89 protein-coding genes (2 of these 89 only partly in view) are annotated in these 115,343 nt (G+C 68.8%); 59 read left to right on the plus strand and 30 right to left on the minus strand.

Features of this window, described 5'->3' with window-relative positions; translation table 11 throughout:
• Both NXI30_06515 and NXI30_06520 read left to right on the plus strand, forming a co-directional pair.
• Nucleotides 1-298, plus strand: a 298-nt coding sequence (locus NXI30_06515) for a hypothetical protein (GenBank protein MCR9093848.1), incomplete at its 5' end; no start/stop codon positions are given.
• Between the two features lie 144 nt (nucleotides 299-442).
• Nucleotides 443-2,365 carry a DUF3604 domain-containing protein gene (locus NXI30_06520; protein ID MCR9093849.1) on the plus strand — a complete coding sequence of 641 codons (1,923 nt, stop codon included), beginning with the start codon at nucleotides 443-445 and terminating at the stop codon, nucleotides 2,363-2,365.
• A gap of 239 nt (nucleotides 2,366-2,604) precedes the next feature.
• On the opposite strand, the gene NXI30_06525 is transcribed toward NXI30_06520, so the two are convergent.
• Nucleotides 2,605-3,657 (minus strand): NAD(P)-dependent alcohol dehydrogenase, encoded by a 1,053-nt coding sequence (locus tag NXI30_06525; protein MCR9093850.1) that lies wholly within the window; start codon nucleotides 3,655-3,657, stop codon nucleotides 2,605-2,607.
• Between the two features lie 83 nt (nucleotides 3,658-3,740).
• Between NXI30_06525 and NXI30_06530 the strand changes: the two genes are divergently transcribed.
• Nucleotides 3,741-5,483 carry an amidohydrolase family protein gene (locus NXI30_06530; protein MCR9093851.1) on the plus strand — a complete coding sequence of 581 codons (1,743 nt, stop codon included), beginning with the start codon at nucleotides 3,741-3,743 and terminating at the stop codon, nucleotides 5,481-5,483.
• A gap of 9 nt (nucleotides 5,484-5,492) precedes the next feature.
• Here NXI30_06530 and NXI30_06535 read toward each other — a convergent pair whose 3' ends face one another.
• Complete coding sequence (locus NXI30_06535; GenBank protein MCR9093852.1) at nucleotides 5,493-6,347, minus strand: MBL fold metallo-hydrolase; 855 nt, start codon at nucleotides 6,345-6,347, stop codon at nucleotides 5,493-5,495.
• A gap of 233 nt (nucleotides 6,348-6,580) precedes the next feature.
• On the opposite strand from NXI30_06535, the gene NXI30_06540 reads away from it, so the two are divergent.
• Nucleotides 6,581-7,339, plus strand: a complete 759-nt coding sequence (locus tag NXI30_06540; protein ID MCR9093853.1) for a flavodoxin family protein — start codon at nucleotides 6,581-6,583, stop codon at nucleotides 7,337-7,339.
• An 8-nt stretch (nucleotides 7,340-7,347) separates the two neighbouring features.
• On the opposite strand, the gene NXI30_06545 is transcribed toward NXI30_06540, so the two are convergent.
• The 3 genes from NXI30_06545 to NXI30_06555 form a co-directional block, all read right to left on the minus strand.
• Nucleotides 7,348-9,072, minus strand: a complete 1,725-nt coding sequence (locus NXI30_06545; GenBank protein MCR9093854.1) for an amidohydrolase family protein — start codon at nucleotides 9,070-9,072, stop codon at nucleotides 7,348-7,350.
• A gap of 147 nt (nucleotides 9,073-9,219) precedes the next feature.
• Nucleotides 9,220-9,633, minus strand: a complete 414-nt coding sequence (locus tag NXI30_06550) for a rhodanese-like domain-containing protein (protein ID MCR9093855.1) — start codon at nucleotides 9,631-9,633, stop codon at nucleotides 9,220-9,222.
• 57 nt (nucleotides 9,634-9,690) lie between these two features.
• Complete coding sequence (locus tag NXI30_06555; GenBank protein MCR9093856.1) at nucleotides 9,691-12,879, minus strand: hypothetical protein; 3,189 nt, start codon at nucleotides 12,877-12,879, stop codon at nucleotides 9,691-9,693.
• 196 nt (nucleotides 12,880-13,075) lie between these two features.
• Here NXI30_06555 and NXI30_06560 point away from each other — a divergent pair, with 196 nt between their 5' ends.
• Both NXI30_06560 and NXI30_06565 read left to right on the plus strand, forming a co-directional pair.
• A complete protein-coding gene (locus tag NXI30_06560) occupies nucleotides 13,076-16,087 on the plus strand; it encodes an SMP-30/gluconolactonase/LRE family protein (GenBank protein ID MCR9093857.1) in 3,012 nt (1,003 codons plus the stop codon).
• A 112-nt stretch (nucleotides 16,088-16,199) separates the two neighbouring features.
• Complete coding sequence (locus NXI30_06565) at nucleotides 16,200-17,963, plus strand: DUF3604 domain-containing protein (protein MCR9093858.1); 1,764 nt, start codon at nucleotides 16,200-16,202, stop codon at nucleotides 17,961-17,963.
• Nucleotides 17,964-17,965: 2 nt separating this feature from the next.
• Here the strand turns inward: NXI30_06565 and NXI30_06570 are convergent, their stop codons facing one another.
• On the minus strand, nucleotides 17,966-18,736 hold the full coding sequence (locus NXI30_06570) for a hypothetical protein (GenBank protein MCR9093859.1): 771 nt from the start codon (nucleotides 18,734-18,736) through the stop codon (nucleotides 17,966-17,968).
• Between the two features lie 94 nt (nucleotides 18,737-18,830).
• Nucleotides 18,831-20,378, minus strand: a complete 1,548-nt coding sequence (locus NXI30_06575; protein ID MCR9093860.1) for an acetolactate synthase large subunit — start codon at nucleotides 20,376-20,378, stop codon at nucleotides 18,831-18,833.
• 123 nt (nucleotides 20,379-20,501) lie between these two features.
• On the opposite strand from NXI30_06575, the gene NXI30_06580 reads away from it, so the two are divergent.
• On the plus strand, nucleotides 20,502-22,073 hold the full coding sequence (locus NXI30_06580) for a sigma 54-interacting transcriptional regulator (GenBank protein MCR9093861.1): 1,572 nt from the start codon (nucleotides 20,502-20,504) through the stop codon (nucleotides 22,071-22,073).
• A gap of 19 nt (nucleotides 22,074-22,092) precedes the next feature.
• On the opposite strand, the gene NXI30_06585 is transcribed toward NXI30_06580, so the two are convergent.
• The 3 genes from NXI30_06585 to NXI30_06595 form a co-directional block, all read right to left on the minus strand.
• Nucleotides 22,093-23,427: an acyltransferase gene (locus NXI30_06585; protein ID MCR9093862.1), complete on the minus strand. Its 1,335-nt coding sequence runs from the start codon at nucleotides 23,425-23,427 to the stop codon at nucleotides 22,093-22,095.
• A gap of 160 nt (nucleotides 23,428-23,587) precedes the next feature.
• Nucleotides 23,588-24,388: an enoyl-CoA hydratase/isomerase family protein gene (locus tag NXI30_06590; GenBank protein ID MCR9093863.1), complete on the minus strand. Its 801-nt coding sequence runs from the start codon at nucleotides 24,386-24,388 to the stop codon at nucleotides 23,588-23,590.
• Between the two features lie 62 nt (nucleotides 24,389-24,450).
• Entirely contained in the window at nucleotides 24,451-25,821 is a 1,371-nt protein-coding gene (locus NXI30_06595; GenBank protein MCR9093864.1) for a phosphotransferase family protein, read from the minus strand.
• A gap of 165 nt (nucleotides 25,822-25,986) precedes the next feature.
• Here NXI30_06595 and NXI30_06600 point away from each other — a divergent pair, with 165 nt between their 5' ends.
• On the plus strand, nucleotides 25,987-27,183 hold the full coding sequence (locus tag NXI30_06600; GenBank protein MCR9093865.1) for a sulfotransferase: 1,197 nt from the start codon (nucleotides 25,987-25,989) through the stop codon (nucleotides 27,181-27,183).
• A gap of 92 nt (nucleotides 27,184-27,275) precedes the next feature.
• On the opposite strand, the gene NXI30_06605 is transcribed toward NXI30_06600, so the two are convergent.
• The gene (locus NXI30_06605; GenBank protein ID MCR9093866.1) at nucleotides 27,276-27,734 is read right to left on the minus strand and encodes a nuclear transport factor 2 family protein; all 459 of its coding nucleotides are present in this window, start codon (nucleotides 27,732-27,734) and stop codon (nucleotides 27,276-27,278) included.
• A 75-nt stretch (nucleotides 27,735-27,809) separates the two neighbouring features.
• Nucleotides 27,810-30,266: a glycerol-3-phosphate 1-O-acyltransferase gene (locus NXI30_06610; GenBank protein ID MCR9093867.1), complete on the minus strand. Its 2,457-nt coding sequence runs from the start codon at nucleotides 30,264-30,266 to the stop codon at nucleotides 27,810-27,812.
• A gap of 116 nt (nucleotides 30,267-30,382) precedes the next feature.
• Between NXI30_06610 and NXI30_06615 the strand changes: the two genes are divergently transcribed.
• The 16 genes from NXI30_06615 (at nucleotide 30,383) to NXI30_06690 (ending at nucleotide 45,515) form a co-directional block, all read left to right on the plus strand.
• Entirely contained in the window at nucleotides 30,383-31,699 is a 1,317-nt protein-coding gene (locus tag NXI30_06615; GenBank protein ID MCR9093868.1) for a 4-hydroxybutyrate CoA-transferase, read from the plus strand.
• Nucleotides 31,699-32,106, plus strand: a complete 408-nt coding sequence (locus NXI30_06620; protein MCR9093869.1) for a TfoX/Sxy family protein — start codon at nucleotides 31,699-31,701, stop codon at nucleotides 32,104-32,106. Before NXI30_06615 ends, NXI30_06620 begins: the two co-directional genes overlap by 1 nt.
• Before the next feature lie 13 nt (nucleotides 32,107-32,119).
• The gene (locus tag NXI30_06625; GenBank protein MCR9093870.1) at nucleotides 32,120-32,989 is read left to right on the plus strand and encodes an acetyltransferase; all 870 of its coding nucleotides are present in this window, start codon (nucleotides 32,120-32,122) and stop codon (nucleotides 32,987-32,989) included.
• Nucleotides 32,990-33,114: 125 nt separating this feature from the next.
• A complete protein-coding gene (locus NXI30_06630) occupies nucleotides 33,115-33,714 on the plus strand; it encodes a paraquat-inducible protein A (protein ID MCR9093871.1) in 600 nt (199 codons plus the stop codon).
• Nucleotides 33,711-34,403: a paraquat-inducible protein A gene (locus NXI30_06635; protein ID MCR9093872.1), complete on the plus strand. Its 693-nt coding sequence runs from the start codon at nucleotides 33,711-33,713 to the stop codon at nucleotides 34,401-34,403. Before NXI30_06630 ends, NXI30_06635 begins: the two co-directional genes overlap by 4 nt.
• The gene (locus NXI30_06640; GenBank protein MCR9093873.1) at nucleotides 34,393-36,003 is read left to right on the plus strand and encodes an MlaD family protein; all 1,611 of its coding nucleotides are present in this window, start codon (nucleotides 34,393-34,395) and stop codon (nucleotides 36,001-36,003) included. The genes NXI30_06635 and NXI30_06640 overlap by 11 nt, the downstream gene beginning before the upstream one ends.
• The gene (locus NXI30_06645; protein ID MCR9093874.1) at nucleotides 36,000-36,593 is read left to right on the plus strand and encodes a PqiC family protein; all 594 of its coding nucleotides are present in this window, start codon (nucleotides 36,000-36,002) and stop codon (nucleotides 36,591-36,593) included. The genes NXI30_06640 and NXI30_06645 overlap by 4 nt, the downstream gene beginning before the upstream one ends.
• A gap of 100 nt (nucleotides 36,594-36,693) precedes the next feature.
• Nucleotides 36,694-36,948 carry a hypothetical protein gene (locus tag NXI30_06650; protein MCR9093875.1) on the plus strand — a complete coding sequence of 85 codons (255 nt, stop codon included), beginning with the start codon at nucleotides 36,694-36,696 and terminating at the stop codon, nucleotides 36,946-36,948.
• A gap of 42 nt (nucleotides 36,949-36,990) precedes the next feature.
• Nucleotides 36,991-37,437, plus strand: a complete 447-nt coding sequence (locus NXI30_06655) for a nuclear transport factor 2 family protein (protein ID MCR9093876.1) — start codon at nucleotides 36,991-36,993, stop codon at nucleotides 37,435-37,437.
• 47 nt (nucleotides 37,438-37,484) lie between these two features.
• Nucleotides 37,485-38,627 carry an LOG family protein gene (locus NXI30_06660; GenBank protein ID MCR9093877.1) on the plus strand — a complete coding sequence of 381 codons (1,143 nt, stop codon included), beginning with the start codon at nucleotides 37,485-37,487 and terminating at the stop codon, nucleotides 38,625-38,627.
• A gap of 125 nt (nucleotides 38,628-38,752) precedes the next feature.
• Nucleotides 38,753-39,937, plus strand: coding sequence for a cytochrome P450 (locus NXI30_06665; GenBank protein MCR9093878.1), 1,185 nt, complete (start codon nucleotides 38,753-38,755; stop codon nucleotides 39,935-39,937).
• A 29-nt stretch (nucleotides 39,938-39,966) separates the two neighbouring features.
• A complete protein-coding gene (locus NXI30_06670; protein ID MCR9093879.1) occupies nucleotides 39,967-41,160 on the plus strand; it encodes a thiolase family protein in 1,194 nt (397 codons plus the stop codon).
• Nucleotides 41,160-41,582 carry a Zn-ribbon domain-containing OB-fold protein gene (locus NXI30_06675; protein MCR9093880.1) on the plus strand — a complete coding sequence of 141 codons (423 nt, stop codon included), beginning with the start codon at nucleotides 41,160-41,162 and terminating at the stop codon, nucleotides 41,580-41,582. Before NXI30_06670 ends, NXI30_06675 begins: the two co-directional genes overlap by 1 nt.
• Before the next feature lie 63 nt (nucleotides 41,583-41,645).
• On the plus strand, nucleotides 41,646-42,512 hold the full coding sequence (locus tag NXI30_06680) for a TIGR03619 family F420-dependent LLM class oxidoreductase (GenBank protein MCR9093881.1): 867 nt from the start codon (nucleotides 41,646-41,648) through the stop codon (nucleotides 42,510-42,512).
• A gap of 14 nt (nucleotides 42,513-42,526) precedes the next feature.
• Complete coding sequence (locus NXI30_06685) at nucleotides 42,527-43,546, plus strand: alpha/beta hydrolase (protein ID MCR9093882.1); 1,020 nt, start codon at nucleotides 42,527-42,529, stop codon at nucleotides 43,544-43,546.
• A 58-nt stretch (nucleotides 43,547-43,604) separates the two neighbouring features.
• The gene (locus tag NXI30_06690; protein MCR9093883.1) at nucleotides 43,605-45,515 is read left to right on the plus strand and encodes a DUF3604 domain-containing protein; all 1,911 of its coding nucleotides are present in this window, start codon (nucleotides 43,605-43,607) and stop codon (nucleotides 45,513-45,515) included.
• A gap of 151 nt (nucleotides 45,516-45,666) precedes the next feature.
• Here NXI30_06690 and NXI30_06695 read toward each other — a convergent pair whose 3' ends face one another.
• Nucleotides 45,667-46,047 (minus strand): ester cyclase, encoded by a 381-nt coding sequence (locus tag NXI30_06695; protein MCR9093884.1) that lies wholly within the window; start codon nucleotides 46,045-46,047, stop codon nucleotides 45,667-45,669.
• Nucleotides 46,048-46,161: 114 nt separating this feature from the next.
• Between NXI30_06695 and NXI30_06700 the strand changes: the two genes are divergently transcribed.
• Nucleotides 46,162-46,989, plus strand: a complete 828-nt coding sequence (locus NXI30_06700; protein MCR9093885.1) for a tellurium resistance protein TerC — start codon at nucleotides 46,162-46,164, stop codon at nucleotides 46,987-46,989.
• 12 nt (nucleotides 46,990-47,001) lie between these two features.
• Here the strand turns inward: NXI30_06700 and NXI30_06705 are convergent, their stop codons facing one another.
• Complete coding sequence (locus NXI30_06705; GenBank protein MCR9093886.1) at nucleotides 47,002-48,270, minus strand: sulfotransferase; 1,269 nt, start codon at nucleotides 48,268-48,270, stop codon at nucleotides 47,002-47,004.
• Between the two features lie 131 nt (nucleotides 48,271-48,401).
• The gene (locus NXI30_06710) at nucleotides 48,402-50,129 is read right to left on the minus strand and encodes a hypothetical protein (GenBank protein ID MCR9093887.1); all 1,728 of its coding nucleotides are present in this window, start codon (nucleotides 50,127-50,129) and stop codon (nucleotides 48,402-48,404) included.
• 224 nt (nucleotides 50,130-50,353) lie between these two features.
• Here NXI30_06710 and NXI30_06715 point away from each other — a divergent pair, with 224 nt between their 5' ends.
• The 3 genes from NXI30_06715 (at nucleotide 50,354) to NXI30_06725 (ending at nucleotide 53,410) form a co-directional block, all read left to right on the plus strand.
• The gene (locus tag NXI30_06715) at nucleotides 50,354-51,043 is read left to right on the plus strand and encodes a sulfite exporter TauE/SafE family protein (protein ID MCR9093888.1); all 690 of its coding nucleotides are present in this window, start codon (nucleotides 50,354-50,356) and stop codon (nucleotides 51,041-51,043) included.
• A 183-nt stretch (nucleotides 51,044-51,226) separates the two neighbouring features.
• On the plus strand, nucleotides 51,227-52,912 hold the full coding sequence (locus NXI30_06720) for an acyl--CoA ligase (GenBank protein MCR9093889.1): 1,686 nt from the start codon (nucleotides 51,227-51,229) through the stop codon (nucleotides 52,910-52,912).
• 192 nt (nucleotides 52,913-53,104) lie between these two features.
• Entirely contained in the window at nucleotides 53,105-53,410 is a 306-nt protein-coding gene (locus tag NXI30_06725; protein ID MCR9093890.1) for a hypothetical protein, read from the plus strand.
• Nucleotides 53,411-53,510: 100 nt separating this feature from the next.
• Here the strand turns inward: NXI30_06725 and NXI30_06730 are convergent, their stop codons facing one another.
• Nucleotides 53,511-54,296, minus strand: coding sequence for an exodeoxyribonuclease III (locus NXI30_06730; protein MCR9093891.1), 786 nt, complete (start codon nucleotides 54,294-54,296; stop codon nucleotides 53,511-53,513).
• Between the two features lie 200 nt (nucleotides 54,297-54,496).
• Here NXI30_06730 and msrA point away from each other — a divergent pair, with 200 nt between their 5' ends.
• Nucleotides 54,497-55,150, plus strand: a complete 654-nt coding sequence (msrA, locus tag NXI30_06735) for a peptide-methionine (S)-S-oxide reductase MsrA (protein ID MCR9093892.1) — start codon at nucleotides 54,497-54,499, stop codon at nucleotides 55,148-55,150.
• A gap of 59 nt (nucleotides 55,151-55,209) precedes the next feature.
• The gene (locus NXI30_06740; protein ID MCR9093893.1) at nucleotides 55,210-56,016 is read left to right on the plus strand and encodes an SDR family oxidoreductase; all 807 of its coding nucleotides are present in this window, start codon (nucleotides 55,210-55,212) and stop codon (nucleotides 56,014-56,016) included.
• A gap of 16 nt (nucleotides 56,017-56,032) precedes the next feature.
• Here NXI30_06740 and NXI30_06745 read toward each other — a convergent pair whose 3' ends face one another.
• The gene (locus NXI30_06745) at nucleotides 56,033-57,061 is read right to left on the minus strand and encodes a hypothetical protein (protein ID MCR9093894.1); all 1,029 of its coding nucleotides are present in this window, start codon (nucleotides 57,059-57,061) and stop codon (nucleotides 56,033-56,035) included.
• 205 nt (nucleotides 57,062-57,266) lie between these two features.
• Here NXI30_06745 and NXI30_06750 point away from each other — a divergent pair, with 205 nt between their 5' ends.
• Together NXI30_06750 and NXI30_06755 are read left to right on the plus strand one after the other, a co-directional pair.
• A complete protein-coding gene (locus NXI30_06750) occupies nucleotides 57,267-57,923 on the plus strand; it encodes a TetR/AcrR family transcriptional regulator (GenBank protein ID MCR9093895.1) in 657 nt (218 codons plus the stop codon).
• 23 nt (nucleotides 57,924-57,946) lie between these two features.
• A complete protein-coding gene (locus NXI30_06755; GenBank protein MCR9093896.1) occupies nucleotides 57,947-58,660 on the plus strand; it encodes a hypothetical protein in 714 nt (237 codons plus the stop codon).
• Here NXI30_06755 and NXI30_06760 read toward each other — a convergent pair.
• Together NXI30_06760 and NXI30_06765 are read right to left on the minus strand one after the other, a co-directional pair.
• Nucleotides 58,657-60,396 (minus strand): acyl-CoA dehydrogenase family protein, encoded by a 1,740-nt coding sequence (locus tag NXI30_06760; GenBank protein ID MCR9093897.1) that lies wholly within the window; start codon nucleotides 60,394-60,396, stop codon nucleotides 58,657-58,659. The two genes, NXI30_06755 and NXI30_06760, sit on opposite strands and share 4 nt — an antisense overlap.
• Nucleotides 60,397-60,570: 174 nt before the next feature.
• Nucleotides 60,571-62,652 carry a hypothetical protein gene (locus tag NXI30_06765; protein ID MCR9093898.1) on the minus strand — a complete coding sequence of 694 codons (2,082 nt, stop codon included), beginning with the start codon at nucleotides 62,650-62,652 and terminating at the stop codon, nucleotides 60,571-60,573.
• 527 nt (nucleotides 62,653-63,179) lie between these two features.
• On the opposite strand from NXI30_06765, the gene NXI30_06770 reads away from it, so the two are divergent.
• From NXI30_06770 to NXI30_06850, 17 genes are all read left to right on the plus strand, one after another.
• The gene (locus NXI30_06770; protein MCR9093899.1) at nucleotides 63,180-66,332 is read left to right on the plus strand and encodes an NAD(P)-binding domain-containing protein; all 3,153 of its coding nucleotides are present in this window, start codon (nucleotides 63,180-63,182) and stop codon (nucleotides 66,330-66,332) included.
• A 4-nt stretch (nucleotides 66,333-66,336) separates the two neighbouring features.
• Nucleotides 66,337-67,173, plus strand: a complete 837-nt coding sequence (locus tag NXI30_06775; protein ID MCR9093900.1) for a hypothetical protein — start codon at nucleotides 66,337-66,339, stop codon at nucleotides 67,171-67,173.
• Nucleotides 67,173-69,092 carry a hypothetical protein gene (locus NXI30_06780; protein ID MCR9093901.1) on the plus strand — a complete coding sequence of 640 codons (1,920 nt, stop codon included), beginning with the start codon at nucleotides 67,173-67,175 and terminating at the stop codon, nucleotides 69,090-69,092. Before NXI30_06775 ends, NXI30_06780 begins: the two co-directional genes overlap by 1 nt.
• A gap of 276 nt (nucleotides 69,093-69,368) precedes the next feature.
• Complete coding sequence (locus tag NXI30_06785) at nucleotides 69,369-71,972, plus strand: hypothetical protein (protein MCR9093902.1); 2,604 nt, start codon at nucleotides 69,369-69,371, stop codon at nucleotides 71,970-71,972.
• Nucleotides 71,969-74,239 (plus strand): hypothetical protein, encoded by a 2,271-nt coding sequence (locus tag NXI30_06790; GenBank protein ID MCR9093903.1) that lies wholly within the window; start codon nucleotides 71,969-71,971, stop codon nucleotides 74,237-74,239. The genes NXI30_06785 and NXI30_06790 overlap by 4 nt, the downstream gene beginning before the upstream one ends.
• A gap of 19 nt (nucleotides 74,240-74,258) precedes the next feature.
• Nucleotides 74,259-78,128 (plus strand): hypothetical protein, encoded by a 3,870-nt coding sequence (locus NXI30_06795; protein ID MCR9093904.1) that lies wholly within the window; start codon nucleotides 74,259-74,261, stop codon nucleotides 78,126-78,128.
• 170 nt (nucleotides 78,129-78,298) lie between these two features.
• Nucleotides 78,299-79,645: a PEP-CTERM sorting domain-containing protein gene (locus NXI30_06800; protein MCR9093905.1), complete on the plus strand. Its 1,347-nt coding sequence runs from the start codon at nucleotides 78,299-78,301 to the stop codon at nucleotides 79,643-79,645.
• Nucleotides 79,646-79,727: 82 nt separating this feature from the next.
• Entirely contained in the window at nucleotides 79,728-80,354 is a 627-nt protein-coding gene (locus NXI30_06805; protein MCR9093906.1) for a hypothetical protein, read from the plus strand.
• A gap of 132 nt (nucleotides 80,355-80,486) precedes the next feature.
• A complete protein-coding gene (locus tag NXI30_06810; GenBank protein MCR9093907.1) occupies nucleotides 80,487-81,989 on the plus strand; it encodes a DUF2868 domain-containing protein in 1,503 nt (500 codons plus the stop codon).
• Nucleotides 81,986-83,413: a GTPase/DUF3482 domain-containing protein gene (locus NXI30_06815; GenBank protein MCR9093908.1), complete on the plus strand. Its 1,428-nt coding sequence runs from the start codon at nucleotides 81,986-81,988 to the stop codon at nucleotides 83,411-83,413. The genes NXI30_06810 and NXI30_06815 overlap by 4 nt, the downstream gene beginning before the upstream one ends.
• 150 nt (nucleotides 83,414-83,563) lie before the next feature.
• The gene (locus NXI30_06820) at nucleotides 83,564-85,405 is read left to right on the plus strand and encodes a phosphoenolpyruvate carboxykinase (GTP) (GenBank protein ID MCR9093909.1); all 1,842 of its coding nucleotides are present in this window, start codon (nucleotides 83,564-83,566) and stop codon (nucleotides 85,403-85,405) included.
• 36 nt (nucleotides 85,406-85,441) lie between these two features.
• Nucleotides 85,442-86,245 carry a GNAT family N-acetyltransferase gene (locus tag NXI30_06825; protein MCR9093910.1) on the plus strand — a complete coding sequence of 268 codons (804 nt, stop codon included), beginning with the start codon at nucleotides 85,442-85,444 and terminating at the stop codon, nucleotides 86,243-86,245.
• A gap of 87 nt (nucleotides 86,246-86,332) precedes the next feature.
• A complete protein-coding gene (locus NXI30_06830) occupies nucleotides 86,333-86,491 on the plus strand; it encodes a hypothetical protein (GenBank protein ID MCR9093911.1) in 159 nt (52 codons plus the stop codon).
• Nucleotides 86,492-86,739: 248 nt separating this feature from the next.
• A complete protein-coding gene (locus NXI30_06835) occupies nucleotides 86,740-87,816 on the plus strand; it encodes a cyclopropane-fatty-acyl-phospholipid synthase family protein (GenBank protein MCR9093912.1) in 1,077 nt (358 codons plus the stop codon).
• The gene (locus NXI30_06840) at nucleotides 87,813-89,060 is read left to right on the plus strand and encodes an FAD-dependent oxidoreductase (GenBank protein MCR9093913.1); all 1,248 of its coding nucleotides are present in this window, start codon (nucleotides 87,813-87,815) and stop codon (nucleotides 89,058-89,060) included. The genes NXI30_06835 and NXI30_06840 overlap by 4 nt, the downstream gene beginning before the upstream one ends.
• Nucleotides 89,057-89,869 (plus strand): DUF1365 domain-containing protein, encoded by an 813-nt coding sequence (locus NXI30_06845; GenBank protein ID MCR9093914.1) that lies wholly within the window; start codon nucleotides 89,057-89,059, stop codon nucleotides 89,867-89,869. Before NXI30_06840 ends, NXI30_06845 begins: the two co-directional genes overlap by 4 nt.
• A complete protein-coding gene (locus tag NXI30_06850; protein MCR9093915.1) occupies nucleotides 89,866-91,155 on the plus strand; it encodes a cyclopropane-fatty-acyl-phospholipid synthase family protein in 1,290 nt (429 codons plus the stop codon). Before NXI30_06845 ends, NXI30_06850 begins: the two co-directional genes overlap by 4 nt.
• Before the next feature lie 40 nt (nucleotides 91,156-91,195).
• Here the strand turns inward: NXI30_06850 and argG are convergent, their stop codons facing one another.
• On the minus strand, nucleotides 91,196-92,443 hold the full coding sequence (argG, locus tag NXI30_06855; protein ID MCR9093916.1) for an argininosuccinate synthase: 1,248 nt from the start codon (nucleotides 92,441-92,443) through the stop codon (nucleotides 91,196-91,198).
• Between the two features lie 346 nt (nucleotides 92,444-92,789).
• Between argG and NXI30_06860 the strand changes: the two genes are divergently transcribed.
• Nucleotides 92,790-93,881, plus strand: a complete 1,092-nt coding sequence (locus tag NXI30_06860; GenBank protein MCR9093917.1) for a PEP-CTERM sorting domain-containing protein — start codon at nucleotides 92,790-92,792, stop codon at nucleotides 93,879-93,881.
• A 2-nt stretch (nucleotides 93,882-93,883) separates the two neighbouring features.
• Here NXI30_06860 and NXI30_06865 read toward each other — a convergent pair whose 3' ends face one another.
• Nucleotides 93,884-95,224, minus strand: coding sequence for a cytochrome c family protein (locus NXI30_06865; GenBank protein MCR9093918.1), 1,341 nt, complete (start codon nucleotides 95,222-95,224; stop codon nucleotides 93,884-93,886).
• A 253-nt stretch (nucleotides 95,225-95,477) separates the two neighbouring features.
• On the opposite strand from NXI30_06865, the gene NXI30_06870 reads away from it, so the two are divergent.
• From NXI30_06870 to NXI30_06880, 3 genes are all read left to right on the plus strand, one after another.
• Nucleotides 95,478-95,930 carry a DUF4399 domain-containing protein gene (locus tag NXI30_06870; protein ID MCR9093919.1) on the plus strand — a complete coding sequence of 151 codons (453 nt, stop codon included), beginning with the start codon at nucleotides 95,478-95,480 and terminating at the stop codon, nucleotides 95,928-95,930.
• Between the two features lie 179 nt (nucleotides 95,931-96,109).
• On the plus strand, nucleotides 96,110-97,912 hold the full coding sequence (locus tag NXI30_06875) for a protein kinase (GenBank protein ID MCR9093920.1): 1,803 nt from the start codon (nucleotides 96,110-96,112) through the stop codon (nucleotides 97,910-97,912).
• A gap of 140 nt (nucleotides 97,913-98,052) precedes the next feature.
• Nucleotides 98,053-98,766 carry a PEP-CTERM sorting domain-containing protein gene (locus tag NXI30_06880; GenBank protein ID MCR9093921.1) on the plus strand — a complete coding sequence of 238 codons (714 nt, stop codon included), beginning with the start codon at nucleotides 98,053-98,055 and terminating at the stop codon, nucleotides 98,764-98,766.
• 65 nt (nucleotides 98,767-98,831) lie between these two features.
• On the opposite strand, the gene NXI30_06885 is transcribed toward NXI30_06880, so the two are convergent.
• The gene (locus NXI30_06885; protein ID MCR9093922.1) at nucleotides 98,832-100,850 is read right to left on the minus strand and encodes a hypothetical protein; all 2,019 of its coding nucleotides are present in this window, start codon (nucleotides 100,848-100,850) and stop codon (nucleotides 98,832-98,834) included.
• A gap of 374 nt (nucleotides 100,851-101,224) precedes the next feature.
• Here NXI30_06885 and murA point away from each other — a divergent pair, with 374 nt between their 5' ends.
• On the plus strand, nucleotides 101,225-102,505 hold the full coding sequence (gene murA, locus NXI30_06890; protein ID MCR9093923.1) for a UDP-N-acetylglucosamine 1-carboxyvinyltransferase: 1,281 nt from the start codon (nucleotides 101,225-101,227) through the stop codon (nucleotides 102,503-102,505).
• Here murA and NXI30_06895 read toward each other — a convergent pair.
• The gene (locus NXI30_06895; GenBank protein ID MCR9093924.1) at nucleotides 102,502-103,716 is read right to left on the minus strand and encodes a PAS domain S-box protein; all 1,215 of its coding nucleotides are present in this window, start codon (nucleotides 103,714-103,716) and stop codon (nucleotides 102,502-102,504) included. The genes murA and NXI30_06895 overlap by 4 nt on opposite strands.
• Before the next feature lie 418 nt (nucleotides 103,717-104,134).
• Between NXI30_06895 and NXI30_06900 the strand changes: the two genes are divergently transcribed.
• The 4 genes from NXI30_06900 to NXI30_06915 all read left to right on the plus strand — a co-directional run bounded on the left by NXI30_06900 (nucleotide 104,135) and on the right by NXI30_06915 (nucleotide 109,820).
• Nucleotides 104,135-107,206 (plus strand): protein kinase, encoded by a 3,072-nt coding sequence (locus tag NXI30_06900; GenBank protein ID MCR9093925.1) that lies wholly within the window; start codon nucleotides 104,135-104,137, stop codon nucleotides 107,204-107,206.
• Between the two features lie 133 nt (nucleotides 107,207-107,339).
• Entirely contained in the window at nucleotides 107,340-107,972 is a 633-nt protein-coding gene (locus tag NXI30_06905; GenBank protein ID MCR9093926.1) for a hypothetical protein, read from the plus strand.
• Between the two features lie 328 nt (nucleotides 107,973-108,300).
• Nucleotides 108,301-109,038, plus strand: coding sequence for a DsbA family protein (locus NXI30_06910; GenBank protein ID MCR9093927.1), 738 nt, complete (start codon nucleotides 108,301-108,303; stop codon nucleotides 109,036-109,038).
• Nucleotides 109,039-109,058: 20 nt separating this feature from the next.
• Nucleotides 109,059-109,820 (plus strand): HAD family hydrolase, encoded by a 762-nt coding sequence (locus NXI30_06915; GenBank protein MCR9093928.1) that lies wholly within the window; start codon nucleotides 109,059-109,061, stop codon nucleotides 109,818-109,820.
• Between the two features lie 56 nt (nucleotides 109,821-109,876).
• On the opposite strand, the gene apaG is transcribed toward NXI30_06915, so the two are convergent.
• Nucleotides 109,877-110,287, minus strand: a complete 411-nt coding sequence (gene apaG / locus NXI30_06920; protein ID MCR9093929.1) for a Co2+/Mg2+ efflux protein ApaG — start codon at nucleotides 110,285-110,287, stop codon at nucleotides 109,877-109,879.
• A gap of 59 nt (nucleotides 110,288-110,346) precedes the next feature.
• On the opposite strand from apaG, the gene NXI30_06925 reads away from it, so the two are divergent.
• Nucleotides 110,347-111,060 (plus strand): 16S rRNA (uracil(1498)-N(3))-methyltransferase, encoded by a 714-nt coding sequence (locus NXI30_06925; protein MCR9093930.1) that lies wholly within the window; start codon nucleotides 110,347-110,349, stop codon nucleotides 111,058-111,060.
• On the opposite strand, the gene NXI30_06930 is transcribed toward NXI30_06925, so the two are convergent.
• Nucleotides 111,026-111,622, minus strand: coding sequence for a DUF5658 family protein (locus tag NXI30_06930; protein MCR9093931.1), 597 nt, complete (start codon nucleotides 111,620-111,622; stop codon nucleotides 111,026-111,028). The two genes, NXI30_06925 and NXI30_06930, sit on opposite strands and share 35 nt — an antisense overlap.
• Nucleotides 111,623-111,724: 102 nt before the next feature.
• Nucleotides 111,725-112,987, minus strand: coding sequence for a HupE/UreJ family protein (locus NXI30_06935; GenBank protein ID MCR9093932.1), 1,263 nt, complete (start codon nucleotides 112,985-112,987; stop codon nucleotides 111,725-111,727).
• Between the two features lie 314 nt (nucleotides 112,988-113,301).
• A complete protein-coding gene (locus NXI30_06940) occupies nucleotides 113,302-113,964 on the minus strand; it encodes a hypothetical protein (protein ID MCR9093933.1) in 663 nt (220 codons plus the stop codon).
• Entirely contained in the window at nucleotides 113,954-114,850 is an 897-nt protein-coding gene (locus NXI30_06945) for a hypothetical protein (GenBank protein ID MCR9093934.1), read from the minus strand. The genes NXI30_06940 and NXI30_06945 overlap by 11 nt, the downstream gene beginning before the upstream one ends.
• Nucleotides 114,851-114,861: 11 nt before the next feature.
• Nucleotides 114,862-115,343, minus strand: the 3' portion of a protein-coding gene (locus NXI30_06950; GenBank protein MCR9093935.1) for a pilus assembly protein MshD. It continues 4 nt past the right edge of the window; the window shows 482 of its 486 coding nt (coding positions 5-486); the start codon falls outside the window, past its right edge — the gene reads right to left on this strand; the stop codon is at nucleotides 114,862-114,864.
• On the minus strand, nucleotides 115,337-115,343 hold the 3' end of the coding sequence (locus NXI30_06955; protein MCR9093936.1) for a prepilin-type N-terminal cleavage/methylation domain-containing protein. Its footprint extends 497 nt past the window's final position; only the last 7 of its 504 coding nucleotides appear in the window; its start codon lies off the right edge, out of view — the gene reads right to left on this strand; its stop codon occupies nucleotides 115,337-115,339. Before NXI30_06955 ends, NXI30_06950 begins: the two co-directional genes overlap by 11 nt.

The raw sequence follows: 115,343 nt of genomic DNA on the forward strand, positions 1-115,343 counted from the left end.
CAAGCGGGAGACGATCGCGTTCTCGAAGCGGCGGCAGTCGGCGCTGTACCGGATGGCGATCTGGGCGGTGTGGCGAAACTACATGAAGGATCGGTCGGAGAACCGGAGGAAGGGGACACCGGCGCAGGCGTTGGGGATCACGAGGCGGGTGCTGGAGGTGAAGGACGTCCTGAGTGAGCGGCTGTTCGCGGGGCGGATCGCTTCGGTCCGGGGCTGGCTGGCGGAGTGTTACTTCGGCCGGATCCGGACGCGGGCGATCGAGAACTGCCGAGAGCACCGGGCGAGGTTCGCGATCTAGGGAGTTCGGATGGAAGGCGTCGCCTCGCCGAGGAGTGCGATCAGGGAAGGTGCAGTCCTGAGTCCACGTCTCACGAGATGTGCTCGATTCGACCCGTTCGGGGGGTACCATCGGGCCACGCCCGTTTCGGGCGGGAGGAATCCGATGTCGTTCGTCCGCGCCCTCTCCGCCGTCGCCCTGCTCTTCGCCGGCGGCGCGTTCGCCGAGGACTACTCGCCCTATTCCGGCGAGGACTTCCCGCGCAACGTCTACTTCGGCGATACCCACGTCCACTCGGCGTGGTCGGCGGACGCGGGCAACATGGGCAACCGGCGGATCGGGCCCGACGAGGTATACCGCTTCGCGCGCGGCGAGACCGTCACGTCCCACAACGGGCAGGCGGTTCGGCTGAAGCGGCCGCTCGATTTCCTCCTGCTCTCGGACCACGCCGAGTACCTCGGCGTCATGAACATGCTCGACCAGGACGATCCGGTCCTGCTCGCGACGGACACGGGCCGACGCTGGTCGAAGTGGCGCAAGAACGGGGAGCACCTCAAGGTCTTCGGCGAGTTCGGGCTCGCGCTGCTGCGCGGCGTCGACGCGATCCAGAGCGACGAAGTCGAGGAGACGAACTGGAGTCGGGTCGTCGCGAACGCCGACCGCTGGAACGAGCCCGGAAAGTTCACCGCGTTCATCGGGTACGAATGGACCTCGACGCCGAACGGCGACAACCTCCACCGGAACGTGATCATCGCCGACGACGCGAGCCGCGCGGGCCAGGTCGTGCCGACGAGCTCGATCAAGGATCCGACGCCGGAATCGCTCTGGGCCTGGATGGGGGCCTACGAGGCGAAGACCGGAGGACGCGTCCTCGCGATCCCGCACAACTCGAACGTGAGCGGCGGGCTCATGTTCGCGCTCCAGGACTCGAAGGGGGAGCCGATCGACCGCGCCTACGCCGAGGAGCGCGCGCGCCGGGAGCCCCTCGTCGAAGTCACCCAGTACAAGGGCGACAGCGAGACCCACCCCTTCGTCTCCCCGAACGACGAGTTCGCGGACTACGAGACCTGGGATCGCGGCGCGCTCGGCCGTGCGGGACACGAGGACGCCTACTACGAGTTCGAGTATGCCCGCCCCGCGCTCAAGAACGGACTCGCGCTCGAGGAATCGCTCGGCGTGAATCCCTTCAAGTTCGGCCTGATCGGGAGCACCGATGCCCACACCGGTCTCGCCGCGGGCGGTGAGGACAACTTCTGGGGCAAGTCGACCCGGACGGAGGCGGCCCCCGAGCGTTGGAAGGTGCCGCTCTTTCCGGAGCCGGAGGACGGAGCGGTCGATCCCGCTCACATGCCCGACGACGTGCTCGACCAGTTCGCCGACGAGACGGCGGCGGTCCAGTGGTACGAGTGGGAGATGGCCGCGTCGGGCTATGCCGCCGTCTGGGCGAAGGAGAACACGCGGGCCGCGCTCTTCGACGCGATGCGCCGTCGGGAGACCTACGCGACGACGGGGCCGCGGATGACCGTGCGCTTCTTCGGCAGCTTCGGCTTCGAGGACGGGGATCAGCACACGCCGGACCTCGCACGTCTGGGCTACGCGAAGGGCGTGCCGATGGGCGGTGACCTCACCCGAGTCGATCGCGACGGGGCGAAGGGCTGGCGCAAGGCGCCCACCTTCCTGGTCGCCGCGCTCCGCGACCCGGAAGGCGCCAACCTCGACCGTGTGCAGATCGTGAAGGGCTGGCTCGATTCGAAGGGCGAGAAGCACGAGCGGATCTACGACGTCGCCCTCGGCGGCGACCGTGAGATCGACCGGAAGGGGCGTGCGAAGGCGCCGGTCGGCTCGACCGTCGACGTCGAGAATGCCAGCTGGTCCAACACGATCGGGGCCAGCGCGCTCACCGCCTTCTGGAAGGATCCCGACTTCGACAAAGACGAGCGCGCCTTCTATTACGTCCGCGTGATCGAGATCCCGAAGCCGAGATGGACGGCGTACGACGCGAAGAAGTTCGGGGTGGAGATGCCGGAGGAGGTGCCGATGACGACGCAAGACCGCGCCTACACCTCCCCCATCTGGTACTTGCCTTAGTCCCGGCCGCGGATAGCACGTCGCTTTCGGCGCCTTCTCCCTGCGCGATCCTCGACGTATTGCTTGTTCCCGGCCGCGGATAGCACGTCGCTTTCAGCGCCTTCTCCCTGCGCGGTCCTCGGCGTACGGGAGTACGCCTGCGGTCGCTCCGGTCCGAGGTCGCCGAAATCGACGCACTCTTCGCGGCCTTACGGCGTCGCGGGTGGGCGGCCGTGCGGTCTCGGCTGAGTTCGTCGTGGCTACGGGACGATGATGCCTCGGCCGGGGATCTGGCCTTTGGCCAGGCGGTCGAAGGCGGTGGGGGCTTCGGTGAGGTCGAAGAGTTCGACGTCGTTGCGGAGGAGGCCCTGGTCTCCGAGGGAGACGGCGGCGCGGGTGTCGGCGTCTGTGCCGCCGACGAAGGAGATGATCGAGGCGTTCTTGCCGCCGAGGGCGCCCATGATGGGTTGGTCGAGCTTGCCCTGGTCGGCGCCGACGACGGCGCAGGTGCCGAGCTTGGCGAGGACGCCGACGCCGTTGCCGATCGTCGCGTCACTGCCGACGAAGTCGAGGACGGCGTCGCAGCCCCGTCCTTCGGTCAGCTTCATGATCTCCGCGGCGAGGTCTTCGCGTCTGCCGTCGAGGACTTCGTCCGCGCCGAGCTCCTTCGCGCGGGCCAGCTTGTCCTCGGCGACGTCGACGACGATCAGCCGGGCTTCCGTCAGGATCTTCACGTACTGGATGGCGAAGCCGCCGAGCCCCCCGGCCCCGATCACGAGGGCGGTCCGGCCCGGGCCGAGCTTGTCCATGACGCGTCGAACGCCGTGATAGGAGGTGGTGCCCGCGTCGGTCAGCGGGCCGGCGAGCTTCGGGTCGAGCTTCTCGATCGGAATCAGCGGGCGGGTCGATTCGATCACCACGTAGTCGGCGATCCCGCCGTCCATCCCATAGCCGCGTCCGCGTTGATTCATCTCGCAGGCGTTGTCGTAGCCCACGTCGCACTCGAGGCAGGATCCGCAGCTCCGGGTCGAGACCAGCGCGACCGCCTGCCCCTCGTCGTAGCCGTCGACGCCCGGGCCGAGCCGGTCGATCCAGCCGCCGACCTCGTGACCCAGGGTGAAGGGCATCTGCCAGCCCAGGATGTCGCCCAGCTGCGAGGGCATGTGCGGCATGTGCAGGTCGCTCTGGCACAGTCCGTTGCCCGCGACCTTGATCCGGACCTCGCCGGGCCCCGGTTCGGGGATCGGGATCTCGACCAGCTCGGGGGGCGCCTGCCACTCGGTCAGGCGGAAGGCACGCATCGTATCGGACAAGAGAAGCTCCTCGTGGGGTCGATGGGAGACTGTGGGACGATATCGTAGAGGCGGAATCCCGCCCCGCTCGGAGTGACACCGTAATGAGTCAGATCCTGATCCGAAACGCCAACCTCGTCGACGGAACCGGCGCGCCGGCGCGCCCGGCGGACGTCCTCGTCCGCGACGGATGGATCGCGGAGATCGCAGACGCCGGGACGCTCTCGCCCGAGGGCGGCGAGACGATCGAAGCGGCGGGGAGGCTGGTCACGCCGGGTTTCGTCGACGTGCACACCCACTACGACGGGCAGGTCACGTGGGATCCCGAGCTCACGCCCTCGTCGTGGCACGGGGTGACGACGGTCGTGATGGGCAACTGCGGGGTCGGGTTCGCGCCGGCGAAGCCCGACGAGCGGGGTTGGCTGATCGAATTGATGGAGGGTGTCGAGGACATTCCGGGAACCGCGCTCCACGAGGGCATCCGCTGGGACTGGGAGACCTTCCCCGAGTATCTCGACGCACTGGAGAAGCTCCCGCGGACGATCGACATCGCGGCCCAGATCCCCCACGGCGCCCTCCGCGTCTACGTCATGGGTCAGCGCGGCGCCGATCAGGAGCCCGCCACCGCGGAGGACCTCGAGAAGATGGCCGCGATCGTGAAGGAGGCCGTCGAGGCCGGCGCGCTCGCCTTCTCGACGAACCGACTCCCGGGCCATACGAGCATTCACGGGGAGCCGGTCCCCGGCACCTTCGCGCCGGCGGAGGAGCTCCGCGTGCTGACGCAGGCGGTGGTCGAGGGTGGCGGCGAGATCCTTCAGGCGGTCCCCGCCGGCGGCGGGAACGAGGAAGCCGGGGCGATTCCGCGCGAGGTCGACCTCTATCGTGAGATCAGCCTCGCGACGGGCGCCAAGGTGACCTTCTCGGCGCCCCAGAACCATCCGTACCCCGACGAGTGGAAGGAGGTCATGGCGAAGTGCCATGCGGCACAGGAGGCCGGGGCCCGGGTGATCCCGCAGGTCCTGTCCCGGGGGTCGGGCCTCATGCTCTCCCTCGACACATTCAATCCCTTTGCGTTCACCGAGGCCTACCAGGCCGTAGCCGGACTTCCGTCCGAAGCGCGCGTCGCCGAGCTCCGGAAGCCGGAGGTCCGGAGCGCGATCCTCGAGGCGAGCCGCGAGAACAACCCGAGCATGTTGATCCTCGGGCCGGCGATCCATTCGACCTTCGCGATGGAGGACGGGGTCGTCTTCGAGCCCGACGTGAAGGACTCGATCGGTGCCCGCGCGGACGCGCTGGGCGTCGACCCGATGGAGCTCCTCTACGACACGATGGTGGAGCTTGCGGCGCAGTCGACCGACGGCAAGACCCGGGTCCTCGCGGTCTTCTTCACCGGCTACGCGGAGGGGAACCTCGACGCGGTGGAGACGATGATGCGGGACGAGATCTCGGTCATCGGCCTCGGCGACGGCGGCGCCCACTGCAGCATGATCTGCGACGCGAGCTGGCCCGCCTTCGTCCTCCAGCACTGGGTCCGCGACCGGAGCCGCGGCGCGAAGATCCCCCTCGAAGAAGCGGTCAAGATGATGTCGAAGGAGGCGGCGGACCTCTACGGTCTCGGCGACCGCGGGACGGTCGAAGTCGGGAAGCGCGGCGATCTCAACGTGATCGACCTCGACGCGGTCGAGCTCCAGCTGCCCGAGGTGATCGACGATCTCCCGACCGGCGCCTCGCGAATCGTCCAGCGGGCCCACGGCTTCGATACGACGATCTGCGCCGGTGAGGTCACGTTCCGCAACGGCGAGCCGACCGGCGCGCGACCCGGAAGGCTGGTTCGAGGCAAGCGATAGGCGCCGGGCTCAGACGACGAGCTTGTACGCCTCGCCGTCCCGCTCGATCCGGCCGGCGGTCGGCGTCGCGAAGTGGGTTCCGATCACGAGGCTGCCGGCCTCGAGGTGGCGCGCGTAGAACGCGCGGCGGGTCTCGATGCCCTGCTCGAAGTCGGCGTCGGGAGCGGAGCCCCACTCGGGGTGCGCGAGCTGACAGGGGTGGTGGGTCATGTCGCCGGTGATCACGGCCCGTTCGCCCTTCGATTCGACGTGGATCGAGACGTGGCCCGGGGTGTGGCCGGGGGTGGGCTCGAGTCGGATCTCGTCGCAGACCCGGGCGTCCTGGTCGACGACGTCGATCAGGCCCGCCTCCGCGATGGGATCCACGCTCTCGGCGAACACGATCTTCGTGAAGTCGTCGTCCTCGTTCTGCCAGTGCGTCCACTCGTCCCGGGCGACCAGGTAGCGCGCGTTCGGGAACGTCGGCTTCCACACGTCGTCTTCGAGGAACGTGTTCCAGCCGACGTGGTCGACGTGGAGATGGGTACAGAGCACGGTGTCGATCGACTCACGCGTGAAGCCGGCCCGGTGGAAGTCGTCGAGAAAGGAGGTCTGGAGCCTGTTCCAGAACTTCACGGGCAGATTCTTGTCGTTGCCCACGCAGGTATCGACGACGATTCGGCGCGAGGGGGTCTCGACGACGAGGGCGTGGATGCTCCAGGCGGCTTCCCATTCGTCGTCGACGAAATGCGGGGCGAGCCACGGGATCGTTCTCAGGTTCTCGGGGACGGCGTCCTTCAGGACCCACTCGATTCCCGATTCCTCGGACTCCTGGATGCGCGTGATCCTGACGTCGCCCACTTGCCAGGAAAGGAAATCGCCCATGTTCGTCTCCCTCTGCCCGCTGGCCGGGTCGGGCTCAGGGTATCCGGCTGGCTCGGCACGGCCAGGGTCCTGCCCGGCGCGAGAGGATGCTCGGGTTCCGCGCCGTTCCGTCCGGGCGAGGGGAGGCGCCCGCGAATGCCGGTTCGTCACCGAAACGTCTTCGCGCGCCTACCCTTCCTCGACGACGATCCCCATCGCCGGGCCGATCCGCTCGGCGCGCTCCGGAGAACGCGATGACCGACCAGCTCACGAGAATCACGGACCATCAGTGCACGGCGCCGCCGGCGCGCTACGACGACCTCGAGGTCCTCTTCCTCAACTGCACGCTCACCCGCTCTCCGAATCTCTCGCACACCGAGGGGCTGATCAAAGTCGCCGAGCGGATCTTCCACGCGAACGGCGTCCAGACCGAGTACCTCCGCCCGGTCGACTTCGAGATCCCGGCGGGGCTCGAGATGAACTACGCGGGCCGTGACGGCTACGAGCGCGACGATTGGCCCGAGATCCAGGCCAAGATCGATGCCTGCGACATCCTGATCCTGGGCACGTCGGTCTGGCTCGGCGAGAAGAGCTCCGTCTGCAACCGGGTGCTCGAGCGCATGTACGGATACACCCACCAGTTCAACGAGAAGGGGCAGTATCGCGACTACGGCAAGGTCGGCGCGTGCCTCATCACGGGGAACGAGGACGGCGTGAAGCACTGCGCGATGAATCTGCTCTTCTCGCTCTCGCACATCGGATACACCGTCCCGCCCCAGGCCGACGCGGGGTGGATGGGCGAGGCGGGCCCGGGGCCGTCCTACATGGACGAGGGCTCCGGAGGTCCCGAGAACGACTTCACGAACCGGAACACGACGTTCCTGGTCTGGAACTGCCTGCATCTCGCGCGGATGCTCAAGGACGCGGGCGGCATCCCGGCCCACGGCAACCAGCCGGACGCCTGGGACGCCGGATGCAAGACCGACTTCCACAGTCCGGAGCACAAGCGCTAGGTCTGGGGTCAGGCCGTCGGCGCTACCTGCGGCCCGCGCACGAGGTGGCCGGGCAGGGCGCCCGTGGGCTTGCCGCCTTCGTAGGTCACCTCACCGCTCTTCACGGTGTAGACGTAGCCGTCGATCTGCTGGACGAGGCGCTGTCCCTTCGCCGGGAGGTCGTCGACCATCTCGGGCGCGTGGATGTGGAGCGCGTCGAAGTCGATCACGTTCAGGTCGGCGAGCATGCCCGGCGCGATCGTTCCGCGATCTTCCATGCCGTAGAAGCGAGCGGTCTTCTGGGTCTGCTGGTGGACGATCCACTCGACCGGGAAGCGCTCGCCCTTTTCGCGATCGCGGACCCAGTAGGTTAGCAGGAAGGTCGGCGTGCTGGCGTCGGTGATGAGCGCGCAGTGGGCGCCGCCGTCCGAGAGACTGAAGACCGCCTTCTCGTGCTGCATCATCGTGCGGATGTCCTCGAGGTCGCCGTTCGCGTACCCGAGGATCGGCATGTAGATGAACTCGCCGGCGAGCATCGTGTCGTAGGCGAACTCCGCGGGCGTGACCCCCGCCTCGGCCGCCTTTGCCGCGACCGAGTCCTCGGGGCCCGGCTCGTAGACCGGCGGCGTGCCGAGGGGATACATGCGATCGAAGGCGCCCGTCACGAGCGCGTTCATGCCGGGGACGTTCCCCGCGGCGGAGTCCTGCTCGAGGATCGCTTCGCGGACCTCGGGCTTGCGCAGCTCCGCGAGCCGTTCTTCCGACGAGAGCTCGAGGAGCGGGCGGAAGGCCGGCTTCAGGCGGAACGGGTGGAGTGAGCTGTCGAAGCCGAAGAGCAGGCCGGCGGGACGCTGGGCGACCTGGGGCGTCAGATGTCCGCCTTCGGCCGCGTCCTGGTCGACCGCTTGGAGCAGTCGCTTGAATTGGTCGGCGTCCATCGGATTCTGGAGGCACGCGAAGCTCACGGGCCGACCGGTCTCCTTGCCGAGCCGGCTCATCCAATCGAGCTCCTTGCCCTCCGGAGCGAGGTCGCTCGCGCACTCGAAGACGCCGTGGCCGACTTCACCGAGCGCGCGCCCGATCCCCATCAGCTCGTCGTCCTCCGCGTAGGTGCCCGGGACGACCTCGCCGTCCTTGGCGCGGTGGAGCATCGTGCGGGACGTCGAGAAGCCGAGGGCGCCTGCTTCGAGGCCCTCCTTCACGAGCCGCGACATCTCCTCGATCTCGCCGGGCTCGGCCTTCTCGTTCTTCGCGCCGCGCTCGCCCATCACGTAGGCGCGAACGGCGCCGTGGGGGATCTGGGTCGCGATGTCGACGGAGCGGGGCATCGCTTCGAGGGCGTCGAGGTACTCGGGGAAGCTCTCCCACTTCCAGTCGATGCCCTCGTGGAGCGCGGTGCCAGGGATGTCTTCCACGCCTTCCATCAGCTGGATCAGGAAGTCCTCCTGTCCCGGGCGGACTGGCGCGAAGCCGACGCCGCAGTTGCCCATCACGACCGTGGTCACGCCGTTCCATCCGCTGGGCGTGAGGTGCGGATCCCAGGTGGCCTGGCCGTCGTAGTGGGTGTGGATGTCGACCCAGCCGGGAGCGACGAGGAGGCCTTTCGCATCGAGCTCTCGGCGGGCTTCGCCGAGGTCCTCGCCCGCAGCAGCGACGGCGACGATCCGGTCGCCGTCGATGGCGATGTCGGCCTTGCGTGCGGGGGCGCCGGTGCCGTCGACGACGGTTCCGCCACGGATGATGAGGTCGTGCATGGGTGGGTCTCTCCGGGTGCAGGGTGGGGCGTCCGGCGGCGTGGCCTGCCGGCGCGGGGGATTCCGGGGTTCGATCTCGCCGCCGCAGAATATCAGAGCCTGCCGGGGGCGACGGACCTCCGGGTCAGTCGGCGGTCCGGTCGAGGACTACGCCTTCTTCTTCTTTTCGTAGGGCACCACGTCGAAGCCGGCCTGCTTCCAGCCGGCGAAGCCTCCGTCGAGATGGGCCGCGCGTTCGAGGCCCATCCTGGTCGCGATCTGGCAGGCGAGGGCGGACCGCCAGCCCATCGCGCAGTAGAAGACGAAGCGCTTGTCCTCCTGGAAGACCTCTCGGGCGTAGGGGCTCTCCGGCGCGATCCAGAACTCGAGCATGCCGCGCGGCATGTGGACGGCGCCAGGCAGGTGGCCCTCGCGCTGGAGCTCGCGGATGTCGCGCAGGTCGATCACGACCAGATCGTCGGAGCCGATTTCGGCTTGCAGTCCTTCCGCGTCGACCACGTCGATCTCGGCCTCCGCTTCCTTGATCAACGTCTCGAGCTTGACGCCCTCTCCGATCGTCACTCCGTTCTCCTTCGCCTCGGTGGATGGGGACTCGTCGCGGGCGGGTCGCGCCGCAGATCAGGAGCGTCGCGCGAGCTCGAGGATCTCGCCCGTCCAGGCGCCCGGGGCGATCCCGAGCTCACGTTGGAGGGTCTCGGTCGCCTCTTCGACGGCGCGAAGCGCACCCGCGCGATCGCCCGCGGCGAGCCGCGTGTTCGCGAGACGCCGCCAGGCGCCTTCGTCGTCGCGAGATCGGGCCACGAATTCCTCGGCGATCCGCAAGGCCAGCGCGGCCCCTCGCGAACCGGCTCCGGTGCCTTCGAGCAGCGCGTCGATCGTCTCGGCCGTTGCGAGCCGATGGAGCGCGTCGAGTGATCGGCGCAGCTCCACCACCCACTCGTCGAAGTGCTCGGCGAGCAGGTCGCCGCGCCGGAGCGAGCGCGCGCGCTCGAAGAGCCGCTCGCACTCCGACACGTCTGCGGCGCGTGCAGCCGACCGCATCCCGTCGACCGCGATCCGCCAGCGCGCCACGTCCCAGTCCTCGAGCGCTGCGTCGGCGAGCCCGATCCGTTCGCCGTCGAGGGTGAGGAGTCGACTCGGCGCCCCTTTCTTCCGTCGCGGTTCGAGGGCGTCCCTCAGCTTGCTCAGGGTCGCGCGCAGGTTGTTGCGGCCCTGGTCGCGGGTCGCGTCGGGCCAGAGGTCCGCCTCCACCCGCTCCCGTGGAAGCGCGCGCCCTTCGGCGCAGAGCAGCCGGACGAAGAGCCGCTGCGGATTGCGTCCTCGCCAGTCCGACGTCCCGAGCGTTCGGGGGCTCCGTTCGACTTCGAGACCGCCGAAGCTTCGGACCTTCAGATCGGACCGGTGGGTCGCGACCGAAGGCAGGCCGAGGATACGGAGGTCGCGGAGGTCGAGACCCTCGCTTCGGGCGCGCTCGACGGCCCAGCGGAGGAGCGGCGCGTCGATTTCTGGCGCGACGTCGACGAGTCGGGCGCCACGGTGGGCGCGCCACGCCATCGCGAGCTCCTCGCGCATGCGCTTCTTCTCACCCGCGAGCTCGGCCACCCGCGCGCGACAGGCGCCGACGGCGTGGGTGATCATCGGGAGCTCGACCCGGATCAGCTTGCGGCGTCTCGCGTCGATGGCCTGGAGCGCCTCCTTCGGGTGACCGAGCTCGGCCAGCACGAGTGCGGCGAGGGCGGCGCCACCGGACGACAGCGGTGCCGAAGAGAGCCGCGCGGACCAGGCGGCCTCGTCCTGGAGCAGCTCGAGCGCCGAGCGCGCCGCTTCCAGGGCCTCTTCCGTGCGTCCCGCGCGCTGGAGGGAGCGGGCGAGACGACCCTGGGAGGCGATCCGTGCTTCGAGCAGGTCGATGCGTTCCATCAGGGCGAGGGCATCGGCGAAGTGCTCCGCCGCCGCTTCGAAGGCATCCGCGCGGTGGGCGATCTGACCAAGAGCGGTCGCGCAGTGGCCGCGGTTGAGGGTCTGCCGTGCGCTCCGGAACATGCGGTCCGCTTCTTTCAGCGTCGCGCGGCAGTCGTCGAGATCGAGACCGCGCAAGCCGAGCACGCTGCAGCGCCGGGTCTGCATCGCGTAGTAGCCGGGCCCGTAGAGTCGCTGGGCCTCGTCCGCGCATCGTGCGTCGACCTCGTCGACGAGCTCGTCCCAGTCGCCTCGGGCGAACCGGATCGTCGAGCCGAGGAAGCCGATCCCGGCGCGTTCGCGGGGATGCTGCTCGCTCGCGTCGGCACGACGCAGCAGGCGCAACGCGAGTCGGTAGCGACCCGTGATGAAGGCCGCGTCGGCGAGGCCCATCGAGAGCATTCCCCGCATCCGTGGATGGCGGAGGACTCTCGAGAAGGTGACGGTTCGCCGGACGAGGTCGGCGATCGCGTCGGTCTGGTTCTCGTTGACGGCGACGATCGCGAGGGCGTGGAGCGTGTCTGCTTCGGCCTCGAACTCGTCGGCGCGCCGGTAGTGGTCGATCGCTTCGCGCAGTCGTTCGACGGCCTTCTTCGGGTCGCGTCCGCCCGCGATCACGCCCTCGAGTGCGAGCAGCTCGGGACGGTCGTCCTTGAGCGTGACGGGCAGGGCGGCGAGCGCTTCCTCGGCGAGATCGAAGAAGCCGCGGTCGACCCATCCGCGTCCCTCCCGGACGAAGAGATCGGCGATCCGGACGGTTCGGTCCCCGTGCTGGTAGACCGAGAGCGCGGCCATACCGCGATCCGCCGACTCGAGCAGCTCGCCGAGCCGGTCGTGGAGCGCTCCCCAATCGTCGTCGGAGAGGCGCGCTCGGAGGCGGAGCCGCATCCACTCGGCGATCAGCGGATGGAGCGCGAGCCGTGCGTGCTCGCCCTGGAGCAGCCCCGCTTCGACGACCTCTTCGATCGAGCGATCGTCGGCGACGCGTCCCGCGGCTCGGATCAGGGTCGCCGCGTCGGTGGCGCCGATCAGTGCCGCGATCTCGAGGACGCGAACGGCACCCTCGGAGAGTCCCGACGTCAGCTCGTCGGCGATGTAGCGGAGGAGGTCCTGGTCCTGGGTGAGCTCGTCGAGGAAGTCGTCGCGGCGCTCCGGAGGCAGGTTCGCGAGCGCGCGAAGGGCGAAGCGGATCGCGATCGCCCAGCCTGCCGTCCGTTCGAGCAGCAGGCCGATCCGTGAAGCATCGAGTCGGAGGCCGTGTTCGGCGAGGAGCGCGTCGACCTGCGGGCGCGAGAGCGCGAGGTCCTCGCGAGTGATTACCGTCGCCTCGCCGGCGGCGATCGCCCGCGTGAGCGCACGGGGTTGGCGACCGCGGGTCGTCAGGAAGAGACGCAGCCAGCGGGGTGGCGTCCGGACGAAGAGGTTGACGATCTCCGCCGAGACGCCATCGCCCTCCAGCTGCTCGAGCGCATCGAGGAACACGACGACTGGACGCGCCAGCCGTCGGCCCTCGCAATCGATCAGGGACGCGATGGCTTCCGGCTCAGGTTCGCCGCCGCCGACCAGAGCACGCCGGACGGTCGATCCGAATCGCTCCGCCCCTTCGAGCGTCTCGGGGAGCGCATCGGCGATCGCGTCGACGAGATCGCCGACGAAGAGCGCGGGGTCGCGGTGGAGTCGGGTGATCGAGAGCCAACCGACCCTTTCGTCCCGGTCCTCGAGGGACGACTGCCAGTGGCGGGCGAGGGTGGTCTTGCCGCTGCCGCCCGGTGCCGAGAACACCGCAATGGGCCGCTCGTCCAGCGAGCGCGAAGCGTCGATCAGCTCCTGTTTCGGCGCGTACTTCATCCCGACTCCTGCCGTTCGCCGATTCTAGCAATCGCGCGAACGGTCCAAGTGACTGATTTCGCGAAGTTTTCGTAGTTGCGCACGAGTAACGGACGCGGGGGACGGTTTCGGGGTCGGGGCGTGCGAGCGCGCCGGCAGGCGATCCGCAGCGCGGGGGCAATGGTGCTCCCGGGCGGTGGGCGCGACGGAGTCGAAGATGTCCGCTCAACGATGCACGTTCGTTCTCGTGATCACGCTTCTCGTCGTCGGTGGCGCGGCGGTGGCCGGCGCCCAGCCCGTGCCACCGCTGGGATACGTGCTCGAGCCGGTCGCGACCGGTCTGGGTGACGCGAGTCGGATCGCGATCGCGCCGTCCGGCTTCGGCGCCTTCGGTGGGCAGGTCTTCGCGGCGCGCCCCTCTTCGGACGAGGTTCTTCGGATCGATCCGACGACCGGGAGTGTTTCCTCCTTCGCGACGACGATCGGGACGACCGGCTTCTTCGTCGAGTTCGGAACCGGTGGCGCCTTCGGTGTCGATCTCTATGTCGCGAACTCGGTGGATCCGGCGAGCCCGACCGAGGGTCTCGTCGAGCGGATCGACGCGAGCGGCGTCTCGACGGTCTTCGGCAATCCGACGCCGCCCCCCGGACCGCCTTCGTATCAGTTCGGCGGCGTCGGCATGGCGTTCTCGGACGGCGGCGCCTTCGGCACGTTCCTCTACTCGGGAACGGGCGGAGGACAGATCAGCGACTCGCTCTCGACGCTCCCGTCGACCGGCGGATCGTCGGCGCTCTTCGCTGATTTCGGCTCGGTCCTGAACGGAACGCCGACCGAGCTCCGCTTCGGCTCCGGCCTGCTCGGATTCGGAACCGATCTCTACGTCGGACTGAACGTGGTGAGCGGTGGGACCGGCGTCGAGACCGGCATCTACCGCTACGACTCGGCGGGCGGGCGGACCCCGTTCTCCCTCGCTTCCGCCGATCCGGAGTTCACCGGCGTCCCGAGCGGTCTGGCCTTCGCAGAGCTCGGCGCGTTCGAAGGGGCGCTCTATGCGTGCGTCAACGGCGACGCGATCGTGCGGATCGACGACACCGGCGACGTCGAGCGCTTCGTCGAGTCGATCGGGAGCTGCTCGAGTCTGGCATTCAGCGAAGACGGGCAGACCCTGTACTTCATCGACTCGACCACGGGCACGCTGTGGGCGCTTCGCCGGATGCCCACGCCGAACGTTTCGGTCGGGGACTTCGTCGTCTTCGAGGAGGACTTCCGGGGCGAGTTCACCTACCCGACGAATCCGGAGGCGAACGAGCTCGGCTTCGGGGGCATGACGCCGTCGGGCGCTCCTTTCGGGGCCGGTCCGGACGTCGACGGTCGGACCGTCACCTATCAGGTCGACGGCGCGAGCGGTGAGATCAGCCAGCTCGTCGAGACCGACGGCGGACCGCTGGCGGACGGGAGCTTCATGATCCGCACCCGCGCTTCGGGACTCTCTTCGCCCGTCCTCTCCGGGGTCGCGCTCGTTGCGAGCCAGGGCGGTGTCTTCGCCGCCGGCGTCGAGGACGTCTCGCTCGCGGCCCAGGTCGAATTCACCTGGGACGGGATGGGCACGCCGCAGGGCGAGCTGCAGGTCGTCGAGCGGCGATTCCCGTCCGGACCCGAGTTCGAATCGGTCGAACCCCTGACCGCGCCGGTCGTCGCCGCACTCCTCGACGGCGCAGCGTTCGATCTCGAGCTCGACGTCACCCGGGGCGAGGGGATCGGCAGCGCGACGGCGGCGCTTCGACTCGACTCGGGCGCGACGGCGACGACCGCTCCGCTCGCCTTCTCGATCGTCTCGACCGAGTCCTTCCTGTGGGTGCGGCACGCCTTCGGCCTCGACGGGCCCTCACCCGAGGTCGTCGCGCTCGATCTCACGTCTTTCGAAGTGCTGCAGCCCTTCGTGAATTCGTTCGCCGTCGATTCGACGATCGACGCTGTCGATACGCTGCCGGGGGACGGCTTCTGCTCGACGACCGCGGCGGAGTGCACGCTCCGGGCGGCTCTCCAGGAGGCGAACGCGCTGGCGGGGTCGACCGAGATCGTGCTCGGCGCAGGTACTCATACGCTCTCGATTCCAGGAGACGACGAAGATGCATCGGCGACCGGCGATCTCGACGTGCTCGACGATGTCGCGATCCGAGGTGCCGGGCCGGGAACCACGATCATCGACGCGGCGTCGATCGACCGTGTCGTCCACAATCCCTCGAATCCGATCTCGCAGCCGACGCTTCGTCTCGAGGGCGTCACGCTGACCGGCGGGCAGGCGGACGACGGGAACGACCCTTCCGGAGGGGGGGTGCTGTCGGTGGGGCGGCTCTTCCTCGCGGACTGCGTCGTCGCGGGAAACCGGGCCAACTTCGGCGGAGGGATCGTGTCGGGCTCGAGGCTCTCGATGAAGCGATGCGTCGTCGAGAACAACGAGGCGATCGACTATTTCGTGGACTCCAGCGGCGGAGGAATCCGTGTGCCGACTGCCATCTCGAGCGCGGCGCGTGCCCACTTCTTCGATTCGGCGATCGTTTCGAACTTCGCGGACGTGGATGCCGGATTGGAGTGCACCGGCTTTCCATTGGCGGGAAGCAGCAATCGGGTCTGGCTCGAGAACACGACCGTGAGCGGAAACGAGGATGCGGTGGCCGGTGAGCAGATCAGTCTGAGCAACTGCACGGGCACGCTCCTCCATTCGACCGTGGTCGGCGGTTCAGGGTCTGGACTCTCGGCGTCCCGGTCCGTGACCTCGACCGCGGCGCTGCGGCTGGTGAACAGCGTGTTTTCCGGCACACCGGCGTGCGAACCCTTCTCGACCCTCACGCCGACGCTCGAAGGCAACAACGCGAGCGAGGACACGAGCTGCGGCTTCACCGGTCTCTCAGACATCGTGGGCGTGTCCCTCGATCTCGCACCGCTCGCCGCTCTCGACACGAACGGCGGTCTGCTGGCCTCGACGCGCGGCCACCTGCCGAATCCGGGCAGCCCCCTGATCGAGGCGGCCGACGAGGACGCGTGCACGCGCTTCGACCAGCGACGCGGTCTGCGCCCGGTCGACGGCGACACGAACGGAACGCCCCTATGCGATCTCGGGGCGATCGAGGTTCCGGAGCCCGGCTTCGCGATCGGGCTCTGCGCCGGCGTGATGGCCCTCGGCACACTGCGGCGAAGAAGCCTCGCTCGACTCGACGGGGGAACCTGATCGGGACGCCGCCGATCCGCCTCCCCCGGCCGGCTTGCCACCAGTGAGGTCGCCCCCCTAGCCTTGTCGGTCCCCCTTCCCGCTCGCGCGAGATCGGGGCGAGGAGGTGGAGATGCGAGCGATCGGATTCGTGGTGGCCTGGTTCCTGACGCTCTCGTCGTGTCCGATCGGTGCGCAGGAAGACGTGCCGACCGAGCTCTACTGGGGCGACACCCATGTCCACAGCGCGTACTCCCTCGACGCGAACCTCTTCAACAACTTCACCCTCGGGCCCGACGCGGCCTATCGCTTCGCGAAGGGCGAGGCGATCCGGACCGGGGCGGGGCAGACCGCCCAGCTCGAACGCCCCCTCGATTTCCTCGTCGTCTCGGATCACGCCGAGTACATGGGCGTGTTCAAGATGATCCGCGAGGACCATCCCGCCGTCTCCGAGACCAAGACGGCGCGCGTCATCAAGAAGCTGATCGACGAGAATCCGATCTTCGGTCCGGAGAGCATCACGGCCCTGAATCGGGCCCTGGACGGTGATCCGCTCGTCTCGGACGAGAAGCTCCAGCGGCTCGTCTGGGACGACGTGATCGACATCGCCGAGCGCAACAACGAGCCCGGTCGATTCGTCTCGATCGCCGGCTACGAGTGGGGCTCGACGCCGGGCGGAGACAACCTCCACCGCAACGTGCTCTTCCGCGACGGCCCGGAGAGGACGAAGCAGATCCTTCCCTTCTCCGCCGTGCACAGCATGGCCCCGGAAGATCTCTGGGCCTTCCTCGCCCGCTACGAGCGCGACACCGGCGGCCAGGCCTTCGCGATCCCCCACAACTCGAATCTCTCGAACGGGCGCATGTTCGCCGTCGAGGACTCCCGTGGGCAGCCCTTCTCGAAGGCCTATGCCAAGGCGCGCCAGCGCTACGAGCCCGTCGTCGAGGTGACGCAGATCAAGGGCGACAGCGAGGCCCATCCCTTCCTCTCGCCGGACGACGAGTTCGCCGACTACGAGACCTGGGACGAGACGAACATCTTCGGTCTCGCGAAGACCGAGCCCTCGATGCACGAGGGCAGCTACGCGCGGGCCGCGCTCAAGAACGGGCTCCTGCTCCAGACGGCGCTCGGCGTGAATCCCTTCCGCTTCGCCCTGATCGGCAGCACCGACGCCCACACGTCCCTCGCGACCGCCGACGAGGACGACTACTGGGGGAAGACCGCGAACATGCCGCCGGGCAGCGATCGGATGCTCGGCCCGTTCATCCGCGCCGTTCCGGAAGACGCGGCGGACACGATGAACTGGGAGCAGGCGGCCGCGGGCTACGCCGGCGTCTGGGCGACGGAGCACAGCCGGGAGGCGATCTTCGACGCGATGCGCCGGGGCGAGGTCTTCGCCACGACCGGGCCGCGGATGAACGTCCGCTTCTTCGGCGGTTGGCGCTTCAGCGAGGTCGACGCGCGCTCGAGCCGCGCGGCGCGGGCGGGCTACGTGAAGGGCGTGCCGATGGGTGGGGACCTTCCCGCACGGTCGCGGGACGACGCGCCGAGCTTCCTGGTCCTCGCGGCGAAGGACGCCGTCGGCGCGAATCTTCAGCGCGTGCAAGTCGTGAAGGGCTGGGTCGGCGAGAACGACCGGGCCGAGGAGCGCGTGTACGACGTGATCGTCGCCGAGGATCCGATCGCCGGTGTCAGCGAGATCGCCACCGTCTGGCGCGACCCCGACTTCGACCCGGAGCGACTCGCGTTCTACTACCTGCGCGTGCTCGAGGTGCCGACCCCGCGCTGGAACGCGATCGACGCCGCTCGCTACGGAAAGCCCATCGCAGGAATGCGCAGCGCACACCAGGAGCGCGCGTACACCTCGCCCATCTGGTACACGCCGGACGCACCGTAGGCTCAGGCTTCGTTGGTGGCCTTCGCGCGGATCCGATCGAGGTAGGGCCTGGGAGGGAAGAAGGCGAGCATCAGGGCGACGACCGAGGCGGGGACGACGACGAGGAAGAGGGCGCGGACGAAGGCCATGACCTGCGGCTGGTAGGTCGTCTGGGCTTCGGCGGGATTCTCGAGATCGCCGAGGACGACCATCGCCACGAGGCGGATGACGAGGGCGACGGCCGGCAGCAGCGAGACGCCCAGGGTCCAGATCGACCACAGCAGGAAGCGGTTGGTGACGACCGGATCGGAGAGGCCGAGGCGTTCCCGCTTCTTCATGGAGCGCCAGTAGCGGAAGGACTCGAAGAAGGCCCAGCCGGTCGGGACGATCCGGAAGGAGTTCGTGGCGATCACGGCTGCGGAGTCCTCGGCCATCGCATGGTCGCCGGCGAAGGTCCAGACGGTCGTCGCCGCGATCGCAATGACGACGCTCCAGGCGAAGGCCCGGGCGAACCCGCTCTCGGGATGGAAGACGCGCTGGGTGAAGAACGCCATCGCGCAGGTGCCGGTCGCGAGGCTCGCATGGCCGATCGAGTTCGTGAGGACGGCCAGGTCGGGCATCTCGAACTGCATGCCCGCGCCGAACACGCGGAGGGAGATCCCGAAGGAGGCACCCAGGAAGTAGAGACCGCCCCAGAGCTCGGGCGCTCGTCGGGTTCGCGAGGCGAGCCGCAGTAAGCGCACGGCGGGCGCGAGGAAGAAGAGGAAGACGACGATCGGAGCGACGGTTGTCATGGGCAGATCACCTGCACTGCTCATCGGAACGCCGGAAGCAGCCCTTGAGCAGATCGACCCAGGACGGAATCCGTCCCGTCGCCCACGATTCGGGTCAGAGAATCGCCTCGATCAGGTTCGGCCCGGGCGTGGCGTAGGCCCGGGCGAGCGCCTTGCCCATCGCGCCTGCATCGGTCACGCGCTCGGCCGGAACGCCCATCCCCCGCGCGAGGGAGACGAAGTCGAGCTCCGGGCCGGTGAGATCGAAGAGCTTCTCGGCTTCCTTGCTCGGCGCGGCTCCGGTTCGTTCGAGCTCGGCGTTGAGGATGCCGTAGCTCCGGTTCGCGAGGATCACCGTCGTGACGTCGAGGCTCTCCCGCGCCTGCGTCCAGAGCGATTGGACCGTGTACATCGCCGAGCCGTCCGCCTGCAGGTTGAGCACCGGTCGACCGGGGCACGCGATCGCCGCACCGATCGCGCTCGGCATGCCGAAGCCGATCGCGCCGCCGGTCAGCGAGAGCCAGTCGTGGGCGGGCGCGCTCGCGGTGATCGGGAGGGCGAAGAACCCGCCGGTCGCCCCTTCGTCCACGACGATCGTGTTCTCGCGCATCGTCGCCGCCACCGCCTGGGCGAGGGTGAACGGATTCAGGTCGCCCTCGGGCATGCCGGGAAGCGGGTCCGTCGAGCGGAACGCGCCGGGCTCGATCGGACCGACCCCCAACCGATCGGCGAGGGCCTCGAGCGCGCCCTCCGCGTCCTCCTCGAGCTCGGCGAGGGTCGAGACGCGAGTGGTCGGCGCGGTCAGGACGCTCGGCTTGTCCGGGTAGGCGAAGAACCCGACCGGCGCCTTCGTGTGGACGAGGACGAGATCCGTCACGTCGGCGATCGCCTCCGCCGCCTGCTCCGGAAAGTACGGCAGGCGTTCGATCACCGCGCGATCCCCGCCGCGCTCGAGACGTCCGTAGAAGGTGTCCGAGACGACGCGGGCGCCGGTCGCCCGGCCGATGGCCGCCGCAAGCTCGAGGGCGCGGCCGCGCAGGGCCTTCCCGCTCATGAGCAGTGCGGGCCGCTCGCTCTCGCGCAGGCGCGTCGCGACTTCCTCGATCGTCTCGTCCGGCGCGCTCGTCGGCGCCGGAACCGGGAGCGCCTGCGCGGGAACGCCGGGCTCGTTCCAGCTCGCGTCCGCCGGCAGGATGAGCGACGCGATCCGGCCGGGATGAGTTCGTGCTGCGGCGACCGCCTGGGCCGCGTCCCGGCCGACGGCGCGCGAGGACTTCGAGGTGCGGACCCAGTGGGAGAAGGGGGCGGCGACCGCCTCGACGTCGGAGGTGAGCGGCGCGTCGAGGTGGGTGTGATCGACGGCGTGGTCGCCGACGACGTTCACGATCGGCGTGTGCGCGCGTCTCGCGTTGTGGAGGTTCGCGAGACCGTTGGCGAGGCCGGGGCCGAGATGGAGGAGCGTCGAGGCGGGCTTGTCCGCCATGCGCCCGTAGCCGTCGGCGGCGCCGGTGACCACGTTCTCCTGGAGTCCGAGTACGGCGCGCATCCCCGGGACGCGGTCGAGCGCGGCGACGAAGTGCATCTCCGACGTGCCGGGGTTCGTGAAGCAGACCTCGACGCCGCCGGCGACGAGGGACCGGAGCAGGCTTTCGGCACCGTTCATGGAGAATCCTCTCGGATGGGGACGGGAGAGCCTAGCGCCGGGGCCCACTTTCGTGCGTCGGGAGGCGAAGCGCGCTAACGAGACCGGGAGTTCTTCGGGCCGTACGCTTCGGGGAGGGAAGGCTTGGCCGCGCGCAGCTCCGCTTTCGTCAGCGATCGGGAGCGGGAGATCCTCGAAGCCGTCACGCGGATGGCGACGTCGAACCCGTTCGCACCGGATCGGATCGACCAGGAGCGCCTCGCCCTCGGTGACGGCTTCACGGCCTACACCGCGGTGTGGCACATGGACGGCGACGTCGAGGGCTTGAACCCGAACGTTCTCCGCCTGAAGGAGCTCGCCGAAGGCATGGCCGAGGACCTCCGGTCCCGGCTGGTCGAAGGAGCGCGTCCGTCTCGTGAGGAGCTCGCTCTCTACGAGGGCTTCGTCCGCTACCTCCTCTTCTACCGCTACTCGCCCGACCTCACCCGGATCATCCACGATCGTGAGAAGGGCCGCCCCGCGACCCGGAAGCTCGGCTTCTACGGGCGCTACGCGTCGGACTTCTCCCACTTCTTCGAGATCCCCGGCGTCGAGTTCCCGGAGGAGACCAACGCGCCCCACGTTCTCGCCTGGGGCTTTCAGATCCGGCGCGCGTTCCACCACGTCTTCACGCAGATCTACGGTGGGTCGATGCCGATCGCGGAGCTGCGCGGCAAGGTCTGGCGCGCGGTCTTCACACACGACGTCGAGCGCTACCGCCGCAGTCTCTACGGTCGGATGGGAGACATCCCGGCGCTCGTGCTCGGCGAGTCGGGGACCGGCAAGGAGCTCGTCGCCCGCGCGATCGGCCTCTCCCGCTACATCCCGCTCGATCCGGAGCGTGCATGCTTCGTCGCCGACTTCGCGGACGGCTACCAGGCGGTCAACCTCGCCGCGCTGTCGTCCTCGTTGATCGAGTCCGAGGTCTTCGGCCACCGCAAGGGCGCCTTCACCGGGGCCGTCGAGGACCGCGCGGGTTGGCTCGAAGGGAGTGGTCCCTTCGGCACGATCTTCCTCGACGAGATCGGGGACCTCGATCCCGGGATCCAGGTCAAGCTCCTACGGGTGCTCCAGAGCCGCACGTTCCAGCGGATCGGCGAGACGATCGAGCGTCGCTTCGAGGGCAAGATCGTCGCCGCGACCAACGCCGACCTCGAGCAGGGGATCGAAGACGGGACCTTCCGTGAGGACCTCTACTACCGCCTGTGTGCGAACGTGATCGAGATGCCGACCCTGCGCGCCCAGATCGAGGCGGACGACGGTGCCTTCGAGCAGCTGACCCAGGTGATCGCCGTCCGGATCGCGGGAAGTGAGGAAGAAGGCGATGGCCTCGCGAAGGAAGTGCTCGGCTTCGTCCGGAGTGGACTGCCCGCCGACTACGCCTGGCCGGGCAACGTCCGTGAGCTCGAGCAGTGCGTACGGAGCGTCCTCGTCCAGGGCTCCTACGCGCCACCGCGACGACGCGACGCGGGGGAGCGCCTCGCGGCGTCCGGCGTTGCGCCGATGCTCCTGGCCGGCGAGGCCAGCGCGGAAGCGCTTCTACGCGACTACACCACCCGCGTCTACGCGAAGCAGGGCTCCTACGAAGCGGCGGCCCGGGTGCTCGGGCTCGATCGCCGGACCGTGAAGGCGAAGCTCGACCCGGAGCTCCTGGAGGAACTCCGGGCCGAGGGGTGAACACCGACCAGCCCCGATGCTAGTCGGCGTTCTTCTCCGTCCCGGAGAGACCCATCGTCGCGAGGATCTTGAGCGGGCCGATCCCCGCCAGCCCCGCGCCGTAGAAGGGCAGCAGATTCGGCAGGATCCGGAGGCCGTCTCCGGACGCGACGCCCTGCGCGCTGATCATGGCGAGGCCGGCACAGACCAGGGTCGCTGCCGCGACCAGGCGTCGTCGCGAGTACGTGACCAGGTCCGCGACCGGCTTCTCGAAGCGCTGTACCAGGAGCGCGAGCGGGAAGAGAAAGAGGGTGAAGGCCAGCAGGTAGAGCGGGCGAGACGTCCACCAGTCCGCCGAGTTCGGAAGCAGGTCGAGTCCCGTCCCTGCCAGGTAGAGCCCGGCGTAGACCGCGATCATCGCCGTCATGTGCCAGAGATAGACGGACATGATCAGGCCATTCACGAGGACGGTCGTCGTCCAGACCTTCGCGTGATCCAGGACGCGCCGGGCGTAGGGCTCTGCGGCCAGAACGAGCCCGGACTGGGCGATCCCGAGCGTCAGGAGGGCGAGGGTCGGCGGCGACGTATTCGAGACCTCCATGCCCGGGAAGCCGACCATGGCCAGGGGGTAGGGGCCGAAGGTGACGAGGAGCGCGGTCGCGAGCGCACCGCCGGCGAACCAGGCGAGTCTCTTCTCGAAGCGGCCCTCGCGCCACGCGTAGCCGAGCTGGTGGATCGCGAGCCAGACGAAGAAGTAGTTGACGAGGCCGAGCGTGCGGTGGCCCGTGGAGAAGGAGACGACGTCGGTCAGCGTGGCGCCGGCGACGAGCGCCCAGAACGAGCGAAAGCCGTATCGGATCCAGGCGCGGTAGGTGATCGGCACGAGGACGCCGACCATCACGTAGACCGCGAGGAACCACGTCGGCACGAGCGCCGCCTGGGAGAGCAGGCCCATCAGTGCGGGATCCGCGCCGGCGAAGGGCGCGATCCCGGCGATCGCGACCCAGGCGAGCAGGACGGGAATCACCGGGGCGATCAAGCGCTGGAAGCGGCCGGCGAGCCAGCGCGGGTAGGGCGTGCCCCGCTCGACGGCGGCGGTCCAGGCGGTGTGGTTCGCGTAGCCGCCGACGAGGAAGAAGATCGGCATGACCTGGACGGCGAGGGTGAGCCACCGGGTCCAGGGCGCGATCTCGAGCATGTTGCCGGCGACCAGGGCGCCCGCATCCGGGAGGTAGGGCGCCGCGACGAGCCAGTGGCCCAGGATCACGACGGTGATCGAGGCGGCGCGCAGGAAGTCGACGTAGCGGTTGCGGGTATCGGGGGTGGCGTGGGCCACGTGGGCGGCCTGGTGCCAGAGTTCGGTCGCGAAGGACATGGTCGGGCTCTCCGTTTCTCGTGGGACGAGAACAGGAAGAGCACGGTCCGTGCCAAGGTCAAAAAGTGAGCAAATTCAGGGATTTATCGAGACGTCACATCAATGCGAACGCATTCCCAAAATACATCGGATGTCTGTCTCTAGACATCAGATGTCCGGTCTATCGCCCCTCGAACGTCGGTGTTCGCTTCTCCCGGAACGCCTTGATCGCTTCCTGGGAGTCGTGGCTGCTGCCGGCGAGGGATTGGAGCTCGACCTCGCGGTCGTACGCCGGGCCGTAGTCGCTGTTGATCGCCGTGTGGAGGGATGCCTTGGCGTAGCGGAGCGAGAGCGGGGCGCGCTGGGCGAGCTCCTCCGCCCACGCCCGGGTCTCGGGCAGCAGCGCATCGCTCGGCACGACGCGATTGCAGAGCCCCCACTCCAGGCATTTCCCGGCGGCGACCTTCTCTCCGGTCGCGATGATCTCGTAGGCGCGCTTGCGGCCGAGGGCGTTCGCGAGGAGCCAGGTGGCGCCGCCGTCGGGGATCAGGCCGATCCCGGCGAAGGCCTGGTAGATGTAGGCGTCCTCGGCCATGACGGTCAGGTCGCAGATCATGCCGTAGGCGCTGCCGACGCCGGCACAGGCGCCGTTGATCGCGCTGATCCACGGCTTCGGGGCGCGCAGGATCGCTTCGAGGACCGGGCGGTGGTCCTGCTGGAGGTGATCACTGACGCCCGTTCCCGTCGCGCCCATCGTGAGGTCGGCCCCCGCCGAGAAGGCGCGGCCCGCTCCGGTCAGGATCACGACGCGCACGGCAGGGTCGGCGTTCAACCGGTTCACCGCGTCCAGCATCTCGCGCAGAATCTCGACACCGAGCGCGTTGAGCTTCTTCGGCACGTTCATCGTCAGCTGACCGACGTGCGTGTCGGCGTCGACATCGACTTCGATCAGCTCGTAGGCGGGGTATTCGATCTTCGGCATGAGCTCTCCGACGAAGGGGCGATCGCGCGGAATCCGACGGCGGGGTCGAGGCGCGATCGCGATCAGTCGACCCGGAAGTCCGGGATCGGGTTGTGGCGGGCGATGGCCGAGCCTTCGGGGCCGCACAGCATGAGGTAGCGCCACGTCCGGGCGTGGAAAAGGTGGACCAGTGCTTCGTCGTGAGACCCGTCGTCCCCCTGGACGAAGCGCTCGAGGGCGGCATCGCCCTCCTGCCAGGTCGCCGGCCGGAAGCCCAGCAGCGGCTCGAGGTCGTCGAGGTTCGCGGCATCGATCGCCGCACCGATCTCGTCCGTCCGCTGCAGGTGCCGCGCGAGCCGGAAGAAGATGCGGAACTGGTGCTGCGTGTACTCGTCCGGCGCTTCGAAGTGGCGGAGCCAGCGGATGAGGTGCTCGTGGCCGACGGCGCCGGTCGAGATCCGCGCTTCGGGCATCGGCGGCGGCGTGAGCTCGATCCCGAGGATCTCGCCCAGAGCCTCCATCGCGTAGATGTTGGTCTCCGCGCACCACTGCATGTTCGTCATGTAGTCCGAGCCGGGCGGCGGCTCGGCGAGGGCGTCGTGGAAGGCGAGCTGGTTGGACAGGGTGAAGCAGAAGTGGTGGTACTGGATCGCGCGGCGATCCACCGTCTGCCCGCCGTGCTCGGCATAGTGGTCGTAGAGCGCTTCGAAGTCGCCGTAGTTCAGGACGCTCGTTCGCATGCGGAAGCCCGCGAGATCCATCATCGGATCGCCGAGGTGCGCGAGCTCGAGATCGATCACCGCCTCGACGCGTCCGTTCCGGTGCATCAGCTGGCCGGAGTCCCAGACGATCGGCGTCTCGCGCACCGCACCGCCGATCGGATTGCGCCGGAGCCAGGCGAAGCAGAACTCGAGGAGCGGGTCCGGTCGCTTCTTCGCGGCCCGATACGCGTCCCAGTAGGTCTGCATCCCGATCCAGCCGGACTCCGCCGGGGTCTCGGCGCGGAGCAGGCCCGCCTCCACGAAGCGGTCGATCGGCAGGGCATGGATCTTCGCGAGCAACTCCATGTAGTGGCGCATCACGCGGTCGCGCTCTTCGTCGCTCGCCTGCTGGAAGTGTTCGACGCCGTGGACGCGATCCATCACGTAGGCGCGCGGGTCGTCGCACCAGCCGTGGACCTTCGCGACGGGAATGCCGGCGTCGTGGAGCAACGCCTGGAACTTCATCTCGTTCTCGAGAGGAAAGCCGTGCATGCAGTCGAGCCGGTCCCCGCGCACGCAGAGCGAGAGCTTCTCGTCGCCGCGTTCGACCTCCGCGAACCAGACCGGGCGCCACCGCGCCTGCGGGTCGATGTGGACGACGTGCCCCCCCACGTTCTCTTCGATCCAGCGTACGACCTTCTCCGTTCGCGCTTCCATCGACTCGAGTTCGGCACCTTCGATCGTTTCCGTCATGGAGGTCTCCCGGGTGGATCGATCATTCTCGCATACCTCGACCTGTGGTGTTCTCCGCTTCGATTTCGGGTGTTTGAACGTGCCCTTCGAAGCTCCTACCTTCGCCGCCCCCGTCGCCGCGGTCCCCGGAAGGGACCGCTGAACCCGCCCCAGGAGTCGCGAACGATGAGCAGTGGATCCGCCGAGAATCAGGCCGCCTTCCAGGACGCCGAGCTGTTGGCGGAGGCCCAGTCGAGCGCGGGGCTCTCGGATTTCGGACCCGACGAGTTCCGCCCGGCGATGGAGAAGCTGACGTGGTCCCTCCGCGAGGAGGCCCCGCTCAACGACCTCGGTCGCCAGATCCTTCGCACCCGGATCATCGAGAGCCTCGAGACGCGGCTCCGGATCCAGCACTGGATCGACCGCCATCCCGAGATCCTCGACGAGGAGATCGGCGCCCCGATCGTCGTGATCGGTCAGGCGCGAACCGGGACGACGATGCTCCAGCGGATCATCGCGAGTGATCCCCGCAACCACGCCTGCATGTGGTGGGAGACGCGCTTCCCCGCGCCCCACGCCGACACGGACTGGAGCCAGCCCGACCCGCGGATCCCGATCGCCGAAGCCGAGGTGGCCGCGATCCTCGAGGCCGACCCGCGCCAGAAGTCGATTCATCCCTGGGATGCCCTCGCGCCCGACGAAGAGATCATGCTCCTCGAGCACTCCTTCCTCTCCTACGTGCCCGAGGCGTTCTGCAACATCCCCACCTACCGGAGCTGGATCAGCGAGCAGGACTGGACGCCGAGCTACCGCTACCTGAAGAAGCTGATCCAGTCGCTCCAGTGGCAGAAGCGCCAGCGAGGCAACGTCCGCGAGCGCTGGGTCCTCAAGGCGCCGAACCACCTGGGCTTCATCGACACGCTCTTCGAGACCTTCGAAGGAGCGAACGTGATCCTGACCCACCGCGACCCCGTCGAAACCGTCGCCTCGGCGGCGTCGATGAACGGGTCCTACTGGGCGCTCTACGGCGATCCGTCGCCTGCGCAGATGGCCCAGGCCGGGAACCAGTGGAAGGACCGGATGGCCTGGTCGACGAATCGCTGCATGGAGGCGCGCAAGCGCTACGACGCGAGCCGATTCGCCGACCTCTGGTTCCTCGACGCGCTCAAGACGCCGATCGAGGAGCTCACCCGCGTCTACGAACAGTTCGGGATCGAGATGACCGACGAGGCGCGCGCGGGCATGGAGCAGTGGCGCGCGGACAATCCGCGCGAGAAGCGACCGCCCCACGAGTACACCCTCGAGGAGTACGGACTCTCCGAAGAAGGCATCAAGGCCGACTTCGCCGAGTACCGCAAGACCTTCATCGAGCCGCGGCTCTAGTCCTCCGCCTGCGGGCGCTCGGCGGGTTGCCTCCGCCTCATCTTCCGCCTGCGGGCACTCGGCGGGGGCGGGCGAGACGAAGGCGTCTCGGCCTAGCTCGGGATCTCGTAGCCCTCGGGCAGCGAGCCCTGCATGATCGTCTGCTCGCAGACGCGTGCGACGATCCGCCATCCGTCGCTCGTCCGGACGAGCTCGTCGAGGTAGCGGCCGGAGTTCGTGATGACGAGCTGCGCGCCTTCCGAAACGTTGCGGCCCATCGGCGAATGGAAATAGCAACGCGACGTCGCGCGGTCGCCGTCGATCTCGATCAGGACGTTGCTCACGACGTGCAGGTTGAGCGGCCAGGTCTCGAGGGCGCGGGCGAGCCAGGCCAGGGTCTCGCGGAACGGGCCGGACACGCCCCCGCTCGACCGGTAGTCGATGGTCGCTTCGAGGGCGAAAATGCGATCCATCTGCTTCCAATCCTTCTGGTCGACCATCTCCGCGTAGCGGTAGAGCAGCTCTTCGATTTCGGCGCGATCCAGGATCGCGCGGAGGGCGGCGTCGGACATCGGGGGGGCTCCTTCATTCGGGGCGTCGAGTCTATCACGGCGGTCCGCCACGATCGGCCCGCCCGGGAGCGCGTGTCAGGAGACGAATCCGGCGCGTCGCTGGGCCGCGAGGGCGACGATGATGTCGACCCGTCGCACGGCGTCGGCCACCTCGTCCGCGAACTCGCGTCGCGCCTGCGCGAGGCGTTCTCGTGCGGCGGGCTCGCCGTCCTCGGGGGCGGCCTCGAGGAGGCCGCGGTTCGCCGCCAGGCGGAGCGCCGTCTGGAAGAGCGCTTTCGAGACCGAGTCCGCGGCGTGGATGCGTTGCTGGAGCTCGTACTGCCGACCGAGACCAAGGCAGTCCTTGAGGAACCGCTTCTCGTCGAAGGGCGTCTCGGGTGCGAGATTCGCCAGCTGGTCGGCGACCACCCGATAGCTCTCGAGGAAGGGGCGCAGGATGCGATGGGCCAGGTAGGGACGCGCTCGCCGGATCATGTCCTCGGGGTCGAGCTCGTACTCGGCGATCCGTTTCTCCCAGGCGCGGTGGTTCAGCTCGACGGTCCCGCGGATCTCCTCGCGGAACGCGTCCTTCTCGGGAAAGAAGAACTCGAACTTGAGCAGGTCGCGCAGTCGCATGACCTCGTCCCAGAAGCGTGTCAGCACGTCGTTGCGATCGCCTTCGATCGCGTGGAGGAGAGCGAGCTCGGCGATCGCGCCGGAAACGAAGAAGTGCACGATCGTGTTCCGGTAGTAGGCGGCGGAGAGCTGCTGGTCGTCGGCGATTCCGAAGACCGGATCGAGCCCTTCGTCGAATCGCGTCACGACGTCGTTCTCGACGAGCGCGTCGAGGGTCGCTGCGACGCCCGTGTCCTCCTTCAGGTGCTCGAGGTCCGCGGTCGAGGGGAGGCCCCGCAGTCGCACGTTCTCGAGCAGGTTCTCGAGGGAGCGGCGCGTACCTTCGACGGTGAGCGCCTGACCGGTCGTGCCCAGGAGCGCGAGGGTGACGAGGGAAGTCGGGGTGATGGGCGTGACCCGATTGATGCGGACGCAGACTTCGAAGGCGAGCTTCTCGAGGTCGTAGCGCTCGCCGGGCGCGAGCTCGGCTCCGACGTCTCCGAGCTGCTGGCGGAGCGAGACGGGATCGCCGAAGGCGAGGTGGATCCGTCCGTAGCGCCTTCTCATCTGCCGGACCATCCCGACGAACCAGCCGAAGCTCTCCGCCTGCTTCTCGCCGCCGCGTTGCTCGTCGACGTAGCTCCCGAGGCCCTGGATCTGGTCGTACGCGATCGAGACCGGCACGAGGTAGACGTCGTCGCTCTTGCCTCGGCGATAGGCGTCGACGACGTTCGCGAGGAGGCCGTAGCGCGGGGGAAGGAGCTTGCCGGATCTGGAGCGTCCGCCCTCGATGTACCACTCGAGCGGGAAGCGCTTCTCGATCAGGTAGTCGATGTAGTGGGAGAGGACGTGCTTGTACACGTCGTCGTCCTTGAAGGTTCGCCGGATGAAGAACACGCCGGCCCGACGAACCAGCTGACCGACCGGGAAGAAGTTCATGTTGATGCCGCCCGCAGTGTGGTTCGGCGGCAGGCCGTGCTCGTGGAGGGCGTACTGGAGGACGAGGTGGTCGAGGTTGTGCTTGTGGGTCGGGAGGAACACCACGGGGTGTCGCTCTTCGAGGGCGGCGATTCCGCGCATCTGTTCGTCGGAGTAGGCGAGCTCTTCGTCGTAGCCCCGCGTGTAGAGCCAGCGGATGATGGAGATGACGAGGTCGATCACGAAGCGACTGTGGGTCGCGGCGATCTCGCGCAGGTCGCTCGCGGCCTCGGCGGCGAGCGCCGTCCGGGAGGCGTCGGTCTTGCCTTCGGCGCGTTGGATCGAGACGAGCCGGTCGAGTCCGCCCCGGAACGCCGGTCGGAAGAGGAGTTCCTCGTGGACCAGTCGGGGGACCTTGTAGCGGGCGCCACGAACACGTCGCTCGGCCCGCTCGAGGGCGAGGGCCGCCTTCTGGGCGACGAACTCCGCGAAACCCGCCGTCTCCGCCGGTCCGTTTCCGGCGGCGCCCCGCCAACGGCCGTGGAGGTTTGCGCGGGTTGCGGGCTCGGCGGCGACGATCACGCAGCGGTCCGGCGAGCGCCACCGCACGAAGAGTTGGCGCAGCCAGGACGGATCACGAGGGTCCCCGATCGTCAGTAGCGAGAGCAGGCTCGGCGTGCGTCGCCCGTCCTCGCGAAGCGCGCCACGCCAGATCACGCGGAGCGGGGCCATCGTCGGATCACCCGGGGAGGCGAGGGTCGCTTCGAGCGCCGGGGCGAGTCGCGAACGGCGCCCACGGCGCGACGGGGGGATCGCGATCGTCTCGATTCGCTCGGCGGGGAAGTCTCCGGGGCGATTCGCCTCGATCCAGCGTTCGAGCATGCGGCGCTCGAGGCGGCTCGACGCGTCGACCAGGAAGACCACCCGCTCGCCGGGCCCGACGTCGGGCCACGCCGGGTCGGGGCCGCTCCATCCGTCCGACGGAGGCGAATCCTGCGGCGGCGGGTCGGGGTTGCCCATCGCCCCAGTCTACCGGGAACGTCTCGGGAACGCGCCCTCGTGTGGGCTCGGGCGGAGGCGCCGCGGGGCTCGCGCTCCGGATTGCGATTCCGCGCACGTCGGGGATCATCGAAGCGATGAGCGCACCTCGTTCCGTGTCTGCCGCCGAAGCCGCAAATCTGCTTCGCCCCGTCGATCGCCTGGGCATCCCGCTCGGTCCCGGTCAGCCGAAGGACTTTCTCCACGCGCTCGGCGAGCGCCAGGACTGGGAGGACCTCGCGGTCTTCGGCGCCTTGCTGGTGGATCTCTTTCCGGTCTTCGCGCAGCCCGGCGTGCGGATGCGCTCGGGCTTCTTCGGGCCCGCGGCGCGCGCGCGCCGCGCGGCGGGGCACGCGATCGAGTTCGTGCCCGCCGACTTTCGGCGCTTCGCCGAGATCGCCGAGCGCTTCGCGCCGCGGGTCGTGGCGACCGCGGCCTCGACACCCGACGCCGACGGACGTGTCTCCCTCTCGCTCCACGCAGGCGCGACCGTCGACGAGATCCATGCCGCGGCCCGTGATCCCGAACGCCTGCTCGTCGTCGAGACCAGTCCACACTTTCCGCGAACCCTCGGACTCGAACCGGATCATCCGCACGGGATCTCCCTCGAGGAGGTCGACGTCTGGATCGAGGGGAAAGCCAGTCCGACGGAGCTGCCGGACAAGCCCGTGGGCCCGGTCGAGCAGGCGATCGCCGAGCACGTCGTCGCGTTCATCCCGCCGGGCGCGACCCTGCAGACCGGGATCGGGGGAATTCCGAACGCCGTCGTCGCGGTCCTCGCCGAAGGATCCGGGGGCGACTACGGCGTGCACAGCGAGATGTTCACGACGGGGCTGATGCATCTGCACGAGGCGGGGCGCGTCGCGAACGAGAAGGGCGTCTACGACGGCGTCTCGATCACGACCTTCGCGATGGGCGATCGTTCGCTCTACGACTGGCTCGACGGGAACGACGCGGTCCGCTTCCTCCCCGCCGACATCGTGAACGACCCCGCCGTCATCGCCCGCAATCGCGACATGATCTCGATCAACGGGGCGCTCACGATCGATCTGCTGGGCCAGGTCGTGGCGGATTCGCTCGACGGCGTGCAGCACTCGGGGATCGGCGGGCACGAGGACTTTCTCGCCGGCGCCGGACGGATCGCGGAAGGACGATCTCTGCTCTGCCTGCCCTCGACCGCGCGGGTCGATGGCAAGGCGCAGTCGCGGATCGTCGCCCAGCTGACGCCGGGATCGATCGTGACGAGTCCCCGTCACCAGGTCGATGTCGTGGTCACCGAGCACGGCACGGCGGAGCTGGCGGGTCGGACCGTCTTCGAGCGCGCGCTGGCGCTCGCCGAGATCTCTGCCCCGGACGAGCGCGACACGCTTCGCGCGGCGGCGCGGGAGCTCGCGAAGCGCGGGGTGCTCGGCTGATGGCCTACGACGAAGGTCTCGCCCACCGCCTGCGGGAGCTCCTCGAAGACGATTCCAGCGTGGCCGAGAAGAAGATGTTCGGCGGGCTCTGCTTCCTGCACGGCGGTCACATGGTCTGCGGAATCGTCGGCGACGAGCTGATGCTGCGCGTCGGTCCCGAGGCCTACGACGCCTGCCTGGCGGAACCCCACGCGCGCGAGATGGACTTCACCGGACGCGCGCTCCGCGGGATGATCTACGTGGGGACCGACGGCTTCGCGGAGGACGAAGATCTCGAGGCCTGGGTCGAGCGCGCGCTCTCGTATGCCCGCTCGCTTCCCCCGAAGAGTGCGAAGAAGAAGGCTGCGAAGAAGCGCGCCGCGAAGAAGAAGAAGGCTGCGGCGAAGAAGGGAACGCGGAAGCGTTAGGCGTCTCATGAGGATGGGATGGATCGATCATGCGAGGAGCGCCGCGTCGATCACGGTCATCACCGTGAACCTGACGTCCTGGGCGATTCTGCTCGTCGTGCTGGGAATCGTGAAGGCCGTGGCCGGTCCCTTGCGCGGTGCGATCGATCGGGTCCTCGACGCCTGTTATCGCGGGGCGATCGCGATCCACGACGGCTGGCTTCGTCGGGTGATGGGAGCGCGCTGGCGGAATCCGGACCTCGATCTCCCGGCCGACGAGCTCTGCATCGTCCTCTCCAATCACTCGTCGTGGGCCGACATCCTCCTGCTCCAGAGCGCGATCGCACGACGCGGGCCGCTTCTCAAGTTCCTGACGAAGCGGGAGCTCGCCCTCATGCCGATCTTCGGCGTGATCTTCTGGGCCTTCGACTTTCCTCTACTCCGACGAACCGCGAAGGAAGGACAGAGCGAATCCGAGCGCCGCGCGGCGGACGCGGCGGCCCTCGACGCGGCGTGCGAGGCGGTCCGGCGGCGGCCGGCGGCGCTCACGAACTTCGCCGAGGGGACCCGGGCGACCCCCGAGAAGATCGCGGCGCGCGGGGGATCCTATCGCCACCTGCTGCCGCCGCGGGTCGGCGGATTTGCCTCGCTGGTGGGCGCGCTCGAGGGCGATCTCGTCTCGGTCATCGACGTCACGATCGTCTCGCCGGAGCCGCCGGCGTTCTGGCCCTTCCTGACCGGCCGGCTCTCGGAGATCGAGATCCGGGCGGAGCGCATCTCCGCGGCGGAGTTGCCGCAGGGGCGCGATGCCCTGCGCGCGTGGCTGGACCAGCGATGGCAGGCCAAGGACGAAGCGATCGAGAAGGCGCGCGCCGCGTACGAAAGCCGATCGGCGAACGACTGACGGACCCCCGGTGGCGTGACGCCCGTTCCGCCTACCGCCTGGGTGTGGCACTTTCACGGCGTCGTGGCCGCGGGGACGGCACCGCGGTCGAGTGGAGTATCGTCTCCCGAGGAGCCCTGGACGTCTTGCCCCTGGTCGGATGCCATCACTGCGACGCGGTGCTCGAAGAGCCCGAAGTGCCGGACGGCGGCTCGGCGATCTGCCGGCGCTGCGGCGGAACGCTCTTTCGTCGCCAGCGCGCGACCGTCGAGATCACCCTCGCCCTCACGACGGCCGCCGCGATCCTCTTCGTCGTCGCGAACGCCTACCCCTTCCTCTCCTTCGAGATGCAGGGACAGACGACGCGGACGACCCTCGCCTCCGGCGCGGCGGCGCTGTGGGAGAGCGGGCGCTACGCGATCGCTCTGCTGGTCCTCGTGACGACGATCCTCGCGCCGGCGATGCAGATCGGTTTCATGCTCTACGTGCTGGCTCCGCTTCATTTCCACCATCCGGCGCCCTTCGCGGTCGAGGCGTTCCGGGTGGTCGAACGATGCCGGCCCTGGAGCATGATGGAGGTATTCCTGATCGGGATCTTCGTCGCCGTCGTGAAGCTCTCGGACATGGCGGAGATCGTGCCGGGAATCGCGCTCTGGGCGTTCGGGCTGCTGATTCCGATCCTGGCGGGCGGCACGGCCTTCCTCGACGCGGAGCTCGTCTGGCGCGAGATCGGGGATCTCGAGTGAGCGGAGCCGCACCGCCGGTGACCGCCGCCTTCGGGCCGCACGCGCAGTGCCACGTGTGCAATCTGGTCGTCTCCGTGCCCGAGGGACCGACCGAGGGGCTGGCCTGCCCGCGCTGCCGAACGGGGCTCCATCGCCGCAAGCCGAACAGCCTGTCGCGGACCTGGGCGCTCCTGATCGCCGCTTCGATCTGTTATGTGCCGGCGAATCTCTTCCCGGTCATGGAGGTCACGACCCTGGGACAGACCCAGGCGGACACGATCCTCTCGGGCGTGATCTATCTCGCGGTCAACGGGACCTGGCCCCTCGCGGTGATCGTCTTCGTCGCCAGCGTGGTCGTCCCCGTGCTCAAGATCGTGTCGCTCGGGTACCTCGCGCTCTCGGTCCAGCGAGCGAGCCAGTGGCGGCCGCGGGATCGTGCGCGACTCTATCGGGTGGTCGAGCAGGTCGGCCGGTGGTCGATGGTGGACGTGTACGTGGTGACGATTCTCGTCGCGCTCGTCCACCTGGGCTCTCTCGCCAACGTCGAGGCTCGGGTCGGGGGGTTCTATTTCGGCGCGGTCGTGGTCCTCACGATGCTCGCGGCGGAGAGCTTCGACCCGCGGCTCATCTGGGACCAGATGACGACGGACGAGGTTGCGGACGGGGGTCCCGTGGATCGAATCGAGGAGGGGAGCGGCGATGGCAGATGAACCGGCGGGGGAGAGCGTGGGGCCCGAGGCGCCTCGCGCGATCGTCCGCACTCGGTCGATGCCGTCGATCGTCTGGCTGATCCCGGCGGTGGCCGCCTTCGTCGGGCTCTACCTCGCGTTCTGGGCCTGGTCCGAGCAGGGACCCTCGATCACGATCGTCTTCGACAGCGCCGACGGGATCGTCGCCGGGACGACGGTCATCAAGTACAAGGACGTCGACGTCGGGATCGTCGAGACCGTCGAGCTCATGGAGGACCTCTCCCAGGTGAACGTCACCGCGAGCATGGTCAACGAGCTTGCCGGTTACCTCACCGACGAGACCAGCTTCTGGGTCGTGAAGGCCGAAGTCTCCGCGAGCGAGATCTCCGCGGTCGACACCATCCTCTCCGGCGCGTACATCGGGATGGCGCCGTCCCAGGACGGCAAGCGCACCCGCGTCTTCGAGGGCCTCGAGAAGGCGCCGATCATCCGTCCGGACAAGGCGGGAAAGCTCTTCCAGCTCCGGGCGACCGAGCTGGGCTCCGTCGACGTGGGCTCGCCGGTCTACTACCGCTGGATCCGGGTCGGCCAGATCGCCGGCTACCAGCTCGACGACCAGGGCGAGACCGTCAGCGTCCAGGTCTTCATCGAGGCGCCTCACGACGAGCGGGTGCGATCGACGACGCGCTTCTGGAACGCCTCCGGGCTCGACGCCGTCGTGACGGCCGAGGGCATCCAGATCGACACGCCTTCGATGATGGCCATGCTGGTCGGGGGCATCGCCTTCGAGACACCGGCGACGGTAACGGTCGCGCAGGACGTGCCCGAGAACATGGTCTTCGAGCTCTATCCCAACAAGCAGGCGACGCGAATGCCCCGCTACTCGCTCAAGACGCGATACCTGCTCTACTTCGAGGACTCGGTCTCGGGACTCGTGCCGGGCTCACCCGTCGAGTTCAGGGGGATCAAGCTCGGCGAAGTCCTCGACGTCGACGTCGAGCTGGATCGCGTGACGAACGAGATGCGCATTCCCGTCGTGATCGAGATCGAGCCTGAGCGACTCGGTCTCACCGTCGAAGAGCTCGAAGCGGATCCGACCCAGCGGCTCGAGAGCATGGTCTCCCAGGGCTTCCGCGCCCGACTGCTCACGAACAACATCCTGACGGGCCAGAAGGCCGTCGACTTCGACTTCCTCGAGGGGGCGCGCGAGCAAGCGGTCGTCTACGGCCGTGCCTATCCGATCCTGCCGACCGCGACCGGCGGTCTCGACGCGATCACGACGCGGGTGGCGCGGATCGTCGATCGCGTCGACCAGCTGCCGATCGAGTCGATCGGCGCGAATCTCGACCAGGTCTTCGCGAGCCTGGCGGCCACGATGGGCTCGATCGAAGAGGCCACGGCGGCGGCGAACAGCGATCTCCTGCCCGGGATGACCGCCACCCTCGAGCGGCTCGAGCAGACGTTGTCGTCGGCGGACGCGTTGATCTCGCCGGAATCGGCGACGGCCCTCGAGATCGAGTCGCTGGTCGGGGACCTCTCCGAGGCGGCGGATTCGCTCCGGATCATGGCCGAGCGACTGGAAGAGCACCCCGAAGAGCTGCTGAGAGGAAAGAGCGAATGATCACGCAAGTTTCGCGAATGGCGCGAACGACGGGACTCGCGATCCTCGCCCTCGCGATGACAGCCTGTCTCGGACGGAGCCCGAGCCCGGAGCACTACATGCTCGGCACCCAGGCGAGCGGGCCGGCGGGGGACGCCGCACCGGAGATCGCGCTGCTCGTCGGACCGGTGCGACTCCCGGCCTATCTCGACCGACCCCAGTTCGCCCGCCTCGAAGGGCAGGGGGAGATCGAGCTCGACGAGTTCGCGCGGTGGCTCGGGGGCTTCGAAGACAATTTCCTGCGCGCGCTCTCCCTCGATCTCGCCCGCCGCACGGGCTCGATCCGGATCGCGGCGAGTCCCTCGAAGGCGCCCTTTCCCTTCGACGCCCGGATCCGGCTCCACGTCGATGACTTCGTCGTCGAGGGAAACGTGCTCCGCGCTCGCATCCGCTGGGCGGTGATCCCGACCGCGAAGGGCGCGGCCCCTGTCGTCGACGTGATGGAAGCGGAGTTCCCCGTCGCAGGCGGGGGCAATCGCGCGATCGTGGCGGCCCACGATGCCGCGGTCGCGGCGCTCGCCGAACGGATCGTCGCCGCGCTCCCGAACTGACCTCGGGCGGGCAACCGCGGGTTGCATGCGGGGGAGCGCCGACGCCCGGTACACTGGGCCAGGTAGCGCACGGCATCCGGGCGCGCCGCGGGAGGCCACGATGACGGAAGACGGGACGACCCAGCAGATCGAAGAGGAGGGTGGCGCCGACGCACGCCCGTCCCTCGGTGCGCGTCTCGTCTCGGAGATCAAGTCGCGCCCCGTCGCCTGGATCACGTTCGCGGCGCTCCTCGTGGTGGCGCCGATCATTCTCAAGATGATCTTTCCCGAGGCCACGCCGGGCGTCCTGATCGCCGGCAGCATCGCGTTCACGGCCTACGCCGCCGCCTGCACGGTCCCCGGCCGATTCCTCTGAGCCCGCCCGCGCGGCGGACCCGACTCCGGAGTGCCCCATCACATGGAAGGTCCCGCAAAGTCCGGCGTCGAAGCCTGGCATGCCCACGTCCGAGACGTGAAGGAAGAGACCCTCGACGCGCTTCTCGCCGACGACGTGGTCTTCCTCTCGCCGGTCGTGCATACGCCTCAGAAGGGCAAGGCGGTCACGAAGCTGTACCTGATGGCGGCCTTCAACGTCTTCCCCGGTGAAGACGCGAAGGAGGGTCGGGCCGGTGAGGGCGGCGAGAAGACGTCCGGCAAGTTCAGGTACGTGCGCGAGGTCGTCGGGACCCACGATGCCGTCCTCGAGTTCGAGACCGAGGTCGACGGCATCTTCGTGAACGGCGTCGACATGATCACCTGGAACGACGAGGGCCGGATCATCGAGTTCAAGGTCATGATCCGGCCGCTCAAGGCGATCCAGAAGATCCACGCCAACATGGCGGCGATGCTCGAGAAGCTGAAGTAGGACGCCACCCCGCGTCTCGAGCGGGAGCGACGCTATGCTCCCGCGCCATGTCCCCGCGACGCCGTTATCAGCTCCGCCGTTCCGACCTGAACGAGCGGATCGACGACCTGATCGAAGCCGCCTCTCGCGAGGAGACGGATCCCGGCGACGCCGAGCTGATCCGACAGCTGGTCACGACCGGCGTCCATCTGCTCCGCGACGGCACGTCCCGCGCCGAGCTGAAGCTCGTGAACAGCGCGCTCAAGGAGCTTCGCCACGCCTTCCGCGTGTTCAGCCCCTACGCCGAGACCCGCAAGGTCGCGGTCTTCGGGAGCGCGCGGACACCGGCGGATCATCCCGACTATCTGCAGGCCTACGCCTTCGCGGAGGCGATGACCCACCACGGCTGGATGGCCATCACCGGCGCCGGAGACGGGATCATGGGCGCGGCCCAGGGCGGCGCCGGTCGCGAGTCCTCCTTCGGCGTCAACATCCGGCTGCCCTTCGAGCAGACCGCGAACGAGACGATCGCCGGCGACGAGAAGCTGATCAACTTCCGGTACTTCTTCACGCGGAAAGTCGTCTTCGTGAAGGAGGCGCACGCGATCGCCCTCTTTCCGGGCGGTTTCGGGACCCACGACGAGGGCTTCGAGGCGCTGACGCTGATGCAGACCGGGAAGAGCGAGATCGTCCCGATCGTCTTCGTCGATACGCCCGGCGGTCGCTACTGGCACGACTGGAAGGACTACGTCGAGACCCACCTCCGCGATCGCGGCCTGATCGACGCCGACGACATGAACCTCTTTCGCGTCACCGATTCGGTCGACGCGGCCGTGTCCGAGATCGAGGGCTTCTACCGCAACTACCACTCCAGCCGATACCTCGAGGGCAAGCTGGTCCTGCGTCTCCACGAAGCGCCGAACGACGCGCATCTCGAGGTGTTGAACGACGAGTTCGGATCGCTCCTGGCCTCGGGCCGGATCGAGCGAGCCGAGGCCCACGCCGACGAGCATCGCCTGCTCACCCACCTTCCCCGATTGCGCCTCCACTTCGATCGGAAGAAGGTCGGGCTGCTGCGCGCGCTGATCGACCGGGTGAACGGCTTCGCCGAAGAGATCGCGCCGCCGGACGACGCGCGCCGCGTCGCGATCTTCGAGACCCCGCTCCCCGAGGCACAGGAGGCGGCAGAGGCGTACGAGGACGAGGGATAGACGCCTCTCGAAACACCTCCGGCCGGCCCCTCCGGCCGCAGCGGAGGGCGGCTCGGCGCCCTAGGATTGGGGGCCCCGCGCGGCTCGCTCCACGCCGCACGTTCAACCCAACGAGGCCCCGTCCGATGTCCGCCGCCGAATCCCGAACGATCGATCTGCTCGATCGCGCCCTCTACGAAGGGGACCCCCAGCCGACCTACACCTGGCTGCGCGAGCACGCGCCGGTCTACTGGGACGAGACCAACGGGATCTGGGGGATCTCCCACCACGCGGACATCGTGGCGATCTCCCGCGATCCGAAGCGCTTCTCGAGCGGCTCGGGCTCGCGCCCGAACATCAGCGGCTCGGGCTCCATGATCGACAACGACGACCCGAAGCACCTCGCCTATCGGCGGATCTTCCAGAAGGAGATCACGCCGCGAGGCGCCAAGCAGTTCATCGATCGGATCCAGCGGATCGTCGACGATCTCGCTGACCGCCTCGAAGGGCAGGCGGAGTTCGACCTGGTCAAGGAGTTCGCGATCCCGCTCCCGGTTCGCGTGATCGTCGAGGCCCTCGGGCTCCGGGACGAAGACTGGCCCCGCTATGCGGAGATCGCCGAGGTCACGATGGCGGCGGGAGGCGGCCCCAAGTACGCCGACGAGCACATGATGAACACGGCGACCGGCTACTTCCAGGAAGCGCTGGGCGTCGTCGCCCAGCGACGCGAACAGGGCTTGGGCGAGGACTGGTTCTCGAAGATGATTTCGAAGGCCGAGGACGGGGACGCGGCCCGCGACGATGCGTTGATCGCTTCGGAGTCGCTGCTCCTTCTGAACGGTGGCTCGGACACGACCCGGCACGTGATCGCCGGCGGGACCCTCGCGCTCCTCGAGCATCCCGAACAGTTCGAGCTCCTCAAGCGGGAGCCGGAGCGCCTGCCGCTCGCGATCGAGGAGATGATCCGCTGGGTCACGCCGCTCCTCAACATGCGCCGGACCGTGACCGAGGACCTCGAGATCCAGGGCGTGCCGCTCGAGGCGGGGGATCAGGTCCTGCTGATGTACGCGGCGGCGAACCGCGACGAGCGCGTGTTCGATGATCCGCAGACCTTCGACATCACGCGCGACCCGAATCCGCACCTTTCGTTCGGAATCGGGACCCACTTCTGCATGGGCGCGAACATCGCCCGCCTCGAGCTCAAGCTGGCCTTCCAGAAGATCCTCGAGACCTGGCCGAACATGGAGCGCGCGACCGAGGGTCCGCTCCCGATCAACGGCCCGGCCTTCGCGCGCGGGCTCCGGACCCTTCCGGTCCGACTGCGCGCCTAGCACGACCCGAGACGCAAGGGGAAAGAGAGATGGGTAAACGCGCCGCCGCCCTCGTCGGCTTCACCGAGTGGGCCCCCGAACGGAAATGGGAGCGCCCGATGTTCGGGATGGAAGCCTGCGCGGCCCTCGCCGCGGAGGCGCTCGCCGACGCGGGGATCGAGAAGGGCGCCGTCGACGGTCTCGTGACCGGCGGCCTGCAGGACTCGCCGATGTTCTCGCCCCTGGCCCTCGCCGAGTACCTCGACATCCAGACCCACTTCAGCGAGCAGGTCGACATCGGCGGCGCGAGCTCGGCCGGCATGATCTGGCGCGCGGCCGCGGCGATCGAGGTCGGCCTCTGCGACACCGTCCTCGTGCTCGTTCCTTCGACGCCGGCGCCTCCACAGGACGGCGCCGAGGCGCGGAAGATGGTGATGCCGCCCTATCTGGCGGGGGACGCCTGGGGCTCGCCGCAGGGGATCTACGACATCCCCTACGGCCTCGTGGCGGCGGCGCCGTCCTTCGCGTTGGTGGCGACGGCCTACATGGACGCGTACGGCGTGACCCCGGAGCAGCTCGCGAAGATCGCCGTCGACGAGCGCAACAGCGCGCTGAAGAATCCGAAGGCCGTCTTCAAGGACAAGCCGATCACCGTCGACGACGTCCTGGCCTCTCCGATGGTCTGCGATCCGGTCCATCTCCTCGAGATGGTCATGCCGTGCTTCGGCGGCGGCGCCGTCGTCGTGACGAACGCCGAACGGGCGAAGAAGGCGAAGCACCGCCCCGTCTTCCTCTCCGGCTACGGCGAGTACGTGAGCCACAAGACCGTCACGTACATGAAGGACATCACCGTCACGCCGGCGAAGCCCGCCGCGGACCAGGCTTTCCGGATGGCGGGCCTCGATCGCTCGAACGTCGACCTCTGCTCCTTCTACGACTGCTTCACGATCACGGTCCTCGCGACCCTCGAGGACACGGGATTCGCGCCGAAGGGACAGGGCGGGCCCTGGGTCGCCGAGCGCGACCTGTCCTTCGCCGGGGACTTCCCGCTGAACACCCACGGCGGACAGCTCGGGATGGGGCAGGGCGGGGCGGCCGGTGGGCTCTCCCACGTGGTCGATGCCTTGACCCAGATCCAGGGGCGCGCCGAAGACCGCCAGCTCGCGAAGGCGGACAAGGCGTACGTGACGGGGGTCGGCGGGCTCATGGCTTCGAACGTCGGACTCGTCCTGGAGGGTGCGTGATGCAGATCGAGCAGCCTTTCTCGGAGTCGGGCCGGCCGCTCCCGCGGCGCACGCCGACGAGCGCGCCCTTCCTCGACGGCGCGCGCAATGGCAAGCTTCGCCTCCAGCGCTGTCCGCGGGACGGCTTCTTCTTCTACCCGCGACCGCGATGTCCCGAGTGTCTCGGAGACGACTGGACGTGGGAGGACGCGAGCGGCCGTGGGCGCGTCTACTCCTATACGGTCGATCGCGTCGGCCTCGACCCGACCCAGCGCGATCGCCTGCCGCTGGTCGTCGCGATCATCGAGCTCGAAGAAGGACCGCGCATGACGTCGAACGTCGTCGGCTGCGCGGTCGAGGACGTGCGCGTCGGCATGTCCGTCGAGGCGACCTTCGAAGACCTCGGGTCGGAGACCCTCGTTCTCTTCTCGCCGACTGCTTGACCCACGGCGGCCGCGCGCTCGCGTCCGTCACGAAACCCCTCTCGCTCAGGAGCTCTCCTTCCCATGAAGTTCGTCATCTCCGCCGCCTTCCAGCCGCCGGAGCACATCGTCCCCATCGCGCAGGCCGCCGACGAGTCCGGCTACGAGGCGATCGCCTCCTCCGACCACGCCGTCTATCCCGAGACCCTCGACACGCCCTACCCCTACACGGACGACGGAACCCGGCGCTACGACGAGACTTCGCAATTCCCGTCGCCCTGGGTCCTCGCCGGCGCCCTGGCCACGGTCACGAAGCGGATCCGCTTCACGACCAACGTCTACGTCCTGCCCATGCGCAATCCCTTCATGGCGGCCAAGGAAATCGCGACGGCGGCGGCGCTGTCGAACGATCGGGTGACCGTCACGATCGGCGTCGGCTGGTCGAACCTCGAGTTCGAACTCGTCGAGCAGCAGTTCAAGCGCCGGGGAGCGCGCTGCGACGAGATGCTCGAGGTGATGAAGAAGGCCTGGAGCGGCGAGTGGGTCGACCACGACGGCGAGTTCTACCAGTTCGACCGGTTGAAGCTGACGCCGCCGATCCCGAAGGCGCCGATTCCGATCTGGGTCGGCGGGATCTCCGACTTCGCGCTCAAGCGCGCGGCCCGGAACGACGGCTGGCTCTCGGATCTGCAGACGACGGACGAGATCATCGAGTGTATCCGGAAGGTGCGCGCCTACCGCAAGGAGCTCGGGAAGAGCGAGGACTGCGACGTCATGGCGAGCGCCTCCGACGCCGCGGGGATCGACGGCTACGCGCGGCTGGGGGACGGCGGGGTGAACCACATCCTGACGATGCCCTGGGTCTTCTACCATGGGATGACCGATGACCTCGACCAGAAGGTCGACGGGATCAAGCGGTTCGCGGACGACGTGATCGCGAAGATGAGCTGAGGCAACGTAGGCGCATGCGTCCCGCGACACGACTCGGCATCGCTCTCGGCGTCCTCGTGGGCGCTCTCGGGGCCGTCGTCTGGAGCTGGACGTTCACGCCGCTCGGCCGGCTCGATCTCCAGGCGGCGATCATCGCGAAGATGTCGAGTCTCTTCGGCGATACGGACATGGACATGTCGCCGGAGGCGCGGGCCGCGGCGAACGACATGACGCGATCGATGCTCGCCGACGGCGGGCCGGACGCTCGGGTCGCGTCGGAAGACCGGACGGTCGCCGGACCCGGCGGCGAGATCCCGGTGAGGATCTACACCCCGCCTTCGGACGAACCGCTCCCGTTCTACCTCAACATCCACGGGGGCGGATGGTGGATGGGGAACGGGTACCTGATGGACGGACCCGTGCGCGCCCTCGCGGGCGCCGTGCCCGCGATCGTCGTCTCGGTCGACTATCGGTTGGCCCCCGAGCATCCCTATCCCGCCGGACTCGAGGACTGCGAGGCCGTGCTGCGTTGGATCGCGGACGAAGGCGCGAGCCTCGGTGGGGATCCGACGCGGATCGCCATCGGCGGTGCGAGCGCGGGCGGGAACCTCTCGGCGGCGCTCGCCCTCAAGGCGCGGGACGCCGGGGGGCCCGCGATCGCCGCGCAGTACCTGAACGTGCCGGCGACCGACCTCTCCGGAACCCGGGAGTGGCACTCCTTCGACGAGGCGTACGAAGGCTACGTCCTGACCGTCCCCGGGATCGAGCGGATGATCGAGGCCTACGTCCCCGACCCGCGCCAGCGGATGGAGCCCTACGTGAGCCCGCTCCTCGAGGGTCGCCTGCAAGGGCTCCCGCCCGCCCTCGTGGTGACGGCGCTCTTCGATCCGCTGCGCGACCAGGGCGAAGCCTATGCGCGCCGCCTGGAAGCGGCGGGGGTTCCGGTCACGCTGCATCGCGAGGACGCACTCCATGGGTTCCTCGGTTCTCCGGAACGCGCGGATCGCGTTGACGCCATGGCGGTGGACTTCGTTCGGCGCGCGCTCCACCCCTGAGCCGACCCGCGGGTCGGCCGCCTGGTTCACTTCGGATCCCGATTGCGAGGAGGCTCCCATGAACACATCGAAGCTGTTCGTCCTGACGGTCGTCGTGCTGACCTTCACCGGCCAGGCCCAGGCCGCCGATCGCCCCTATCCCGTCACCGAGGAGCGCGAGCCCTGTCGTGCCTACGACCCGCTTCGCCGACCGCTCTTCGGCGACACCCACGTCCACACCGCGTACTCCCACGACGCGAGCACCCAGGACACGCGGGCGACGCCGCGCGACGCCTACCGCTTCGCGAAGGGCCAGGCGCTCGGGATCCAGCCCTTCGACGAGAATGGCAAGGGCGGTCGAACGGTCCAGCTCCACCGACCCCTCGACTGGACGGCGCTCTCCGACCACTCCGAGATGCTCGGGGAGGTCCGGATCTGCCACGACCCCGAGCATCCCGAGTACGACAGCGACGTCTGCTGGAACAAGCGCAACGCACCGCTTCCCCTGCTCGGCTTCCTGGCGCGTCTGCAGGCCGGCGAACGCCACAAGATGTGCGGCGAGGGCGCCGAAATCTGTTATGCGGCGGCCCGAAGCGCCTGGGCGGACATCCAGGCCGCCGCCGAGGAGGCCTACGACCGGAGCGCGGCCTGCTCGTTCACGAGCCTGATCGGCTACGAGTGGACCAGCTCCCTCGGCGGCAATCTCCACCGGAACGTGCTCTTCCGGAACCACCTCGTGCCGGCCTACGCCCAGTCCTCCTACGACACGAAGAGTGCCTTCCGCCTTTTCGAGCTGCTCGAGGAGGAGTGCGTCGAGGGCCTGCCGGGATGTGACGCCGTCGTGATCCCGCACAACTCGAACCTCTCGTCCGACGGGTACATGTTCCAGTCGAGCCGGATCGTGACGGAGTCCGAACACGGCCGCGCCTTCGACGCCGAGGCGGCGCGGCTGCGGAACCGCTTCGAACGCGTGATCGAGATCATGCAGCACAAGGGCGACTCCGAGTGTCTGCTCGGGGGCGACACGACCGACGAGGCCTGTGGCTTCGAGAAGCTCCCCTACGACAACATGTCCGGCGCGATCGGCATGCCGAAGATCCCGCCGAAGCGCGCGGCGATGGTGCGAGAGGGGCTCAAGAAGGGGTTGCTCCTCGACGCAGATCTCGGCGTCAACCCGATGAAGTACGGCATCATCGCGAGTACCGACACCCATCTCGGAACCCCGGGGCTCGTCGCCGAGGACGGACACGTCGGCCACGGCGGCGCCTCGCGCGTGGCGTCCCCGGGCATTCCTCCCGGCATCCCCGACCACGTCGAGATGAGCCCCGGCGGGCTCGCCGTCGTCTGGGCCGAAGAGAACACCCGCGACGCGATCTTCGAGGCGCTCTCCCGCCGCGAGACCTACGGCACGAGCGGGACCCGACCCGAGGTGCGGTTCTTCGGCGGTTGGGACTATCCCGACGATGCGTGCTCGACAGGGAACCTCGCGAGCGTCGGCTACACCCAGGGCGTGCCGATGGGCGGTGACCTCGAAGCGCGTCCGGACGGGGCCGGCGCCCCGAACTTTCTCGTCTCGGCGCTCCAGGACCCCGGGACCGCGAGCCGTCCGGGCACGCCGCTCCAGCGCATCCAGATCATCAAGGCCTGGACCGAGGACGGCAAAGCCCGCGAGCAGGTCTACGACGTGGCCGGCGGGCCCAACGACGCAACCGTCGATCTCGACTCGTGCACCCCGCTCGGCGCGGGCGCGCGGAGCCTCTGCTCGCGGTGGGAGGATCCGGACTTCGACCCCGACGAGCGCGCCCTCTACTACGCGCGCGTGCTCGAGAACCCGACCTGCCGCTGGCAGCAGCACCTCTGCGTGGACGCGGGCGTGGATTGTTCCGAGCCGTCGACGATCGGCCCGGGATACGAGGCCTGTTGCCGGAACGACTTTCCGAAGACCCAGCAGGAGCGCGCCTGGACCAGCCCCGTCTGGTACACGCCCTGAGGCGGCCGCGCATAGCACGCCCCTTTCGACGCCTTCTCCCTTCGCGGTCCTCGACGTACGGGAGTACGCCTGCGGTCGCTCCGGTCCGAGGTCGCCGAAATCGACGCACTCTGCACGCCCTTAAGCTCGGGAAGAATGGAATTCGCGCTGGCTAGCTCGGAATCTCGTCGAGGGCCCACTTGCCTTCGGTGGCCATGGCGGGGAGCCAGGTCTCGACGAGCTTTCCTTCCGCGACCCGGAACGTCTGGACCCAGTCCCACTGCATCTGGTCGTTGATCTTCCAGGTGCCGATGGCCGTGACGTAGTCGCCTTCGGCCATCAGGAAGTACTTGAAGTCCGAGATCGTCCAGGCGTCCTGCATGGGGAGGAGCTCGTCGCGGTATTCCTCGGCGGTGACGGCGCGGGTGCCGCGGACGTCGTGGCGGGTGTAGGTCGGGCCGGCGAGCTCGGGGATCTTCTCGAAGTCGAGGTTCGCCCACATCTCGTCGTACCAGCGGCGCATCAGCGCCTTGTTGTCCTCTTCGCGGGTCATCGGGATTTCCTTCGGTGGATCGGCGTCGCTCGAAGATCGCACACGATCGTCGGCTTGCCTCCGCGATCGCGTAGACTCCCCGCCGTCCCTCGACGAGGAGGGGCGAGGAGGGGAATCGTGGAGCTCATCAGTCTCGAGAACGTGCTCAACCTGGGCGTTCTGATCTTCCTGCAGGCGGTGCTCGGCTTCGACAACCTGCTCTACATCTCGATCGAGTCCCAGCGCGCGCCGGCCGCGGACCAGGCGAGGGTTCGGAAGCTCGGGATCACGATCGCGCTCGTGCTCCGGGTCGTGCTCCTCTTCCTGATCATGTCCCTGCTCCAGACCTTCGCGGCGCCGCTCTTCTCGGTCCACTGGACCGGCGTCCTCGAGGGGGAATTCACCTTCGCGACGATCGTCTTCCTCGCCGGCGGCGCCTTCCTCATGTACACGGCGGTCAAGGAGATCTCGCACCTGCTGGCGATCGAGCACCTGGAGGAGGGTGAGGCCTCGGAGCGGGAGTCGAAGAGCGCGGGTCAGGTGATCGCGATGATCGTGACCATGAACCTGATCTTCTCCTTCGACTCGATCCTGTCGGCGCTCGCGATCACCGACGTCTTCTTCGTCCTGGCGACGGCGATCGTCATCTCGGGCGTGATGATGCTCGTGCTCGCGGACTCCGTCGCGGACTTCATCAAGCGCAACCGGAAGTACGAGGTCCTCGGCCTCTTCATCCTGCTGATCGTGGCGGTCGTGTTGCTCGGCGAGGGCGGGCACGAGTCCCACCTCACGATCGCGGGCTTCCCGATCGAGCCGATCTCGAAGGCGACCTTCTACTTCGCGATCGTGGTGCTGGTCGCGGTCGACCTCCTCCAGTCGCGGTACCAGACCAAGCTCGCGGCTCAGCGGGCCGCGGCGCAATACGGGTCGGTCGGTCGCGCGGACTGGGGCGCATCCGGCTGATCTCCCGCCGCGTCACGCGTTCGGCGTCTCCCGCTCGACCGGGAACGCCTCCATGTAGTTCGCGAAGACCTCGTACATCGCGTCCCGCGTGATCCCGAAGTCGCCCTCGAGGTCGTAGACGACCTTGCCGTGGCGGCCGCGGGGGTGGGTCTCGATGTAGTGGTCGATGGACGCCCGGGCCTCGTCGCTCATGCCGAGTCCCGCGCGGTCGTAGATCCGCTCGAGGGTACCGAGATCGTCGGCCATGAACTCGTGGAAGTAGACGTGCTCGGTCTGCGCGGCCGGCAGGACGGCGCGGTCCCGGACGACGCCGTCGAGGAGGTATCTCTGGAGCTTCTCGGCGTGGGGAATGATCTCGTCGAAGACGATCGGCTTGCGGGACATGCGCGCCGCGTAGACCGTCATCGTGATCCACGAGGTGAAGACCGAGACCGGGTCGCGGTGGGTACAGACGAAGGTCGCGTCGGGGAAGGTCTCGACGAGGGCCGGGAGCCATCCCAGATGCTGGGGACTCTTCAGGACCCAGCGCTCCTTGGCTTCCAGGAACTGCAGCGCTTTGAGCGCTCGCTTGAGGAAGGCGTAGTGGGGGCGCTGGTCCTCTTCGAAGTAGGCGTCCATCCAGCGGGTCACGGGCTGTCCGGCCGCCATCAGCAGCGACGACAGACACATGTGCTGGAGATCGACCTCCTCGTGGATCCCGTCGTTCGGGACGTCATACATGTTGGTCATGAGCGGCATCACGAGGTCGATCTGGTCGAGACCGGCCTGGCCGTTCGCGATCCGGTCGTCGGCGATCGTGCCTGCTCGCGCTGCCGCCGAGGGGATCGGCTCCTGGGATTCCCAGCGACGCAGCGCGCGGAGCCGGGGATCGGCGCCGATCAGATTCAGCAGATGCGTCGTTCCGGAGCGTGGGAGGCCGGCGATGATCAGCGGGCGCTCGATCTCGAGCTCGTCGATCTCGGGATGCTCGGCGTAGAGCGCCTCGAGACGGCTGCGCTGGACGAGATAGCGGACCAGCGAGTTGAACGTGTTGAAGCGCCCCATCGTGGTGTAGTGCGCGTCCTCTTCGACGCACTCGATGTAGAAGCGCAGCCGTCGCCTCCAGTCCTCGTCCTCGAAGAGCGGCGTCCCGCCTTCCTGCTCGAGCTGCGCGCGCGCTGCAGCGATCACGCCGTCCTCGGAGAGGTCGAAGGGGATCTGCTCGATCATCTGGAAGCCGGCGCGGGCGGCCTCCGTGTACTCGGGCTCGGTGAAGTCGGTGATCCGGATCGTCTCGGGCACGGGTCGTCCTCGGGCGGGGAGGCGGGATCCCCATGGCAAGCGACCCCGACTGCCTGATCCTCGAGAGGGCAGCCGGGGTCGCGCGGGTTGCAGCGGAGCGGGGTACCGGGCGTCGCCGCTCCGAGGGGCGGCTAGGCCGCGCCCATCTTCGCGAAGACCTCTTCGGTCGGTTCGATCATGCGCTGGTACGTCGCCTGGATGACGTCGTCTTCGATGTCGAACACGACCTTGGCGCCCTCGGGACCGACGGCGTCGGTCTTCATGCACTCGGGCATCTTGTCGTCCGCGGCGGTCCAGCCGGCTTTCTTGTTGAAGTCCCACTCGTCCTGCAGGCACTGCCACGTCAGGTCGAGGAAGCGTTCCCGGCTGATGTCCTCCCCGAAGTAGGCGGAGTAGAACTCCCGGATCTGCTCCATGTTCGGCATGAGGAACATGCAGAACCCCGACGCATCGATGGCGGCGTTGATGTGCTGCTGCTCCTGGGAGAGTCGCGCGAGCTGGTCCGGCGTGGCGCCCGGGTTCACGACGAGGCCGGCCGTGTGGTCGGCGCCCATCGCGCTCGTCACGTAGGTCACGCCCGTCGCCTTGAGCGGCCGCGGATCCCAGGCGGGGATCGCCTGGCCGTGGACCGTCGGGATCCGGTGATGGCCGGTCTTCTCGCCGGTGGCATCGGCGCCGTGGCCGATCGCGTCGGCGATCTCGCCGCCGGTCGCGATCTCCGCGATCAGCTTCTCCATCGCGACGTTGTCGCCCCACTCCATGCCGCCGGAGTCCATCAGGATCCCGATCGCCGCGCCGGTCTCGATCGTGTCGAGGCCGACCTCGTCACAGAGCCGGTCGAGGCTGGCCACCTTGTCCCAGGTGTCGACGGCGCAGTTGGCGCCGAGCAGCGTGAGCGTCTCGAACTCGAGGGCGCTCGTCTTGTAGTTGCCGTCGGCGTCGTGAACGACGTTCGAGCAGGACACGATGCAGCCGGTCATGCAGTTGTGCATGCCGCCGCCCCGTTCTTCGAAGCTGGCGATGATGCCGGTTCCCGTGAGCGTCGCGGCATCGGGGCTCTGGCCCTCGACGCGGTTCTTGTAGGGGAACGTGTTGAGCATCTGCGCCATGTCGACGGAGGGACTCGTTCCGTACTGCATCGGCTGCGGGCCATCGAGATAGGTCTTCGACATGCCCTTGCAGAGCTGCATGAACGCCTTCTTGTCCGCGCCGTGTCGGACACCGGTCTTGCCCGCGTCGACGGCGACGTACTTGAGGCCCTTGCTGCCCATGACCGCGCCGAGTCCGCCGCGGGCCGCGTGTCGGGCGGGACGTCGGACCTCGTCCTGGTCGGTGCAGCAGACCGAAGCGCCGCGCATCTGCCGCTCGCCGGCCGGCCCGATCGAAACGAAGGAGGCGTTGGCCGAGTAGCTCTTCGCGAGGTGGTCGATCAGCGCGTAGTTCCAGAGGCCCTTGCAGTCCGGGACCTCCTTCAGGCTCACGCCGTCCGCGGTCACGTCGAGGGCGTAGCGCGCCTCGGGATCCGCCGGCTTGCCCGTCACGACGATCACCCGGTAGCCGAGCTTCATCATGTCCTGGGCGGGGTTGCCGCCGGCGTTCGCTTCCTTGATGCCGCCGGTGAGCGGGCTCTTGCCGCCGACGCTCATCCGGCCCGAGGTCGGCGCCGCGGTTCCGGAGAGCACGCCCGGCGCGAGGACGAGGACGTTGTCCGGCCCGAGCGGGTCACACGTGGCATCGCACTCCTCGACGAGGATGCGCGCCGAGAGCGAACGCCCTCCCAGGTACTTCCACTTCTCGGGAAATTCCTCGACGGTCGCGGTCTGCGTGGTCATATCGACGCGGATCATCTGGTCGGTCATGGGTGCTTCCTTGTCTTTCGGGTCAGTTCCTGGGGCGCGGGCTGGCGGCGAGACACCGCTCCGGTCCCGGGCGAGGCGCTGCCCGGTGCGCCCCGCAATCATGGATAGAACGAAGAGCGACGTCAATCGCCGCGATCGCGCGCCTCCGGCCGACGACGTCGCTATCGTGGGCCTGCGCTGCCGATCGGAGATCGCCCCTGGACGTCCTCAACGAACTCGCCCCCGTGCTCCTCGCGGACGGTGCCTGGCTCGGCCTCGCCTTCGCGCTCGGGCTGGTCCACGCCTTCGACGCGGACCACGTGATGGCGCTCTCGGTCCTCGCGAGCGAGCCGGACGAGCGGCGCGGCGGCCTCCGCGCGGGACTCCGCTGGGCGCTGGGACACGGCGCGGTCCTGCTCGCGATCGGGGCGCTGCTCTTCGTCTTCGGATGGGCGCTGCCGGAGGCCGGGCGGGTCGCTGCGGAGCGCCTCGTCGGCGTCGTGATGATCGGGCTCGGGCTGGCCGTCTTCTGGCGGCTGGCGCGTCGCGACACCCATCTTCATTTCCACCGCCACGACGGAATCCCGCCCCACGCGCACTGGCACGTGCACGCCGCGCGCTCGCCCCACCCGGGGCCGGAAGCGCATCAGCACGAGCACACGGCCTCGCTGGTCGGGGCGCTGCACGGACTCGCCGGGTCGGCCCCGGTGCTCGCGCTGCTGCCTGCGTCCGCCCGGTCCCCGCTGGCCGGTCTCGCCTATCTCCTGCTCTTCTCGCTGGGGGTGGGGCTCGCGATGGCGCTCGCGAGCGGACTGCTGGGGACGCTCGTCTCGAACCTCGCCCGGCGCCAGCAGCGCCGTGCCCTGCAGGGCCTGCGGGCCGCGAGCGGTGCGGGATCGATCGCGATCGGCGGCTGGCTGGCGTTGGTGGGCTGAGCACGTCGACCCTTCGCAGCCGCGCCGAGCGCGACGCCTCTGCTGCGAACGGGCCGCTCCCAGTGACTGCGCGTGCGACACGCACGGGTGATCAGCGCCCCCTGCCTTCGGTTAAGCTCCGCGGCCGCGTAGCGGCTGCCGAGGCCGGCTGCGCGCATCCGCGCACAACGAGGTCCCCGCTCCATGTCCGACCTTCCGAACTTCGACCAGGCGATCGCCGCCCTCACCACCGCGGAGGGCTCGCCCTTCGAGATCATCGAGGGCGAGGTCGACGGCCAGACGATGAAAGTCTGGAAGAACCTTCCGTCGTCGCTCCGGGAGGTCTTCGCGACGACGCGCCTCCACGGCGACAAGACCTTCCTCGTCTACGAAGACGAGACCTGGAGCTTCGCGCAGACGATGGCGCGGGTGGACGAGATCGCCGACCTCCTCGTGAACCGCTACGGCGTGGGGAAGGGCGACCGCGTCGCGATCGCGATGCGAAACTATCCGGAGTGGATCTTCTCGTTCGCCGCGATCACGAGCATCGGCGGCATCGCCGTCTGCATGAACGCCTGGTGGAAGGAAGACGAGATGGCCTACGGCCTCGAGGACTCCGGCTGCAAGGTGCTCCTCGCGGACATCGAGCGCGTGACGACCGCGGCACCGAACCTCGATCGCTTCGGCGTGCGGGCCGTGTGCGTGCGGCACGACGGCGACCTGCCGGAGGGGGTCGATCGACTGGACGAGGTCCTGAAGACGGGCGCCGCGATGCCCGAGGTCGAGGTCGGGCCCGAGGACGACGCGACGATCCTCTATACGTCGGGGACGACGGGCTTTCCGAAGGGCGCCGTGTCCGCGAACCGCGCGGTGCTCTCGGGGATGCGCGCCTTTGCGTGTCGCGCGCTCGCGGGGGGCATGACGCAGCCGCCGAAGGAGCCGAGCCCCTGGGATCCGTGCTTCATCCTGGCGGTGCCGCTCTTCCACGTGACCGGCCTCGTGCCGGTCATGCTCTCCTGCTTCTCGAACGGGTTCAAGCTCGTGATCATGTACAAGTGGACGCCGGAGCGCGCTCTCGAACTCGTCGAGCGGGAGCGGGTCACGCAGTTCGTCGGCGTTCCGACCATGACGATCGACCTGCTCGAGTGCCCGGACTTTCCGAATCGCGACACCTCGAGCCTCGCGTCGGTCGGCGGCGGCGGGGCGCCGGCACCGCCCGAGATGGTCGGCCGCGTCGACAAGAGCTTCAAGAACGCGCGCCCCGGACTCGGCTACGGCATGACCGAGACGAACGCCTATGGTCCGCAGAACTCCGGCGACGACTACGTCCGCAAGCCGCGCAGCTCGGGGCGTGCCGTTCCGGTCCTCCAGGTGGAGTGCTTCGACGAGAACATGAACCCCGTTCCGCGCGGCGAGGTCGGAGAGATCTGCTTCCGCGGGCCGAATCTGATCCGCGGCTACTGGAACAAGCCCGAGGCGACCGCCGAGACGATCGTCGACGGCTGGCTCAGGAGTGGGGATCTGGGTCGGATCGACGACGAGGGCTTCGTCTTCGTCGAGGATCGCGCCAAGGACATGGTCCTGCGCGGCGGCGAGAACATCTACTGCGCCGAGGTCGAGGCGGTCATCTACGAGTTCGAGACCGTCCACGAGGCGGCGGTCTTCGGCATGCCCCATGACCGCCTGGGCGAGGAGGTCGCGGTCGCGGTCATGCCCAAGAAAGGGCAGACGATCGACGTCGACGCGCTCACGGACTTCGTCGCATCGAAGGTCGCCAAGTTCAAGGTGCCCACGATCGTCGAGGTCTACGACGAGCCGCTTCCGCGCAACGCCTCGGGGAAGATCCTGAAGCGCGACATCCGGGATTCGCTGGTCGAGCGTCGGGGATAGTCCGGATCCGTTGGACCCCGGGCGTCGCGTGACGGTGGAACGCCTCCGCGGGGAGCGGAAAACGCGCCTCTCCTCGGCGCGATCACCGACCTCCACCGCTGCCCACCTAAGTTTCTGCCGGTCGGGTGCCGATAGGACACCAGGCTTTCCGGCTCGGGAATCTGCCCGGATTCCATCGAGGGGTGTTCGCAGGTGCCGAATTCGGCCGCATTCGATTGGACGTGTGAGGAGCTCGAGCGCGCGACGGATCTCGACCGTCTCGAGGCCCGCGGCACCGTTCGGATCGCCCTCAAGAGCTCCGGTCTCGAGGCGGGCAGCGTCCAGCCGGACCAGATGCGCGTCGTGATCGAGAAGGTGCTCCCCGCAGAGCTGTCCGCCCGCGGCGTCGAGGGCGCCGACGCGATCTGTGGTCAGCTCGCGACGGGCATTGCCCGCGTGAGCGGGGGCGACGACGCGGAATCCCCGGACGAAGTCTTCAAGCGCCTCGGCAGCGCCTGACCGATCCCCGGAGAACGCCCCGGCGAGCGCCCGCAGTCGGAGGATCCCCGGCGAGCGCCCGCAGCCGGAGGATCCCCGGCGAGCGCCCGCAGCCGGAGGATCAGTCCAGGGTGGCGATCACCGGCGCATGGTCCGACGCGGTCAGGCCGTCCTTCTTCTTGCGGAAGTCCCGATCGATCTCGACGTCGCGCAGGCGGGAGACGATCGCGTCGGTCCCCAGCAGGAAGTCGATCCGGAGTCCGTGCTTGCGGTGGAACGCGCCGCCCCGGTAGTCCCACCAGCTGAAGGCCTGGGTGTCCGGCTCGCGTTCGCGATAGAGATCGCGCAGGCCGGTGTCGGCGACGGCAGCGAGGCGCGCTCGCTCCTCGTCCGTATGGAAGATCGAGCCGACGAAGCTCTCCTCGTCCCAGGTGTCGAGTCCGGTCGGGACGATGTTGAAGTCGCCGCACAGGATCGCGGGCGCGTCCGGCGCGACGAAGCGCTTCGCCCAGTCGCGCAGCGCGTCGAACCACGCGAGCTTCCGGGGGAAGTCGTCGTGGTCGATGTTCTTCCCGTTCGGGCAGTAGAGGGTCGTGAAGTCGACGCTCGCGTCCCCTTCGCCCACCCGGGCGCGGATCAACCGCGCGCCGAAGTCCTCCTGGCCGGGAAGACCCGATTCGATGTGTTCGATCGGGAGCCGTGAGAGGATCGCGACGCCGTTCCAGCTCTTCTGGCCGTGGGTCACGCAGGTGTAGCCGAGCGCTTCGAACTCTTCGTGGGGAAACTTGTCGTCCTCCATCTTGAGCTCCTGGAAGCCCACGACGTCGGGCCCGCGCTCGTCGAGCCAGAGCTTGATGTAGTCGAGGCGGGCCCGGAGGCCGTTGATGTTCCAGGTCGCGAGCTGCACGGCGTTCCTCTTGACGGGACGGGTCGGGGCGTGAAGGGTTCGGGCGGGTCGAGCGCGGCGCCAGCGTATCACGGGCGGCGCGCCCCGCGCCGTTCGTGCCCGGACTCGCCCGCCCGACCCGGCGTCCGGCTTCCTCCCATCCCGGTTCCGGAGGGCTATTCTCGCGACCCCGCCCGGCCCACGACACGGAGGTGAGCCCCATGGCGCTCTTCGGAAGTCTCGGAAAGAAGCTCGAAATCCCCACTGCCGCGGAGGCCCTTCCCGGCCGCGACGCGCGCATGCCCGTCCCCCCGGCCCACTACGTGACCGGGGAGCCCCTGGATGCCCCCTTCGAGGGCATGGGCCGCATCCTTTGCGCCATGGGCTGCTTCTGGGGCGCGGAGCGCAAGTTCTGGGAGGCGCCGGGCGTGATCAGCACGAGCGTCGGCTACGTGAACGGCCACACCCCGAATCCGACCTACGAAGAGGTCTGCAGCGGCCGGACCGGTCACACCGAGGCCCTGGTCGCGATCTTCGACCCCGAGGTCACGAGCTACGAAGCGATGCTGCGCGTGTTCTGGGAGAACCACGATCCGACCCAGGGGATGCGGCAGGGCAACGACGTCGGGACCCAGTACCGCTCCGGCCTCTACTACTACGACGACGAGCAGAAGGACCTGGCGCTCCGCTCCCGCGACGCGTTCCAGGCGAAGCTCTCCGCCGCTGGGTACGGCGAGATCACGACCGAGATCGAGGCCGCCCCGGAATACTATTTCGCCGAGGACTATCACCAGCAGTACCTCGCGAAGAACCCGAACGGCTACTGCGGCCTCGGCGGAACGGGCGTCCGCTGCCCGATCGGCGTCGAAGTCTGAGCGGCCCGAACGCGCGGCCGCCTACGTCGCGCACGACAGAAAGACACATAGGAAGACCCATGGACCTGATCCTTCGCGAGAACGCGTTCCTCGGAGAGACCCACATCGTCACCGGCGCCGCCCAGGGGATCGGCTTCGCCGTCGCCCAGGCCCTCGCTCTCCACGGAGCGCAGGTCGCCATGGTGGACCTCGACCAGGGCCGCGTCGACGAGGCCGCCACTCAGATCCAGCAGGCCGCCGTCAAGCCGATCGCCGTCTCGGCGAACGTCTCCAAGGAAGAAGACGTGGTTTCCGCGGTGGGCCGGGTGCTCGAAGAGACCGGACAGATCAACGGCGTCGTGAACGTCGCGGGGATCACCCGCGACACGCGCATCACGAAGAAGACCTACGACGATTTCAACCTCGTCCTGTCCGTCCATCTCGGCGGAACCTTCCTCTTCACGCGCGAGGTCGCGAATCAGCACTGGCATCCGCTCTTCAAGGCGAACGGCAACGAGCCCCTCGACGACGGCGTGAATCGCTTCATCGTGAACTTCTCCTCGGTCTCGGCCCGCAACGGCAACATCGGCCAGGTCGACTACACGGCGGCCAAGGGCGCGATCGAGTCGGTGACGCGCACGACCGCACGGGAGTTCGCGGGCTATCGCGTGCGCGTGAACGCGATCGCACCGGGGCCGGTGAACACGCCGATGCTGGCCGGCGTCGGCGAGCAGGGCATCGAGGCGATGAAGCGGACGACGCTGCTCGGCAAGGTCGCGGAGCCGTCCGAGCTCGCCGCTACGGTCGTCGGCATGGCTTGTCCGATGGTCTCCGGATACACGACGGGGCAGGTCTTCGCCGCGAACGGCGGCATGTATATGGCATAGGGCTCGACCCGCGGCCTCAGCCGCGTTCGAGCACGAGCAGCGCCTGCGTGCCGCAGCCCGGCGTGCTCTCGAGATGGAGGTCGAGGCCCGCGTCGGCGGCCAGAAGGGCGGCGCGCGCCAATGCTCTCTCTCGTGGAGCGTCTCCCGGCTCGCCTCGACGGATGCGTTCGAGCGCGTCCGAGTCGAGCGGATGACCCGTGTCGTGCACCTCGACGTAGGCGCCGGCCTCGGCCCGCGCGGCGACCCTTCGGTTCGGAATCGGGTGAACGAGGGAGTGGTGACTTCGCCCGGCCTCCAGCGGACCGGCGACGACCGAGACCCAGGCCGGACCGGCGGCGAGGGCGTGGCGGGTCGCGTCGAGGAGGGCGTCGAGGATCGGGCGGATCGGCTCGGCGGGCGTGACGGAGAGATGCCTGGCCGGCGAGAGGTGGACGTCGAAGGCGCGGGCCGTTCCGCGACTCGGGCGGCCGGCGTCCGCCGCCCTCGCGACGATCGGTCCAAGGGGCGCGGACGTGCCGGCAGGCCGGGGCGGGACTCCGCGGTCCGCGACCGGCGCCCGGGCCGCCGTCGATTTCGTGGGTGCGCCGACGTCCGCGACGACTTCTCGTGCGACGGCGATGAAGCGACTCGAATCGGTCCCTTCGTCGCACCAGCGTTCGACCTCCAGGGTCACGTCGATCCGGCGTCCGTCGAAGGTGTCGAAGGGCAGGGCGACCGTACAGGGTCGGCCCTCGAGGAAATGGTGGGCGACGAACTCGACGAGCTCCCGCTCGAGGCCGGCGTGGTCGAGGAAGTGGGTGATCGGCTTGTCGACGGTCTCGTCGAGGGGGAAGCCGGTCAGCCGGGTCCAGGCCTCGTCCGTCCACTCGACGACACCCGCGAGGGTGCCGACCAGGACCGCGTCGCCGCGGGCGATCTCGTCGCGGCGCTCCCGGCGGGCCAGACGCTCGGCGAAGGCAGGGCGCCGCGGGGCGGCATCGCGGGGGTCGGAGGCGTCGGACGCGTTGGAGGTGTTGGAGGTGTTGGAGGCGGTTCGCTCGCGCATGAATCGTGCTCCAGGGGCGGCGGCAGGCTAGCGCGGGCCTTCCGGAATCCCGCGAACGATCGTTCGGGCCGGCTGCAGGCGCCCGGACGTCCCGGAACCCGCGGGAAGCGCGTGGCACTCCCGCAATGGGTAGACTTGAGGCATCGGCCAGACCTGCATTCGCCTGGCCGGTCGTCCGCGGGATGCCCGCTGCAGGAGACGAGAATTGGCCCCCGAAGATCCGAACGCCCCCGTCGATGACGTGCTCGCCCAGGACGTCGAACCTCGTGAGACGCTGACCGGCAAGGCGGCGACCCAGGAGCGGATCCTGGCGTCGGCGTCGGAGCTCTTCCTGACCCGCGGCTACGACAACACGACGATCGCGCAGGTCGCGGAGCACGCCGAGGTCTCCCGCGCGACCGTCTTCTGGCATTTCAGCGACAAGGAGTCGCTCTTCCGGGAGTGCTTCAACCGCCTTTGTGAGCCCTTCCGGATCTCCCTCGCGCGGGACCAGTCGAACCTCCCGCCCGAGAAGCGGCTGCAGGAACAGGTCGAGCTCTACCAGGCCTTCATCGCCGCACGCCGTACCGACGTCGATGGCTTCATCCGTTGGGCGATGGAGCACCCGAACTTCCGGGAATGGCTGACCCGCACGCTCCTCGATCTCCACAACCGCTTCGGGGGGGCCCTCGCCGAGACGATCTCCGAGATCGTCCCGCCCGGGCACGATCCTCATGCGATCGCGACGGGCATCCTGCTGATGCTCGACGGCGGCGTCTTCCTCTCCTACTTCGACGCCTCGGCGCGCTCGGTCGAGCAGCGTCGCGCGAGCTTCCAGGCGATCCTCGAGCTGATCCCGCGGCGCAATCCGGGTCGCTACTGAGCGCTGCGCCGACACGCGGTCGCCTGACGGGCGTCTCGGCGATCGCGGAGGCCCTGGCCGAGGGAGAACCGATCGCGCGGGTCCTCGTCCGCGCGGACGCCGAGGACGCGCCCTCGTCGGCGCTCGTCACGGCAGCGACGCAGGCCGGGGTTCCGGTCACGCGCGAGCCCGCGCGCGAGATGCAGCGGATGACAGAGGGCGAGGGGATCGAGTCGGCGATCGCGCTCGTCGGCCCGCCGCCCGCGACGACCCTCGAGGAGCTGATGGCGGCGCCCGGGCTCGCGGTCGTCCTGTCCGGCCTCCGTTATCCCGGCAACGTCGGCTTCATCCTGCGCGCGGCGGAGGTCGCCGGCGCCGCCGGCGTGGTCCTCGACGCGGACTGGACGGATCGGGAGCACGCGACGGCGAGACGCGCGTCGATCCACGCGGATCGCTTCCTTCCGGTGATCGAAGCCGAGACGCACGAAGCCTTCGACGCATCGTGCCGGGCGGGGCGGCGGATCGTCGCCGTCGAGACGAGCGGAGAGAAGACGCCCTGGTCCGTCGACCTCGCCGGACCGGCGACGATCGTCGTCGGCGGCGAAGCCGAGGGCATTCCGGACGATCTGCTCGCGCGTGCGGACGACGTCGTCCGGATCCCGACGCGCGGATTCATCCCGTCCTACAACGTGCAGGCGGCGGTCGGCATGTTGCTGGGCGAGTGGCTCCGTCAGACGGAGCCACCGGCCGGGCGCTAGCTCTTCAGCTCGATGATCGCGTCCGCGCGATCGAGCCGGTCGACCGAGCCTTCCTTGATCCGCTTGCAGCGGCTCTCGAGGTCGTTCATCCGGCGGCTGATCCAGCTCGCGGCCAGGTCGAAGCGGCGCGGGTCCGCCTGCGCCTGCTTGAGCAGCTCGGCGCCAGCGATCACGCTCGCGACCACCTCGGCGAGGGACTGCGCAGACATCAGCGCGTAGTTGAAGTCGGCGAGGAGCGCTCCGGCGGCGCCCAGGATCTGGTTCATTCCGTCGAGGACCTTGTCGGCCTGCTCCTTCATCTTCGGCTCGTCGAAGGTCTTGAGCTCCTGCTCGAGGGACTCGAACACGACCGTGAGCGCACCCTTGGCGAGCTCCTTGAGCGCGAAGGAGACCTGGATCTCCGACGTACCTTCGTAGATCGTCGTGATGATCGCGTCGGCGTGGAGCTTGCCGACGACGGACTCGGACATGAATCCCAGGCCACCGTGGATCTGGATCGCGTCGCGGCTGATCGAGTCTGCTGCCTCGGTGCCCATGTACTTGGCGAGCGGCGTGAGGAGACGGATGCGCGTCGCGTTGCGCTCGTAGAGCGCCTGCAGCTCGACCTGCTCGGCGTTCGAGAGCTCCGTAGAACCGTCGGCAATCCGCGCCATGACCCGCTCGATCGCGGCGTTCTGGTCGACCAGCGAGCACGCCCGATAGAGGAGCGCGCGGCTGCCCTCGAGCTCGAGGGTCATCTTCGCCAGGCGGTCCTTCATGAGCGGCTGGGTCGCGATCGGCTGGCCGAACTGGACGCGGTCCTTGGCGTACTGGATCGCTTCCTGGAGGGCCGCTTCCGCGATCCCGACACCCTGCGCCGCGACGCCGAGGCGAGCGTTGTTCATCAGCGAGAGCATCGCCTTGAAGCCTTCGCCGGCCTCGCCGACGAGGAAGCCCTCGGAGCGGTCGAAGGTGATCGCCGCCGTCGGCGATCCGTGGATGCCGAGCTTGTCTTCGAGGCGCGTCACGTGGACCTCGTTGCTCTCACCGGAGTCCAGCGTACGCGGCACGAGGTAGAGGGAGAGGCCCTTGGTCGTGCCCTTGCTGTCGTCGAACGTCGCGTGGTCGCGGGCGAGCACGAGGTGGATCTCGCAGCCGCCGTTCGTGATGAAGATCTTGTTGCCGTCGATGAAGTAGCGGCCGTTCTCCTCGGTCGCGCGAGTCTGGATCGCGCCGAGGTCCGAGCCGGCCTGCGGTTCGGTCAGGTCCATCGCACCCATCACCTCGCCCGAGGCGAAGCGCGGGAGGTACTGCTGCTTCAGCTCGTCCGAGGCGAACTTCTGGATGTCCTCGGCGACGCCGGCCTGGAGGCCGAGGATCGTCATGAGGCCCGCGTCCGCGCGGGACACCATCTGGAGGATCACGTTCGCGACGAAGGACGGCAGACCGAAGCCGCCGTACTCCTCGTCGACACCGAAGCTGATCAGGCCCGCCTCGGTCAGCGCGTCGAGGGCGTCCTTGATGTGCTTGGGGTAGATGACCTGATCGTTCTCGAGCTGGACCTCTTCGTCCCAACCCTCGCGGAGCGCCGGCGCGTGCTCTTCGCAGATCGCCGCGGCGGTCTCGAGGATCTCCTGGAGGGCGGCGCGGTCGACATCGACGTCACCATCCTCGCCCTTGCGCCAGTTGAAGTAGGACTCCCAATCGATCAGCTCCTGAAGATAGAGAGTGACGGCGTCGTCCATGAATGCGCTCATGATCTTCTCCTGAGGGGTGGCCGGCTTCGATGCCGAGGCGGGGAGCCTAGAGGCCTTTCGCCCGACTACGAGTCAGACCGGGGGGTGGTTCGTTCGTCCTGGAGACGAATGGGGTTGCCGTTCGAACGATGCGTCGCCCGAGCGACTTCACTCGTGGGGGACGCATCGATGTGTCTACCAGAATCGTTCTTTGCGTTCCGTGTTCGGGGCCGGTCCCGGAGCAGCCGGAACCGACTCCTGCGGATTCCGGGCGTCCGGCCGGGCCGGATTCCTGTCGACAGAATCTTTCTTCGCAAGGGGCACGCGTGCAAGCCGCCCGTCTCGATTCGTCTGCTCTGTGTACGTGACCCCAGCTTCGTCCTTCGTGGACGACTCGGCCGTGACTGCGGGTGCAGCAAACGCGGTCCGTGCCGCTTCCGGCGCGGCCTGTGCCGCGTCGCGCGCATCGGCGGGCCCGACGTCGATGCGTGCGCCGCGTTCGGCGGCCTGCTTCGCGTCGAGGGCTTCGGCGCGGGCGCTGGCCTTCGCGAGCATCTCCTTCGGAAGGCGATCGAGCGCCTTCTTGTCGACGAAGCCCTGCGCCGGCGTCGCGAGGACGGGGGCCGTGCCTGCGGAGGCCGTCGTTCCGCCGGCGACCCTCGAGCTCGATTCGGGTGCCGACTCGTCGCCGCCGCCGAACACGAGAAATGCGAGTCCGGCAACCGTCGCGGCGATCGCCACCATTACCAGCGGCTTGCGCCCGGCCGGGCGCGCGAGGCCCTCGAAGGCGGCGAGCTCCTCGTCGGTGAGCGGGGCGTCGAAGGCGTCGGCCTCCGGTGCGTCCGGCTCGGGGGCGAAAGCTGCATCCGTCTCGCCTTCTGCACGGGTGGGCGTCGGATGGCCGTCCACCGCCTGTGCCTCGTCCTCGGTCGCGAAGGTCCAGCTTCCCTCTTCTTCGTCGTGGATCGGATCCGGATCCGGATCCGCGTTCGTCTCGACGACGTCGGCCAGTTCGATCGGCGCCTCGCCTGCATCCTCGCCGTCGTTGCCCGACGTGCGATTGGCGGCGGACTCGAAGAACTCGAGGGCGGCTGCGAGATTTCGCGGCGCCTGGGCTTCGTCGGCCGACGCCTCGTCCGAGTGCTGGCTCGGCGTCGCGGCGTCCGTGTCGCCGACGGGCGGAGACGGTTCGTGCAGCGCGTCGTCCGGGCTCGAGAACACGAGCGGGTTCGATGGGTCGTGCTCGTCGTCGGATTCGGACCCCATCGAATCGTCGCCGTCGCAAGCGAGGACGGCGGTCTCGTCGATGCCCGCATCGGAGGGCGGGGGCGGCGCCGGGTCCTCGGCGCCGCTGAACTCGCCTTCGGCCATCAACGCCTCGAATTCGTCGGGGACGGTCCAGGGCGCCTCGTCGTTGCTCGTGTCGGTCTCGGCCGCCGAGGCCACGAGGGAACCGTCTCCTTCTTCCTCGTCGGGCTCGATCTCCTGTTCTTCGGGCTGCGGATCGCAGACGGCGTGCACGAAGTCGGCGTCGATCTCGGTGCATCCCTGGGACGCCGCCTCGACCAGCAGCTTCTCGCAGAGCGCCGAGATCTCACCCGGCACGCCGCCGGCGTAGCCGTGAATCGCGAAGCCGGCTTCCTCGCTGAAGAGCGCATCGCCGCGCCAACCTGCGCGCCGGAGGTGCTTGACGATGTAGGAGGCCACGCCGTTTCTGGGCAGGGGGGCGAACTCGAGCTGCAGCGTCTGGATCCGGTCCAGCCACCAGAGGAGCGGCGCCGGCGTTTCGCCTTCCCGGGCGGCGAGGTTCGCGAGCAGGATGCTCTGGACGACCGGGAAGTCCTGGTCGGTCCGATAGCTGAGGAGCACGTCGAGATGGTCGAGGAAGTCCTCGGTCGCGTGCTCGGCCTGATCGATCACCAGAACGAGCCGGCGGTCGGCGCGCGCTTCCACGAGGGCGGATCGCGAGAGTCGTCCGTCGTCGAGTCCCCACTGGCGCGCGATCCCGTCCCGGCACGTCTCCCAGGCGACCCCGGCATCGAGCACGTTCGCGACGCGCGCCTCGTCGCCGAGCAGCTTCGGGAGCGCCCGCGCGAGGCTGGTCTTGCCGAGACCGGCGGCGCCGCTCACGCAGATCCGGGACGCGCCCTCGTCGAGTCCGCCGCGAATCGTGCCGAACGCATCGCGCAGCGCCCGCGTCCCGAGGACGACCTGGCTCTGGGCCCTCCCCTCGAAGGGGGACTGCTCGAGCTCGAAGAACTTCAGGTAGGCGGACACGCTTCCTCCCGACTCGCGGACCAGGCCAAACGTTCGGATTCGCAGGGAAAATCGTCCGCTCAGGGGTCTGTCTTGAGCGGGGATAGTGGGTTTTTTGCCTCATTTGGGCAGATGAGCCGCCGAGGCGGGTCCCCGTGCGTTCGAGGCGCGTCGGAAAATTCTCAGCTCGCTTCGATTCCGGCTGCGGCTCGCGCGAATCGGGGCGGTTCGGACGCCGGGTCTGCGCCTCGAGACCGCCCGGTGCCCGCCCGCGGAACGTCGCGCCCGCCCGCGGCACCCCCGATCGGCCCCGGCTGTCGGGCGAGGGGGACCGTGCCTGATGGCGCGCACGGACGCGCTCGGAGGTGATCCGGCGACCCGGTCCCGGCGGTGTTGCCGGGAGGAGGTCGCGCGTGTGTGCTTGGCGCCGAGCGGATCGAGCTGCAGACGCGGGTGAATTCCTCGGGCGACGTGGCATAGAATCGTCCATGCATCGCCGGTCGCTTCCATAGAGCGTCGCGCGTACTAGGGAGTGAGCCAGCTTGTCGATGCGCGCCACGTTGACCGTCATGGGCGGTCTGCCCGACCAGGCCGGGCAGTCGTTCGACGTCGGTCCGGAGACCACGACGCTCGGGCGGGGTCTCGCGTGCGACGTGCAGCTGGCGGACCAGAGCATCTCCCGGCTCCACGCCGAGCTCGTCTGGGAGGGCGAGACCCTCGTCCTGGTGCACAAGAGCCAGGTGAACCGCACCCTGGTGAACGGCGTGCAGATCACCGATCGCCTCACGCTCGCCGGCGGCGAAGAGATCCAGCTCGCCGACCGCGTCGTCCTTCGGCTGCGGATCGAGCGGGTCGAGGAGGCGCCGAGCGAGCCGGCATCCCCGACCGCGGAGGTCGACGAGACCCGGGACGGTTCGGTCGAGCCGCCCGCCGCGCCCGTCGAAGCGCCGCCGGAGCCGGTCGCCCCGTCGCCGCGCGAAGAGCCGCCGGCACCCGCTGCCGCAGAGCCTGCGGCGCCATCGGAGTCGGAACCGGAGCCGGTCGCTCCGCCGCCCCTGCCCGAACCCGTCGCCCCTGAACCGCCGCGAGCACCGGAGCCCGAGCCGGTTGCGCCTCCCCCTCCGGAGCCGCCGCAGCCGCCGTCTGCGGCACCGATGGTGCAGGCCGAGCCTACGGAAGGGCCCGAGGTCACCAGCGCCCTTCTCCTCCGTCCGGTCTCTGCCGACGAACCGCCGCCGGATCCGTCGAGCGTGAAGCTCGCGATCATCGGGGCGGGCCCCGCCGGCATCGCGGCGGGCGTACGCGCTGCCGAGCGCGGCGTCGAGCATGCCCTCTACGAGCGGTCGGTCCTCGCCGACACGATCGTGAAGTACCAGAAGGGCAAGTTCGTGATGGCCGAGCCGCCGCAGCTCCCGCTGCAGGCGGACCTCAAGATGATCTTCGAGGAGGCGGTTCGCGAGCAGGTCCTCGAGTGGTGGGAGACCGCCGTCCGCGATGCCGGGACGAACCTGGTCGAAGCGACCGAGATCCTCTCGATCGAAGGCGAGAAGGGCGCTTTCCGGATCTCGGTGCGCGGCCCGAACGGCGCCGAGACGGTCGACGCGACCCACGTCGTCCTGTCGATCGGCGTGCAGGGCGACCTGCGCAAGTTCGGTGTGCCCGGCGACGACCAGCCCTGGGTGACGTACCAGCTCGACGATCCGAAGGCCTATGAAGACAAGCGCGTGATCGTCGTCGGTGTCGGTGATGCAGGGATCGAGAACGCGATCGCCCTCGCGGAGAACGGCAACGAAGTCACGATCGTGAATCGTCGGGACGAGATCGATCGCGCGAAGCCGATGAACAAGGCGGCGATCGAGGCGAGAATCAAGTCGGGCGAGATCGCCTACCTGACGAACGCGAGCGCCGATCGCTTCGAGAGCGATTCCGCCATCTTCAAGACGAAGGACGGCGAAGAGGTCACCGTTCCCTGCGATCTCGTGATCGGTCGTCTCGGCGCGACGCCGCCACGCGCGTTCCTCGAGACGACGGGGATCTCCTTCCCGAGCGCCGACAAGGAGGCGATTCCGGACGTCTCCGACAAGTACGAGTCGAACATCCCCGGCATCTACATGGTGGGGGCGCTGGTCGGCTATCCGCTGATCAAGAACTGCATGAACCAGGGCTTCGAGGTCGTCGAGCACATCCTCGGGGCCGACGTGAAGCCGGCGGACGAGCCCGTCCTCATGCAGAAATTCCGGGAGGTCGGCGGGGCCGTCAGCGAGAACCTCGACCGGATCCAGGACACGATCCAGACTCTGGCGCCGCTCACGTCGGTCCAGCTCCGCCAGCTGATCTTCGAGTCGAACGTGCGGATCGTGCCGCCCGGGACCGTCGTCTACCAGCGAGCGGACTTCGACAATACGTTCTTCTCGATCATCGAGGGCGAGGTCGAGCTCGCCTATCTCGACAACTCCGATCCGACGATCCCCGAGGACCTTCGCGCCGAGCATCGTGCGCGGCGAGGGGCAGGACAGTTCTTCGGCGAGGATGGCTTGATCTCGGGCCGACGTCGCGGCGAGACCGTGACGACGACGGCGCGATGCATCCTGATCGAGACGCCGCGCAACTCGATGACCAAGCTCACGCGTTCGGTCGAAGACGTGAAGCGGGTGATCGACGCGTCCTACGTGAACTCCGCGCTCGCGACGCTGTTCCCGAGTCTCGACGAGAGCTCGCGAAAGCGACTCGCGTACAGCGCGGAGACGCTCCTCCATCGCGCGGGCGAGACGATCTTCGCCGAAGGCGAAGACTGCGACGGCCTCCACCTGATCCGACGCGGGACCGCGGACATCTACAAGAAGCACGAGGGCGTCGAGGAACAGATCGACTCCCTGCGCGCCGGGTCGACGCTCGGCGAGATCGGCGTGCTCCATCCCGATCGCGGTCGCTCGGCGACGTCGAAGGCCGGGGTCGACTGCGAGACGGTGCTCTTTCCGAACGAAGTGATCCTGCCCCTGGTCGAGCAGTACCGGGAGGTCCGCGAGTACCTCGAGCGGAAGGAGCAGGAGTTCATCATCGCCGACGCGCGCCGGCAGCACGGTCGCGGCACGATGATGTGGCTGCAGAAGGCGGGCGGGAAGGAAGCGACCGACCTGCTCATGATCGACGAGACGCTCTGCGTCCGGTGCGACAACTGCGAGAAGGCCTGCGCGGAGACGCACGGCGGCGTGTCCCGTCTGAATCGCGAAGCCGGAGCGACCTACATGACGAGCGCGGGCAGCGCGCTCCACCTCCCGACCGCCTGCCAGCATTGCGAGAATCCGAAGTGCATGACCGACTGCCCTCCGGACGCCCTCAATCGCGATCCCAACGGCGAGGTCTGGATCAACGACGAGACCTGCATCGGCTGCGGCAACTGCGAGGCGTACTGCCCCTACGACGTGATCAAGATGGCGAAGATCGACGACGACCCGGGCCCGGGCCTGCTCATGCGTCTTCTCTTCCCCCGGCGCGCGACGAAGAAGGCCGATGCGCCCAAGCCGGAGGAGGGCGGGGCGGCCGCGATCAAGAAGGCCGTGAAGTGTGATCTCTGCCGCGAGCTGCCGGCCAAGAAGAGCGGGGCGCCGCGTGCGGCCTGCGTCGCCTCCTGTCCGACGGGCGCCATCGTTCGCATCGATCCCGGCGAGTACGTCGACGAGATCTACGAAAGGCAGGGCTAACCGCGTGATCGGGCCCCGTACCTTCCTCGAGTACGAGAACTACCGCTATCTCAAGGTCGCGCTCGGCATCCTCGTCCTGTCGATCGGCGTCTACGCCTTCGACGATCCGCCGGGCGGCCGGAGTGGGAGCTCCTGGACGGGCTACGGCCTCGGGACGATCGCCGCGGCGATCATCTTCTGGCTGATGTGGCTCGGCGTGCGCAAGCGCAGCTACGCCTCGGCCGGAGCGCCGCTCAAGGGTTGGACTTCGGCGCACGTCTATCTCGGGACGATGCTGGTCTTCCTCGTGCCGCTCCACTCGGCGTTCGAGTTCGGGTGGAACGTGCACACGCTGGCCTTTGCTCTCATGTGCGTGGTCTGCTTCAGCGGGATGCTCGGGGTCGCGTTCTACGCGCTCGTCCCGACGTCGATGACGAGGAACCGCAACAACATCACGCTGGACGCGATGCTCGAGCGGATCGCCGAGATCGATGCGGAGTGCCGGATGGCGGCAGACGGTCTGCCCGACTACTACGCGCAGGCGGTCGTGACCTCGATCGACGAGACCCGGGTCGGGGGGACCCTCCGGTCGCAGCTCTCCGGACAGGATCCGGACTGCGGAACGAGTCGTGCGCTCAAGAGCCTGCGCATGTCGGAGATCGATCTCGACGGCGACGCGAAGGAGCAGGAGCGGAAGCTCGTCGAGCTGATCGCTCGGAAGGAGCTCCTCTTGAAGCAGATCCGGCGTGACGTTCGCTTCAAGGGTCTGCTCGATCTCTGGCTGATCGTCCACGTCCCCTTCGCGTTCGCGACCTGCGCGGCGCTCCTCGTCCACATCTTCGTCGTCTTCTGGTACCACTGATGCGCGTACGCCTGACAGAGATCCGACTGCGCCCGACGGGAAAGAAGGTCCGACTCGATCGCGACCTCGACGTCGAGTCCCTCTTCATCGGCCGCGGTCCGGACAACGATCTCTCGCTCAAGGGCCTGACGATCTCCCTCCACCAGGCGACGCTTCGCATGGCGGAAGGCCGGCTCTACGTCGAGGCGGCACCCGGGCAGGACGTCAACGTCAACGGGTTGGTGACCCAGGGCGAGCGGCTCGCGATCGGCGACGTGCTCAAGATCGGCTCGTGGGAGCTGCGGGTCATCGAGCCGACGTCCCTCGGCGAATTCGACATCGCCCTCGAGTACGAGGAGACGGATCGCGGCGAAGGCGAGCGCGCCGCGCTCGACGCGAGGACGACGCTCGGCCTCGAGGCGGGCGCCTTCTCGATGCGTCCGCTTTCCTGGGCGGGAATCGTCCTGGTCCTGTTGCTCTTCCTTCTCCTGCCACTCGCTTGGGAGGGTGCACAGTCGCCCTGGAATACCGGCGACGTGAGCCGCGGCCACGCGTACATCGAGAACGACTGCCAGAGCTGCCACTCCGGCCTCTTCCGTCCCGTCCAGAACCAGGACTGCATGACGTGTCACCACGACATCGGTCGTCATGCGCCCTCCGAGATGGCGATGGCGGAGCTCGACGACGCGTCGTGCGCGACCTGCCACCTCGAACACCGCGGTCGACAGGTCGATCTCGCCGATCTCGGCGCCGGCTTCTGCGCCGACTGCCACTCGGATCTCCGCGCGACGCTGCCCGCGACCGCGCTCCGGAACGCGAGCGACTTCGGCGAGGATCATCCGCCCTTCCAGCTCGCGCTGATCACCGATCCGAGCGAGGAGGCGGTCTCCGTCGACGTCACCCCCGACCTGGTCGAAGTCTCCGGGCTCGAGTTCAACCACCTCCGACACGTGGGCAAGGCCGTGAGCGGTCGCGGAGACGACAAGCAGTACCTGCAGTGCGGCGCCTGCCACCAGCCGGACGCCGGCGGGCTCTACATGAAGCCCATCGTCTTCGAGGAGCACTGCGAGGACTGCCATCGACTCGATTTCGACGCGACGGCGCCGGAAGGGACGGTGCCCCACGGTGATCCGGCGGTGATCCGGGATCGGATCCGCGGCTTCTACGCGAACCGCGTACTGGACGGGGACGTGAAGGATCCCGCTGCGCCGCGCCGTCTGCGGCTGCGCCGTCCGGGCAAGCGACTCACGTCGGACGAGGCCGAGCTCTCGCGTCGCTGGGTCGACGGGAAGGTCGCCGCCGCCGAGCGACGCTTCTACGAGCGCCCGGGAACCTGCGACCTATGCCATACGCTCGCACCGGACGAGGCACGCGACGGCGGGATGGGGATCGCGCCGGTGCAGATCCAGGACGTCTGGGTACCGGGCTCGATCTTCAGTCACGGCTCCCACGCGCCCTTCGCATGCGTGAAATGTCACCCGGCCGCCGGGGTCTTCGACCCCGAGGAGGACACGGCGCTCGCACGACCCGAGTGGTCCCTCGAAGGGGCGATCCCGTACGAGCTGATTCCGCGCGAGCCGACGACGCGGGTGAGCAGCGTCGCCGGCGACATCCTGATTCCGGACATGGAGGTCTGTCGGGACTGCCACGCCGGGGGCGAAGCGAGCGGGGGCGAGAAGGTGCCGAGCCCGTGCTCGATGTGTCATCCGTTTCACGTTCGGGCGAATGGACCGATGGGCACGATCGTCGAATCGGATCCGGGCGCTCCGGCCGAGCCCGCCCTCCCCGAATCCGATCCGGAAGAGGCGTCCGATGCCGAGGCCCGGGCCGCCGTCCATCGCACGCTCTTCCGACACGACGCATCCGTCTCCTTCTCGCAGGGTCGCCCATCGACGGAGCCCTCCACCTTTCGCCATCCGCCGTTCAGTCGCCTGAATTAGGCCCGGCAATTTCGTTCAGGACAGGTAGAATCGATCGGGACGCGCGAGGGGCGCGCCAGATCGTTCTACCGACTTCGCTGCGCGTATCGAGCGCTCGCGAAGGAAGACGGAACGCCCAGCGCCGATCCCCTGCACGCGTCGTCGTTGAACGAAGCAGCGAGTCGCGGTCGACCCCAGGTCGCGCCGGCTCGAAGCGGAAGCAGGAACATGCCGGTGTTCCTTTCGTCGTGGCCTCTCGAGCAGGACGCGGCGGTCGGGGCCGGTCGGAGGCGCCCGATGACCCCCCGTTTCCCGCGCGGCTCGCTCGAGCGCCGAGAGCGAAGGCTCTCGTCGCGGAGACCGGGCATCGTCGCGCTCGGAGCCTCGCTCCTCCTCGTCGCGATGCAGCTCGGCTGCCCCGACGGCAACGTGTCGACCAATCAGGTCTGTCAGTTCCAGTGCGACTACACGCAGGACGGGACCGAGGTCGGCTATCCGGCCGAGGCCGCCGGCGTCGAGGCGCGACTCACGATCCAGGACGTCGTGCAGGTGATCGCCAACGCGATCCACGAAGCCGAAGCCAACGGCATCCCCGACATCACGATCGTCGTCCTGGACCACCTCTCCAACGTGCTCGCGGTCTACGACACCGACGCGGCGACCACGAACTACTCGCTGATCACGTCGGTCGAGTCACCGAACCGGACGGCCAACACGCCCTTCATCGTCGAGAACAACGGGGGATCGGCGGACTTCTCCGGCGTCGCGACGACCGCGGGCCTCGGCTCGCTCCAGACCGCCCTCGACGGGGTCTTCATCCCGGCGGCCTACGCGGCGATCAGCAAGGCCGGCACGTCCAACTATTTCTCGACCCAGGGAAACGCGTTCACGTCGCGGACGGCGAGCACGCTGATCCAGCAGAACTTCTTCCCGGGCGAGACGGATCGGCCCGGCGGTCCGCTCTTCGCGGTCCAGATCGCCCAGCTCGTCTGCAGCGACATCAATACGCGCCAGAGCGTCGACCAGCTCGCCGACGCGACCGTGGCGGACGACCCGACCGATCTGATCGGCCCGCGCCGGCTCCCCGTCGGGTTCGCCGCGGATCCGGGCGGCATCTCGCTCTACAAGGACGACATCGCCGAGCTCGACGCGCCGGTCTTCCTGGGCGGCGCACCGACCGGGCGAACGGGCAAGGTCGTCGTGGGGGCGGTCGGGATCGAGTTCAACGGCATCTACGGTCTCGACAAGGACGGCACGGATCGAGACCGCAACCTCGAGGAGCGGATCGCCTACGGCGCGACGATCGGGGCGACGGCCGACGAGAGCTTCAGCGCGGACGTGGAGCGACGGGCCTCCCGGATCACCGTCGCGGGTCGCGCCCTTCGCTGGGTCGACGACACCGGGCGCCGCGCCTCCCGCGCGACCGCGCCGATCATCACGGCCGGGGACGTCGCCAACATCGGGGCGATCAACGCCCGGCTGAACGGCTTGATCACCCTCGGTTCCGGAGCCGGCCAGTTCGTCTCCGACCAGTTCTTCTTTCCCTTCACGGAGCCGCGCGCCGGCGTCTTCTTCCTCGACCCGACCTCCGGCGTGATCGGCGATACCTTCGCCGACACCGACGTCGCCGTGGGCAACGGCTACGTCGGAACCGCGAACGGCGAGAAGCTCGTCGACGCGCTCGGCGCCGACCGCTACCCCGCGATCGACAGCGTGAACCCACCGCCGCCGGCGGATCCGGCGAATCCCCTCCTCGCGGACGGCCTCTCCGCCGCGGACGTGCAGGAGCTCCTGATCGAAGCGCTGCTCCTCGCGGAGAACACGCGTGCCCAGACCCGCCGCCCTCTCGGTGGTCAGGCGCGGATCGACGTCGCGGTCGTCGATCTCGACGGAAACGTCCTCGGCTTCGCGCGTTCGCAGGACGCCCTCCTCGACGGCGTCGACGTCACGATCGCGAAGACCCGACAGGCGGCGTTCTGGTCGAAGGACAACACGCGGACCCAGCTCGAGGACGCGCTCGACCCGCTCGGCAACAACGGCAACCTGCTGAACACGCGCTCCTTCGACCAGTACCTCGCCGACACGCGCGCGTTCCTGGGGCTCGACCCTGCGGACCCGCTCTTCGAGGGCGAGTTCGCCTGGTCCTCGATCGCCCTGGGCGGAATCGCCAACCCCGACTTCCCGCCCGGCGTCGCCTCCGGCCAGAACGGTCCGCTCAGTCGAAATCCCGACATCGACGAGTGGAGCATCTTCTCGACCGGCATCCAGACCGAGACCGTCCTGCCGGCCATCGCGGTCGGCCTCTGCGAAGAGGTGCCGGATCTCGCCGGCGTGCTCTTCGATCTGAACGCGGCGGCCGGGCTCGGCGTCGCGCCGCCGGCCGGCGGACGCGCCGCGCTCTTCACCGACGCGGCCCAGCGCGACACGTTCTGTGACGGCGTCCGGACCTTCCTGATCGGCTCGGCCGACGCCGGCGCCCAGCTCGACTGCCTGCAGGGCACCCAGGACTTCCCGGCCGGCTCGGGGAACATCACGGGCCTCCAGAACGGGTTCCACATCTTCCAGGGCGCGGTCCCGATCTACCGGACGGACGCCACCACGGGCGACGCCGTGCTCGTCGGCGCCTACGGGGTGTCAGGCGACGGTGCCGAGCAGGACGACTTCGTGCCCTTCGTGGCCCTCGACGAAGTGGGCAAGGCCCAGGCCCGGGCCCCCCGCAGCATCGCGAACCCGATCGGGAACGCGCCGGGCGTCGGTGTCGACACGACTCCGGTCGACGGAAGACCCGACGTCCAACGCGCCGACAACATCAGCGTCCAGAACGTGTTCCTACGGTACGTCGTCTGTCCGGTCGCGCCCTTCCTGAGCAGCAACGAGCAGAACGGGTGCGAGGGACGATGATGATGACGAGACGCGCGCCCGGTCTTTCACGCTCCTTCGTCGTCGGCCTCGCCGCGTTCGCCATCCTCGGCGCGGATGCGGGTTGGGCGGCGAGACCCGTCGAGGATCCGGCGGTCGAGACGAAGCCGGGCGTCACGGAGCTCGAAGCGACCCTCGCCCCGTCGACCTCCGAAGATCTCCTTCTCGCCCAGGCCGACGTCGAGGACGACGGCGCGCGCGCCCGACGTCGTCGCCGCCCGCGCGGTCGAAGGCCCGGTGGCAGTCGCCAGGGCGATGCGGGCCAGGAACGCCCGCCCGCGCCTCCGCCGGCGCCGACGCAGCAGCCGGTCACGCCGCCGGAGCCCGAGCCCTCGGGTGGCGCACCGACGCCGGAGGCGGCGCCCACACCGGTCGTCCCCACGCCCCCGCCCCCGCCCGCGCCCCCGACCCCCACGCCGGAGCCGCCCCTCGACGAGGGCACGTGGACGCCGGCGCCGCGTCAGCCGGCGCCGCCGCCTCCGCCGCGGCGACCGACCCCGGTCCGTCCAGGAACCACGGAGTCCGATCAGGACTCCGGCGCCACGCCGGAGGCGGAGCCCGCGCCGCGTCCGATCCCGCGTTCCGAGTGGGTGCCGGGCGAGCCGCCGCCCCAGCGAAGCGATGGACAGCGGCCGAGCCGGCGCAACGCGCCGACCTACGAGAACGAGCTGCCCGACTACGAGTTCGTGGCGCTGCCCGACCGCTGGCGGATCGTCGAGAACCTCGGCGTGAACGAGAAGTGGTGGGACCCGTACAACCAGAACACGCTCAAGGCCGATCGACCGATCCCCGGAACCAAGGACTGGTTCGTCAACCTCAACATCGTCGCCGACCAGGTCTTCGAGCCGCGGCGCATCCCGATCCCGACGGGCGCCGCCGGCGACAACGACCAGGAAGTCGATCTCTTCGGCGACGGCGTCGCGTGGGAGAGCCAGACGACGCTGCTCACCTCGGTCGCGCTGATCCAGGGTGACACGACGTTCCGGCCGCCGGACTGGGAGATCCGCGTCACCCCGGCGCTCAACGTCAACAAGGTCTGGGTCCAGCAGCTGGGCGCCGTCAAGCTCGACCCGAAGGCCGGCGACGATCGCCTCGACTACCACTTCACGCTCCAGGAAGCCTTCGTCGACAAGCATCTCTGGAACCGGACGGATCGCTTCGACTTCGATTCGATTCGAATCGGGATCCAGCCCTTCAACGCCGATTTCAGAGGCTTCCTCTTCGACAGCTCGGAGCCCGGGGTCCGCCTCTTCGGCAACTTCGCCAACAATCGTGCCCAGTACAACCTGGCCTGGTTCGGTCGCCTCAACAAGGACACGAACTCGGCGCTCAACGATCTCGAGTCCTGGCGCGACGACCATACGATCATCGCCAACTTCTACTACCAGGACTTCCCGGTCCTCGGCTTCAACGTCGAGGCGATTTTCGCGGCGAACATCAACCGCGAGGGCGACGAGCGTGACTTCGATCGCAACAAGAACCTGGTGATCCCGGCGCCGGTCGGCCTGATCGGTGGCAAGGACTACGAGGTCTACTACGTGGGGATCGGCGGCGATGGCCACATCGAGCGCCTGAACCTCACGTTCCAGATCTACGGGGCCTTCGGGAACGAGGACTACAACGGGGTCGCCCAGCGCAGCCAGGACATCGAGGCGTGGTTCGCAGCCTTCGAGGCGAGCTACGACATCGACTGGATGCGCTGGAAGGCGTACATGCTCTGGGCGTCCGGCGACGAAGATCCCTTCGACGACAAGGCGCAGGGCTTCGACACGATCCTCGACAACCCGAACTTCGCCGGCGGGACGACGTCCTTCTGGATGCGCCAGCAGGTTCCCTTCGTCTTCGGCGGAAGTGTCGCGCTCTCGGGCAAGAACTCGATCGTGCCCTCGCTGCGAAGCTCGAAGATCGAGGGCCAGAGCAACTTCGTGAACCCCGGGATCTGGCAGGTCGGCGCCGGCGCGGACTTCGACGTCCTTCCGCAGCTCCGGCTGCTCACGAACGTGACCTGGCTCCAGTGGGACACGACGACGGTCCTCCAGACGCTTCGCCAGCAGGGTCGGCTCGATCGCGAGATCGGCTGGGACGTGTCGGCGGGCCTGATCTATCGGCCGCTCTTCACGAACAACATCATCCTGCGCGCCTCGGGGTCGGTTCTGATCCCGGAGAGCGGCTACGAAGAACTCTTCGAGGAACGTCGCGACGACGATCCGCCCTACTCGGTGCTCTTCAATGCGACGTTCACGTACTGAGCGGGATCGGAACGAACTGATGACCGAACACGAAAAGAACCGTTCCCCGTTCCTCTCTTCGGCGGCCGTGATCGCGGCGACGGTCGCGGGCTTCCTCGTCCTCGCGATCCTCGGCGCGGAGAGTCCGTCGACCGCGGCGGAAGGCGAGACGCCCCTCGAGATCGAGTATCCGGTCTATCCCCCGGCACCGGCGGATCAGACCGAGACCGAGGCGGCGGTGAAGACGGCGGGCTGCGTGACGTGTCATACGAAGTCCGACGAGGCGACGATGCATCCGCAGCGTTCGGTCGTCCTCGGCTGCACGGACTGCCACGGCGGCGACGCCACGGCGGTCACGAGCGACTACGACCCGGGCTCCGCCGAGTTCCTCGAGGCGAAGGCGCGGGCCCACGTCCAGCCCGCCATGCCCGAGACGTGGAAGAACCGTCGAAACGAGCAACGGACCTACGCGCTCCTCAATCTGGAGAGCCCCGAGTACGTCCGTTTCGTGAACCCCTCGGACTACCGCGTCGCCGACGAGGCCTGTGGTGCCTGCCACCAGACGATCGTGGACAAGGCGAAACGCTCGATCATGGCGACGGGCGCGATGCTGTGGGGCGGTGGCTCCTACAACAACGGGATCGTCCCCTTCAAGCGCTACATCCTCGGCGAGGCCTACACCCGCGAAGGCAAGCCTGCCGCGATCCAGGCACGCTTCGAAGTGACTCGCGAGCAATCGGACATGGGCGTCATGCAGATGGCGTTTCCGCTTCCCGCATGGGAGACGGTTCCGCCGGCCGACATCTTCCGGATCTTCGAGCGCGGCGGCCGCAACGTGAACAGCTTCTTTCCGGAGACGGGAATCCCGAACCCGGAGGAAGAGCCGGGCAAGCCGGACGTGCGCGCGTCCTTTCGCGGCCCCGGCACGGGCAACCGCGTCTCGATCCCGGTCCTGAACATCCACAAGACGCGGCTAAACGATCCGAACATGTGGTTCATGGGTACCAAGGATCAGCCTGGCGACTTCCGCAGCTCGGGCTGCGCCGGCTGCCACGTGGTCTACGCGAACGACCGCGAGTGGTACAGCTCCGGCTCCTACGCCAAGTACGGCAATCGCGGTCAGACCCAGACCGTCGATCCGATGATCGCGAACCTGAAGAACGAGAAGGGCGAGAAGGAGTGGGGGCACCCGATCAAGCACGCCTTCTCCCGCGCGATCCCGACCTCCCAGTGCATGAACTGCCACATGCATCAGCCGAACATGTTCCTCAATTCGTATCTCGGATACACGATGTGGGACTACGAGTCCGACGCACCGCTCATGTGGCCCGAAGAGCAGCAGTACCCGAACTACTCCGAGCAGCTCGAAGTCCTCGAGCGCAATCCCGAAGAGGCGTCCTACAAGGGCAAGTGGGCCGACGTCGAGTTCCTCGCCGAGGTCCATACCGAGGTGAACCCGGAGACGAAGGACACGAAGTTCGCCGACTATCACGGTCACGGCTGGAACTTCCGCGCGATCTTCAAGCGCTCGCGGGACGGCACGCTCCTCGACGCCGCGGGCAACGCGATTCCCGAAGGCCTCTCCAACAAGGAGAAGTTCGATCGCGCGGTCCACATGCGCGACATCCACGCCGAGATCGGCATGCAGTGCGCCGATTGCCACTTCGCCGACGACGCCCACGGCAACGGCGAGCTCCACGGCGAGGTCGCGGCGGAAGTGAACATCCGCTGCCGCGACTGCCACGGCACGGCCGACGAATACGCGACCCTCAAGACGTCCGGGCCGGCGTCGCCCCCCGATGGCCGCGACCTCTCCCGCCTGCGCAACGCCGACAACCGCAAGCGCTTTGAGTGGCGCGGCGGAAAGCTCTACCAGCGCCTGCTGCTCCCGCCCCACAACGAGTTCCAGGTCAGCCAGGTGAAGGACTCCGTGACGCCGGGCAACCCGGAGTACAACCGGAAGGCCGCCCGGGCGAAGATGATGTCGAAGGGGACGGACCAGTCCTGGGGCACGGGCGTCGCGAAGGCGGATCGTGCCCACGGCGACGACGACATCGCCTGCTTCTCCTGCCACAGCTCCTGGGTCACGAGCTGTGGCGGCTGCCACCTGACGATCCAGGCGAACTGGAAGACCGAGATCCACAAGTACGACGCCAAGACGAGTCGGAACTTCGCGACCTACAACCCGCAGGTCGCCCGCGACCAGATGTTCCAGCTCGGCAAGCACGGCACGGTCAAGGACGGGATCATCGCGCCCATCCGATCGAGCTCCGCCCTCGTCCTCTCCTCGACGGACATCAACCGCAACCGGATCTACATCCAGCAGCAGCCGGTCTCCGCCGGCGGCTATTCCGCGCAGGCCTTCGCACCGCATTTCCCGCACACGGTTCGCAAGGCCGAGACCAAGGGATGCGAGGACTGCCACGTCTCCGAGTCCAACGACAACAACGCGATCATGGCCCAGCTCCTCCTGCTCGGGACCAACTTCGTGAACTTCATGGGCTTCAACGCCTGGGTCGGGACCGACGAAGAGGTCGTCGCGATCCAGGTGACGGAATGGGACGAGCCCCAGGCCGTGATCGGGAGCTACCTCCACGAATACGCCTATCCGGACTACTTCCAGGAGCACGAGGACCGCGAACGCGAGCTGACGATGGTCACACCGGGCTACCAGGACGGCGATCCCGGTTGGGTGAAGCGCCTCCGCCAGTTCTTCTCGCGCGAGCTGCCCGAGTGGACGGGGATCCGAGACGCCCTCTACGACGGCGAGTACACCCATCATTCGGGTCGCGTCGAGTGCATCCAGCTCCGCGGCGAGTACCTCTATGCAGCAGAGGGCCGAAAGGGCATGCAGGCCTTCGACGTCTCGACGATCGGCACGAAGGGCTTCTCCGAGCGGATCATCACCGCTCCCTTCTCGCCGCTCGGCCAGAACGTACGGATCAAGTCGAAGAACGCGACCTGCGTGGCGCTCCCGACGACGCAGCTCCTGCGACCCGAACTCAACCGGACGGACCTCGCCCAGCAGGTGAACCTCGAGCAGCCGATGCATCCCATCTACAGCTACGTCGCAGTCACCGACGCGGAAGAGGGCTTGATCCTGGTCAACAACGAGACGCTGACCGACTTCGAGCCGCGCAACAACTTCTTCGACCGGGCGATCACCTGGAATCCGAACGGCGTGCTCGACGGCGCGAACTACGCGCACTTCGCGGGGCATCTGCTCTACGTGTCCGCGAAGGCGGGCGTCGTGATCGTCGACCTCGACGATCCGCTCGAGCCGAAGGTGCTATCGACGATTCCGCTTTCCGGGGCGCGCGGGACGATGGTGCAGTTCCGCTACCTCTTCGCGACGACGGCGAACGGGCTCGAAGTCGTCGACGTGACGGACCCGGCGAAGCCGCGGATCGTCGAAGGGGCGACCGTCCCCCTCGCCGAGGCGCGGCGCGTGATGGTCTCCCGGACCTACGCCTATGTGGCGGCGGGCTCGGAAGGCCTCGTGATCGTCGACGTCGAGCAGCCGGAGAAGCCTACGGTCTTCATGCGGTACACCGCGGACGGTCAACTGGACGACGCCCAGGACGTCGCCGTCGCGACGACCAACGCCTCGCTCTTCGCCTACGTGGCGGACGGGGCGAACGGTCTGAAGGTCCTGCAGCTGACGTCGCCGGAGCTGAACCCGAAGTTCTACGGCTTCAGCCCCGCGCCCAACCCGAAGCTGATCGCCTGGCGCAAGACGAAGAGCGAGGCCCTCGCGGTCTCGCGACCCCTCGAGCGCGACCGCGCCGTGGATGAGACGGGCCATCAGATCGCCGTTCTCGGCCGCCTCGGCTCGCGTCCCTTCAATCTCGAGGAGATGAAGAAGCTGTATCTGACCGAGCAGGGGCGCGTCTGGACGGTCAAGGACTGAGCGGACGTCGGTCCGCACGGACCGAACTTTCGGATCCGCAAGGCTCCGCATGGTAGGGTGAAGCGAAGCCGGAACGGCGCTGCGCGTGCACGCGTCGGCCGGGGAAGCCCCTGGGTCGCCCGTGAAGCGTGTCGCCGGCGATGCGAGGGTTCGATCCGCGAGGAACGCCGATGTCCGAGAGATGGCGAAGCGCGATCGTCGTCGCGTTGCTGGTGCTCGGCATCGCGACGAGCGCGCAGGCGATCGGTCTCGTGGGCAACTACCACGAGTCGAGCGGAGTCGTGCTGAACATTCCGTTGAACCCGCCCGTCGTCCCCTGCGACGCATCCGCGGACAACGCGCGCTGCCACTTCAAGCAACAGAAGTTCTGGGGCCAGGTGGGGTTGGCGCGCACGGAAGCGCCGGCGATCGGGGTGCCCGGAGCGACATCGATCGCCGGCGATCCACGGAGTGTGGGCGCGCCCTTCACGTTGCCCACGGGCTTCATGCACCAGGACCGGACCCAGGCGACGCCAGTACTGGGGGCCGTCGCGATCTACCGCGCCACGTCGTTCGACGCGATCGCCCCCGCCGCCGAGCGGGACAAGCACCTCGGTCTGACCGGGATGGATCCGGGCTTCGTTCCCAATCCGAACACGCGCGTCTTCGCCCCACGCACGTTCTCGACGGCGAACCTGTCCGCCTTCGGGCAGAACAACGGCCTCGCGACGACCGATCCGGACTATCGCTACCGCCGCGCGCTCGACACGACGTACACCGCTTCTGTCCCGTTCACCTCCAGACCAGTGCGCTCGGGTTGGATCACCGTGACGTATCGCGGCGGAAGCGGCTTCAGCGGGACGGCCGGTCTGCTCCTCGACGGGAGCGGCGATGTCTACCTCGGAGGGCCGAACATCGACGTGTTCGGCACCCCCGCGCAGGCGCCGGTCCTCCTCCGCTATCCGACCGGCGACGACGTGAGCGGAAATCCTGAGCTTCGGGCCGGGATGGGCTGGGACTACATCGTCACCGCCGTTCAGGACGCAGGCGCGCTCAAGACCTTTGGGCTGGGTACGCACGATCCACTGCCGGGCGGATTCTGCACGACGACGGCGGCGCCGGCGCTTCCGGCGGGCTGCAACGTCGTGGTCGGGTTCGACACGAACGGCGGCCCCGGCCCCTTCCAGCCTCCCGGCGTCACCACGGTTCGGCATGCCTTTCCCTGGACGACGGGTACGGTGACGGTCACGGTCGTCTCGCGGTGGGATTCGTTCGTCAACACCGTCACGGTCCGCGGTCGCGGGCATGACGCGACTTCTCCCTTCGCGACGGGGCAACGGCGCAGTCTGGGCCTGGTGGCCGGCGGCTACGCGGCCCGGAAGGATCCTGCCGGCGGCTCCACCGGGATCTATCCCGTGCTCGCCGGCATGAACCTGGTGTTCACCCCCGAGCCCTCGTCCACGATCGCGCTTCTCGTCGGCGTCGGTCTGCTCGGCGCTCTGGCCGCGCGACGGGGGCGATCGATTCGAGGCGACTGAACGGAGTCGCGGGGCGCCGGCCATCCGCGAGCCGCGCGTGCTAGTCTGAGCCTCTGGGAAGGTCGGCGCCGTGGAGAAACGGATGAGGCGGATCGCTTCCCTGATCGCAGGTTGTCTGGTGTTCGTGTGCGCCGGGACCGCAGTGTCCGCGCTGCACATCGAAGTGACGTCGGATGTGGATCCTCTCCGATTGATCCCCGATTCGGACGTCACCTTCACGATCACCCTGACCACGGACCTGCCCGGCGAGGCGCGTGGCCTGACCCTGCGTGCGGCGGGCCTGGGCGATGACCTGGCTTTCCGCTCGGCGACGGTTCCGAACTTCGGTGGACCGGGTTCCCCGAATGGAGAAATCTTCGGGCGCGACATCGGCTTCGGATTCATCAGCGACGGGATCGAGAGCGTCCTTCCAGGCCCGATCGACAATGGTGACAACGTCGTTCTCTTCGATGGCGTGTCCACTTTAGGGACCTACAGCGCCGGCCCGGAAGTCTTTACCCTGACCTTGCGGGTGATCGGCTTCGGCGCGGGAGCGATCGAGGTGGGGGCGCTGAGGCCGTTCGGCGACGCCTACGTCAGCGACGTCGACGGCACATCCTATCCAGTGGTCTCGATCCCCTATGCCGTAAGCGGCATCCTCGAGCCCGGTCCCGCGCTTCTCGTGGGGCTCGGGCTCACCTGGCTCGGCGCGGTGGGCCGACCGCGGTAGCGACCGCGCCCGAAAGGCGGCTCGAGATCGCCGAGCCGCTCGCGGGTCCGATCTCGCCCCCGGCTCCGCCATCCTGCCACGCGAGCTAGTCTCTCGTCGATGCAACTCTCGGGTGGGGCGAGACGGTCGCCAATGCAGCCCTCGGACGGCGAACGCGTGCGGGTCCGCGGTCGCGCGCGGCCGGCGGAGCTGGTCGGCGTCGCGCTCGCGCTGGCGGAACGCGACGCGCTCGACGAGCGGGATCGGCGGCGACTCGATCGGGAGATCGGCGGCGACGCGACGCCCGCGGACGGCCTCGCGATCGTGCGTCACTGGCTGGCGAACGCGCCGGGACCGTCGACGCGCGCGCGGATCGAGCGCGTCGGGTCGGCGCTGTCGATGGCGCGCTGGATCCTCTTCGCCGTCGGCCTCGCGCTCGGGTGGAGCGCCGCCGCGGCGCTCCTCCGGATCGAGGTCCACGAAGGCCGCGTCAACATCGTCCTCTTCGTCGGCCTCCTCGTCCTGCTTCCCGGCCTCCTCCTCCTGATGGCCGTTGCGGCCGCCGCCTGGGCGAATCGGGGGTCGAGCGCGGGCGGGGGAGGGGGATGGCGCGCGCTGACGCTCGGACGCGGGGTCCGCGCCCTCCTGCCGCAGAGCGTTCGGGACGACGTCGAAGTGCTGGTCGGACGCCTGTCCGCCCAGGATCGACGCTACGCGCGGGCCCGGCGCGCACTCCTCTTCGCCTGGTCCCAGACGATGGGCCTCGCCTTCGCTGGAGGCGCCCTGCTCGCGACCCTCGGACACGTCGTCTTCACGGATCTCGCCTTCGGGTGGAGCACGACCCTCGACGTCGAGGCCGCGCGCGTCCATGCGCTCGTGGCGGGCTTCGCAGCGCCGTGGGCGGGCCTCTGGCCGGAGGCCGCGCCGACCCTCGATCTGGTCGAAACCACGCGGTACTTCCGCGTCGCCCCCGACGTCCCCCACGTCCACTTCATCGACCCGATCGCCTACGGCGCCTGGTGGCCCTTCCTCGTCATGTCGCTCGTCGCCTACGCGATCGTTCCGCGCGCCCTGGCGGCGGGCTTCGCCGAGCGACGCCTCGGCACCGAGTGCGCGAGCGCGATCGCGGAGACGCCGGGGGTCGATCGGCTGATCGAGCGGCTGCTCGCGCCGCCGGTCGACACGCGAGCGCTGGAAGAGGAGGGCGAGACGGGTCACGCCGCGGCGGGGCGGCTCGACTGCGTCGACTCGTCCGCCTGGATCGCCGCCGCCGAAGACGACTCGTTCGCGATCGCCTGGGCCGAATCGGTCGACGACGCGGGCTGGGCGCGCCTCGCCGGGTCCGAGGCGCCGTTCCGGCTGCGCGACGCCGGCGGTCGCCGAAGCCTCGCAGAGGACGCGGAGCGGATCGCCGAGATCGCCGGCGCGGCGGGTCGGGTCGCGATCTGCGTTCGCGCGTACGAGCCGCCGATGCTCGAGTTCCTCGACTTCCTCACGGATCTTCGCGCCGCCGTCGGCGGCGACCGGGCGCTCGCGGTGTTCCTGATCGGCGGCGGGCCCGGCGATCACGACGCGTGGCGTCGCAAGCTCTCGACCCTCGGTGATCCCGGGCTCGTCTGCGCCGAGGTCCGGAGCGCGGTGGAGGGCGCGGGATGAGTACGCCCCGCCTGGCCGTCGTCGGCCACCCGAACAAGGGCAAGTCGAGTCTCGTCGCGACGCTGGCCGAGGACGACAGCGTGGGGATCGGGCCGACGCCGGGGACCACGCTGCGGACTCGCGAGTACCCGATGAGCGTCGAGGGTCGCCTCCTGTATACGCTGATCGACACGCCCGGGTTCCAACGCGCCCGGCGCGTGCTCACCTGGCTCCAGGAGCGCGCTGCGGCGGAGCCGTCGACGGCCGCCGACCGTCCCCGGCTCGTCGCCGAGTTCGTCGCCGCGCCCGGCCACGCGGAGCGGTTTCCCGACGAGTGCGAGCTCCTGCGTCCCCTCGTCGAAGGCGCGGGCATCCTCTACGTCGTCGACGGCGGTGTGCCCTACGGTCCCGAGTACGAGGCCGAGATGGAGGTGCTCCGCTGGACCGGGCGGCCGAGCCTCGCGGTCGTCAATCCGATCGGGCGGCGGGACCACGTGGCGGACTGGGAGGCGGCCCTCGGTCAGTTCTTCCGAATCGTGCGGGTGATCGACGCGCTCCACGCGGACTTCGAGACGCGCCGGCAGCTGCTCCTGGCCTTCGCGGAGCTGGAGGCCGACTGGCGGGCACCGATCGCCGAGGCCGTCGCCGTTCTCGACGCGGCCCGGGACCAGCGTCGTCGCGAGACGGCCCTCGAGATCGCGCATTTCGTGGCTGACGGGCTCGCGCTGGCCACGGAGAAGAAGCTCGGCCCCTCGGAGGACGTCCGGGCCCACGAGGCGGCCCTCGAACGCGAGTATCGCGCTGCCCTCGACGCGCTCGAATCGGCCCACCGGAGCCGCGTTCAGCGCCTCCATGGCCATCGTGAGCTCGAGGCGACGGCCAGCGCCCTCGAGCTGCTCGAGGCGGATCTCTTCGACGAAGGGACCTGGCTCGCCTTCGGCCTGCGACGGCGGGACCTCGTGACCGTCGGGGCGATCGGCGGGGCCGCGACCGGCGGGGTGATCGATGCCTCCGTCGGGGGAGCGGCCTTCCTGGTCGGCACGGCGATCGGGGGGGCGGTCGGCGGCGTCCTCGGCTGGCTGGGGGCCGATCGTCTCGCCGAGCTCTCCGTCGTGGATCGCCCGCTCGGAGGGCGGCTCGCGCGCTTCGGGCCTTCGAAGAATCCGAACTTCCCGTTCGTGCTCTTCGGGCGGGCTCGCTTCCACGCGGGCCTCGTCGCCGCTCGGACCCACGCTCGGCGCGACGTGATGGCGCTGGAGTCCGGGGGCGAAGGAGGGGCCGCACTTCCCCTCGACGCGGCGCATCAGCGAAGCCTGGCCCGGATCTTCGGCGCGCTGCGGAAGCAGGCACCGGGATCGCCTCGCTACCGCGCCGCGATCGAGGAACTGACCGGCATTACGGCGGCAATTCTCGAGGAGGATGCGGACGAGCGGCCGATCGAGTGAGTCCCGATCTGCTCTGGAGGGCACCTACTTGAAGAGCCAGGAACGCCCTGACGCAATTTCGGGTTGCAGGACCCTCGCGAGAGGGGAAGAGGGCGATATCGTTTCGCCAGGGACGCCTCCTTCGGGGCGCAGCCCGAATGGAGCCCGAGAATGACGGATCACGACGCGCCGTCCGCCGCCGAGCCCCCCACGTCCGAGGCCGACGCGCCCACGCGCAACGCGCGCCTCCTCGCCTGGGTGGACGAGATCGCCGCCCTCACGCGCCCCGATCGCATCGAATGGTGTGACGGCTCGCAGGCCGAGTACGACCGGATGTTCGAGATCATGCTCGAGACCGGGACGGCGGAGCGCCTGAACGACGCGAAGCGCCCCAACAGCTACCTCGTCCAGTCGGATCCGGCGGACGTCGCCCGGGTCGAGGACCGCACCTTCATCTGCTGCGAGAACGAGGCCGACGCCGGCCCGACCAACAACTGGCGGGATCCGGCGGAAATGCGCGGCACCCTGCGCGAGCTCTTCGAGGGCTCCATGCGCGGGCGGACCATGTATGTCATCCCGTTCTCGATGGGGCCGATCGGTTCGCACATCGCGCACATCGGCGTGCAGATCTCGGACAGCCCCTACGTCGTGGCGAACATGCGGATCATGACGCGCATGGGCGCCCGCGTGCTCGACGTCCTCGGGGACGAGGGCGAGTTCGTGCCGTGCCTCCATTCCGTGGGCGCCCCGCTCGAGCCCGGACAGGCGGACGTGGCCTGGCCCTGCGACGGCGAGAACAAGTACATCGTGCACTTCCCCGAGACGCGCGAAATCTGGAGCTACGGTTCGGGCTACGGCGGCAACGCGCTGCTCGGCAAGAAGTGCTTCGCACTCCGGATCGCCTCGGCGATGGCCCGGGACGAGGGCTGGCTCGCCGAGCACATGCTGATCCTCAAGCTCACGTCGCCCGCTGGCGAGAGCAAATACGTCGCGGCGGCGTTCCCGAGCGCCTGCGGCAAGACGAACCTCGCGATGATGCAGCCGGTCCTCGACGGCTGGGAGATCGAAACCGTCGGCGACGACATCTGTTGGATGAAGTTCGGCCAGGACGGAAGGCTCTACGCGATCAATCCCGAGGCGGGCTTCTTCGGCGTGGCGCCGGGCACGAGCGACAAGTCGAACCCGAACGCGATGCGCGGGCTCGACGAGAACTGCATCTTCACGAACGTCGCGAAGACCGACGACGGCGACGTCTGGTGGGAAGACATGGGTGAAGCGCCCGACCACCTGATCGACTGGCGTGGCAATGACTGGGCGCCTTCGAACGACGACCCGGCAGCCCATCCGAACGCGCGCTTCACGGCGCCAGCCAAGCAGTGCCCGGTGATCGCGAACGAGTGGGAAGACCCCAACGGCGTCCCGATTTCGGCCATTCTCTTCGGTGGGCGCCGTGCGACGGTCGTCCCCCTGGTCCACGAGGCCCACGACTGGAACCACGGGACCTTCCTCGGCTCGATCATTTCGAGCGAGAAGACGGCGGCGGCGGCCGGGACCGTCGGGGAGCTGCGTCGGGACCCGATGGCCATGCTGCCCTTCTGCGGATACAACATGGCGGACTACTGGGCCCACTGGCTGTCGATCGGCCAGCGCAAAGGCGCCCAGCTCCCGCGCATCTTCTACGTGAACTGGTTCCGGAAGGGCGACGACGGCTCGTTCCTGTGGCCCGGGTTCGGCGACAACAGCCGGGTCCTCAAGTGGGTGTACCAGCGCTGCGCCGAGAAGGTGAGTGGCGTCGAGACGCCGATCGGGACGCTGCCGGGGGAGGGGGAGCTCGACCTCGACGGTCTCGATCTCTCGTCCGCGGCCCTCGAAACCCTGACGTCCGTCGACGTCGAGGGCTGGCTCTCCGAGATTCCGAAGATCCGCGAGTTCTACGCGGGCTTCGGGGATCACATGCCCGCGGATCTCGAGGCGGAGCTCGACGCCCTCGAGAAGCGCCTGCGCGAGGCCTAGGTCCGCGCGGCGCGGCGCCGATCGCTCCCCCGCTCCATGACGTCGCCGAACCTGCAAGACGCCCGCGCGCTCTGCCGAACGTATCTCGCGTCCCTACGGCTGCCGGCGGAGACGATCGAGGGGCCGGGCTGTCGCGTCGTACGTCAGGACCGGACGCCGCTCATCTACATGGTGAACCACCTGCAGCTCGATCCCGGGCGCGCGCTCGACGTCGATGCCGTGTTCGCGTTCTTCGAGGCGCAGCTCGGCCAACGCGACTACCGCTTCGTGATCACCGTGCCCTTCGTCGATCCGGTCTTCCAGGCGCGACTCGTCGAGGCGGACTTCCGGGCGGAGCCGGTCTGGCAGGGCCTGCTCACGGGGCCGCTCCAGGGGCCGACGCCCCGGGACCACGAGATCCGCCCCGTCGTGAGCGAAGCGGATTGGGGCCACCTCGATCGTCTCGTGCGGGCGGATCACGTCGAGACGAACGAGCGGACCGGTCGCGCGATCTTCACGCCGGAAGTGACGGCGCAGATGCAGGAGACGCGGAGGATCTGTCGCGATCAGGTCCGTTTCTTCCTGGCCTGGGACGGAGACGAGCCGGTGGCCTTCTTCTCTTCCTGGCCGGGGGAAGGCGGCGTCGGGATGGTCGAGGACCTCTTCACGCTCCCGAGTCATCGCGGCCGGGGATACGCCCGCGCGCTGATCCATCATTGTGTCGCGGACGCCCGGGCGCGGGGTGCGGAGCAGGTCCTGATCGGGGCGTTCGCCGACGACACGCCGAAGAACGCGTATGCGGCGATGGGTTTCCGGTCGACGTGCCTGACCTGGGAGTGGCTGAAGACCCCGAAAGGTTGAGCCGTCCTTCCAGGAATCTCGTCTGGCCGGCAGCTCGATCCGAGGGGCTTCTCGTCCGACCCGATCGGGAGGTACGCGAACACGAGCGTGAGCCACGATCGACACGACGCGAAGGCCCGGAACGGCCAAGACCTCTACTTCCTCGGGTGGGACCGAAGGATGGGCACGCTCGACGAGGGATACGAGGAAGCCTTCGCGGAGATGACCGATCGGCGTCCCGTGCAGGGTGCGGCGCGCTCCGCCTGATGATCGCCTGGTCCGCTCGTCCGTCTCCAGCCCCGTCTCCAGACCCCTATCGGAGTCCATGACGCGAATTCGCCGCTCCTCGACGCGAACCCGGGCACCGGTCGACGCCTCGCGGGGTCGAAGACCACCGTTTGCGCTCCTCGATCGCCTCATCCGCGCCGAAATCGGCCTCGATTCGCGGTGCCCATTGAACGGGCCGAACGAGGACCTAGGGTTCGTCGCCTGGGGGAGGGGGCGACGGAGACGACATGGCGGATTGGCTGGGCACGCTTCCTTCCACGTGGCTCTCGCGCGGCGTCGATGCAGCGGAGGCAGGGATCGTTCCCGACTTCATCCTGCGCGCGGCGATTCGCCGACTCTGTCGTACGCGCCTCGAGAGCGAGCGGGCGATCGGTCGGACCTCGGCGGAGTTCGCCGAGCGGATGGCGACCGCGGCCGTCGCGACCCACACGGACCTCGCCAACGAGCAGCACTACGAGGTCCCGACCGACTTCTTCCTGACGGTGCTCGGTCCGCAGCGGAAGTACAGCGCCTGCGAGTACCCGAGCCCCGAGGCTTCCCTGGACGAGGCCGAGCGACACACGCTCCAGCTCGCCTGCGAACGAGCGGGAATCGAGGACGGCATGGACGTGCTCGATCTCGGCTGCGGCTGGGGATCCTTCACCACCTGGGTCGCGGAGCGCTATCCGAATTGCCGGGTGACCGCGGTCTCGAACTCGAGCACCCAGCGCGCGTTCATCGAAGCGCGCTGCGACCAGGAGGGCTGGGCACCGGTCGAGGTGATCACCGCCGATGCCGCCACCTTCGATCTCGGTCGAGATCGCTTCGATCGCGTGGTGTCCGTCGAGATGTTCGAACACATGCGGAACTGGGGCGCGCTCTTCGATCGGATCGCCGTCGCCCTCCGCCCGGACGGCGCCTTCTTCCAGCACGTCTTCTGCCACCGCGACCATCCCTACTTCTTCGAGGACGACGGCGACGGCGACTGGATGGCCCGGAACTTCTTCTCCGGCGGGATCATGCCGAGCTACGACCTCCCGCGGCACGTGAAGAGTGCGCTCGCCGTCGAGTCCCAGTGGCGGGTCGACGGCCGGGACTACGCGCGGACGCTGCGCGCCTGGCTGGACCGGCTCGACGCCCGACGCGCCGAGGTCGACGCCATCTTCGAGAAGGACCTCCCGAAGGCGGAGGCGCAGCGCGCGGTCCAACGATGGCGAATGTTCTTCATGGCGTGCGAAGAGCTCTTCGCCTTCGACGAGGGAAGCGAGTGGTTCGTCGTGCACTCGCGGATGCGTCCGAGCGGCCCGGCGGAGGTGGGCGCATGAAGGTCGCGATCATCGGTTCCGGTATCTCGGGCCTCGTCTGTGCCCACCGTCTTCATCGTCGCCACGACGTCCACGTCTTCGAGCGAAACGACTGGATCGGCGGCCATACGCATACCGTCGACGTGCCCTTCGAAGGGACGACCTACTCGGTCGATACCGGGTTCATCGTCTACAACGAGCGCAACTATCCCCACTTCAGCGCGCTCCTCGAGGAACTCGGCGTCGAGACCCAGCCGACGCGCATGACCTTCGGCTTCCGGTCCGAGCGAACGAGGCTCGAGTACTCGGGCAGCTCGCTCCGCGGTCTCTTCGCCCAGCGAAGCAACCTCGTCCGACCGCGCTTCTGGAGCATGCTCTCCGAGATCCTCCGCTTCTTCCGCGAGGCGAAGGCGCTCCTCGCTTCGTCCCAGCCGGAGCGCTCGCTGGGCGAGTTCCTCGATGCCCACGGGTTCGGCCGGGACTTCCAGCAGGAGCATCTGCTGCCGATGGGGGCGGCGATCTGGTCGTGCCCGCCGGATCAGATGCGTGCCTTCCCCGCCGAGCGCTTCGCCCGCTTCTTCGCGAACCACGGGTTGCTCAGTCTGCGTGATCGCCCGCAGTGGCGAGTCGTCTCCGGAGGCTCGGCTCGCTACGTCGAGAAGCTGACTCGTCCCTTCCTGGATCGGATCCGACTCGGGATGCCGGTCCAGCGCGTCGTCCGCGACGCAGAGCGCGTGGAGCTCATCTTCGGCGACGGGTCGGTCGAGACCTTCGATTCCGTCGTCTTCGCCTGCCACAGCGACGAGGCGCTCGGGATGCTGGCGGACGCGAGTCCCCTCGAGAAGGACGTCCTCGGGGCGATCCGCTACCAGCCGAACGACGTGGTGCTGCATACGGACGCGAAGCTCCTCCCGCGCCACGCGGCGGCGAGATCGGCCTGGAACTACCACGTGCCGAACGACCCTACTGAGGCGGCGACGGTCACCTACGACATGAACCGCCTGCAGGGGATCGAGGCACCGGTCGACTTCCTCGTCACGCTGAACAGCAGCGAGGAGATCGACCCCGAGAAGGTGATCGGGCGCTACGCCTACGCCCATCCGGTCTTCGATCGTGATGCGATCCGCGTCCAGCGCCACCAGGACGGTCTGGGGGCGGAACGGCGCAGCGCCTTCTGCGGCGCCTACTGGGGCTACGGATTCCACGAGGACGGCGTCCGGAGCGGACTGGTCGCCGCGGAGCAGATCGAAAGGCTGGGCGCGTGATTCGCCCCGGCTTCTATCGCGGCCGGCTCTGGCATCGCCGCCACCGTCCCGAGCACGCGTTCTCGCGCGACCTGCTCCTGGCCCTGGCGGAGGTCGACGAGCTCGATGCCGCGCCCGGAGGCGTCCTCCCGCTCGCCGGTCGATGGCCGATCTGCTTTCGTCGGGAGGATCATCTACCAGGTAGCGCGATCGAGAGCCCGACGTCGCCCCCGCGATCGCTTCGCGAGTGCGTTGCCGAGACCGTGCTTCGGCAGACCGGTCGGTCGCCGACCGGGCCGATGTACCTGGTCTCCCAGCCGAGGTGTTTCGGGCTGACTTTCGACCCGGTGAGCTTCGTCTACTGCCTGGATCAGAACGGAATCGAGGCGGTCGTCGCCGAGGTGACGAACACGCCCTGGGGAGAGCGGCACGCCTACGTGCTCGCGGATCCGACCGAGGACGAACGCGGCGACCTCCGATACACGCTCGCCAAACGAATGCACGTATCGCCCTTCTTCGAGATGGATCACGACTACGTCTTCGCGCTCCGCGAGCCCGACGAAGGGCTCCGTCTCTCGATCACGAACCTGCAGGCGGGACGCCGCGTCTTCGAGGCGGGCTTCGAGCTGCGTTTCGAGGCCGGGCTCGGTGAGACGCCGCCGCTCGGGGTCCTGCGTCACGCCCTCATGCCCTACGAGACCCTCGTCGGGATCTATTCCCAGGCGGCCCGACTCGCCTGGAAACGCGCGCCCTTCCACCCCCATCCACGCCGGTTGGGCGCGATCGCCCGCGCCGGCGAGCCGCCGCTCGATTCCGGAGGGACCCCGTGAGTACGACGACCAGCACCAGCACCGCCAGCATCCTGCCTCGGCCGTCGCGTCGAATCCGACCCGCGCGGAGACAGCCGTCGCTCTTCCAGCGGTGGGCGAAGACCGCCATCGACCGTCGCCTGGAGGGCCTCGTCGGAGGCCCGGTCCGAATCCACGACGACGAGGGAACTCGCGAGTTCGGAGACGGCCGCGGGAAGGCGATCGAGGTGTGGGTGCGTTCTCCGCGGCTCTACGCGCGGCTCGCCCGCGAAGGATCGCTCGGGGCGGGTACGTCCTGGATCGAGGGCGACTGGGAATGCAACGATCTCCCGGCGCTTCTCCGCCTGCTGGTGGCGCAGCCTGGATTCGTGGGACCCTCGGGTCGACTGGACTCGTTCCTCGCGCGCGGCGAGTCCGCGCTCCGGACGCTCGCTTCGCCGCTCACGAAGAACACCCGGGGCGGGAGTCGTCGCAACATCTCGGCCCACTACGACCTCGGCAACGACTTCTACGCGGCGATGCTCGATCCCTCGATGACCTACTCGTCGGCGATCTTCGGCTTTCCCGGCGAGCCCCTCGAGTCGGCCCAGACGGAGAAGTACGACCGACTCTGCCGACAGCTCGATCTGCGCCCCTCCCATCGGCTGCTCGAGATCGGAACGGGCTGGGGCGGCTTCGCGCTCCACGCGGCGAAGCACTACGGCTGCCAGGTCACGACGACGACGATCAGCGCCGAGCAGCGCGCCCTCGCCCTCGAGCGCGTGGAAGCGGCGGGTCTGGGCGACCGGATCGACGTCCGCTTCGACGACTACCGCGACCTGACCGGACGCTACGACCGACTGGTGTCGATCGAGATGATCGAGGCGGTCGGCGCCGAGTACCTCGACCGCTTCGTCCAGGTCTGCTCGGATCGGCTCGAGCCCGACGGCGTGATGGGCCTGCAGGCGATCGTGATCGCGGATCAGCTCTATGAACGTTCGAAGCGGCACGTGGACTTCATCAAGAAGTACGTCTTCCCGGGCGGCTTCCTGCCCTCGGTCGCGGCGATCTCCGATCGCGTTGCCCGGGTCAGCGACTTCCGCATCCAGGACATCCACGACATCACTGCGGACTACGCCGAGACGCTGCGGCGTTGGCGCGCGAACCTCGACGAGAGACCGGAGGCCTATGCCTCGGTCGACGACAGCGGCGCCTTCGAGCGTCTGTGGGCCTACTACCTGGCCTACTGTGAGGCCGGATTCGAGGAGCGCCGGATCGGCTGCGTCCAGATGACGCTCACCAAGTCGGGCTGGCGTCCGGGGCGCTGAGCGGCCCCCCGGAGAGGGAGCCGCGCGCTTCCGCGACGGCCTACTCTTCCCAGGCCGGCGCCACGATCTGTCCGGCGTTCGCCATCGCGATCGCCTCGACCGCCTGGACCTCGACGTAGCCCTGGCTCGACACCGGGTTCAGCCCGTCGCTCGCTTCCATCGAGGCGTCCGCCGGGTTGTAGAGCGAGCCCGTCACGTCGGTCAGCTGCTGGAAGAAGAGGCTGCCCTTGTAGAGCCCGAGCTCGACGGTCCCGTTTGCGTTCTCGGCCATCAGATTGATCGCCGAGATCGCGGCGCGCGGCGCCGGGTCGAAGAGGCGGCCGTCGTAGACGGCCTCCGACACGATCGTCGAGAGGTATCGGAAGAGGGTGGTCGCCCGACGGTCGAGGACGGCCTGATAGACCGCCTCGACGCCCGCGCCGAGGAGCGTCATGCCGGGCGCTTCGTAGACGCCGCGGCTCTTCGTGCCGATGATCCGGTTCTCGAGGGCGTTCGAGATGCCGACGCCGTTGCGACCGGCGACCTCGTTGGCCTCGACGAGCATGTCGAAGTGGCCGAGCGCCTTGCCGTTGAGCTCGACGCAGGTGCCCTTCTCGAAGCGCAGGGTGACCGTCTCGATCTTGTCGGGCGCGTCCTGCGGCCAGACGCCCATCGTCGGTTCGACGATCGTGGCCGGCGTGGTCAGCTCTTCGAGGTCTTCGGCTTCGTGGGAGAGGCCCGCGACGTTCGCGTCGGTCGAGTAGCGTTTGGCACCGCCGACCGCAGCCTCGATTCCCTTGTCCTGGAGATAGGCGGCCATCTCGCGTCGGCCCGGGAACTGCTCGAGGAGCTGCGGGTCGCGCCAGGCGGCGTAGACCTTCATCTCGGGGGCGAGCACGTTCGTGTAGCGCTCGAAGCGGATCTGATCGTTGCCGCGGCCAGTCGCGCCGTGGGCGAGGACGGTGCAGCCCTCGGCCTTCATCGCCTCGAGGAGGCCGTGGACCGTGACGGCGCGGGCGATGCCCGTCGTGTTCCAGTAGCCGCCGTCGTAGCGCGCCTGCGCCTTGACCACGAGCATCGCGGCCTTCGCCATCGAGTCCCGCAGGTCGACGATCCGCGTCTCCGCGCCGGTCGGTGCCATCTTGCGCGGGATGTCTTCGATGTCCTCTTCGTCGGGCTGCGCGAGGTCGGCGGTGAAGCCGACGACGTCGAGGCCCGCCTCGATCAGGCGGGACGTCACCGACTTGCTGTCGAGGCCGCCCGAAACACAGATTCCGATCTTTTCACCAGTGAGGTCACCGATCTGCATGGTCTTCTCCGAGTCGCGCGCGCACCGGTCTCCGTCTGGAGTTAGGCGTAGCGCGTGAAGCGAATTCAGGATGGCCGGCCAGGACGGCCGGCGCTCGCGGCCCCGGACGGGGCGGAGCGCGGGGGACGATAGCAAGGCCGCTTCCGGGTGGGGAACCGGCATTCGCCGGAGCCGGAATCCGATTCGTCGAGGGGGACTTCGGGCGCGAGTTGCCTGCGTGGCAAGCCGGGTTCGTTTCGCCCTCCGAGAGGTCGGGAGATTCGCTGCCACGATCCCGGGGGTCTCGCCTACTTCCCTTATCGGCGCATTCGCGCCTTCCTGGGAACCCCGTCGAGAGGAATCGGCCATGTCTCGCATTGCGCCCTTCGTGCTCCTTGTTCTTCTTCTGGGCCTCGTCCCCGGCCACGTCTTCGCGCAGGCCCAGATCCAGCTTCTGGATGCCGGCGACGTGAGTCTGCCGGTGAGCCTGTCGGCCGACGGCTCGACGATCGCCTGGACCGGTCGAGCCGGATCGCGAGCGACCCTCTCCTCCCATCACATTCCGAGCGGCGTGACGAGGGAGTATCTGTCCGGGTGCTGCAACGCTCCCAGCACGCCCGCGATCAACAGCGATGGATCGATCATCGCCGGCTCCTATTTCTCCGGCGGTTCCAGTCGAATGTCCTACACGATCTCGAACGGTGTGCTCGCCGCCGGACCGCCGACGCTGCAGTTCGACCGGGCGATCTCGGACGACGGTCGCGTTCGGGTCGGCCAGACGGGCACCGTCGCTTCGCGGACCGACGACGGGGTCTCGACGATTCTGGCCGATCCGCCCGGTGGCGGCACGATCAGCGTCGCCCGCGCGATCACCCCGGACGGAAACATCATCGCCGGTACCGCCGCCGGATCCTTCGGTGCACAAGCCGCCGTGTGGCAGAACGGAAACGTGCGCCTCCTGCAGCCTCGCTTCGGCTCGGGATCGGGGAGCGGCGTCACGGCCATGACCGACGACGGTCGGACGCTGGCCGGCTTCGAGAACGGGGACTTCCAGCCGCAGGCCGTCTACTGGACCCGGTTCGGGGTCTTCGGCCCCTTCGTCATCCCGTCACCCGGGACGACGGCGCTGACGGACATGCAGGCGACCGACATCGGATCGACGCCCGAAGGCAATCTGATCGTCGGAACCGGGTTCTCCGGCTCGACGGAGATCCCCTGGATCTGGGATGCCGAAGGTGGAACGCGAGAGCTCAGCGTCTTCCTCGAATCGATGGGCATCGATACGCGTTCCACGCAACTCACGAGCGCCCTGATCAGCCGGGACGGACGTACGCTCGCCGGGGCGGGTCAGAACGCTTCCGGTCCGGTCGTCTGGTACGCGGTGATCCCGGAGCCCGGGACCGCGCTGCTCCTCGGCCTCGGTCTCGCGGGCCTCGCCGCCCGCCGCGACCGCGCCTAGCGCTACTTCCCGCGGAGCTTCTTCTCGAGGGCCTGGAAGGCCTTCTTGGCTGCGTCCGGATTGAACTTGTCCGGGTCCGCCACCGAGTCGAGCAGCTTCGTCAGCTCGCGTTGCTCGAGGCCGTCGTAGACGTCGTCGTCGATCAGCGCCTCGGCGTAGTAGCCGTAGACGATCGTCTGGAGCGCCATCGCCGCCTGCTCGGAGCCGGCGTAGTCCGCGTACTCGCCGCCGAGGGCGTCGGCCAGGACGTTCTTCGAGAGGGCGCGAAGCGCCTTCGCGTCGACCTTCCACTTCTCCATCTTCGGGAGGAGCTTCGCGATGTTCGCGCGGATGCGTCGGGCGATCGCCTTCGGATCGCCGCGGCCCTCGCTCGCTCCCTGGTGGAGCGTCTTCAGGTCGTTGCGGAGGGACTTCGCGCCGGCCGGGTCGATCAGCTGGAGCGCCTGGATCAGCATCAGGAAGTTCGAGTCGTTGAGCCGAACGACGCCCGGACCGAGGCCGGTGCTCGCGCGGGGGCGCCACCGGCGCATCTTGTCGATCCCGTGGTGGCAGGCCTGGCAGTCGTAGAGCACCAGCTCCGGGAAGAGGCCGAGCTTGTTGCGCTCGTCGTCGAGCATCGCATCGAGGACTTCGTCGACCGCGACCGCCTGCCCGATCGCCCAGAGCTTCACGTCCGAGGGCGCCTGCTTGCCGCGCGCGGTGTAGTCCTCGTCCGGCTCCCAGTGGTAGGGCTGGAGGATCGAGAAGAGGGCGACCTCGAAGCTCTGCCGCGGGTGTCCCGCGCCCATCAGTCGGTGGTCGACGAACTTCTTGCGGTCGCCGAGGTGGCACGACAGGCAGAGCCGCGTGCGCGCGACCGGCTCGTCGGTCGGGTACATGCCGAGCTCGATGTTCTTCGCGTGGGAAGCGCCGGAGTCGTGCGGTCGCAGCCAGCGCTCCGCACCGCCATGGCAGCCCTCGCAGCCGACGCCGTCCTCGACCCGGAAGCTGTTGTTCTCGGTGCGTCGTTTGTCGGGGGGCGGATTGTCCGCGTGGCAGTCGAGGCAGAGATCGTCCTGGTGGGGCGCCTTCTTCCGACCGAGATTCTTCGAGATCCGCTTGGAGTCGCGGTTCAGGAGAACCTTGTAGGCGCGCTGGCTGTGGCGGTCCTCTTCGGTCCAGATCAGGACCTCGTCCTGGCGGACGTTGCGGTCGTTGCGCGGGGCGGCGCTGCCGTGGCAGGTGCTGCCGTCACAGCTCGAGACGCCCTCGTGTTTATCGGGGCCGTATTGCGGGATGACCGGCGCGTCGGCGGACGCGGAGAGCGTCGGAAGGGCGAGGGCGACCGCGAGGGCGAGGACCACGCGCCGTCCGGGCGCCGTCGCGCGACTCCTCCGGCCGGGGCCTCGAGATCGGATTCTCCCTCTCGCCATCCTCGCGCGTCCTCCCATTGGGTCGACGCGATGGTAACGCTCGCGACGGGTCGAACGCGAGTCGCAGACGGCCCGCTCGTGCATCCAGGCCGGAAGCCGGGTCGCGTGGGTGTGGGCCCCTGCCGCGGGAGTTAGACTCGGGGCCGGCCGTAGGTGCCCACGGCCGATCGGAGGATGCCGAACGATGACCCATTCGAGCCGCGTTTCCGTTGCGGTCGCTCTCGCCCTGACTCTCGCCGCGTCGCTGGCGTTGGCCGGGCACCACGAGGAGAACGGCCTTCCGCGGACCGAGCGACCCGACGACGCACGGGTCTATTTCATCACGCCGACCGACGGGGAGACGACGAAGTCTCCGGTCGTCGTCCGCTTCGGACTCGGCGGGATGGGCGTCGCCCCGGCCGGCGTGGAGAAGAAGCACACCGGCCACCACCACCTGGTGATCGATGCAGAACTCCCGCCGGCGAACCTCCCGGTGCCCAAGAGCGACAACTACCGCCACTTCGGCGGCGGCCAGACCGAGGTGACCCTCGAGCTCGAGCCGGGAAAGCACACCCTCCAGCTCATGCTGGGTGATCATCTCCACATCCCCCACGATCCGCCGGTCGTCTCGGAGCGGATCACGATCATCGTGGAGTGATCAGCGCTCGCCGCGTCCCGTCCCCCTCCGACCCCGGCCCGACCGCCTGACGGAATCCGGCCGGGAGGACCCCGCGCGACCCGGAGTGGCTACATTCGACGTGCCGGTCGGCCGACACTGAGTGGGCGGATCGCGGACGATCCGTCGAGGGGGCAGCGGGGGCTGCCGGGGGCGAAGGCATGACGCGGGACGACGAGAACGAAGCCGACCTCGTGGCGACCCGGGTCGTGCCCGATCCGGACGCCGCGGCGGAGACCCGAATCGTCCCGGACGAGGATTCCGTTGCGCCGGTCGACCCCGCGACGGTCGAGACGAGGGTCGTCCCGGACGAGCCCGAAGAGGCCGAGACGACGGGCTCGGACGAAGACGCCACCCAGCTGGTGACCCGAGAGCCCACGCCGGACCCGCCGGCTCCCGCGGCGGGCCGCTCGGTTCCCGAGACGCGGGTCCTCGACGACAAGACGGAGCCGCCGCCGGTCGCGGCGGCCCAGCCGGCGAACCCGCCTCCGTCCCCTCGGAGCCCTCGGACCCCTCCGAACCCCCCGACGCCGATCGATCCCGATCGCGGACTCGCGCCCGGCACGGTCCTCTTCGGCGAATACGAGATCGTGAACGTGCTCGGTGTCGGCGGGATGGGCGAGGTCTATCGCGCCCGGCATCGACGTCTCGACGAGCATCGCGCGATCAAGGTCATGCACGCCGAGCTCTCGAAGAAGAAGGGCGCGTCCGAGTTCTTCTACCGCGAAGCGAAGGCGCTCCTCGCGGTCCGGCACCCCGCGGTCGTGCACTGTCACGACCTGCTCTCCGACGAACAGGGCCGGGTCTATCTCATCATGGAGATGATCGAGGGCATCCCGCTCTCGAAGAAGATGAACGACGGGCCGCTCTCGCCGGACGACGTCGCGATCCTCGGCGCGCGGGTCTCCCACGGTCTCGCGGCCGCCCATCGCAAGGGCGTGATCCACCGCGACGTCTCGCCGGACAACATCGTCCTCCCGAATGGCCGCGTGCAGGAAGCGAAGATCATCGACTTCGGGATCGCCAAGCTCCTCGAAGAGGGCGAGGGCACGATCGTCGACGGCTTCAAGGGCAAACTCTCCTACGCCTCGCCCGAGCAGCTGGGCTTCCACGGGGGCCGGATCGACGGCCGCTCGGACTTCTACAGCCTCGGTCTCGTGCTCGTCGCGGCGGCGCTCGGACGTCCGATGCCGATGGGGACGACGGTGGTCGACGCGGTCGATGCCCGACGCAACTTCAAGAAGCTCCCGGACGCGATTCCGATGGGGCTCGCGTCGGCGATCCGGCCGCTCCTCGAGCTCGATCCGGACGATCGCCCCAAGTACGTCGATCGGCTCTTCGTGGTGCCCGGCGGCGTCGAAGGGGCGGATACGGGGCCGATCTCGACGGGCAGCGTCGCCCGGAGCGGTCCCGCGAAGAGCGCGCCCGCTCCGCGGACGGGACTCTTCGCCGGGATGGCCGCCGTGCTGGCGCTCCTGGCGGGCGGTGGGTTCTATCTCTCGAGCGACTCGGGCTCCGCTCCACCGGTCGAGCCGATGCCCGCCCCCGCGGCCTCCACCGCCGAAGCGCCCGCGCCCGTTCCGGAGGTCACGAAGCCGACGCCCGTCCCGCCTGCGCCCGTCCCCGAGCCGCTGGCTCCGGTCGCTCGCAAACTCACGGCCGGGGATCGCCTCAAGATCATCGGACTCTCGCGGAACGCCGCGACGGCGCTGCGCGAGAACCGGCTGATGACTCCCGTCGGCGACAACGCCTACGCCCAGTACCGGGAGATTCTGAAGATCGATCCGAACAACGCCGACGCCCGAAGCGGGATGCGAAACATCGCGAGTCGCTACGTCGCGATGGCGGACCGCGCGATCGACGGCAGTGATCTCGAGAAGGCGCGGACCTACGTCGACCGCGCGAAGCAGGCGGACGACGGCTACCCGGGCATCCGGGCGATCGAGGAGCGCCTCGGTCGTTAGGCGCGGATCGGGGGACTGCGGACGCTCTGCACGACCCGTGCGCCGCCCTTGCTTCGGGGACGCAGGGCCCTCGCCGGTCCGGACGGAGATGCGACGACGCTGCCGTCGAGCGCGTCGGGAATCCATCCGATCTGCGGTTCATGGCCCCGTCCACCCAACGACTCGCCTCCGCGTCCGGGCTCGTCTGCGCCCTGGCCCTATTGGGTCTCGCCCTCCCGGCCCACTCGGCGCGGATCGCGGAGTGGAACTTCGACGACGGAACGGCGAACGACTCGGTCGGCGCCTTCGACCTGAGCCTCGTCGGCGGCGGGCCGACGATCTCCGGGGGCCTCGCGCGCTTCGACGGGGACGAAGGGTCGCCGAGCTTCCTCGAGACCGGCGGCTACGGGGCCCATCCCGAGTGGTCGATCGCCCTGCGGATCCGCTCCGAGGCGCCCTTCGATCAGGGCGGCTACCAGGGCATCTTCAGCAACAACGGCAGCTCGACGGCGAACTACTCCTGGCAGGTCGAGAACTTCGACGGTCGCTATCAGTTCCGCACGACGAGCGGCGTGTACGACATCGGCGCTCCCACGGGCGGCTGGGACACGATCGTCGTCCGCAAGACCGGCGGCAACGACGGCGACATCTGGCTGAACGGCGTCCAGGTCGTGGCGAGCTTCGGGTCCAACCCCGGTGGCCTGCAGAACTTCCGGATCGGCACGAACCGCAACACCAACAACTTCTACGCCTTCGAGGCAGACTGGTTCCGCGTCTACGACACCTTCGAGGATCCAGCGCTGATCCCCGAGCCCGGAACGGCCCTGCTCCTCGGCCTCGGCCTGGTCGGCCTCGCCACCCGTCGCCGCTCGTAGCCTCCGGCTGCGGGTTCAGCGAGGCGCTTCGTCTCGAGCCCCCGTCGCCGAGCGCCCGCAGGCGACTACAACGACGGTGAGTCCATGGCGTAGCGCTTGAGGTCGCTCTTGAGCGTACCCATCTCCTTCTGCTTGATCTCTCGAAGCACGATGGAGTAGGCGGCCTTGCGCGCCGCGGAGAGGTAGTCGCCTTCGCCCACGAAGCGCGTCGCCTCTTCGCTGTACTGCTCTTCCGGGTCCTGCAGGAAGTCGACGAGCTTCACGCCGATCTCGTCCGAGATCTTGTCGGCGAGGCCGCCGGAGCCCGAGAGGATCTCGATGTCGGGCGGGAGCTCGACGAAGTCGGTCTCCTGCTTGAAGGCGCCGAGCTGCACGCCCTGGCGACCCTCGTCCTGGAATTCCTGCTTCGTCTGCATCGAGTCCGTGAACAGGACCCGCCCCGACGCGGCGTCGACGACCCGGTAGGAGACGGAGATGATGCCGACCTTGCGGACGTTGTTGACCTCGATCGTCACGTCCTCGGTCACGTCTCGCTGGATCGATCGCAGAGGCTCCGCCGTTCGGGATCGGTCACGCTCGGACATCGCCATCCAGCGGGTGTGCTCCGGGTTCGTGATCGTCTCCTGGCCGGTCACGACGCGACGGGTCTCGCGCCCGACCTTCGAGGTCGTCTCGACCTTCGCGTCGAGGATCGTGCCCTGGACGATGAAGTCCGCGGTGTCGAGGTCCTCGCAGGTCCCCGTCCGGTTGCACTCCTCGAGAATGCGCTCGAGCTGCTCGCGCTCGACGATCCGCACGTCCGACGGGATCGTCCGGAAGATGTGTTGGACGACCTTCGACGAGACGGCGTCGCCGACCTTGGCGGCGGAGTTCGCGGGATCCTCGAAGGGGTAGGCGGTCAGGCCACGAACCGCGCGGCGCGCGATCTCGTCCCGGGTCTTGCGGAGCTTCTGCCGAATCTGGGGCGTCGTCGGACCGAACTCGGTCATGACGGTGAGGTAGCCCCAGGCCGCGCCGAATTCGCCGGCGGCGTAGGCCTTGTCGAACCGCTTCTCGACCTTCTTCAGGAAGGTCGGGACGCCCGGCAGCTTCGCCTTGCGGTCGAGGAGGAGCTGCGAGATCACCGCCGCGTCCTGGTATCGGCCGTAGGCGGCGGCGAGATCGTTCGCCGTGACGGACTCCTGGCCGATCATGCCGAAGGCCTCGACGAGGGGCGCCGCGTCAGCGGCGAGGCTCGCCTTGATGTCGCCGAAGCAGTCCGTGGTCGAGAACTCCTGGAGCATCTCGACCGTCCGGCCGAAGCGTCCGGTCGCGAGGGAGTCGTTGAAGCGCTTGACGATCACCTTGCCGTCGACGTCGCACTTCGTCTTCTGGGCCTGGGCGTCCTCGGGGTTCACCTCGGCCACGATGCCGAGGAGGTCCTGTGCCTTCTCGTAGTCCTCGTTCCGAATCGCCTCTTCGGCTTCCTTCGAGACGTTGCGCAGGATCTCGTCCCGCTCGGCCGCGTAGCGGGCCTGCTTCTCGGAGCCGGTTCCGGAGAGGGCGGAGAGGGCCGAGAGGAGGTTGATTCGCTCGAGGATCTCGCTCTCGGGCGTGGTCGACAGGGCCGACTCGCGCTCGCGGATCGCCCCGCGCGTCGCCTCGAGCTCGCCGTTCAGCTCGTTCTCGATCTGGCGGTGGACGTTGATGTCGTAGCGTCGGATCTCGGCGAGGCCGCCCTGTTCCTTCTCGAGGGCGCCGAGCGGGAGCTTCCCGTCGATGCGCTCGACCTGGGACAGGCGCGTGCGTGTGGCGGCCGCGGCGCGGTTCGCCAGCTCCCCGCCGACCTGACCGAGCTGCTGCTGGAGCCGAATGGCGGCGTCGCTGCCAGGCTTCGCGCTCTGGAGCTGCAGAGTGATCTGATCGAAGAGTCCTTCGAGCTCCGTCTGACCGGCGCCCTTCGGGTCCGCAGGAATCTGGACGGCGGGACCGGAGCTGCCGCCGCAGCCGGCGAGGACGAGGGCGGTCAACACCGCGAGGGCCGCCAGGGCGAGGCCGCCGCGGAGGCCGGCCGGGTTGGAGTCGTGCTGCGTGCTCTTTCGCATGGGATTCGGTTCGCTCCTCGATCCAGGTGGGCTCCGCCGGGACCGACCGGTCGGGGCCGGGGCGGATGCCGCCGCTCCGAATCAGTGCCCGGAAACGACTCGGGGGAGGCTATGGGACCCGTCGGGTGCGGGGCAACCTCGGTTGAGTCCGTTCCGGGAATCTCGACAAACCTGCGAAAGAAAAGGTGAACCGAACTGCAGGAGCGGGCTCCAACCTGCCGATACGGGAGAGGAGTCAGCTCGCTCTGATGTGTGGCTGATTCGACCCGATCGGGCCGCGCTGTGGCTCGATCCCCCGGGTTCGGCGATCATGACCCCGCGCGACGCGGGCAGAGCACCGGCGTTGGCGCTGGGGTGGGTGAGGGAGAAGTCTTTTGAGTCGTTTCGTGATCCGTGGCGGTCGTCCGCTCGAGGGCGAGATCGTGGCCTCCGGCAGCAAGAACGCCGTCCTGCCGATGATCGCGGCGGCCCTGCTGACCGAGGAAGAGGTCGTGCTCGAGAACGTCCCGTCGATCCGCGACGTGGACGTGATGCTCGAGATCGCGGGGTCGATCGGCGCGGAGGTTTCACGCCTCGAGGATCGCGTGACGATTCGCGGCGCGAACCTGACCGACGCGCCGCTGCCGGCGGAGCTCTGCGAGCGGGTCCGGACGTCGGTCCTCTTCGTCGCCCCGCTGATGCACCGACTCGGCCGCGCGAAGCTCCATCCGCCGGGCGGCGACGGGATCGGCAGGCGGCGCCTGGACACCCACTTCTACGGCCTGCGCCAGCTCGGGGCCGTCGTCGACGACGTCGAGTTCGAGTTCACCGCCCCCGAGCGCCTCGAAGGTGCGAAGATCTTCTTCGACGAAGCGAGCGTGACGGCGACCGAGCACATCCTGATGGCGGCGGCGCTCGCGAAGGGCACGACCACCATCCTGAACGCCGCGAGCGAGCCCCACGTGATGGACCTCGCGAAGCTGCTGATCGAGATGGGCGCGCAGATCGACGGGCTCTACACGAATACCCTGACCGTGACCGGTGTGGAGCGTCTCCACGGCGCGACCCATCGCGTGGTCTCCGATCACATCGAGGTCGGCTCGTACCTCGCCCTCGCCGCCGCGACCGGCGGCGGCCTGACGATCCACGACACCGTGCGCGGTCACTACTGGATGATGAACCGGGTCTTCGAGCGCTTCGGCCTCGAGCTCGACATCAAGAGCGACCGGATCGTCCTGCCCGCCGGTCAGACGCCGCGGATCCAGACCGACGCCGGCGGCGCCATTCCGCAGGTCGACGACGGCCCGTGGCCGCAGTTCCCGACGGACATGATGAGCCCCTTCCTCGTCCTCGCGACCCAGAGCGAAGGCACGATCCTCTTCTTCGAGAAGATGTTCGAAGGGCGGATGTACTTCGTCGACCCGCTGATCCAGATGGGCGCGAACGCGGTGATCTGCGATCCGCATCGCGTGATCATCACCGGCCCCGCGAAGCTGCGCGGCCAGACCGTCCGCAGCCCGGACATCCGAGCCGGCATGGCGATGATCATCGCCGCGCTCTGCGCGACGGGACGCCCCTGCGTGGTCCAGAACGCCGAGATCGTCGACCGTGGCTACGAGCGCGTCGAAGAGAAGCTGCGCGCGATGGGCGCGGACATCGAGAGGGAAGCGGACTAGCTCTCGTCCTTCTCCACGTCGAGCGCGGGCGTTTCCTCCAGCGCGCGTGAGACGGCTGCGCTGAGCTCGTCGGGCGCCAGGGTCGCCGCGGGGATGTCTTCGTGCGTTCGTCCGTCGCGATCGGTCACATCGCGCAGGATGCACACGATGCGGCGCTCGCCACCGTGGGTGTCGTAGGTGCGGGCGGTCAGCTCGGCGTAGACCGCCTCGCCGTCGGCCCCGTGGAGTCGAAGGATTTCCTGCGTCGCGCGGCCGGTCGGGAGCTGGAAGAGCGCCTCGACGACCTCGTCGGTGCGGTCGTGCCACGTCGCCGGCGTCCAGAGTCGGTAGTGGCTGCCGGTGACCTGTTCGGGGGCGTAGCCGATCAGGTTCTCGACGGACGCGCTCACGTACACGACCCGCCCGTCGCGGTCGATCTCGCACAGGACGTCGACCGCCGTATCGACGAGGGCCCGATAGCGCTGTTCGCTCACGGCCAGGGCGGCGTTCGCGCGGCGAAGGGCCTCGTTCTTGGCGTGGAGCTCGACCTGCTGCGCTTCGAGGAAGCGGAGGACGTCGCCGGCGGAGAAGACCGTGCGCACGATCCGACCGAGGCGGGCCAGCAGGGTGGGCGAGGGCGGTACGGCGATCGTGTACCAGGCTTCCCGCTCGCGGATGTCGGCGATCACGACGGCCTCTCGAAGTCCGATCACTTTGGGGATCGCCTCGGCCCCGCCGACCGCGAAGTGGAAGAGCTCGGGGCAGGCGCGTTGCCCCTTGGCGATCCTCGCGTGGATCTCGATCTGACCGTCTGCGGCCCGGGTGACCGTCGTCTCGACGGCGGGCATCGCTCGACGAAGCGCCCAGCCCGCGGCCGCGCGGTAGAGGGTGCGGGGCGAAGCGGCGAGGCCCGCCAGGCTCCCCAGCGCGCGCGCCGGCTTCATCGGCCCGAGCCGCGCGGCGCAGCGTTCGAGCTCGGCCGGACCGCCGACCGCGTGGGAGAGCCGCTTCATGAACTCGACGAAGTGGTCCCAGTCGACGGCCTCGACGACTTCGCCGTTCTCGCCGAGGACGACGGGCAGATCCCCGAGCAGCTCGCCGGCCGGAAGGCCCTGGCGCTCGAGCACCCGGAACAGATCCGACAGGAAGCGGCCGGAGACCTTGCTGGGGTCGGCCGTAGTCCCGGTGTCGTCCGTCTGATCGTTCGCTCGCTCGCTCGAATCCGACTGCATCGCCCAAGGAGTTCCGGGTTGGGAAATTCGTAAGAAAAATGACACAGATGGGCGTCGAATTGGCCTCGAACGTCGCCATATTGAACCACTGTCGGTAGGACCTGGAAAAAAGCGCTGGGAGATCGTGGGTCTAGCCTCGGAACTGCGGATTCCGCCGTCTCGGGGAAGCCCCCGAAAGACGCCGGTTCGCACCGCGCTATCCTCACGGCTACCCCTCGGGCCCCGGAGGTGGACCGTCTCGCACGGTCCCCAGGCGGGGCTGCCGGGACGTGGAGGCGGCGTGAGGCCGATCCAGTCTTCCCTATCCCAACAGCATGCGGTTCGAACGACCACGCGGCGCCCCTCCCGAGACGAGGGGCGGACGTGGAACCGGGACGCCTGCGTCTCGCGTCCGGCGCGTTTCCTCGCCTCGATGCTGTTGGGCGCCTCGTTGTGGATGGTCGGCCCGGCGTCGGCCGCGCCGGCGTCGGACGCGATCCGAGGCCCCTGGCGCTGGCTCGAGTCCGATTTCGGAGCCCTCGCCGCCGCAGCGCCGGAGACCGTCGGACCCTGGCGGGACGTCGCGATCACGCGGGATGCGAACCGCCGCTCCGCGGAGATCGATCGACTCGAAGCCGAGCTCGTGGCGCGGGATGGCGGCCTCGTCGGTGCCTGGGATGCGCCTGGAACGCGGCGCGCGCCGATCCTCCGTCGGGCGGCTCTGGATTCCGCTCGGCTGCTCGAGGCCGCGGGGGAGTCCGTCGCGGCGGCCCGCGCCTTCGGCAGCGTGATCGATTCGGGCGAGGTGGTGCTCGTCGACGTCTGGCATGGCCTGGCGGTCAACCTGGCGCGGTCGGGGGATGCCCTCGCGGCAGAGCGCGCCTTCCTTCGTGGTCTGGACGCGTCGGGTCGCGCCTCGGACCAGATTCGATTCCGATACGACCTCGCCGGGTTCTATGCACGCGAAGGACGGCTCGTCGAGTCGGCCGCGGTGGTGGAGGCGCTGGCGCCCCACGCGCCGGAGTCGCCGGCGCTGCTCGATGCGGCGCGTGCCCTCTCGACCGGGATCGAGGTCGTCGCGCTCACGCGGCCGCGAGGCGTTGCCGTGCCGTGGCCGGCGCCACCGCCGGTCGAGCCCGGCTGGGACCGCTTCGATTCCCGCGTCGTCGCCGTCGTCGAGCAGCTTCCCGCCTCCTGGCAGACGGGGCTCCTGCCGTTGGCGTTGCGCTTCGAATCGGAGGAGGGGCTGCGGCTCGCGGTGTACGCCGGCGGGGCGCTGCTGGTCCTCCTCGCCGGCTTCGTGCTGCTGCGCCAACGCGGCGACGTCACCGTCACGATCGCCTACCCCGACGAGCTGCGCGGCCTCTTCCAGGTCCGGGTCCGGAACGGGCGCCGCGCGGTCCCGGAGCCCGCGAGCGAAGAGGAGATCCGAAAGGGTGGGGCCTCCACGCGCAAGGAACACCACATGGTGTCGCGAGAGACGCACTTCCAGCGCCTCTTCACCGGCCGCTACCACCTGGTCGTGGACGGGTTGCTCGTGGATCCCGAGTCCGACGAGGTCCTCGACAAGATCCGGGAAGAGAAGCCCCTGCGCGTGCGTCACCGCCGCACGGTCCGCATGGAGTTCGACGCGCATCCGTCGACCTGTCCCGTCGATCTGCACGTCGTCTGGGGCGATCGTCCCGCCAGCGAAGCCAAGGTCACGGTTCCCGGTTTCATCGAGAAGCCGCGCTCCGCTGCCGACGGCAAGATCCGCGTCCTGCTGCCGAAGGGGCAGTTCCGACTCCTCATCGGTTGCGGCGATCGCGTGTTCGATCAGCCGCTCTCGGTCGACAGCTTCCGTCCTTCGCGACTGGCCCTCGACGTGCTCGAGGCCGAGGCCGTGTTCAAGGGTTGTCCGCCTGCGGTGGAGCCCTATCTCCGAAGCGATCTGCCCGCCGTGGCCCGTGCCCTCGAGCGCGATGGCCAGGCCGAGCTCGGCTTTCGGCTCCTCGCGACCCAGCACCAGGCGGAAGGCCAGACGGGTCGCGCCGCGGACTTCTACGAATCCGCCGGCGACCTCGTCGCCGCTGCGCAGCTGCGACTCGAGCAGGGCGAGATCGGCCGCGCCGCCGCGCTCTTCGAGCAGGCGGAGAAGTGGGTCGAGGCCGGCGACGCCCACCGGCAGGGCGGTCAGGTCCTCGCCGCCGGCGAGTGCTACGAGCGCGCCCTCGACTACGAGCGGGCGATCCAGTGCTTCCGGGAGAGCGGGGCGATCGACCGCTGGCTGACGGCCCTCGAGCGCTATGGCGACGTCTTCCCGGCAGCGAAGCTCGCGCTCGAGCACAACCAGCGACCGCGGGCGATCCGCTTGCTCCAGCGCGTCGAGCCGACGGACGAGGACTTCCGCGAGGCCTGCGCGCTGCTCGCCGAGGCTTTCGAGACCGAAGGCCACTACGACCTCGCCGCGGGCAAGCTCGACGAGTACATCGCGACCTTCCGACCGGCCTTCGCGACCGCCGATACCTACTCGCGCCTCGCCGAGCTCTGGGAGAACGCCGGCCACTTCGAGCGCGCCCTCGACGTCCTCGAAGACCTGCGCCGTCGCGAGCCGACGTTCCCGAACATCGCGGCGCGGATCGAGCTCCTGCGCAAGCAGCGCAGCGCTTCGGGCCACCTCTACTCTTCCGGCAGCAGCCGGACTTCGGCCGAGCCGGGAGCGACCGCCTTCGTCGGCGACGTCCGCTACGACCTGATCGAGGAGATCGGGCGCGGCGGAATGGGCGTCGTCTACCGCGCGAAGGACACGCGCCTCGATCGGATCGTCGCGCTGAAGCGCCTGCCCGAGGGCCTTCGCCGCCACCACCCGCGCGCGCTCCAGTTCTTCCTGCGCGAGGCGCAGTCGGCGGCACGCCTCAATCACCCGAACATCGTGACCGTCTTCGACGCGGATCAGCAGGACGGGCAGTTCTTCATCACGATGGAGCTCCTCGAGGGTCAGCCCCTGCACGCGATCCTGCACGAACGCGGGCAGCTCTCGCCCTCGAACGTCCTCGGAATCGCGCGCCAGGCCTGCCGTGGCCTCGACTACGCCCACGAGCAGGGCGTCGTCCACCGCGACATCAAGACCGCCAACCTCTTCGTGACCACCGAGCGCGTCGTGAAGATCATGGATTTCGGGCTCGCGAAGGTCCTCGAAGAGGTGCGCGGGGCGACGACCCTCGTGACCGGCACGCCCTACTACATGTCGCCGGAGCAGGTGCTCGGACAGGACGTCGACCACCGCTCGGATCTCTACTCCCTCGGCGCCATGCTCTTCGAGCTCGCGACGGGCGGTGTGCCCTTCGAGTCCGGCGAGGTCGCGTATCACCACCGCCATTCACCGCCGCCGGATCCGCAATCCCTTCGCCCGGACCTGCCCGACGACCTCTCGGCGCTGATCCTGCGGCTGCTCGAGAAGGAGCCGGCCGCCCGCTTCCAGTCGGCGGCGGAGGTGCTCGACGCGTTGACCGCCATCGATCCAGCGGCGTAGAGGCCGACGGCTCCCGCCCGCGATCGAACCGTTCGCCGTGCGACACGAATCCCGCATCTGAGGGATCGTCAATGTCGGCCGCGGTGAGTTCGGTCACTTTCGGGCTGCGTGGGTGGGGCCATGATGGGCCGCGATGCGAGTGACCCCTTTCCTGGATTCCGACGCCGATCCCAGCGAGAAGGACGAGCCGGAGCTACGGGCGCTGGTCGACGCCTTCTCCCCGCGCGTGCCCCGAGCGGCGGCACGCACGATGCGACGGTGGGGGCTGCCCGAGAGCGTGCGGGACGACCTCGTCTCCGCCGGGTACCTCGGGCTGTGGAAGGCGCTGCAGAATCGGCGCGCCGACGCGCACGAATTCGAGCTGTCCGCCTACGTCTCCCGCCGGATCGAGGGCGCGGTTCTGGACGAGGCGCGTACGGTCCTCGGTCGGGCGACGCGATGTGCCTCGATCGATCCGGACCTGCTCGACCTCGAGCCGTCGAGCGGGGAGCGGGCGTCGGGCTTCGCGGAGTCCGTGATCGGTGAAGATCCGGAGGCGCTCGCCATGCGCGCCGATCGCTGGACGCACGTCGAGGCTTCACTCGAGGCGCTCGATGCGGACGTGCGGGAGCTCCTGCTCGGCCTCGCGGCGGGGCATTCGGTGGCGGAGCTCGCCCGCGCGAACGGGCGGACGGCGGGGCAGCTCCAGGCGCGGCTCGCCCGCGGTGCCCGGCGGCTGCGGGGAAGCGCGCCCGAGCTGCGGCGGCTGCTCCGAGAGGCCCTGTAGCCCGCCGACGGGTCGGACTCGACGCGGCGCCGAGAACAGGGGACGAGCCCCCCTGGTCTGCCATCTCGCGCACACGCATTCGTTCCAGCCGCAATCCGGAAACGAAGGGTCGCGATCCAGGGGGGCCCGAAATCGGATCCGCATTATTCCCGGATCGGAACGGACCGGGGTGAAAAACACGCCTGGGATCGCAACGATGCGTCCCGCCTGCCGGTCCGAGAGGGCCCTGGGTCGCGTCGGCGGGGGTCGAACGGAAGCGGGAGGGGCCTTACCCTACGCGTTCGCCGGCCGTCCCGGGCCGGCGTTGCTTCGAAGAGGGGAGACAACGGTGGCTGAGAATTCGAGTGGACGCCCGATCATCATCGCGGCGGTGCTGGTGAGCTTTTCGATCCTGGGAGCCAGCTTCTTCATCGGGAGCTCTCTCGAGCGGACGACGGCCGAGCTCGCCGCCGTGACGGAGGCGCTCGAAGAACTGGAGCTCGCAGGCGGCGGCGCGCCGCCGAGCCGTCCGCCGTCGCGACCGTCTCGACCGGACCGTGACAAGGAATACGACGTCGAGATCGGCGAGGCGCCGATCAAGGGCCCGAAGGACGCACTCGTCACGATCGTCGAGTGGTCCGACTTCCAATGTCCCTTCTGCAACCGCGTGTCGCCGACCCTCGCGCAGATCGAAGAGGAGTACGGGGACAAGGTCCGGCTCGTCTTCAAGCACATGCCGCTCTCGATCCATCCCCAGGCGCCGCAGGCCCACGCCGCTTCCGAGGCGGCCCATCGGCAGGGCAAGTTCTGGGAGATGCACGACCGGATCTTCGCCAACCAGCGTGACCTCTCCATCGCCACCCTCGAGTCCCACGCGCGGGCCATCGGCCTCGACATGGATCAGTACGCGAAGGACGTCGCGGACGCTTCGGTCAAGGCGCGAATCGACGATGACATGAAGCAGGCGGCGGGCCTGAACGTGACGGGCACGCCGTCCTTCTTCATCAATGGTCGCTTCCTCTCCGGAGCGCAGCCCTTCGAGAACTTCAAGCGAGCGATCGACGCGGCCATCGAGCGCGCGTCCTAGCCGGTGGAGCGCGTCTCGCCTTGATTCGCGGGATCGTCTTCGATCTCTTCGACACGCTGGTCGACCAGAACCACGAGCGGCTCATGCCGGTCGAGGTCGAGGGGCGACGCGTGGGCGCGACGACGCCGGCGTTGCACGCGTGCGCCCGGGATCGGTTCGGCGTCGATCTGCCGATCCTCGAGTTCGCGGATCGCGCGCGGGACGTCGACCGGGAGCTCCGCGTGGACACGATCGATCGGGGGATCGAGCTCTCGACCCTCGACCGCTTCACCGCGCTCGGGACGCGGCTCGGCCAGCCCGACGTCCTCGCCTTCGCGCAGGCGCTCACCGACGTCCACATGGGCGCGCTCTACGAAGCCTGCACGGTTCCCGAGCACCACGAGAACATCCTCGTGGCCCTCTCCCTCGACTATCCGATGGCGCTCTGTTCGAATTTCACCCATGCGGCGACGGCGCGCGCGGTCCTGCGCGACGCCCGCTTCGAGCCGCATCTCTCGAGCGTCGTGATCTCCGAGGAACTGGGGATCCGCAAGCCGCGGCCCGAGATCTTCGAGGCGGTCGTCGACGAGCTCGGCATTCCTCCGCACGAGCTGCTGCACGTCGGCGACAACCTGGTCGCGGACATCGGGGGCGCGGCGGCGCTCGGGATCCGGACCGTCTGGCTGACGCGCAAGGTCGAGGATCCGGATGCGGCGCTCGCTGCGTACCAGGGACCGCCCCCCGACTTCGCCCTCGAAGATCTGATGGACCTGCCCGTCCTGGCCGCGCGGCTCTCGGTGTGAGGCGAGGTGCGCCCACGACCGGCCGGGTCGGTCGCGCCGCCGGGTGCGTCGGTCGTTCAGTGGATCGAGCCGGGCTGCATCAGCTGGAAGAGCGCGACCTCGGCTTCGAACTCCGTGCCGTCCGTGCGTTGCATGTCGAAGATGCCCGCCATCGAGCCGAAGGGCGTCGGCAGAGGGCAGCCGGAGGTGTATTCGAAGCCCTGCCCGGGCTCGAGGACGGGCTGCTCGCCGACCACGCCGGGACCGTGGACCTCCTCGGTGTGGCCGGTCCCGTCGACGATCGTCCAGTGTCGGTTCAGGAGCTGGACCGTCGTGTCGCCCTCGTTCGTGATCCGGATCGTGTAGAGGAAGAACCAGCGACTCGAGGCCGGATTGCTGTGCGCTTCGGAGTAGCGCGCGCGGACTTCGACGCGAACGTCGCTCGTCACGGCGACGGAAGTGGTCTCGAAGAGGTCGGCGTCTTCCACGCGGAGGAAAGTAGCAGCGTGGGGCGGTGCCGTGGATCCATCGTCGCGGTTGGTCCGCGATGAACTGTCTGCTGCTCGAACCGGAGGAGCTCGCGGCGGAGGACGGGCTCGTTCGTCTCGACGGTCGCCGCCGTCGTCACGCGGACGAAATCCTCAAGGTCCGTGAAGGCGACACGCTTCGGGTGGGCGTGATCGATGGCGCGCTCGGCGAAGGCCAGATCCTGCGGCTCGATCGCGACGTTCTCGAGCTGCGCGTGACCCTGGGCGGCGCACCGCCGCCGAAGCTCGCCCTCGACGTCGTTCTGGCGCTGCCGCGGCCGCCGGTCTTCCGACGGCTGCTCTCGACGATCGCGAGCCTCGGTGCGGCGTCGATCCTCGTCGTCGGCACGAAGCGGACCGAGAAGAGCTTCTGGAACAGTCATGTGATCGAGTCCGACGCCGTACGCGAACGTCTGCTCCTCGGACTCGAGCAGGCGAAGGACACCCGCCTGCCGAAGGTCGCGTTCCAGCGCTACTTCGAGCCGCTCGTCGAGGAGGTGCTCCCGCCGCGGATCGAAGGGCGCCGCGCGCTGCTCCCCCATCCGGGAAGCGCCGCGCCGTGTCCGCACGCGATCGACGCCGAGGCCACGGTCTTCATCGGGCCCGAGGGCGGCTTCCTCGACTACGAGGTCGATCGTCTCGCCGGGATCGGGTTCGAGCCGGTGACGCTCGGCGAGCGGGTGCTCCGGGTGGAGCCCGTCATTCCGCTGCTGGTCGGCCGGCTGTTTCCATGATCGCCGACGGTGCGTCCACTTCCATGCCGTAGCGCGTGGTCGTCGCCGCCTCCGCTTCGATCGCGGCTTCGGTCGGCGGCTCGATGCCGAGCAGGACGATGCCGAAGTGCATCAGCATGAGGAGCGCGTAGACCACGAGGCTCGCGTAGAGGCCGATCCGTGCGAAGCGGAAGTTCTTGTGGGCGACCAGGATCAAGAGCCAGAAGCCGACGACGAGACATTTCTGGACGAGGAAGGCAGTCGGGCTGATGTCGAGGAAGAAGTCCATGACCGGGTTGGCTTCCCGGCCGCCCCGGGAGAGCCACTGCATGGTCATCCAGGCGTCGAATACGTTCAGCAGGAAGACCGAGAGCAGGAGCACGACGTCCCGTCGCGTGTAGCGATCCACGTAGCCGGCCCGGTCGCTGTCGCGTCGCCCTCCGGCGCGGCGCCGGGGCGTGAGCCAGCCGCCGAAGAGCCGCGTCGGCTCGTCCCGCCGATCCCCGGCACGACGGTCGACGCCGTCCCAAGCCGGGCGGTTCGCGTCCTCTTCCGACGCCTGCGGATTGCCAGCCGACTGCAAGCGAGTTGCTCCTCGAAGCCGCCCGGAACCGGGCGGCGTCCTGAGCGTATCGGTCGGATTCGCGATCAAACTGAGGGGAGAAGCCCTGTCGCGGCGGCGGCATCAGCCTCCGAGGGCGCGCTCCGCGAACCAGTAGAGGCCCAGCCCGCAGAGAGCTGCGGCCGAGAGCTCTGCCGCCCAACGGACGGTGCCCTCCGAAGCGAAGCGCCGTCCCGCCCAGAGCGCGGGCCAGAGCAGGAGCACGACGCCGATCTGCCCGATCTCGACGCCCAGGTTGAAGCCCAGGAGGGCAGGGACGAGTCGGTCCGCGGGCAGTGTCATCTCGACCAGGATGCCGGCGAAGCCGAAGCCGTGAACGAGACCGAACGCGAAGGTGAGGCAGATGCGGAGCCACTGACTCGAGCTGCGGGTGAGGAGCGCGAAGTAGCAGAGGGTGAAGATCGCGAGTCCGCCCACGGTCAGGAGCGGCAGCTCCATCGTTCCGGTCGTCGTCGCGAGCCCGACGCCGGCGAGGCCGGCGAGGACCGCGAACGGGACGACGCGCGGGCGTCCCGCGAGCATCCAGCCCTTCTCGATCGCCACGAGCGCGACGGAGAACGCGATCACTGCTTCGACGGCGGCGGCCCGAGGGTGCACGACCTCCATGACGGCGAGGGCCAGGGTCAGGCTGTGGGCCAGGGTGAAGCCGGTGACGAGGCGCGCGACTTCGCCCAGGCGTCCGGCGAGGAGCAGCAGACCGAAGACGAACGCAAGGTGGTCCCAGCCGGTCAGGATGTGCTCGACGCCGAGGACGAGGTAGTCGATCAGGCGACTGCCCGCGGCGTCTTCGATCGGAGTCGCCTCGCCGCCGATCGATCGCAGGACGAAGGACGGGTTCGCTTCGGTCAGGACCTGCTCCCGCAGCGTCTCGGACTGGCCGGCGAAGCGGGCGCGAGCGAAGTGCATGTGGCTCGGTGCGACGGCCAGGAGGAGTCGGCTTCGGATCGCGAGGTGGGTGGCTTCTTCGGGACAGACGACCCGCCACTCGTATCGGACCCAGCCCTCTCGATCCGGACGGCGGACCGCGCGGTCGCTGGGGACACAGGCCACGCCGTCGGCGACCAGCTGGAGCTCCGTCGGGAAGACGCGCGCCGGCAGGTCTGGACTGCCCGCGGCGGGCGCGACCGAGACGCTCCCGGGCGGTAGGGCCTCCGGGCCGATCCGGCTCAACTCGAGCAGCTTCAGACGGACGGAGACGCGCGCCTCGGCGCCATCGATCTCCCAGCTCGAGTAGGAGACGCTCTTTCCATGCGCATGGGCCTGGCCGCTGGCCCAGAGCGCCAGGAGCAGAGAGAGGACGAGCAGGGATCGCGGGCGAGGGGCCATCGGCGCGCGACTCTAGCGCGCCGATTCCCCCGGGTGAAGTCCGTGCGAACGCGCTTCCGAGGGGGTTTCGCGTCGCGCTCGAAACGCGAGAAATCGGCGAGAGATGGGCGTGCTGGACGCCGAATCCGAGGTCTGGAGCCGGAAAAACGCGTCCTCAGATCGTTCTTCCCGCCTGGGGTTGCGGAAACTCCAACCTGTGCTAGTATCTGGCTATCGCATTCAAAAATCCCGCAAGCCACACGGCTCGCGGGATTTTTTCGTTCCGGGGGGGGCTCTCCGGGCTGTCGCTCTCCCCAGGGGGCTGTCGCGTGTCCTCAGAGGCCGAAGAGCCAGCGGAGGAGCCAGCCCAGCCAGCCCCAGCCGCCATCGTCGTCCTCGTCTTCTTCATCGTCCTCTTCATCTTCCTCCTCCCCTTCGTCCTCCTCGGGCTCGTCCGCCGGCTCTTCTTCCTCCTCGGGATCCTCCTCGACCTCTTCTTCGTCGTCCTCTTCCTCTTCTCCGCCCCCGCCGCCTCCGCCCCCCACGGTCGCGGGATCGACGAACGCGATCGCGAGGGTCTCCTCCCGGTAGACGAAGTCCCGACCGGGACTGCCGTCGCTCACGCTCACCGACAGGTGGACGCTCAGGCGTTCGGCATCGTCCTCGACGTGTCGGGACTCGGTGCACGAGACCACGACGCTCTGGCCGGACAGAGCGCCGCCCGAGAGAGTCAGGGTGGTGGACGCGCTCGGGCATCCGACCGCTGCGACGGCGGCGGCGCGAGCCCACTCCGTACCGGCGCGGGCCGCCCACTCCGCGCGCTCTCCGAGCACGGCCTGGCTCGCGGCCGACGTCTGGAGCGCATTCATCCGAATCATCAAAGCACCGGTCGTACCGAGCACGGCGAGGAGCGCGAGCGCGGCGATCAGCGCGAATCCGCCGCTTCCGCGTCGAGGTGCCGGCGACGGGCTGGATCGGATGGCCGCTTCACGGTGCATGGCGGACCTCCACCTGCTCGAGAACGCGAACGCGTTCCCCGCCGCTCTCGACGACCAGCTCGATGGTGACCAGCCCGCCCTTGTCCGACGCGCCCGGATCGTAGGAGAACGAACATCGCTCGACGTCGACCGCCGCGAGCGCGGCGCTTCCGCCCGTCAGCGGGGCCGCGTTCCGGTCGCTGGGCTGGGCCGCATGGGTTCCGTAGCTCGTGACGCGCCAGAGGCTTCGGTCGGTCGAATCCCACACGTAGCTGATCGGCGCGTGCGTGAAGTAGAAGCGCTGGGTCACGGAGGCGCCAGCGAAGGTGTGTGCGGACGTGAGCTGGATCTGGTCCTCGTCGCCGTCGTCGACGACGCTCACGCGGGCGGAGAAGGGTGTGATCGCGCCCGGGTCGCGGTTGGCGGCCGCGTCGTCCCACAGGGTCGTTGGACTCGTCGGACCGACGACGACCCGCGCGCCCGAAGCCATGTTCACGCCGTAGGCGACGGTTCGGTTCGCGAGCCGTCCGAGGACGTTGAAGCTGTCGTCGGCCGCGAGCGTCAGCCGATCCGAATCCGCCGAGTGGTCCGCTTCGTCGGGCCCGCCGGGATCGTTGACGCCCTCGGTCGCGCGGTAGGGGCCTGCGTGCGTCGCAGGCATGAGCTCGAGCGCGGATCCGCCGGCGGCGACGCGAACGCTCTTGGGGACCGCCTGTTGGATGTCTCGCGTCAGGCGAGTCAACGCGATCTCGGCGATCTCCACCATCTCGGCGCGGCGCCCGACGGCTTCCCGAGCGGCGACCGGATGACGCAGGAGTCCCGTGAGGCCGACCGCGAGCACGCCCGTCATGGCGATCGTGATCGTCAGCTCGAGGATCGTCAGTCCGTCGTTTCGCCCTTTCGACATGCCGCGCCGACTCATCGGTTCGTCCGGAACGCGCTCAGGACGACCCGGCGACCGGTCGGATCGGTCACGGTCGAGTCGATGCGCAGTACGTCGTTCGGGCCGATCAACGCTCCGAGGCTCGCGTCCGTCACGACGTCGATCTGGACGCGGTAACCTTCCAGCCCCGTGATCGCCGTGTCGAACTGGTCGCGTGCGCCCGTCTGGTCGAGGCCGTCGAAGTCGCAGACGTTGTCGTAGAGATCGCGGCTCGCCTCCGGCGTGGGGCAGACGTCGCTCGTCTCCGGATCGAGGTAGTCGAGGGCGACGGCTTCGGTCAGGTAGGCGCTCGCGATCGAGAGCGCCTGCCGCTCGAGCATCGGCGCCGTGCTCTGCCGGGTCGTCGTGTCGACCACGAGCATCGTCCCCGTCAACGCGATCGAGATCACGACGATCGCGACGACGAGCTCGATCAGACTCGTCCCTGCCGTTCGCCGCGAAGTACGTGCCTCAGAGC

The sequence above is a fragment of the bacterium genome (assembly GCA_024742285.1).
GTDB lineage: Bacteria > Myxococcota_A > UBA9160 > UBA9160 > UBA4427 > UBA4427.

Bases quoted from the DNA above. Each gene is read 5' to 3' on its own strand.
- NXI30_06520 (MCR9093849.1), top strand. From the start codon at position 443: ATGTCGTTCGTCCGCGCCCTCTCCGCCGTCGCCCTGCTCTTCGCCGGC.
- NXI30_06530 (MCR9093851.1), top strand. From the start codon at position 3,741: ATGAGTCAGATCCTGATCCGAAACGCCAACCTCGTCGACGGAACCGGC.
- NXI30_06535 (MCR9093852.1), bottom strand. From the start codon at position 6,347: ATGGGCGATTTCCTTTCCTGGCAAGTGGGCGACGTCAGGATCACGCGC.
- NXI30_06540 (MCR9093853.1), top strand. From the start codon at position 6,581: ATGACCGACCAGCTCACGAGAATCACGGACCATCAGTGCACGGCGCCG.
- NXI30_06545 (MCR9093854.1), bottom strand. From the start codon at position 9,072: ATGCACGACCTCATCATCCGTGGCGGAACCGTCGTCGACGGCACCGGC.
- NXI30_06555 (MCR9093856.1), bottom strand. From the start codon at position 12,879: ATGAAGTACGCGCCGAAACAGGAGCTGATCGACGCTTCGCGCTCGCTG.
- NXI30_06560 (MCR9093857.1), top strand. From the start codon at position 13,076: ATGTCCGCTCAACGATGCACGTTCGTTCTCGTGATCACGCTTCTCGTC.
- NXI30_06565 (MCR9093858.1), top strand. From the start codon at position 16,200: ATGCGAGCGATCGGATTCGTGGTGGCCTGGTTCCTGACGCTCTCGTCG.
- NXI30_06570 (MCR9093859.1), bottom strand. From the start codon at position 18,736: ATGACAACCGTCGCTCCGATCGTCGTCTTCCTCTTCTTCCTCGCGCCC.
- NXI30_06575 (MCR9093860.1), bottom strand. From the start codon at position 20,378: ATGAACGGTGCCGAAAGCCTGCTCCGGTCCCTCGTCGCCGGCGGCGTC.
- NXI30_06585 (MCR9093862.1), bottom strand. From the start codon at position 23,427: ATGTCCTTCGCGACCGAACTCTGGCACCAGGCCGCCCACGTGGCCCAC.
- NXI30_06590 (MCR9093863.1), bottom strand. From the start codon at position 24,388: ATGCCGAAGATCGAATACCCCGCCTACGAGCTGATCGAAGTCGATGTC.
- NXI30_06595 (MCR9093864.1), bottom strand. From the start codon at position 25,821: ATGACGGAAACGATCGAAGGTGCCGAACTCGAGTCGATGGAAGCGCGA.
- NXI30_06600 (MCR9093865.1), top strand. From the start codon at position 25,987: ATGAGCAGTGGATCCGCCGAGAATCAGGCCGCCTTCCAGGACGCCGAG.
- NXI30_06605 (MCR9093866.1), bottom strand. From the start codon at position 27,734: ATGTCCGACGCCGCCCTCCGCGCGATCCTGGATCGCGCCGAAATCGAA.
- NXI30_06610 (MCR9093867.1), bottom strand. From the start codon at position 30,266: ATGGGCAACCCCGACCCGCCGCCGCAGGATTCGCCTCCGTCGGACGGA.
- NXI30_06615 (MCR9093868.1), top strand. From the start codon at position 30,383: ATGAGCGCACCTCGTTCCGTGTCTGCCGCCGAAGCCGCAAATCTGCTT.
- NXI30_06620 (MCR9093869.1), top strand. From the start codon at position 31,699: ATGGCCTACGACGAAGGTCTCGCCCACCGCCTGCGGGAGCTCCTCGAA.
- NXI30_06625 (MCR9093870.1), top strand. From the start codon at position 32,120: ATGGGATGGATCGATCATGCGAGGAGCGCCGCGTCGATCACGGTCATC.
- NXI30_06640 (MCR9093873.1), top strand. From the start codon at position 34,393: ATGGCAGATGAACCGGCGGGGGAGAGCGTGGGGCCCGAGGCGCCTCGC.
- NXI30_06645 (MCR9093874.1), top strand. From the start codon at position 36,000: ATGATCACGCAAGTTTCGCGAATGGCGCGAACGACGGGACTCGCGATC.
- NXI30_06650 (MCR9093875.1), top strand. From the start codon at position 36,694: ATGACGGAAGACGGGACGACCCAGCAGATCGAAGAGGAGGGTGGCGCC.
- NXI30_06655 (MCR9093876.1), top strand. From the start codon at position 36,991: ATGGAAGGTCCCGCAAAGTCCGGCGTCGAAGCCTGGCATGCCCACGTC.
- NXI30_06660 (MCR9093877.1), top strand. From the start codon at position 37,485: ATGTCCCCGCGACGCCGTTATCAGCTCCGCCGTTCCGACCTGAACGAG.
- NXI30_06665 (MCR9093878.1), top strand. From the start codon at position 38,753: ATGTCCGCCGCCGAATCCCGAACGATCGATCTGCTCGATCGCGCCCTC.
- NXI30_06670 (MCR9093879.1), top strand. From the start codon at position 39,967: ATGGGTAAACGCGCCGCCGCCCTCGTCGGCTTCACCGAGTGGGCCCCC.
- NXI30_06675 (MCR9093880.1), top strand. From the start codon at position 41,160: ATGCAGATCGAGCAGCCTTTCTCGGAGTCGGGCCGGCCGCTCCCGCGG.
- NXI30_06680 (MCR9093881.1), top strand. From the start codon at position 41,646: ATGAAGTTCGTCATCTCCGCCGCCTTCCAGCCGCCGGAGCACATCGTC.
- NXI30_06685 (MCR9093882.1), top strand. From the start codon at position 42,527: ATGCGTCCCGCGACACGACTCGGCATCGCTCTCGGCGTCCTCGTGGGC.
- NXI30_06690 (MCR9093883.1), top strand. From the start codon at position 43,605: ATGAACACATCGAAGCTGTTCGTCCTGACGGTCGTCGTGCTGACCTTC.
- NXI30_06695 (MCR9093884.1), bottom strand. From the start codon at position 46,047: ATGACCCGCGAAGAGGACAACAAGGCGCTGATGCGCCGCTGGTACGAC.
- NXI30_06710 (MCR9093887.1), bottom strand. From the start codon at position 50,129: ATGACCGACCAGATGATCCGCGTCGATATGACCACGCAGACCGCGACC.
- NXI30_06720 (MCR9093889.1), top strand. From the start codon at position 51,227: ATGTCCGACCTTCCGAACTTCGACCAGGCGATCGCCGCCCTCACCACC.
- msrA (MCR9093892.1), top strand. From the start codon at position 54,497: ATGGCGCTCTTCGGAAGTCTCGGAAAGAAGCTCGAAATCCCCACTGCC.
- NXI30_06740 (MCR9093893.1), top strand. From the start codon at position 55,210: ATGGACCTGATCCTTCGCGAGAACGCGTTCCTCGGAGAGACCCACATC.
- NXI30_06745 (MCR9093894.1), bottom strand. From the start codon at position 57,061: ATGCGCGAGCGAACCGCCTCCAACACCTCCAACACCTCCAACGCGTCC.
- NXI30_06760 (MCR9093897.1), bottom strand. From the start codon at position 60,396: ATGAGCGCATTCATGGACGACGCCGTCACTCTCTATCTTCAGGAGCTG.
- NXI30_06770 (MCR9093899.1), top strand. From the start codon at position 63,180: ATGCGCGCCACGTTGACCGTCATGGGCGGTCTGCCCGACCAGGCCGGG.
- NXI30_06780 (MCR9093901.1), top strand. From the start codon at position 67,173: ATGCGCGTACGCCTGACAGAGATCCGACTGCGCCCGACGGGAAAGAAG.
- NXI30_06785 (MCR9093902.1), top strand. From the start codon at position 69,369: ATGACCCCCCGTTTCCCGCGCGGCTCGCTCGAGCGCCGAGAGCGAAGG.
- NXI30_06790 (MCR9093903.1), top strand. From the start codon at position 71,969: ATGATGATGACGAGACGCGCGCCCGGTCTTTCACGCTCCTTCGTCGTC.
- NXI30_06795 (MCR9093904.1), top strand. From the start codon at position 74,259: ATGACCGAACACGAAAAGAACCGTTCCCCGTTCCTCTCTTCGGCGGCC.
- NXI30_06800 (MCR9093905.1), top strand. From the start codon at position 78,299: ATGTCCGAGAGATGGCGAAGCGCGATCGTCGTCGCGTTGCTGGTGCTC.
- NXI30_06805 (MCR9093906.1), top strand. From the start codon at position 79,728: ATGAGGCGGATCGCTTCCCTGATCGCAGGTTGTCTGGTGTTCGTGTGC.
- NXI30_06810 (MCR9093907.1), top strand. From the start codon at position 80,487: ATGCAGCCCTCGGACGGCGAACGCGTGCGGGTCCGCGGTCGCGCGCGG.
- NXI30_06815 (MCR9093908.1), top strand. From the start codon at position 81,986: ATGAGTACGCCCCGCCTGGCCGTCGTCGGCCACCCGAACAAGGGCAAG.
- NXI30_06820 (MCR9093909.1), top strand. From the start codon at position 83,564: ATGACGGATCACGACGCGCCGTCCGCCGCCGAGCCCCCCACGTCCGAG.
- NXI30_06825 (MCR9093910.1), top strand. From the start codon at position 85,442: ATGACGTCGCCGAACCTGCAAGACGCCCGCGCGCTCTGCCGAACGTAT.
- NXI30_06835 (MCR9093912.1), top strand. From the start codon at position 86,740: ATGGCGGATTGGCTGGGCACGCTTCCTTCCACGTGGCTCTCGCGCGGC.
- NXI30_06840 (MCR9093913.1), top strand. From the start codon at position 87,813: ATGAAGGTCGCGATCATCGGTTCCGGTATCTCGGGCCTCGTCTGTGCC.
- argG (MCR9093916.1), bottom strand. From the start codon at position 92,443: ATGCAGATCGGTGACCTCACTGGTGAAAAGATCGGAATCTGTGTTTCG.
- NXI30_06860 (MCR9093917.1), top strand. From the start codon at position 92,790: ATGTCTCGCATTGCGCCCTTCGTGCTCCTTGTTCTTCTTCTGGGCCTC.
- NXI30_06870 (MCR9093919.1), top strand. From the start codon at position 95,478: ATGACCCATTCGAGCCGCGTTTCCGTTGCGGTCGCTCTCGCCCTGACT.
- NXI30_06875 (MCR9093920.1), top strand. From the start codon at position 96,110: ATGACGCGGGACGACGAGAACGAAGCCGACCTCGTGGCGACCCGGGTC.
- NXI30_06880 (MCR9093921.1), top strand. From the start codon at position 98,053: ATGGCCCCGTCCACCCAACGACTCGCCTCCGCGTCCGGGCTCGTCTGC.
- NXI30_06885 (MCR9093922.1), bottom strand. From the start codon at position 100,850: ATGCGAAAGAGCACGCAGCACGACTCCAACCCGGCCGGCCTCCGCGGC.
- NXI30_06895 (MCR9093924.1), bottom strand. From the start codon at position 103,716: ATGCAGTCGGATTCGAGCGAGCGAGCGAACGATCAGACGGACGACACC.
- NXI30_06905 (MCR9093926.1), top strand. From the start codon at position 107,340: ATGCGAGTGACCCCTTTCCTGGATTCCGACGCCGATCCCAGCGAGAAG.
- NXI30_06925 (MCR9093930.1), top strand. From the start codon at position 110,347: ATGAACTGTCTGCTGCTCGAACCGGAGGAGCTCGCGGCGGAGGACGGG.
- NXI30_06935 (MCR9093932.1), bottom strand. From the start codon at position 112,987: ATGGCCCCTCGCCCGCGATCCCTGCTCGTCCTCTCTCTGCTCCTGGCG.
- NXI30_06940 (MCR9093933.1), bottom strand. From the start codon at position 113,964: ATGCACCGTGAAGCGGCCATCCGATCCAGCCCGTCGCCGGCACCTCGA.
- NXI30_06945 (MCR9093934.1), bottom strand. From the start codon at position 114,850: ATGTCGAAAGGGCGAAACGACGGACTGACGATCCTCGAGCTGACGATC.